The organism is Colwellia sp. MEBiC06753 (assembly GCF_053470325.1).
This window is the reverse complement of the sequence record NZ_JBQMTM010000010.1, coordinates 1-115,343: the sequence shown is the minus strand read 5'-3', so window position 1 is coordinate 115,343 and position 115,343 is coordinate 1. Positions and strand designations below refer to the sequence as shown.

At 40.3% G+C, this 115,343-nt stretch carries 81 protein-coding genes and 1 tRNA gene (1 of these 82 running past the window's edge); 37 read left to right on the top strand and 45 right to left on the bottom strand.

Annotated elements, in window-relative coordinates; translation table 11 throughout:
* Positions 1–360 carry the 5' portion of a WcaF family extracellular polysaccharide biosynthesis acetyltransferase gene (locus ACOB82_RS09705; RefSeq protein WP_448212787.1) on the bottom strand. 186 nt of this gene lie to the left of the window's left edge, so only the first 360 of its 546 coding nucleotides appear in the window; the start codon lies at positions 358–360; its stop codon lies beyond the left edge, outside the window.
* 186 nt (positions 361–546) lie between these two features.
* A complete protein-coding gene (locus tag ACOB82_RS09700) occupies positions 547–1,341 on the bottom strand; it encodes a hypothetical protein (protein ID WP_448212786.1) in 795 nt (264 codons plus the stop codon).
* Between the two features lie 288 nt (positions 1,342–1,629).
* On the opposite strand from ACOB82_RS09700, the gene ACOB82_RS09695 reads away from it, so the two are divergent.
* Positions 1,630–2,691 (top strand): glycosyltransferase family 4 protein, encoded by a 1,062-nt coding sequence (locus ACOB82_RS09695; protein WP_448212785.1) that lies wholly within the window; start codon positions 1,630–1,632, stop codon positions 2,689–2,691.
* On the opposite strand, the gene ACOB82_RS09690 is transcribed toward ACOB82_RS09695, so the two are convergent.
* From ACOB82_RS09690 to ACOB82_RS09670, 5 genes are all read right to left on the bottom strand, one after another.
* Entirely contained in the window at positions 2,688–3,752 is a 1,065-nt protein-coding gene (locus ACOB82_RS09690; RefSeq protein ID WP_448212784.1) for a glycosyltransferase family 4 protein, read from the bottom strand. The two genes, ACOB82_RS09695 and ACOB82_RS09690, sit on opposite strands and share 4 nt — an antisense overlap.
* Positions 3,753–3,755: 3 nt before the next feature.
* Complete coding sequence (locus ACOB82_RS09685; RefSeq protein WP_448212783.1) at positions 3,756–4,700, bottom strand: hypothetical protein; 945 nt, start codon at positions 4,698–4,700, stop codon at positions 3,756–3,758.
* Positions 4,701–4,961: 261 nt separating this feature from the next.
* A complete protein-coding gene (locus tag ACOB82_RS09680) occupies positions 4,962–6,110 on the bottom strand; it encodes a glycosyltransferase family 4 protein (protein WP_448212782.1) in 1,149 nt (382 codons plus the stop codon).
* Entirely contained in the window at positions 6,095–6,880 is a 786-nt protein-coding gene (locus tag ACOB82_RS09675) for a hypothetical protein (RefSeq protein ID WP_448212781.1), read from the bottom strand. Before ACOB82_RS09675 ends, ACOB82_RS09680 begins: the two co-directional genes overlap by 16 nt.
* A complete protein-coding gene (locus ACOB82_RS09670; RefSeq protein WP_448212780.1) occupies positions 6,870–8,183 on the bottom strand; it encodes a hypothetical protein in 1,314 nt (437 codons plus the stop codon). Before ACOB82_RS09670 ends, ACOB82_RS09675 begins: the two co-directional genes overlap by 11 nt.
* Positions 8,184–8,325: 142 nt before the next feature.
* Here ACOB82_RS09670 and ACOB82_RS09665 point away from each other — a divergent pair, with 142 nt between their 5' ends.
* From ACOB82_RS09665 to ACOB82_RS09650, 4 genes are all read left to right on the top strand, one after another.
* Positions 8,326–8,991, top strand: a complete 666-nt coding sequence (locus tag ACOB82_RS09665) for a transglutaminase-like cysteine peptidase (protein ID WP_448212779.1) — start codon at positions 8,326–8,328, stop codon at positions 8,989–8,991.
* A gap of 26 nt (positions 8,992–9,017) precedes the next feature.
* On the top strand, positions 9,018–10,958 hold the full coding sequence (locus ACOB82_RS09660) for a bifunctional diguanylate cyclase/phosphodiesterase (protein WP_448212778.1): 1,941 nt from the start codon (positions 9,018–9,020) through the stop codon (positions 10,956–10,958).
* A 91-nt stretch (positions 10,959–11,049) separates the two neighbouring features.
* Positions 11,050–11,517, top strand: a complete 468-nt coding sequence (locus ACOB82_RS09655) for a hypothetical protein (protein WP_448212777.1) — start codon at positions 11,050–11,052, stop codon at positions 11,515–11,517.
* A 223-nt stretch (positions 11,518–11,740) separates the two neighbouring features.
* Positions 11,741–13,018, top strand: coding sequence for an O-antigen ligase family protein (locus ACOB82_RS09650; RefSeq protein WP_448212776.1), 1,278 nt, complete (start codon positions 11,741–11,743; stop codon positions 13,016–13,018).
* Positions 13,019–13,025: 7 nt separating this feature from the next.
* Here the strand turns inward: ACOB82_RS09650 and ACOB82_RS09645 are convergent, their stop codons facing one another.
* The 3 genes from ACOB82_RS09645 to ACOB82_RS09635 all read right to left on the bottom strand — a co-directional run bounded on the left by ACOB82_RS09645 (position 13,026) and on the right by ACOB82_RS09635 (position 18,566).
* Entirely contained in the window at positions 13,026–13,274 is a 249-nt protein-coding gene (locus tag ACOB82_RS09645) for a VF530 family protein (RefSeq protein WP_448212814.1), read from the bottom strand.
* Between the two features lie 87 nt (positions 13,275–13,361).
* Positions 13,362–15,929 carry a TonB-dependent receptor plug domain-containing protein gene (locus tag ACOB82_RS09640; RefSeq protein ID WP_448212775.1) on the bottom strand — a complete coding sequence of 856 codons (2,568 nt, stop codon included), beginning with the start codon at positions 15,927–15,929 and terminating at the stop codon, positions 13,362–13,364.
* Positions 15,930–16,922: 993 nt separating this feature from the next.
* On the bottom strand, positions 16,923–18,566 hold the full coding sequence (locus tag ACOB82_RS09635; RefSeq protein ID WP_448212774.1) for an alpha-glucosidase family protein: 1,644 nt from the start codon (positions 18,564–18,566) through the stop codon (positions 16,923–16,925).
* Between the two features lie 397 nt (positions 18,567–18,963).
* On the opposite strand from ACOB82_RS09635, the gene ACOB82_RS09630 reads away from it, so the two are divergent.
* The 5 genes from ACOB82_RS09630 to ACOB82_RS09610 all read left to right on the top strand — a co-directional run bounded on the left by ACOB82_RS09630 (position 18,964) and on the right by ACOB82_RS09610 (position 30,010).
* On the top strand, positions 18,964–21,414 hold the full coding sequence (locus ACOB82_RS09630; RefSeq protein WP_448212773.1) for a glycogen/starch/alpha-glucan phosphorylase: 2,451 nt from the start codon (positions 18,964–18,966) through the stop codon (positions 21,412–21,414).
* Positions 21,415–21,520: 106 nt separating this feature from the next.
* Entirely contained in the window at positions 21,521–23,719 is a 2,199-nt protein-coding gene (gene glgB / locus ACOB82_RS09625) for a 1,4-alpha-glucan branching protein GlgB (RefSeq protein WP_448212772.1), read from the top strand.
* A gap of 5 nt (positions 23,720–23,724) precedes the next feature.
* Positions 23,725–25,875 carry a glycogen debranching protein GlgX gene (glgX, locus tag ACOB82_RS09620; RefSeq protein WP_448212771.1) on the top strand — a complete coding sequence of 717 codons (2,151 nt, stop codon included), beginning with the start codon at positions 23,725–23,727 and terminating at the stop codon, positions 25,873–25,875.
* Positions 25,868–28,048: a 4-alpha-glucanotransferase gene (malQ, locus tag ACOB82_RS09615; protein ID WP_448212770.1), complete on the top strand. Its 2,181-nt coding sequence runs from the start codon at positions 25,868–25,870 to the stop codon at positions 28,046–28,048. The genes glgX and malQ overlap by 8 nt, the downstream gene beginning before the upstream one ends.
* Positions 28,049–28,180: 132 nt before the next feature.
* Positions 28,181–30,010 carry an alpha-amylase family glycosyl hydrolase gene (locus ACOB82_RS09610; RefSeq protein WP_448212769.1) on the top strand — a complete coding sequence of 610 codons (1,830 nt, stop codon included), beginning with the start codon at positions 28,181–28,183 and terminating at the stop codon, positions 30,008–30,010.
* A gap of 108 nt (positions 30,011–30,118) precedes the next feature.
* Here the strand turns inward: ACOB82_RS09610 and ACOB82_RS09605 are convergent, their stop codons facing one another.
* A complete protein-coding gene (locus ACOB82_RS09605; RefSeq protein WP_448212768.1) occupies positions 30,119–31,546 on the bottom strand; it encodes an MFS transporter in 1,428 nt (475 codons plus the stop codon).
* 300 nt (positions 31,547–31,846) lie between these two features.
* Between ACOB82_RS09605 and ACOB82_RS09600 the strand changes: the two genes are divergently transcribed.
* Complete coding sequence (locus tag ACOB82_RS09600) at positions 31,847–32,929, top strand: GGDEF domain-containing protein (protein WP_448212767.1); 1,083 nt, start codon at positions 31,847–31,849, stop codon at positions 32,927–32,929.
* Positions 32,930–33,020: 91 nt separating this feature from the next.
* Here ACOB82_RS09600 and ACOB82_RS09595 read toward each other — a convergent pair whose 3' ends face one another.
* The 4 genes from ACOB82_RS09595 to ACOB82_RS09580 form a co-directional block, all read right to left on the bottom strand.
* Positions 33,021–34,496, bottom strand: coding sequence for a tryptophan halogenase family protein (locus ACOB82_RS09595; protein ID WP_448212813.1), 1,476 nt, complete (start codon positions 34,494–34,496; stop codon positions 33,021–33,023).
* 45 nt (positions 34,497–34,541) lie between these two features.
* Positions 34,542–36,029, bottom strand: a complete 1,488-nt coding sequence (locus ACOB82_RS09590) for a tryptophan halogenase family protein (RefSeq protein WP_448212766.1) — start codon at positions 36,027–36,029, stop codon at positions 34,542–34,544.
* 317 nt (positions 36,030–36,346) lie between these two features.
* Positions 36,347–39,124 carry a TonB-dependent receptor gene (locus tag ACOB82_RS09585; RefSeq protein WP_448212765.1) on the bottom strand — a complete coding sequence of 926 codons (2,778 nt, stop codon included), beginning with the start codon at positions 39,122–39,124 and terminating at the stop codon, positions 36,347–36,349.
* 660 nt (positions 39,125–39,784) lie between these two features.
* Positions 39,785–42,268 carry a TIM-barrel domain-containing protein gene (locus tag ACOB82_RS09580; RefSeq protein ID WP_448212764.1) on the bottom strand — a complete coding sequence of 828 codons (2,484 nt, stop codon included), beginning with the start codon at positions 42,266–42,268 and terminating at the stop codon, positions 39,785–39,787.
* Positions 42,269–42,540: 272 nt separating this feature from the next.
* On the opposite strand from ACOB82_RS09580, the gene pulA reads away from it, so the two are divergent.
* On the top strand, positions 42,541–45,405 hold the full coding sequence (gene pulA, locus ACOB82_RS09575; RefSeq protein ID WP_448212763.1) for a pullulanase-type alpha-1,6-glucosidase: 2,865 nt from the start codon (positions 42,541–42,543) through the stop codon (positions 45,403–45,405).
* 159 nt (positions 45,406–45,564) lie between these two features.
* Here the strand turns inward: pulA and ACOB82_RS09570 are convergent, their stop codons facing one another.
* On the bottom strand, positions 45,565–48,129 hold the full coding sequence (locus ACOB82_RS09570) for an EAL domain-containing protein (RefSeq protein WP_448212762.1): 2,565 nt from the start codon (positions 48,127–48,129) through the stop codon (positions 45,565–45,567).
* A 518-nt stretch (positions 48,130–48,647) separates the two neighbouring features.
* Here ACOB82_RS09570 and ACOB82_RS09565 point away from each other — a divergent pair.
* The gene (locus tag ACOB82_RS09565) at positions 48,648–49,670 is read left to right on the top strand and encodes a LacI family DNA-binding transcriptional regulator (RefSeq protein ID WP_448212761.1); all 1,023 of its coding nucleotides are present in this window, start codon (positions 48,648–48,650) and stop codon (positions 49,668–49,670) included.
* Between the two features lie 113 nt (positions 49,671–49,783).
* Here the strand turns inward: ACOB82_RS09565 and ACOB82_RS09560 are convergent, their stop codons facing one another.
* The 6 genes from ACOB82_RS09560 to ACOB82_RS09535 all read right to left on the bottom strand — a co-directional run bounded on the left by ACOB82_RS09560 (position 49,784) and on the right by ACOB82_RS09535 (position 58,504).
* Positions 49,784–51,244: an MFS transporter gene (locus ACOB82_RS09560; RefSeq protein WP_448212760.1), complete on the bottom strand. Its 1,461-nt coding sequence runs from the start codon at positions 51,242–51,244 to the stop codon at positions 49,784–49,786.
* A 326-nt stretch (positions 51,245–51,570) separates the two neighbouring features.
* Positions 51,571–53,919, bottom strand: coding sequence for a DNA topoisomerase IV subunit A (parC, locus tag ACOB82_RS09555; RefSeq protein WP_448212759.1), 2,349 nt, complete (start codon positions 53,917–53,919; stop codon positions 51,571–51,573).
* A gap of 178 nt (positions 53,920–54,097) precedes the next feature.
* Positions 54,098–55,288, bottom strand: a complete 1,191-nt coding sequence (locus ACOB82_RS09550; protein WP_448212758.1) for a GGDEF domain-containing protein — start codon at positions 55,286–55,288, stop codon at positions 54,098–54,100.
* Positions 55,279–57,258, bottom strand: a complete 1,980-nt coding sequence (locus ACOB82_RS09545; protein ID WP_448212757.1) for a diguanylate cyclase — start codon at positions 57,256–57,258, stop codon at positions 55,279–55,281. The genes ACOB82_RS09550 and ACOB82_RS09545 overlap by 10 nt, the downstream gene beginning before the upstream one ends.
* Before the next feature lie 124 nt (positions 57,259–57,382).
* Positions 57,383–57,787 carry a VOC family protein gene (locus ACOB82_RS09540; RefSeq protein ID WP_448212756.1) on the bottom strand — a complete coding sequence of 135 codons (405 nt, stop codon included), beginning with the start codon at positions 57,785–57,787 and terminating at the stop codon, positions 57,383–57,385.
* Positions 57,788–57,907: 120 nt separating this feature from the next.
* Positions 57,908–58,504, bottom strand: a complete 597-nt coding sequence (locus ACOB82_RS09535) for a CPBP family intramembrane glutamic endopeptidase (protein ID WP_448212755.1) — start codon at positions 58,502–58,504, stop codon at positions 57,908–57,910.
* A 130-nt stretch (positions 58,505–58,634) separates the two neighbouring features.
* Here ACOB82_RS09535 and ACOB82_RS09530 point away from each other — a divergent pair, with 130 nt between their 5' ends.
* From ACOB82_RS09530 to ACOB82_RS09515, 4 genes are all read left to right on the top strand, one after another.
* Positions 58,635–59,144, top strand: coding sequence for a PepSY domain-containing protein (locus ACOB82_RS09530; protein ID WP_448212754.1), 510 nt, complete (start codon positions 58,635–58,637; stop codon positions 59,142–59,144).
* A gap of 594 nt (positions 59,145–59,738) precedes the next feature.
* Positions 59,739–60,959 (top strand): PepSY-associated TM helix domain-containing protein, encoded by a 1,221-nt coding sequence (locus tag ACOB82_RS09525; protein ID WP_448212753.1) that lies wholly within the window; start codon positions 59,739–59,741, stop codon positions 60,957–60,959.
* Positions 60,949–61,434 carry a hypothetical protein gene (locus ACOB82_RS09520; protein WP_448212752.1) on the top strand — a complete coding sequence of 162 codons (486 nt, stop codon included), beginning with the start codon at positions 60,949–60,951 and terminating at the stop codon, positions 61,432–61,434. The genes ACOB82_RS09525 and ACOB82_RS09520 overlap by 11 nt, the downstream gene beginning before the upstream one ends.
* A 183-nt stretch (positions 61,435–61,617) precedes the next feature.
* A complete protein-coding gene (locus ACOB82_RS09515; protein ID WP_448212751.1) occupies positions 61,618–62,367 on the top strand; it encodes a hypothetical protein in 750 nt (249 codons plus the stop codon).
* A gap of 81 nt (positions 62,368–62,448) precedes the next feature.
* On the opposite strand, the gene parE is transcribed toward ACOB82_RS09515, so the two are convergent.
* Genes parE through ACOB82_RS09490 form a run of 5 tightly spaced genes read right to left on the bottom strand, consistent with a single transcriptional unit; the run spans position 62,449 to position 66,855 of the window.
* Positions 62,449–64,335 carry a DNA topoisomerase IV subunit B gene (gene parE, locus ACOB82_RS09510; RefSeq protein ID WP_448212750.1) on the bottom strand — a complete coding sequence of 629 codons (1,887 nt, stop codon included), beginning with the start codon at positions 64,333–64,335 and terminating at the stop codon, positions 62,449–62,451.
* A gap of 59 nt (positions 64,336–64,394) precedes the next feature.
* Positions 64,395–64,970, bottom strand: coding sequence for a YqiA/YcfP family alpha/beta fold hydrolase (locus ACOB82_RS09505; protein WP_448212749.1), 576 nt, complete (start codon positions 64,968–64,970; stop codon positions 64,395–64,397).
* Positions 64,971–64,976: 6 nt separating this feature from the next.
* Positions 64,977–65,732, bottom strand: a complete 756-nt coding sequence (locus ACOB82_RS09500) for a metallophosphoesterase (protein WP_448212748.1) — start codon at positions 65,730–65,732, stop codon at positions 64,977–64,979.
* A gap of 27 nt (positions 65,733–65,759) precedes the next feature.
* Positions 65,760–66,221 (bottom strand): DUF1249 domain-containing protein, encoded by a 462-nt coding sequence (locus tag ACOB82_RS09495; RefSeq protein WP_448212747.1) that lies wholly within the window; start codon positions 66,219–66,221, stop codon positions 65,760–65,762.
* Positions 66,208–66,855, bottom strand: coding sequence for an NUDIX domain-containing protein (locus ACOB82_RS09490; protein ID WP_448212746.1), 648 nt, complete (start codon positions 66,853–66,855; stop codon positions 66,208–66,210). The genes ACOB82_RS09495 and ACOB82_RS09490 overlap by 14 nt, the downstream gene beginning before the upstream one ends.
* A 164-nt stretch (positions 66,856–67,019) precedes the next feature.
* On the opposite strand from ACOB82_RS09490, the gene tolC reads away from it, so the two are divergent.
* The 3 genes from tolC to ACOB82_RS09475 all read left to right on the top strand — a co-directional run bounded on the left by tolC (position 67,020) and on the right by ACOB82_RS09475 (position 69,381).
* Positions 67,020–68,390 carry an outer membrane channel protein TolC gene (tolC, locus tag ACOB82_RS09485; protein WP_448212745.1) on the top strand — a complete coding sequence of 457 codons (1,371 nt, stop codon included), beginning with the start codon at positions 67,020–67,022 and terminating at the stop codon, positions 68,388–68,390.
* 184 nt (positions 68,391–68,574) lie between these two features.
* The gene (gene gloA2, locus ACOB82_RS09480; protein ID WP_448212744.1) at positions 68,575–68,967 is read left to right on the top strand and encodes an SMU1112c/YaeR family gloxylase I-like metalloprotein; all 393 of its coding nucleotides are present in this window, start codon (positions 68,575–68,577) and stop codon (positions 68,965–68,967) included.
* Positions 68,968–69,036: 69 nt separating this feature from the next.
* Positions 69,037–69,381, top strand: a complete 345-nt coding sequence (locus ACOB82_RS09475) for a VOC family protein (RefSeq protein ID WP_448212743.1) — start codon at positions 69,037–69,039, stop codon at positions 69,379–69,381.
* Positions 69,382–69,500: 119 nt separating this feature from the next.
* On the opposite strand, the gene secF is transcribed toward ACOB82_RS09475, so the two are convergent.
* The 5 genes from secF to queA all read right to left on the bottom strand — a co-directional run bounded on the left by secF (position 69,501) and on the right by queA (position 74,996).
* Positions 69,501–70,448, bottom strand: coding sequence for a protein translocase subunit SecF (gene secF / locus ACOB82_RS09470; RefSeq protein WP_448212742.1), 948 nt, complete (start codon positions 70,446–70,448; stop codon positions 69,501–69,503).
* A gap of 11 nt (positions 70,449–70,459) precedes the next feature.
* Complete coding sequence (gene secD / locus ACOB82_RS09465; RefSeq protein ID WP_448212741.1) at positions 70,460–72,307, bottom strand: protein translocase subunit SecD; 1,848 nt, start codon at positions 72,305–72,307, stop codon at positions 70,460–70,462.
* A gap of 28 nt (positions 72,308–72,335) precedes the next feature.
* Positions 72,336–72,665, bottom strand: a complete 330-nt coding sequence (yajC, locus tag ACOB82_RS09460) for a preprotein translocase subunit YajC (RefSeq protein WP_448212740.1) — start codon at positions 72,663–72,665, stop codon at positions 72,336–72,338.
* Between the two features lie 43 nt (positions 72,666–72,708).
* Positions 72,709–73,842, bottom strand: coding sequence for a tRNA guanosine(34) transglycosylase Tgt (gene tgt / locus ACOB82_RS09455; RefSeq protein WP_448212739.1), 1,134 nt, complete (start codon positions 73,840–73,842; stop codon positions 72,709–72,711).
* Between the two features lie 95 nt (positions 73,843–73,937).
* Positions 73,938–74,996, bottom strand: coding sequence for a tRNA preQ1(34) S-adenosylmethionine ribosyltransferase-isomerase QueA (gene queA, locus ACOB82_RS09450; RefSeq protein WP_448212738.1), 1,059 nt, complete (start codon positions 74,994–74,996; stop codon positions 73,938–73,940).
* Positions 74,997–75,226: 230 nt separating this feature from the next.
* On the opposite strand from queA, the gene aceK reads away from it, so the two are divergent.
* From aceK to ACOB82_RS09415, 7 genes are all read left to right on the top strand, one after another.
* Positions 75,227–76,969: a bifunctional isocitrate dehydrogenase kinase/phosphatase gene (gene aceK, locus ACOB82_RS09445; protein ID WP_448212737.1), complete on the top strand. Its 1,743-nt coding sequence runs from the start codon at positions 75,227–75,229 to the stop codon at positions 76,967–76,969.
* Between the two features lie 62 nt (positions 76,970–77,031).
* The gene (locus tag ACOB82_RS09440) at positions 77,032–77,865 is read left to right on the top strand and encodes a tetratricopeptide repeat protein (protein WP_448212736.1); all 834 of its coding nucleotides are present in this window, start codon (positions 77,032–77,034) and stop codon (positions 77,863–77,865) included.
* A 389-nt stretch (positions 77,866–78,254) separates the two neighbouring features.
* Complete coding sequence (locus ACOB82_RS09435) at positions 78,255–79,064, top strand: tetratricopeptide repeat protein (protein WP_448212735.1); 810 nt, start codon at positions 78,255–78,257, stop codon at positions 79,062–79,064.
* 266 nt (positions 79,065–79,330) lie between these two features.
* Positions 79,331–79,407: transfer RNA gene (locus ACOB82_RS09430), tRNA-Trp, on the top strand.
* A 123-nt stretch (positions 79,408–79,530) separates the two neighbouring features.
* Positions 79,531–79,872, top strand: a complete 342-nt coding sequence (locus tag ACOB82_RS09425) for a DNA polymerase III subunit psi (RefSeq protein ID WP_448212734.1) — start codon at positions 79,531–79,533, stop codon at positions 79,870–79,872.
* A gap of 20 nt (positions 79,873–79,892) precedes the next feature.
* Positions 79,893–80,357: a ribosomal protein S18-alanine N-acetyltransferase gene (rimI, locus tag ACOB82_RS09420; protein ID WP_448212733.1), complete on the top strand. Its 465-nt coding sequence runs from the start codon at positions 79,893–79,895 to the stop codon at positions 80,355–80,357.
* A 149-nt stretch (positions 80,358–80,506) separates the two neighbouring features.
* Positions 80,507–80,713: a hypothetical protein gene (locus ACOB82_RS09415; RefSeq protein WP_448212732.1), complete on the top strand. Its 207-nt coding sequence runs from the start codon at positions 80,507–80,509 to the stop codon at positions 80,711–80,713.
* Between the two features lie 62 nt (positions 80,714–80,775).
* Here the strand turns inward: ACOB82_RS09415 and ACOB82_RS09410 are convergent, their stop codons facing one another.
* From ACOB82_RS09410 to ACOB82_RS09400, 3 genes are read right to left on the bottom strand one after another with little or no spacing between them, the layout of a single operon-like run.
* On the bottom strand, positions 80,776–82,032 hold the full coding sequence (locus ACOB82_RS09410; protein WP_448212731.1) for a M56 family metallopeptidase: 1,257 nt from the start codon (positions 82,030–82,032) through the stop codon (positions 80,776–80,778).
* Positions 82,025–82,399 (bottom strand): BlaI/MecI/CopY family transcriptional regulator, encoded by a 375-nt coding sequence (locus ACOB82_RS09405; RefSeq protein WP_448212730.1) that lies wholly within the window; start codon positions 82,397–82,399, stop codon positions 82,025–82,027. Before ACOB82_RS09405 ends, ACOB82_RS09410 begins: the two co-directional genes overlap by 8 nt.
* A 28-nt stretch (positions 82,400–82,427) precedes the next feature.
* Positions 82,428–83,207, bottom strand: coding sequence for a hypothetical protein (locus ACOB82_RS09400; RefSeq protein WP_448212729.1), 780 nt, complete (start codon positions 83,205–83,207; stop codon positions 82,428–82,430).
* 267 nt (positions 83,208–83,474) lie between these two features.
* Between ACOB82_RS09400 and prfC the strand changes: the two genes are divergently transcribed.
* The 4 genes from prfC to ACOB82_RS09380 all read left to right on the top strand — a co-directional run bounded on the left by prfC (position 83,475) and on the right by ACOB82_RS09380 (position 89,081).
* A complete protein-coding gene (gene prfC / locus ACOB82_RS09395) occupies positions 83,475–85,055 on the top strand; it encodes a peptide chain release factor 3 (RefSeq protein WP_448212728.1) in 1,581 nt (526 codons plus the stop codon).
* Between the two features lie 236 nt (positions 85,056–85,291).
* Positions 85,292–87,058 carry an arginine--tRNA ligase gene (gene argS, locus ACOB82_RS09390; protein ID WP_448212727.1) on the top strand — a complete coding sequence of 589 codons (1,767 nt, stop codon included), beginning with the start codon at positions 85,292–85,294 and terminating at the stop codon, positions 87,056–87,058.
* Positions 87,059–87,084: 26 nt separating this feature from the next.
* Positions 87,085–88,200 (top strand): HDOD domain-containing protein, encoded by a 1,116-nt coding sequence (locus ACOB82_RS09385; RefSeq protein ID WP_448212726.1) that lies wholly within the window; start codon positions 87,085–87,087, stop codon positions 88,198–88,200.
* 86 nt (positions 88,201–88,286) lie between these two features.
* The gene (locus ACOB82_RS09380) at positions 88,287–89,081 is read left to right on the top strand and encodes a TatD family hydrolase (protein WP_448212725.1); all 795 of its coding nucleotides are present in this window, start codon (positions 88,287–88,289) and stop codon (positions 89,079–89,081) included.
* Here the strand turns inward: ACOB82_RS09380 and ACOB82_RS09375 are convergent.
* Positions 89,057–89,665: an AhpA/YtjB family protein gene (locus ACOB82_RS09375; protein WP_448212724.1), complete on the bottom strand. Its 609-nt coding sequence runs from the start codon at positions 89,663–89,665 to the stop codon at positions 89,057–89,059. The genes ACOB82_RS09380 and ACOB82_RS09375 overlap by 25 nt on opposite strands.
* 138 nt (positions 89,666–89,803) lie before the next feature.
* Here ACOB82_RS09375 and serB point away from each other — a divergent pair, with 138 nt between their 5' ends.
* On the top strand, positions 89,804–90,826 hold the full coding sequence (serB, locus tag ACOB82_RS09370) for a phosphoserine phosphatase SerB (protein WP_448212723.1): 1,023 nt from the start codon (positions 89,804–89,806) through the stop codon (positions 90,824–90,826).
* Between the two features lie 70 nt (positions 90,827–90,896).
* Here the strand turns inward: serB and ACOB82_RS09365 are convergent, their stop codons facing one another.
* A complete protein-coding gene (locus ACOB82_RS09365; RefSeq protein WP_448212722.1) occupies positions 90,897–93,344 on the bottom strand; it encodes a PilZ domain-containing protein in 2,448 nt (815 codons plus the stop codon).
* Between the two features lie 204 nt (positions 93,345–93,548).
* Here ACOB82_RS09365 and radA point away from each other — a divergent pair, with 204 nt between their 5' ends.
* Positions 93,549–94,913: a DNA repair protein RadA gene (radA, locus tag ACOB82_RS09360; protein ID WP_448212721.1), complete on the top strand. Its 1,365-nt coding sequence runs from the start codon at positions 93,549–93,551 to the stop codon at positions 94,911–94,913.
* Between the two features lie 191 nt (positions 94,914–95,104).
* Entirely contained in the window at positions 95,105–97,330 is a 2,226-nt protein-coding gene (locus tag ACOB82_RS09355) for a DPP IV N-terminal domain-containing protein (protein WP_448212720.1), read from the top strand.
* A gap of 416 nt (positions 97,331–97,746) precedes the next feature.
* On the opposite strand, the gene ACOB82_RS09350 is transcribed toward ACOB82_RS09355, so the two are convergent.
* Positions 97,747–98,355, bottom strand: coding sequence for a HutD/Ves family protein (locus ACOB82_RS09350; protein ID WP_448212719.1), 609 nt, complete (start codon positions 98,353–98,355; stop codon positions 97,747–97,749).
* Positions 98,356–98,652: 297 nt separating this feature from the next.
* Here ACOB82_RS09350 and ACOB82_RS09345 point away from each other — a divergent pair, with 297 nt between their 5' ends.
* Both ACOB82_RS09345 and ACOB82_RS09340 read left to right on the top strand, forming a co-directional pair.
* Positions 98,653–100,656: a methyl-accepting chemotaxis protein gene (locus tag ACOB82_RS09345; protein WP_448212718.1), complete on the top strand. Its 2,004-nt coding sequence runs from the start codon at positions 98,653–98,655 to the stop codon at positions 100,654–100,656.
* A gap of 525 nt (positions 100,657–101,181) precedes the next feature.
* Complete coding sequence (locus tag ACOB82_RS09340; protein WP_448212717.1) at positions 101,182–101,877, top strand: PEP-CTERM sorting domain-containing protein; 696 nt, start codon at positions 101,182–101,184, stop codon at positions 101,875–101,877.
* Between the two features lie 318 nt (positions 101,878–102,195).
* Here ACOB82_RS09340 and ACOB82_RS09335 read toward each other — a convergent pair whose 3' ends face one another.
* From ACOB82_RS09335 to ACOB82_RS09305, 7 genes are all read right to left on the bottom strand, one after another.
* Positions 102,196–102,447, bottom strand: a complete 252-nt coding sequence (locus ACOB82_RS09335) for a hypothetical protein (protein WP_448212716.1) — start codon at positions 102,445–102,447, stop codon at positions 102,196–102,198.
* Between the two features lie 626 nt (positions 102,448–103,073).
* Positions 103,074–106,766, bottom strand: a complete 3,693-nt coding sequence (gene metH / locus ACOB82_RS09330; RefSeq protein ID WP_448212715.1) for a methionine synthase — start codon at positions 106,764–106,766, stop codon at positions 103,074–103,076.
* Position 106,767: 1 nt separating this feature from the next.
* On the bottom strand, positions 106,768–107,721 hold the full coding sequence (gene metA / locus ACOB82_RS09325) for a homoserine O-succinyltransferase MetA (RefSeq protein ID WP_448212714.1): 954 nt from the start codon (positions 107,719–107,721) through the stop codon (positions 106,768–106,770).
* Between the two features lie 652 nt (positions 107,722–108,373).
* Complete coding sequence (locus ACOB82_RS09320) at positions 108,374–108,850, bottom strand: transporter substrate-binding domain-containing protein (RefSeq protein ID WP_448212713.1); 477 nt, start codon at positions 108,848–108,850, stop codon at positions 108,374–108,376.
* 203 nt (positions 108,851–109,053) lie between these two features.
* Complete coding sequence (locus tag ACOB82_RS09315) at positions 109,054–110,127, bottom strand: trypsin-like peptidase domain-containing protein (protein ID WP_448212712.1); 1,074 nt, start codon at positions 110,125–110,127, stop codon at positions 109,054–109,056.
* 244 nt (positions 110,128–110,371) lie between these two features.
* Positions 110,372–111,436 (bottom strand): efflux RND transporter periplasmic adaptor subunit, encoded by a 1,065-nt coding sequence (locus ACOB82_RS09310; RefSeq protein ID WP_448212711.1) that lies wholly within the window; start codon positions 111,434–111,436, stop codon positions 110,372–110,374.
* An 11-nt stretch (positions 111,437–111,447) separates the two neighbouring features.
* Entirely contained in the window at positions 111,448–114,576 is a 3,129-nt protein-coding gene (locus ACOB82_RS09305) for an efflux RND transporter permease subunit (RefSeq protein WP_448212710.1), read from the bottom strand.
* A 243-nt stretch (positions 114,577–114,819) separates the two neighbouring features.
* Here ACOB82_RS09305 and ACOB82_RS09300 point away from each other — a divergent pair, with 243 nt between their 5' ends.
* A complete protein-coding gene (locus ACOB82_RS09300) occupies positions 114,820–115,101 on the top strand; it encodes a hypothetical protein (protein WP_448212709.1) in 282 nt (93 codons plus the stop codon).
* Positions 115,102–115,343: the final 242 nt, after the last annotated feature.

Sequence of the window (115,343 nt, the reverse complement as noted above, 5' to 3'; positions counted from 1 at the left end):
GATATCAAACGATGGACTTTGATAATCATGGCTCCCTGTACATAAATAGCTGCGTTGCGAAACAACCGCATTTTTACCAATTGTTATTTCACCCAAGGTATATAAATTGACTTCGTCACCTACCCAGGCATTGTCACCTATGATTAATTTCCATGGGTAAGTCACTTTGACACTAGGTCTTATAATAACGTTTTTACCAATTTGAGCACCAAAAAGACGTAATAAAAAAGCGCGCCACCGATACATAAATTGGGGTGAACCTGCAAATAGTGTTGCTTGTACTAACCACCACAGTTGTACAATAAATACATTCCTACCCCTAAAGTTTTTAGGAACTTTAAATAACTTCAAGTTTTGCATTATGAATATGTCTTGTTTGCTGTGTAGAAAATGTTCACGTTCATACAATGAGCAGGTAAATAATCAAATTAGAATAGCTGATCAAGTAGTAAACCACTTTATAGCGAAAAATCTTTAAATTAAATAGGTTATGCACAAAAAAAGGGTAAGCTATTAGCTTACCCTTTTTCAACTTTAAACTCAGTGCTACCTTCTTTTACGAAGCATCAAAGGAATTAATGTTAGTAGTAAAATCGATGTTGCGGGTACAGGAACAGGAACAGCCGCTTTTGTAACACTTACCGTATCAATAAAGCCGCCACGACCATTTACACCGCCTAGGCCTGTAAAAGCAATTGACATTGTAGCGCTAGTAGCTTCTACTTCTGCAGAAAACCTAGCCCAACCATTATCGTCAAGATCATCACGAGACTTCCATGAATCAGCTTGACCATCTACCGTAAGTACAGTTTCTGTCGGAGGGTAGTTATCTAATCCACCGTCAAACCAGCTCAGCGCAATGCCATTGTCATCTTCCAAAGTTGTGCGAGGCTGATAGTAAAAAACAATTTCATACAATTCACCAACCATCAAATTAAGCAATGTTTGACCAATTGCCGCATTAACCTTACCTGTCTGGTTATTCAATTCTTCATCTAAATCAAGCTCTACAAACAAGCCTTCAGAGTGTGCTTTTACGTCACCAGTGGCTCCTGTAGCGCCTTCTTCAAGGCCGTCGGTATTTGCTCCAGTATGCAATACTTCAATATAGCTACCTTGCACAACCTGCCAGCCAGGAATGCCTGTAAAAATACCCCAATTTTTGGTTTCATCTAGCGTATCTAAATATCGTTCCGTATCTGGACCTAGATTATGAGCGTTTGCAATACTTTTAAACTCTAACGGACTTCCGGTTTCATCAAAGCTACCGTTAACTAACAGGTTCGCACTCGCAATAGGGGCAACCAGAAATAACAACAAACTTCCAATTACAGACTTCAAAACTACTTTCCTTTTAACTACTTACATCTAACACAAACAAGTAAGCAAAAATCATACCGAATACAAAAAGCTTTAAATTACAACAAATTACATAAAAACAGGCAATAAGAGATTATATTCTGTAAATAAAGCTGACAGTTATTCAATCGAAAAAATATTGCTTTTTCATCTAGCAATCGTTACAGCTGAAATTTAAGATAGCGAAGAAAGTACTACTTATTCAACTCGTTATAGCATAGGACGTTAGTTTTGATTTATGTGATGGATCTCCCCAAACCAGTACATGGCATGTCAAATGTAAATTTAGCAGTAAAGAGTCACACTCAAGACTACAATGCAAAGTTCATAACAATTAACTCTGCACCGTCCTATGCAGCAAGATTATTCAATAGCAGCTACCTAAGCAGCCTAATTTGGAGTTTAGTAAAACTTCTGCATACAATTTATTGTTTGATATACCTATTAATTGTCTCATTTACTAATATTTACGGAAGCTTTTATCGGCCAATAAACGGTGGTTTTGGCCTAATTTACGATGTATTTTATCTCCTTGTTGCACGTATATTTCTAAACAAAATATTTATTCACCATCATTCCTTTAATTACCTTAATAAAAAAAGCACACTCTTCTTCTTGGTCAATAAAGTAGCAGGAAAAAGCGCTACACATGTTGTTTTAGGTACCAAAATGAAGCTGTTACTGTCTGAGAGATATGGCATTGATGAAAGCTGTATTATTGAAGTGTCTAACTTGGCACTATTTAAGCCAGTCTCCCTTAAAGCGTTACAAAATTCTGTCATTCAACTTGGCCATTTAGCTAACTTGTGTGAAGCAAAAGGCACTTTTACGTTTATTGAGGTATGCAAAAAATTGAGTATTAGAAATATTGAATTTAAGGCAAAGCTAGCTGGTCCATTTGTTGATGATGAAACGAAAAAATTAGTGGTACACGCCATTAAGGAGATACCTCAGTTAGAATATCTGGGACCACTTTTTAATCAAGATAAAGATGCATTTTATCAAACACTTGACTGTTTTATCTTTCCATCTTCATATCAAAATGAAGCAGAGCCTCTGGTACTTTATGAAGCTGCATCCGCTGGCGCCCTGTTAATTGGTACTGAGCAAGGCTGCATGAAAGCTGTAATTAATAACTTAAATGGTTACTCTTTCAATGGGGAAAATGACATTGCTGAAAATATTGTTAGTTGTTTAATTTCTGCAAAAGTGAGTAGATTATTTACAAACAATGCCAAGCAAGAGCGAATTGAACAATTTAATCAACTACTAGACAAATCTAAAATTCAACTACACTCGCTATTGCGTAAAATGATATCAATTAATCACTAGCTGTTTAAAATAGTTGACAATCGCTGACCTAGAGAGGGGTTAGTTAATTGATGGTAAGAGTCAAACGCTCGCACTTGCATTTTAGCAGCTAGCACTTTGTTATTTAACAGCCAATCAATTGTTTCAACAAGCGATGCTAGGTCATCACGTTTGAACAACATCCCATTATGTTTATGAGTGATATAACTAGGTTCTGGCCCCATATGTTGCGCCATTTTATCGTGAACAATAGGTACTAAAGATAACGACATGTAATGTAAAATACTTAATCCTGCATCTCCCGGGTAACACCCTGCAAAACACTTACTAGCAATGTCTCTTATTAACCCCTGATCATACAACTCACCATAAAACTCTTCATGCTCTGATTGAGCTTTCTGAAAGCTTTCTAGTTCGTTCCCTTCACCAATAACGTGCAATTTAACCTTTAGACTACCTCGTTTGTTTATCTGCTCAACTGCTGATAATAAAAGCTCTAAATTGCATTGCTCCCTTAATCGTCCAATATATAAGATACCTAATTCAAAAGAGTTTCTTGTGCTAATAGGACATTTATTGGTAATGCTATTTTCAGCAACCACAGTCTTTGGATAGATAGCGGTTGCCAGCAATGAGCGCTGACAATACTCTGTATAACAAATATAACGATGACACAGCTTTTCATAAAGCCAATATTGAGTTTTCTGCAACGCTGTTAAATCAGTTTTGTTATACCTTCCTTGCCCATGTAAATAAATCTGCTTGCGCGTTAACTTCGCTAATAAAAGCAAACACCAAGAACTTAAGTATCTAGGATTTGCAGCTACGAATACTTTATTTGGTTTGCGCTTAAAAAGCATGCTCAGCACTTTGCTCTGCCAAAACAGTTTCCCTCCAAAAAAAGATTTGGTTTCGCTAATGCATACATTTAACTCACGCTTCTCTACATCATCAAATTGACCAAATGAGTCAGATTCACTTGCCACCACAGTGAGATCGTAACTTTTCTTGAGAGTAAGAAATACGGGTATGCGATAGCGTGTCAAATAAGGTTGAATGATGAGTAGCTTCTTCTCTTTCATCTGCTACACCTTACGTTTATATCGAGAAAAAAGCATAATCGCTGGAATAACATAAACCATGTGTTGCCAATCATATGGCTGTCCATGCAGAAACAGTCGTGGTGAATTGATGATGTAAATCAGAGCAATTAGCTGCCTTACAGCGCTTGGTTCAGCTTCAATAAATAATGTACGTAATGAATAGAAAAAAGGGTAAACAAAGTACACTAAAAAATAAATGACACCTAAAAACACACCACCGTTTGAGAATGCTTGCAATATAGGAAAGTCTACCCAAAAATTTTTAAAACCCGCTCCAAAGTAAAAGTGATTAAAAAAGTGCTCAAATGCTATTTCCCTTTGATATACACGAGATAAAGCGGCAGCATCAGCATAATATCCACCTCGATTGAATAGTGTTAACAAGCCATTATTTAAAAAATCGATAAATGTAATAAAGCGTATTGCTACGCTATCAAATAGAGAAATGCATACCACAACAGCAACAATACCGAAGAAAATTATATTTAGTTTTCTAGAGATTGCTACTGGATGACGAAATAATCTCCAGTTTATGTACATCAAAGCTGCGGACAGGCCAAACAATGGCGATCTAGTGCCAGAAATAAGTACGATAAAAATAACTAAAAGCTGAAGTGAAAATAACAAAAACAATTTACGGTACGATAGCTTGTTGTTTATTAAAGCAACTGAAAAGCAAAGCGCTGATATTGCCGTATATGAAGCCAAACCAAATGCTTCATTTCCTTCTAATACCGTATACCTGACTAGTGCGTTTACTGTTATTGAAGAATTATTAGAAAGCTGAAAAAAATAAATAAGGCAGCTAAGAAAAGCAAAATAAAATGCATACTTACCAATGTTGATTTTATCGAAATCGAGTAAATAAAAGGCCAAGGCTGAAGCCAAACCAAATATACACCAAATGAGGTTTTTAATATCTCCCACGATTATCGAGCTAACTAGCGCGTATACTAGTAGAAATAGTAAAGAAATTATTAAGAATGAATTCTGTCCATCTTCGTTTCGACGTCGAGCCCTTCCCAAAAAAATCAAACTTACAGATAAAATTAAAATTAGACCAATATCTAAGAATCGTGGTAGAAAACCCAACGCCTGTATTTGCCAAGATATGAATACCCCGCAAAAGTATAGGACGAAGCCAATTTGAGGGCCGTTAATTCGTATAGCGTTCATACAATTTTGATTTTACTCACAGCCTTGAGAAATAAATTTCTGGTAATTCAAAACATTGCTCTGGCTAAATTTATTGAAACTACTTGCATCGATAAAATCTTGCATCCCTTTTTTATTTGAAGTGTCAATATTTGCTAATAGTGACTGCAGTTTGTCCATCTCCCTCCATTGATGGATTTGGCCGAGATTATACTTTCTAATGGACTCTTCCAATACAAGCGAATTAGACGCGATAACTGGCACGCCAACAGCGGCAGCAATTGTTAACGGTCCACTTTGACCAGAAAACGATTCGTCATAGGGTAATAACAAACAATCCGCAGCTGAAAATATTTGATTGACTTTATCATCTTCAACAAATTGTTTTTTTAAAATCACTCGGTGGTTTATACCTAGATTGTCAGCTAATTGAGCTAAATCACTGAAAAGAATATCTTGCTCAGCACCAATAACTAGCAATTTATACTGTTCAGGTAAAAGTACTATCGACTTAAGAGCCTTATCCGCTCCTTTATCCCGTCTTGTGCCACCAAAGCACAGCAATAATTTTTCACCCTGCTCAACTCCAAGTTCTTCTCTATATTGGTTTCGTTCTTGTTCATTAAACTTATAACTACTTTTTATCGGGTAGTTCAATGAAGATACAGCCCCTTCTCGACATGATAATAGCGACGCTACTCTCTCAGAATGAACACAAAGCAGTAATCCTTTATTAGTAAGGTTTTTAAGTAATAAAGAATCAATAAATCCCACCAGTTTTTGACGATAAGTTTGACACACGCTTGAAATCATATAACCCCAATGCAATGTAGCTACCGTTGGTAACTTGCTAATGCATTTTGAGCGATATAGCGCTCGAATATTTCGATCTAAATACAAAAAATGAATGAGCTGACATTTTCTTTGGATAGCTGTTTCATAAACCTGTTTAATAAATTCCACTTTACTAAGTTCTTTAGAGAGAAAACCCGTTTTTTGTTCGATATCTAAAACCGTGTAGCTATTGATATCGCCTTTAATCTCTTGAGCAACGTTAGCAGCGCCAATAAAATGAACTTGAACGCCTAGCTCAGCAAAACGAGTCAAAACAGCTTTTACATACTCACTGTGGTGACCCGAACCTATTGGGTCAACTAAACATACTTTCATCGCTTCCGCCATTGACCAAGTCTTAATAAAAGTGAATAGAAGAAGGCGTACCAACGAGAGTGTTTCGCTCGAAAAAACAACTCCACCATACTGACAGACTTATTAAAAGGGATAACTTCATCATCAGCATTAGGCACTTTTAACTTAGCTTTTAATGCTAGTAATGTTAACAGAGATTGATCGTGTCGATGCTCAATAAATTCCAGATCATTATCTACGCCAGCAATAACATCGTCAGTCACTAAGCTACGGTCAACACATGCCGCTAACCAAGATTCAATAAAATCACGATTTTCAGCTGTATTTTTCCAGATCGAAAAAGTCGCCTGAATTTGAGGTTTATTTTTGAAGTAGCCTTGGTTACAACCTAATTGCTGAAATACTATCTGCTTTGTCCATCGCTTATTAGCACCATGCTCTGGTATAAAGATACCGGGAACCGCGCCAAATTGATCTGCAAATGTAAGCAATAACTTAGGGTAAATAAATTGCTTAAAGCGATAACCAAAACCACAGTCGTGATATATAACAAAATCACCATCAGGAACATGCTTCATGCACTCTAAAATATAAAATGGCTTCCAAGCCCAATAACCCGCTCCTCTCGGTTCGTCAAGCACATCTCGATTATCTCGATAAAATGGCGTCTTGACTAAATCACCTCGACAATAAAAGTTAATAGACTTTGGACGCAAAAATAATTTAGCGAAAAATCGATTAGCAGAAATGTTCTTCTGAAACGCCCCTGCCGCATAACTTACAAAGTGAATATTAGCCACCATTGCTAGTTTCCTTATTACCAGCCAACCATACTTTAGTGACTAACATCGGAGCTGATGTGAGTATTCGTGCGACAATTAAGGACATTAATATACCAGCCAGATGTTGCTCAAAAAGGCCACTAGTAATTAATACCAACAACAAGCCACTTTCAGCTAATAGCGCCTTAGCGATAAAACCGAACTTTCCTTGCCCCATAAGTACAATAATATGAGCTTGGTTAAGTGCTATGGTAATAAAATAATAAGATACTAAGCTCATTTCATGCCCTGAAACAAATAAAGCATTACCGGACCATAACGCTAAAATTTGCGAGCCATATACCGACATAATCATTAATAAAATAAGGCTAATTAATACAAACCCCATCACCAATAATTGCTGACACTTAGCTATCCAACGATAGTCTTTACGTTTTTGCGCAGCAGCTAAAAGAGGCCACAGAGGCATTTGAATAGTGGCAAAAAACGTACCTGCAATAGTGAAATAACGAAACGCCATTTCCAGTTTCGCCATGGCTAACAAACTCTCATCAATTAAGTAAAACGATACAATATTTTTATTTAAAAGCACCGCCAACTGAATCAATATATTTGCCATGCCAATGCCAAATACAGCTAAAAGCAATCGCTTGCTATTTTTATGAGCTTGCTTATTTTTTATTGCTGCTGGTGAGTGTAATTGCTGGCTGACCTGAAAACTATTCAGCAATTTCACTAACAAAATAGGCCCATACATAACAAGTATGACGATGCTAATTCTATTGTGGTTATCAATTGCACTTTGACTAAGAACAAAGATGCCCACGATCGAAAGAGCGCTAGCAATAGCCGCGTAGTAATTGTTGTAATGTTGTTGCCCCATGCCTTGGCGAAAAGAGTCAGCAACCGAAAGGTAAAGAATAGGCAAGGATAGCCCCAACATTAACCATACATCTTGAATAGCAAATTTATATACCTGGCCATTGCCAGCAAAAAATACGACTAAACCAAGACCAATCGTTAAGCTGATTAATGCAATATAAACCGTTGCTCGTTGAGCCAAGCTATAAACTAGCTTGGTCAACTTAGCTATGCCGTTGCGAGCAGCGGTTCTAGTAACTGCAGGCGATATACCACTTGATAACAAAAAAACCCAGCCAACCGCAGTGACCAGTACCGAATAAATGGCAAAATCATCAACCCCAAGAAAAGCAACTAAAAGCGGCAATGAAAATATTTGGAAAGCAAAACTCACTAACTTTGACAGAAAAGAGCTAGAAATCGCTTTTTTTATTATCGTGGCGCGATGAAGATGTTGGCTCAAACTAAATCCATTCTGTTAGTATGTAATTGCATCGCCAATAAATCTTAATAAAAAGATAAAATAAGATTAGGTTAGCAAAATCAATTGATTGTCCTTAATCATAACAATAAGATGCTTTCACAAACAATCATTAGGAGCTAATTTGTTAACGAATAGAGTGGTTAATCGCTATCAATTAACAAGCCTTTCCTTTGGTTTTTTGTTGAGCTGTTTAACCTTTGCCAATTTACCCATTAGTTTATTTCCTGACGGCATCTTTGACTCTGTCGAACAAGAGTACGGTGAAGAGGCAAAATCACGTGTGCAATCTTGGCAATTATTAATTAATGACTACCAAGACACTGACGACAATGAAAAGCTCCAGCAAGTAAATCGTTTTTTTAACGAAGTTAGATTTGTCGACGATATTCGTGTTTGGCAACAAAATGATTACTGGGCGACACCAATTGAATTTTTAGGTAAAAACGCCGGTGATTGTGAAGACTTCACCATAGCAAAATATTTTACCTTAACGGCAATGGGCATAGCGCCAGACAAGTTGCGCTTAATGTATGTGCAAGCATTACGTTTAAAACAAGCGCATATGGTATTGGCCTACTTCGAAACCCCAGAAGCAATGCCGTTAATTTTAGACAATATCAACAAACATATTCTTCCTGCTAATTTACGCCGCGATTTAAAGCCTGTTTATAGCTTTAATGGTGATGGCTTATGGGCTGCAAAAGCTCAAGGCAGAGGAAAAAAATTACGGAATAACAGCCACGGGATGTGGGAAACCATGCTTAACCGCATAAACCAAGGTCAATAACGAATAACCAATAAAAAGAGAACGTTATGAGTTTATCAAAACAGTTATATTTAGGTTTAGTATTAGTGCTAACCATAGTGTTTACCGTAACGCTGTGGATAAATATAACCAATACTAAAAACTTTATTAGTCAGCAATTGTCAGTTCATGCTCAAGATGCTGCGACGTCACTTGGCCACACGATTCAAGCAGACTCAGAAAGTGCCAATGATCCTGAGCTATACCAAGCGATTGCCGAAGTACGAATGAATGTCATCTTTGATAGTGGTTATTATCAAGACATTACCTTAGTTGATCACAACAGTAATGTTATTTATCGACTCACCAATACTAGCCAAAATGATGCAATTCCAACGTGGTTTATCAATTTATTTCCCATTGACGCACCGTCTGGCACCACGGAGTTTTTGATCAACTGGCAACATCCTCGAACGCTATCGCTCACCACACATCCTGGACATGCTTACAAGCAACTATGGCAAAGCAGCAAAGACATTCTATGGATGATTATTGGCCTGTTTATTTTCGCAGGTAGCTTGGTCTTTATTCTACTGAAAGCCATTACTACACCCATTCAGCGCGCTGCCAATCAAGCAGACCAAATTTGTCAGGGTAATTTTGTCTTAGTCGATAAACTGCCAAAACCCAAAGAGCTAAACTTGTTTGTTAATGCGATGAACCGTATGTCATCTACCTTAAAAAACATGTTTCATGAACTTACGCAACAAACAGAAAAGTATCGACAATTTGCCTTTGTCGATGAGTTGACCCAAATTCCCAATCGCCGTGCCTTTAATAACCAGCTAGATTCAGTATTTGCTAGTCAGGAAAAAGCGGTAAGCGGCTTGGTATATATTATCCGATTAACAGGCCTTAATGATGTGAATAAATCGTTAGGCTATAGCGCTGGTGATGAATACGTTTTACAAGCAGCTGAAATTATTTGTCGCCATATATCAACCAATGACAAACTTTATCGTATTGGTGGTGCTGACTTCGCCGTTATTTCAGAAGGACAACCATTGCAAGAAGGTCAGTATGTTATTGAGCAATTAGTCACTGATTTTTCAAAGGCACCAACGCGCAATAATTTATCGCATTTTGCCCATATTGGCGTCACAACTTTAACGCCAAATAAAGATCAACGACAGGTCATGGCTGAAGCAGACGATGCCCTTTCACAAGCTCAGTTATCAAACAAAGCTTGGGCTTTTGCACGTGAAGTTTCTATTCCTCAAGAAACTATGGACTGGAAAGAACACCTTGAAGAGTTGTTAAATAAAGATGCAATCAAGTTAGTCGCTCAACCAATCAAAAATGTCGAGAGTCAAATCCAATATTATGAAATCTTTGCTCGTTTAGATGACGCTGGCAAAGAAGTTTCTATGAGTCAATTAATGTTAGTTGCTGATAAATATGGCTTAACTAGCGTTTTTGACAAACAAGTAGTGGCCAAATGTTTAGATATTTTATCTAGTAACCCGCTTAATATTGCCATTAATGTCAGTAATGCTTCCCTTTGTGATCAAAGCTTTACCAGCTGGCTACTTAATGTGTTAGCTCAAGTAAAACCACTATGTCCTTATATTACCTTTGAGATCAGTGAGCACTGCATTGCTAATCAGGTTGAAGCTACAGTAAGCTTGGTTAACCAACTGAAAAACTTAGGCTGTAAAGTCACCTTAGAGCATTTTGGCTCAACCACTGCCTCGTTTACTCATTTGACTCAATTAAAACCTGACTTTGTTAAAATCGACGGCAGTTATTGCCAACAAATAATTGAATCCAAAGAAAATCAATTATTTATTCAATCACTAGTGAACATAGCCCACAACCTTAATATTCAGGTAATAGCAGAACTGATTGAAGATGCTCAACAACTTGCCGAATTAAGTGCATTATTCGTTGACTATTTCCAAGGCTATTATATTGGAAAGCCCAATAACATTGGGGGAAAAACAAAATAACCCTGTAACAGCTTTGTTGCTTTTTTAGTCGTTCGTTAATAAACTATAACAATAGTTCTGCAAACTGCTGGAACATGATCGGAGATAAACAATGAAAAAAGCAATTTTAGGGATAATGCTGATGCTTAGCGCTACCAGCTTGGTATCGTTTGCACAAGAAAGTGCAGCTGGTTCAGCCAACCAAGTTGTTGATTGCTCGGCTTTTAATACTGAAATTTTAAGGGCAGCTGCCGATGGCAGTGATGTTGCAGCGACGATGACCGATTATTTATTGTCGTGCCCAACCATTGCCGATCAAATTATTGAAGTGGCCATATCTGCAACATTACCAAGCGAACATCAACAGTTAATGCAAATTGCTGCAGATACTAACTTAATATTACCGACAGATATTTTACTAGCAGCTATTGCTGGTGGTGGTGATCCAGCTACACTTTCTGAACCAACCGCTGGCGGTAATTCAGCAATAATTCCTGCATCTGCGGCAACAGTTCCACCAGCGATAGGTGGTCGTAATGGCGGCTCTGGCGAGTCAACAAACGCAGCATCAAATAACTAATACTTGTGCTAGATAATAAAGGCCCATATAGGGCCTTTTTTGATGTCTTATAAAAATAATATTACTCAGCTCAATGTCTAACTCCAATCAGCCTAAATTCAATCAACTATTATTTTCAATATATTTACTGTTAATATTTTGGCTACCTATTCCTCTGGGTTCCAACCGTGTTTGGGCATGGTCATTTAATGAGTTAGTTATTTTTTTATTGCTAGCTACAGTGATGTTCAGCATAGCACTAAGTAGATCACAATCAACCATAAAACACATTCAATATACGCTAGCGCCATACAAGCTATTGCTGGTAATTTTTGCAGCTGTCCAATGCTGGATATTAATTCAATTAGTTCCTTTGCCTCAAACTTGGCTATTCACTATTAGTCCTTCTCATCAAGCACTTGCAACTCAAGTATCTGAGCATGCCGTTAGCCAAATTTCTCTTGATCCCAGTGAAACTTGGGGTAACTTACTTAAAGGACTGTCCTATCTCGCATTAATCGTACTAACACTGTTATTAATCACTACAGAAAAGCGATTGAAGCTATTACTTTTGGTTATGATCAGCTCAGGTTTAGCCCAGGCCACTTATGGTATCGTAGAGGTATATTCAGGCTGGAACACATCATTAATTTTTGAGCGCCACATCAATCATTTTGCTACCGGCAGTTTTATCTATAAAAATCATTTTGCCAACTTTATGCTGCTGACCAGTGCCTTAGCCATTGGCTTATTAATCGCAAGTTTAAGTACTAAAACGAATCACTCTTCAAGCGCTAAGCTTAAACATTTAATTTCAACATTAGTCAACGGTAAAGCGACGGTGCGCGTTGCTCTGGCCATAATCATTATAGGGCTAGTTGCTTCTCGTTCTCGTATGGGCAACGCCGCATTTTTCATCTCATTAACAATAACGGGTATTTATGCCTTAATTTACTTTAAACATCGCTCCAAAGGTTTATCCGTTTTGCTGATAAGTTTATTTGTCATTGATACCTTTATTTTTGGTGCGTGGTTTGGCATTGATAAAGTTAAAGAACATATCGCTAATACTAGCTTATCCCAAGAAACAAGAGATGAAGTGCTGATTGAAGGCCTAGCGCTAATCAAGGACTTTCCGATTACTGGCACAGGCTCAGGTAGTTTTTATACGGTATTTCCTCAAGTACAAGGTGAAGATGTCACTTCATTTTACGACCATGCTCACAATGATTATTTAGAGTTTGCTATTGAATTAGGTTTACCTATTACCCTGATGCTTGGCGCTTTAGTACTGTTGAGTTTATGGCAAAGTGCTTTTGCGATGTACACACGCCATCATTCCTTAATGAAAGGAACGGCTTTTGGCACTATGGTCGCTATTATTGGCATGTTAATTCATATTACCGTTGACTTTAATCTTCAAGCGCCTGCTAATGCTATGTATTTTATTCTGATTCTTACTATGGCTTGGCAAAGTCGCTTTCTTTGTCGCCGAACTTCAAAGGTCATGCACAGTAGCTAACATAACATTATTTATCTTTATTGATTTCTGGCCACTTAAAACCATGAAAAGTATTAATATATAATTCCTCTACTTTTGCTCTGGCCCATGGTGTTTTCCGTAAAAATTTAAGACTCGATTTTATACTCGGATCATGGTTAAAACAGCGTATATCGACACACTGCCCCATCGACTCCCAACCAATCTCGTCCACCAATTGAGTCAATAGTTTTTCAAGCGTAATACCATGCAATGGGTTGTTCTTTTGTTCATTCACCATAAGGCTTCCTATACTTTTATCAGTGCCATAAAAAAGCCCAGCTAAGCTGGGCCTTTAGTTTTAAGCATAGTCTAAATCATTTGATTAGAATGCGTAAGTTGCTTTTACGTAGTAGAAGCCGCCGTTGTAGTCAAACGGACCACTTTCGTAGTACTTACCGCTAACTACGCCGTATGCGCCACCGTTTTTCTGAAGTTTTTGTGCTTCAGTATCAAGGATGTTGTTAGCGCCAGCTGATACTGTCCAGCTATCATTAATGAAGTAACTTACTTCAGCATCTAAAGTAAATGAAGAGTCCGCTGTTTCTGACCAGCCGTAAGAGCTATCTACATCTGGCTCATCGGCGTGTGTTGCAAACCATTCGCCGAAGTAGTTAGCACGGATAAACATGCTTACTTGATCCCAGCTTTGCTTCATGGTTAATGTACCACGATGCTCTGGAATACCTTCTTCTAAACGACGGATTTTAAAGTCACTGGTGAATTGACCAGGATCTTTTACTTCAGTTGAATTGTAGTTATACGCTAAGCTAAATTGCGTATCACCGCCGAATAAGTCCATGCTGTAGTTAGCAACAACATCAACACCTTGAGTAGTAGTATCAAAGTCATTCGCAAAGAAAGTAACTTTACCACCTAACAATAATTCAGGGCTGGGATAAACACCTTGTAAGGCATCAACATCGGCTTGCGTAATATCTTGGCTACTTGTTTGTGCAATGCGATCATCCACATCAATTGAGTAAGCATCAACTGTTAAGAAGAAATCGCCACTTTGGTATACCACACCAACTGCATAACTGGTTGACTCTTCTGGCTCAAGCTCTGTACCACCTTTAACCGCAGATACTGGGTGAGTTGGTGGGTAAGTAGCAGATTGCACTAACTCACCTTCAACTAATGAAGTTTGTGTATTAACTACGTTTGCTTGACCAACTGTCGGTGCACGGAAACCTGTTGAGTGTGAACCACGAATTGAAAGACTATCTGTAATTGCATATTGAGCGGTTAACTTATAGTTAGTGGTATTACCAAATGAAGAGAAATCTTCATAACGTAATGCTGCACCTAATAATAAATCTTCAGTAATTTGTGCTTCAACATCAACATAAGCTGCAATACTTTGACGCTTATTAATACCTTGAGATTCAGGAGAGAAACCAGCAAAACCGTGAGATCCAACAACAAAGCCTTGATGCGCTAATGGACCGGCTTTCCAAGATGCTTCTTCCCCAGAAACAATCTCAAAGCTTTCTTGACGCCATTCAGCACCAGCAGCAACGTTAACTGGCTCGTCTAAGCCCATTTCCACGCCTTTGACGATATCCGCGTTAAACGCTTTTTCCAACTGAATATAGCTACCAGTTTCAAACGCATTATCTAAAGGCTGATTTGCGCCCATTGACGGGTTAACAGTATCAACTAGTGTATAAGTTGACTTATTGCGACCAACCGAACCACTGATATCAAATAGTGCATCATCTAAGAAACCACCTTTAATTTCACCTTTTACCCCAGCAGTAAATGAGGTGTCATTAATTTCACCAGTAAACTGCGGCGTATAACCACCTGGGAATAATTCATTAAATGCCCAACAGTTATCGTTGTTGGCAACATTTGCAATGTAATCTGGCTGTGTCAGGATATTGTCTGAAGTAATTGGGATGTTTGGACATGCCGCTGCATTACCATCCATTGCGCCTACTAATAAATCGCCATTACCGTCAGTAAATACGCCGCCACGATTTTGCGGATTACGATAGTAATAACCACCCGTTGCTGTGCGGTCTGAATAATTACCGAACATATAGAATTCTTTGTCATCACCTAAATCAAGGCCAACATTAGCAAATAAGGTAATGTCATCTTCAATTTCTGGGTTACCCCAAGTCATTGCAGGATCTTTTACTGCAGTGTTACCTGCATCAATTAATGCTTGTGCATCAGGGCGTTGAACGCTGCGACTTGTTGCATCAGCATTTTTATATTGGAAGCTTAAGTTAGCAAAACCGTCAGAGGTGAACGGTAAACCAATATTACCATCAACAACTAACTGATCACCGTCACCTTCGTAATATTCACCAGCGCGTACCGAGATTGAACCACCGTCAGATGCATCTTTTAATACAAAGTTCATTACACCAGCGATAGCATCAGAACCGTATTGTGCTGCTGCGCCATCACGAAGTACTTCAACTTGTTTTAAGGCTACGCTTGGGATAACAGAAATATCTGGACCTTGCGCACCATCGTTTACACCACCACCTTGGAAAGCGATTACTGATGCACGGTGACGACGTTTACCGTTTAATAAGATAAGTGTCGAGTCTGAAGATAAACCACGTAAGTTTACTGGACGAATAAATGATGCAGCATCAGAAATTGGTTGCTGACGAACGTTAAACGACGGCACAGCCGCTTGTAACATATCAAGCATATCAGTCGATGCGTTTTTACCTAACTCATCACCACCAACAATATCAACAGGTACTGCTGAGTCAGCAATTGATCGAGGTGCTGCACGTGAACCAACTACAACAATTTTTTCAACCTGCTCTTCAGCAGAAGCTTCGTCGAATGCGTACGTAGGAGCTGTACCTAGTGCCGCAGCCACTGATATAGCCAGTGCACCAGCACGGAATTTAGTAGACATGTTATTTCCTTCCCAAAGTTTATAATTATCTTTTTATAAATATTATTAATTTTATTACTTAGTTATGCATAAGCTATGCAGATACTGCACATTAAGACTAAGGACAACTAGTTATAAAACAGCTAATATGGCTTTACAAGAGTGTAACAGGTGAAAATTTCACGTTTATCTGACCACTTTTACAGCAATCTTGAATTACTACGAAATAGCGGCAACTTTCAAATTCATTTGTCACCACCGCAAACCCTACAAATTAACTGAGCTAACGTAAAATCAACCTTAAGATTTCATGCGAAAATCTTCGTAATCCACTCAGGACAACTTTTAAACAATTTAGTTTAAAATTAATCAAAATTTTTATTAAAAATTATCATTTTTTTTAATTCCATCGTATTAAATTGACAACTTATCTCATGTTTTTACATAAATTTAACAATGTGAATTTTAAATTACATTTTTTGATGGCGTAGAATTTAACGAACAACACGCCATTAAAGGAGTAATTATTCTAATTATATGAATAACTAGTCACAAATATTGTTTAAAGTTAAAGATTGAAGGTTGAGGGTTGAAGCTCAAAACCCTAAAAAATAGCGATTAAGCTAGCGTGTATTCCTCATAAGATGAGATTAGTGACTATCGCAATTAATTTGCCCTAGCTTTAAATAGGTTAGATAGCCTATAGGTGAGCTAGGGATTAAAGACTTAGCTGATGATATAAAGGAATATGAACTAACAGAGGTTGTCAGTCGAAACAAACTGTTCGGTTAATATAAAGGAATGACCTAGGCAGGCAAATCGCACTTAAGCCTTATTAACCTAACTTTTATGCTGCTTAGGCTTATGCGCCTTTGTTTTATATTGCTTTGTTTTATATTGCTTTAATTTGTGCTATTCAGGTTTCTTAAACAAAAAAGTCGATGTTTACAGCAAGCTATAAACATCGACAAAGGTCAAGGGATGTTAAACAAAAAGTAAAAAATTGCTAAAGAGTTAACCTACTAATTGGCAATCGGTAAATGCCGCACCAAATGGTGCTAACGTAATAGTTGAACCTTCTATTGTCGACTGACTAAAACCATGGCCTTCTAATAGTGCTAACGATAGGTTATCCGAGGCTTTAAATACCTGAACTTCGCTAGAGAAGTTAAATACCGCTAGCGTTGATTGACCATCAAAGGTGCGAACTACCGCCAATACTTGTTCGCCTGCATCTAAAAACTCAATATCGCCATACATTAAAGTCGGCATAGTTTTACGCCATTTCATAAAGCGTCGGTAATGAATAAGTGCAGAAGCTTGATCTGTCTCTTGCACTGCAACTGAATGCGCTTTGTGCGAATCAACAACCGGTAACCAAGTGTCTTCCGACTGTGAAAATCCACCTTGCTCGTCACTATTATTCCAAGCAATAGGTGTACGGCAGCCATCACGACCTTTAAAGTTTGGCCAGAACGTTATGCCATAAGGATCTTGTAACTGCTCAAAGGCAATCTCACCTTCAACCAAACCTAATTCTTCACCTTGGTAGGTACAAATGCTGCCGCGAAGTGACGCTAACATCGCATTGTACATATTAACCTGAGCAACGTTAGCCTCAGCTTTTTCATCTTGGCTCCAACGAGTAGCAACACGTTGCACATCATGATTACCAATTGCCCAACACGGCCAGCCATCAGAAAGATTTGCTTCAAGCTCTTCAATGGTTTGTCGAATATATTTTGGTGAGCAATCTTGAGTTAATAACTCAAAGCTATACGCCATATGTAAACGCTTATCACCTTTTGTGTATTGCGACATAGTTAATAATGAGTCTTCAGACGATATTTCACCTAAAGTCACCGCGCCAGGATATTTATTAATTAGCGCGCGGATGTCCTCCATAAAAGCAACGTTTTCTGGCTGAGTATTATTAAAGTAATGGTATTGGAAGGCATACGGGTTATCTTCACTAAAACCACGGCCTTTACGCTCGCTTGCAGGTTTTGCTGGGTTATCACGTAATTGAGCATCGTGATAGCAGAAATTAATCGCATCAAGTCTAAAACCATCTACGCCTTTTTTCAGCCAATATTCAACATTATCAAGCACATGCTTGCGCACCTGCGGATTATGGAAGTTTAAATCTGGCTGTTCTGTTAAAAAGTTATGTAAATAGTATTGCTGACGACGTGGTTCCCACTGCCAAGCTACACCACCAAAAATAGATAACCAGTTGTTTGGTGGCGTACCATCTTCGTTGGCATCTGCCCAAACATACCAGTCTGCTTTATCGTTATCTCGACTTGTACGGCTTTCGGTAAACCAAGGATGTTGATCAGAAGTATGGCTTAATACTTGATCAATAATCACCTTGATATCCATCGATTTAGCTTTAGCCATTAACTCATCAAAATCAGCCATAGTGCCAAACATAGGGTCTATGTCTCGATAGTCACTGATATCGTAACCAAAATCTTTCATTGGTGATTTAAAGAATGGCGAGATCCAAATGGCATCGACACCTAAACTTTGGATATAAGGTAACTTTTCAATAATGCCTTGTAAGTCACCAATGCCATCGTTATTGGCATCCATAAAACTGCGTGGATAAATTTGATAGATGACGGCACCGCGCCACCAAGGTTGTTGTTGCATGACAATTCCATGTTGCTTACATCAACTAATTTTCAACTAGCTTTATACATGGCTAAAGTTGCCTAAAGCTGCCCAAAGTCCCCCGAGCGCATGAAAAATAGCGGTAAACAATCGTTATTTTCAGATGTCGCCCAGCATAAGATTCCCCCCGTATTTGTGCAACCAGCCTGCATACGTATGCATGGCCAGACAATTGAGATTTATTCATGCATACGTATGTAGTTTGTTGCTCTAGTATATAAGTTACGCATAATCCGATATAAACAATGTTAAAAACGAAAGCAAAGCGTTAAGTCAACACGCTTTTATAACCGCTGCCGTTTCATCAAATGACAACAGTAGTGCGTTACTTTGTCTGGTATCTCAACATTAGGTTGCTAAAAAATAAGAATTCACTATGGCTAAATCAACAATTACGCCAGCTGAGCTGGCCAAGCGAATCGAACACCATTTACAGTACACGCTATTTGAAACCGCAGGTTCTGAAGATAAACAGGCCTACTGGACAGCCACTTGTTTAGCCATTAACGAAACAGTAGTTGCTAAGCTAAACACAACAATTGCCCGCCAGCAGGAAAAAAACAGCAGAAGTATTAATTACTTATCGTTAGAATACTTAATGGGGCGCATGCTATCAAACAACCTGCATAATTTGGGTATTTTTGAGGCAGCCGACCAAGCGCTAAAGTCATTTGATTTAGAATTAGCTGACCTTTGTGAACAAGGTGCCGATCTAGCCTTAGGTAACGGGGGTTTAGGGCGCCTAGCTGCCTGCTTTCTAGACTCATTAGCTACCCTTGATTATCAAGCCACCGGTTATGGCCTGCATTATCAACACGGTCTATTTAAACAAAGTTTTGATCAGGGTCGCCAAGTTGAAGAACCCGATTTATGGCGCGAATTTGGTAGCCCTTGGGAAATTTGTCGTCCCAAAGCCACACAGCTAGTGCCGCTTTACGGCAAAGTTGAACATCAAACTCAAGCCGACGGCAGTGTTAAGTCAATCTGGCACCCTAGTGTTACTTTTAAAGGTGTACCTTGGGATGTCCCTATTGTCGGTTATAACTCTGGTACGGTAAACGTATTACGCCTATGGGAAAGCCGCGCAGACAATGCTTTTAACTGGGATTTATTTAATAACGGCGATTACCTGCACGCGCATCAAGCCAATATTCAAGCAGAAATTGTCTCCAAAGTGCTTTACCCAAATGATGAACACGATGCAGGTAAAGAACTAAGATTTATTCAGCAATATTTCTTCTGTGTATGTTCAATCAAAGATATTATCGCTCGTCATCAGCATTTAAACGGCGTTGATTGGGCAGGCTTTGCTAAAAACACTGCCATTCAATTAAATGACACTCACCCAACCATTGCTATTTTAGAATTACAACGCACATTAATCGATGACTATGCCATGTCATGGAATGACGCATGGAAAATTTGCCGTAAAGTCTTTGCTTACACTAACCACACCTTGCTGCCAGAAGCGTTAGAAAAGTGGCCGGTAAAATTATTTGAACGGGTACTGCCTCGCCATTTAGAAATTCTTTATCACATCAATGAAGAGTTTTTAAATAAAGAAGTGAACGCCAAATGGCCGCACGACTTCCAAATGCGAGCAAAACTTTCCATTATCGAAGAAGGTGCTGAGCGTATGGTACGCATGGCTCACCTTTGTGTAGTTGCAGCACATAAAGTTAACGGCGTTGCCGAAATTCACTCGAAATTAGTCAAGCAGGACTTATTTCCAGAGTTTCACAGCTTATGGCCAGATAAACTCACTAATGTCACCAATGGCATTACTCCGCGTCGCTGGTTGAAAGCATGTAACCCAGAGTTATCAGCACTTATCTCCGAGCATATTAAGCAAGATTGGGCAAAAGAACTAACCAGTTTGCAACGTCTAAGCGACCTTGCTGATGATACTAAGTTTCAGCAACAGTTTATGGCGATTAAGCGCAATAATAAGGTTAAACTTGCAGAAGAAATCAAGCAGCTTACTGGGGTGACGGTAAGTCCAGATGCAATATTCGATGTGCAAATTAAGCGGTTACATGAATATAAGCGTCAGCATCTAAACTTTTTGCATATTTTAGCGCTGTATAGCCGCTTGTTAGACAATCCTGATCTGGAAATGCAACCAAGAGTATTTATCTTCGGTGCCAAAGCCGCACCGGGTTATTACTTAGCCAAAGAAATTATTTATGCGATCAATAAAGTCGCAGAAAAAATCAATAACGACAGCCGAATCAAAGATAAGCTTAAAGTGGTATTTTTACCGAATTACCGTGTCAGCCTGGCTGAAAAAATTATTCCTGCAGCCGATGTTTCTGAGCAAATATCCACTGCAGGTAAAGAAGCATCTGGTACCGGCAATATGAAACTTGCACTTAATGGCGCAGTAACTATTGGCACATTAGATGGCGCAAATATTGAAATTGCCGAAGAAGTAGGTAGCGACAATATTTTTATCTTCGGTAACACCGTTGAGCAAGTTAAAACTATCAAAGCTGGCGGTTATAACCCATACGATTTTTACGAAACCAATAAAGAACTCGGCAAAATTCTCGACTGGCTAGATAGCGACTTTTTCACGCCCGGCCAGCCTTATGAATTATCAGCGATTAAACACAGCTTGCTTGATGGCGGCGACCCATATTTAGTTTTGGCTGATTTCCAGTCATACTCAGATGCACAACAAGCACTTGATGTTGCCTATCGAGACACTAAACGTTGGGCAAAAATGGCGATACTAAATACCGCGTTAATGGGTAAGTTTAATTCGGATCGTTCAATATTAGATTACGTTAATCATATCTGGCATTTGTCGCCTTGTGTTGAATAAAAAGTGCAGAATAAAAGAGTTGAGTAAATCTAAATAAATAGTGATGAACAATAACCAAGCTGCGCCGTAACTCGGCGCATCAGTTTAGCTTTAGAAAGGATGTAAAATGAGTTCAACGGTGTTAAGTAAAGCGACAGTCAATGCAATTATCAATGCAAAAGTAACCCAACCTTATCAAACCTTTGGCTTACAAACCTGTATTGATTCAGGTTACTTAACGATTACAACCTTTGACCCTAATGCCGAAACCATAGAGGTTATTGAACAAAGCTCGGGTAAAAGTGTGGCTAAGCTCGACAAAGTTGACGATGCTGGCGTGTTCTATAAAAAGTTACGCCGCAAAGTGCCTTTTACTTATAAGCTTCGCACCTTAGTTAATGACAAATCACAACTCATTACCGATCCCTATCAGTTTTCACCAAGCTTAGGTGATTTAGATATTCATCTGCTGGCTGAGGGCAATCATTTACACCCCTACCGCGTACTTGGCGCTCACCTGATAAAGCATCATGATATAAAAGGCGTGAGCTTTTCGGTATGGGCGCCCAATGCCAGCGCCGTATCAGTTATCGGTGACTTTAACCAGTGGGATGGCCGCGTTCACCCCATGCAGAACATTCACCACAGCGGTTATTGGAATGTCTTTATTCCGAACATCAAACAAGGTGCGCGGTATAAATTTGAATTAAAAGACAACTACGGTAATGTTTTACCGCTAAAGGCTGATCCTTATGGCGTACAAGCACAATATCGACCCGATACCGCCTCGATTGTAGGTAGCAGTAAAAACTATAAATGGCAGGATAAAAACTGGCTGGACAAACGTGAACAGCGTAATGCCCGTGATGCGGCTATTGCCATTTATGAACTGCACCTTGGCTCTTGGAAACGCGCGGAAAATGGCGACTTCCTTAACTATCGCACCATTGCCGACCAACTTATTCCTTATGTCAAAGAAATGGGCTTTAGCCATGTTCAATTGATGCCGGTTAGTGAATTTCCTTTTGACGGCTCTTGGGGTTATCAACCTGTCGGCTTATTTGCGCCAACGGCCAGATTTGGCGAGCCAGATGATTTTAGATATTTTGTTGACCAATGCCATCAAGCTGATATCGGCGTATTAGTCGATTGGGTACCGGGTCATTTTCCGGTAGACAGCCATGGTTTAAGTCAGTTTGACGGCACACACCTTTACGAACATCAAGATCCTAAACAAGGCTATCACCCTGATTGGAACACGCTGGTTTATAATTATGGCCGCACTGAAGTTGCTAATTTTTTACGCGCCAGCGCCCTACACTGGCTAGATCGTTTTCATGTTGATGGCATTCGCGTAGATGCCGTTGCATCAATGTTGTACTTAGATTACAGCCGCAATTATGGTGAATGGATACCCAATCAGCACGGTGGCCGCGAAAATTTAGAAGCGGTAGCATTTTTACAACGCTTTAATGAAGAGCTTTATCGCGAATACCCCGGCAGTTTTTCGGTTGCCGAAGAGTCAACTTCTTGGCCGGGCGTATCTAAACCAACGTCAATGGGTGGTTTAGGTTTCGGTTACAAGTGGAATATGGGCTGGATGAATGACTCGCTTGAGTACATGAAAAAAGAGCCGATTCACCGCAAATATCACCACAACGAATTAAGCTTCAGCTTAGTTTACGCCTTTAATGAAAACTTTATTTTGCCGCTAAGTCACGATGAAGTAGTGCATGGAAAAGGCTCAATTTTAGCGAGAATGCCCGGCGATACTTGGCAGCAATTTGCCAATTTACGCGCATATTACGGCTTTATGTGGGCACATCCGGGTAAAAAATTATTGTTTATGGGTTGTGAGTTTGCTCAAGGCAAAGAATGGGATCACGACAGCGAACTCGACTGGCAACAAACTGATATTAGCTGGCATGCAGGCGTGCAGCAGTTGGTTAAAGAGTTAAATAAACTATATAAAAATACGCCAGCATTGCATCAACTAGATTGCCAACCACAAGGCTTTCAATGGCTAGATCACGAGAATGCCGAGCAATCAATTTATGCCTTTGTTCGCAAAGCAAGTGATGAACAGCCGCCAGTTATAGTGGTCTGTAATTTTACCCCGCAAGTTCATCATAACTTTTTAGTGGGCGCGCCTATTGCGGGTCATTACCGTGAAGCTTTAAATACTGATGCAGAGCGTTTTGGCGGTTCAAACCAAGGTAACCATGATGGTGTTTCAACTCAAGACACGCCTTGGCAAAATCAACCACATAGTATTGCGATTACCGTGCCACCACTTAGCACGCTAATACTGACACTGGAGCAATAATTCAGATGACTGTCATGCAAACAAACTATCAGATTAAGTCTGGTCGCTCATATCCAATGGGCGCAACGGTAATTAACGGCGGCGTGAATTTTACTTTATTCTCTGCTCATGCCGAAAAAGTTGAGTTATGTTTGTTTGATGCCAGCGGTGAACATGAAATTCAGCGTTTAACTTTGCCTGAATTTACCGATGATGTTTGGCACGGCTTCGTACCTAACTTACCTGCTGGCACACTTTACGGCTATCGAGTTTACGGTCCATTTGATCCGCATAATGGCCACCGATTTAATCCACATAAATTACTGCTCGACCCTTATGCTAAAAAATTGGTGGGAGAATTTATCCACCACGACAGTCATTACAGTTATGACAATGACTCGCTACAGCAAGACTTAACCTTTGATATAACCGACAACGCGGAATATATACCCAAAGCTATGGTCACTAGTGCAATTCATCCGTGTGTCACCCACCCACAAGTAAGGCGACGCAATAGCCTAGTGTATGAAATGCATGTCAAAGGCTTTACCAAGCTTAATCAAGCCATCGACGAAAAAATTCGCGGTACATTTCGAGCACTATCCGATGCCAGTGTTATCAACTATTTAACTGACTTAGGCATAACTTCCATCGAGTTATTGCCAGTGCATTGCTTTATTGATGAACCGTTTGTTGCCAATAAAGGCTTAACTAATTTTTGGGGCTACAACAGCATTAACTTTTTTGTGCCCCAGCAACGCTATTTAGCTTCAACCGATGTCATTGAATTTAGAGATATGGTGGAAACCTTCCACCAAGCTGGCATAGAAGTCATTATAGATGTGGTTTATAACCATACTGCAGAAGGCAATGAGTTAGGGCCAACACTTAGTTATCGCGGCATTGATAATGCCAGCTACTACCGATTACAACCGGAAGATAAACGCTTTTATTTAAACTATTCAGGCTGTGGCAACACGCTAAATATTGACCACCCTAGAGTATTACAACTGGTCACCGACAGCTTAAGATATTGGGTTGAGGCTATGGGGGTTGATGGCTTTCGCTTTGATTTAGCCCCTATTTTAGGCAGAAACACTAGCCACTTTAGTCACACTAATCACTTTTTTACTGCGCTACGCCAAGACCCCGTATTATCGAGAGTTAAATTAATTGCCGAGCCTTGGGATATAGGTCCAGGTGGCTATCAACTGGGACGTTTTCCTAATAACTGGCTGGAATGGAACGACAGATTTAGAGATACAGCTCGGCGTTTTTGGCGGGGTGATGAAGGTATGTCGCCAGAATTCGCTAAGCGCCTGCACGGCTCAGCTGATATTTTTGAAAAGCCCAGTCGCCGACCAAGCTCCAGTGTTAATTTTATTTGCGCTCATGACGGCTTTACCTTGCATGATCTGGTGACCTTTGAACAACGCCATAATCAAGCCAATGGCGAAGAAAATCGCGATGGTCATGGTACAAATTACAGTTGCAACTTTGGTATTGAGGGCGAAACTGACAACGTCAGTGTTAATCAAAAACGTTTACAACAAAAACGTAATTTATTGGCGACGCTGTTTATCTCACAAGGTACGCCAATGTTGTTGGCGGGCGATGAACTAGGCAACAGCCAACGTGGCAACAATAATGCTTATTGCCAAGATAATGAAATTACTTGGCTAGAGTGGCATAAACAAGATAGTGAGCTGCTGGCATTTGTTCAAACCTTATCAAAGCTTCGTAAAGAGCACCCATTACTTAACCGTACTCATTATCAGCACGGATTAACGCAATCGCTAAAAACCGGTTTACCCGATATCTCTTGGCTTAATTGTCATGGCTTAACCATGCAAGAAAGCGACTGGCACAATAAGAATATTAAATGTTTTGCCATGCTACTCGCCGACACCGAACAGGATCGCCCAAGTGAATTACCTCATGAACATGATGACGATGCACTATTAGTGATTTTTAACGCCCATAGCCGCGCAATTAATTATCAACTGCCGGAACTTGATGGTAATTGGGGTGTATTAATTAACACCGCCGACTTTCGCCAAGATAAAGCGATGGTCACGGTCAAACATGCCTCTGTCGAATTATCTGCCCATAGCTTAATGCTACTCAGTTACACCCACACGCCAAGCGTGATTAATAAAGAGAACATAAATGAGTAATCTTATTGAACAACTTGCTGATTTAGTTGGCTTTCATCAAAGTTATACCGATGCTTTTGGTAACCTAGTTCATGCTAATGATGACGCTAGGCGAGCATTATTACAGGCCATGGGCTATAACACTGACGACGAACAGGCATTAGCCAATAGCATTACATCATTACGTGAGCAGTCTTGGCGCAATATGCTGCCACATGTTCATATTGCAAAACTTGAGCAGCCTGTACACCATATAGTGATCAGCATTAAATCGGATATTGCCGATCAATTTAGTTGGCGCATTACGACTGAAGCTGGTGAGGTAATCACCGGTGAACAAGTTATCAACCAGTTATCCCATGTTGAATATGCTAAGTTTGAAGCGCCGAATGGTCCTGAAAAAATAGCGCAATACAATAAGTTCTTATTTGAATTACCTGACCTTGATGAAGGCTATCACCAACTCACCATTAACCATGGCTCAATTGAAGATAGCTGCCCGCTGATTTACGCACCGAAAACTTGTTACAGCCCACAAGAAGCCGCACCATTTAAATTATGGGGCTATGCGGCCCAACTTTATGCACTAACTAGCGAAAAAAACTGGGGGCTAGGCGATTTTAGCGATCTGGCAGAATTAGTAAAAACCTCAGCGGCACAAGGCGCATCCGCAATTGGATTAAATCCATTACATCCGCTGTACCAAAATAATCCTGCGCATATTAGTCCTTATTCACCAACCAGCCGTTGTTTCTTAAATACCATGTATATTGATGTCACGGCGGTTGATAATTTTAACGGCTGCAAATCAGCTCAAGCCATTGTTAACAGCAAAGACTTTCAAGCGACTCTAGCGCACGCTAAGCAAAGTCAACTTATCGATTACGTGGCGGTTGCTCACCTAAAATACCAAGTGTTAGAAGCTCTATATAACGACTTTATTAAACAAGGCAGCACAGACTTTGAGCAATTTAAGCAAAGCAATGGTGAAGCACTTGTGCGCCACACAACTTTTGAAGCGCTTTATGAATATTTTCGCGCCAAAGACAGCAACTGCTATGGTTGGAGCCAATGGCCAGAGGCTTACCAGTCACCAGATTCTGCTGAGGTTAAAGCATTTCAACAAAGTCATGCTGAGCGTATTGATTACTTTGCTTACTTGCAGTGGCTTGCCCATAACCAATTAACTGCGGCTAAACAAACGGCAAAACAGCAAGGTATGCCTGTTGGCTTATATCTTGATTTAGCCGTAGGTTGTGATGGCAGCGGTATTGATGTCTGGTCAGATCAAGCGGTTTATGTCGCTGGCGCCTCAGTTGGCGCACCACCTGATTTACTCAATACCTTAGGCCAAGATTGGGGTTTAACACCGATTAACCCTGTAGCTTTGCAAGAACAAGGTTACCAACCTTTAGTACAAGCGCTTCGCAGTAATATGCAATATGCTGGCGCCTTACGCATTGATCATATTTTAGGCTTAATGCGTCAATACTGGGTAGCACCTGGCATGAAAGCCAATCAAGGGATGTACATTACTTTCCCGCTCGATGATATTTTGCGCATTATTGCCTTGGAATCACGTCGTGCAAAATGTGTGGTAATTGGTGAAGACTTAGGGACAGTCCCAGCAGGCTTTAGTGAAACCATGCAAGCCTCAGGTTTACTGAGCTATAAAGTGCTGTACTTTGAAACATGGGAATCTGGATTATTTATGCGTCCAGAAATGTATCCTGAGCTTTCTATGGTCACCATTTCAACTCATGATTTACCGACGCTTACCGGTTGGTGGACGGGTCGAGATCTAGAGTGGCGCCAGCAACTTAATCTTTATCCAAATGAGGCGATGGGCGTAGCTGATCGCGAAGGTCGAATTAATGATCGCGCTAACTTAATTGCCGCGCTTAATGATATGCAGGTGATTGATATGGATAACGCGCCAAGCCAAGCGCCTGCGACCATGAACCGAGAACTAACGCTAGCTGTTCAGAAATTCTTGGCGCTGGCTCCTAGCCGTATTCAGTTGATCCCAATGGAAGATGCGCTTGAAATTCAAGAGCAAGTTAATATTCCGGGCACGGTTGATGAACACCCGAATTGGCGTCAAAAGCTGCCGGTAACCGTAGATGAGTTCGCTCAGGCAGAGGCTGTAGTGCAACTAGCCGAGGCGATGCGGACTGCTCGTCCTAAGCGCTAACATGCCAGTTTTTAGCGCTCCACTTTTGTGTAACAAATAATGCGCAATCTAATAAATTGCGCGCTTTAGCTTGACGAAAAACAGACTAATCTAACAAAACACTTACTTAACAAGAAAAAACAACTAACTTTTATGATGATCAAACCACCAAAAATGACGTTAGCCATTATTGCTAGCTTACTTACCTTAGGCCTAACGGGCTGCAATGGTGACTCAACCAAGCCTTCCGTTAATACTACACCGTCTGTGGCAACTGAGCTTGAACCCATTACCACACAGCCTATACCTGAGTTAGCAGATCTGCCCCACTATTTAACCAGAGATGTGCGTGATGAAGTGTTTTACTTTGTACTGCCCGATCGTTTTCACAATGGGGATACTAGCAATGATCAAGGTTCAAAAACAATCGCTATTTCACAAGGTGGCTTAGATAAAACCAAGAAAGGTCATTTTCATGGCGGCGATGTTCCGGGGCTAACTGAGAAAATTCCATACCTTAAAAATATGGGTATCACCGCTATTTGGCTAACGCCTATTTTACGTAACCAAGCTGTACAAGGTGACATCACTGGTTATCATGGCTATTGGGTACTAGATTTTACCGAAATTGATCCTCATTTAGGTACCAATGCTGACTTAAAACAATTTATTGATACCGCCCATAGCAATAATATTCGGGTGTTTTTCGACATTATCACCAACCACACCGCGGATGTGATTAAATATCAGGAATGTCATGGCGCAACCGGTGTAATGTGGTCTGATTCCAAGCAGTTGTGCCAATATAAAACACTAGCACAAGTGGCCGCAGGTGACACTTACACGCCTTTTATTCCTAAGGGACAAGAACAACTGAAAAAGCCTTTATGGTTAAACAATCCTAAGTATTACCACAACCAAGGGGATTCAACCTTTGAAGGTGAAAATTCAATTTATGGCGACTTCTTCGGCTTAGATGATACTAATACCGACGATCCTGCCGTAGTTAACGGCATGGTGGATATTTTTAAAAATATTATTGATGAGTTTAAGCCTGATGGTTTTCGCATTGATACGGTTAAACACGTAAATATTGAATTTTGGCAACAATTTACTCCTGCGCTAATGGCGCATGCTCAATCTATTGGTTTGCCAAAATTCTTTATTTTTGGTGAAGTTTATAGCGGCGATCCAAATGTGCTGAGTAACTTTACCACAGTGGGAAAAATCCCCTCAGTGCTGGACTTTGGTTTTCAAGGCGCAGTACGTAATGTCTTAGTAGAGCAGCAAGGCACCAATAAGCTGGTTGAATTGTTTAATCAAGATGATAAATATCAGCAAAATAATTACAACCAGCCATATGACGCCAATTACTTACTTAACTTTATTGGCAACCATGATATGGGACGCTTTGCTTGGATGTTAAAAGCTAGCGTGCATAATTACACCACAGAAGAAAGTCTGGCTCGCGTTAAGCTTGCTCACGCCATGATGTACTTTTTACGTGGTATGCCTGTTGTTTATTACGGTAGCGAACAAGGTTTTGTTGGCGATGGCGGCAACCATGACTCACGCCAAGATATGATGCCTTCCCTTGTTGCCAGTTATAACGATGATGTACTGCTAGGTACGTCTAAAACGACCGCTGATGATAACTTTGATCAAAGTCATCCGCTGTATCAAGCATTCACTGAAATGGCTAAAATTTATCAAGCAAATGACGTACTGAAATACGGTAAACAAACAGTGGTTTACAGCAGCGATAAAGCAGAATTATTTGCCGTTATTCGCGCGCTTGACTCAGGTCAACGTCAATTAGTGTTATTTAATACCGCGAATAAAACGACAACCACCAGCTTTAACTTTGATCACCAAATTAGCCATGGCATTTATGATACGGGCAGCAGTCAATATTCTTTAAACGATGGTCATTTAACTATTGCTATGTCACCACTTAGTGTGACAATTATCGAGCTTAAATAACCTATACTTTAAGAACACACAAAAAAAGGAGCATAACGCTCCTTTTTTATTAGCCTAGCTATAAACCTAATTACCTATATATCTACGCTTTCTCGCAGCTTAATTAGGTCATTTATGCTGAGTTTTTAGCTGATTTTCTTTAACTTGCGTCCAGACCAAGGCTGATATCGCCAGCGACACAGCACTGATTTGAAACACTATGCTCTTATCTTCAACTTTACTGATCACTAAGCCAATGCCTAAACTCACCAATAATTGTGGCAACACAACCGATAAGTTGAACAGCCCCATATAAAGCCCCATACGCGATTGCTGAACTTTTTCCGACATAATAGCAAACGGTAAACTGATAATGGCTGCCCAGCCAATACCTAACAATGCCATTAAACCGTAGAGCATAATAGGATTACTGCCGAGTACTGACACAAGACCATAGGCAACTGCCATAGAGGCTATACACCAAGTATGGGTTTTAACTCGGCCAATTTTTTTCGCCATAGGTTCTAGCACTAGGGCTGGTAATAATGCCGCCACAGCGCTTAATACTAAAAAGCTCATGGCAATTATCCTCCCCAGTTGCTCATCAGTAATACTCGGCATTTTGTCTTGTAAAAACGCGAAAATAAACACAAACATAGTTTGCACTCCCACCCAACTAAATGAATGGGCGGCAAGTACTTTTTTAAAGCCAGCATGGTTAGTGGCCAACTGCTCTTGCTCTTTTGCAGCAACGGTTTGAATAATTAGTGCCAGCGTCATTAGCGCGGCAATAAGCTCAGCCCAGTAGTGTTCGCTCTTGATACCTGATAAATGCAGGACAATTGCGTACAAATCATACGCTAGAAACCCCCATAACGGTTTAATATTTTTGATAACGGTGACTAAACCATAAGACGTTACATCACCAATATTTTCAACAGCTAACTGAGCAGGCTCTTTAACAAAGAATGGCGGAACGATTGATAAAACAAACACCAAAATGGCGCCGAAATAAATTAAGACAAAATTGCCCCAGACAGCACCAATAGCATAGGCTAGCACACCGAACGAACCTGAAACGGTTTGCATCCAAGTATAACCCTTTGTTCGCGCTTCACCTGCGGGAGTGACATCAGCGATAATGGCGCGGGTTGGATTGAAGCTGATGTTTATCGATAAATCTAAAGTCAGCGCCACTGCAATCGCAACGCCCAATAAACCAGAAATACCTAAGCTAGTAGCAACAATATCAATATTAGGCAGAGCCAATAACATTAGCCCTGCTAGCACGCCGCCAATAAGAATAAACGGTCGACGCCGCCCCTGCCAGAACCAGACATTATCACTGATCATACCGACAATCACTTGTCCTAAAATTCCGGCAATTGGACCAGCAGCCCAAACTAACCCCACTTGATGAATATCTAATCCAAACTGTGTGGTAAGTATCCAACTAAGGGCTGATATTTGTACCGACAGCGCGAAGCCCATTGCCGTTGCCGGTAAACTCAGGATCATATAAAAACGCTTAGCCAAGCGCTGCTGTATCGCTAACATATCAACTCACTTACTTTTTTATCATTATATTTTTTATTGCTTTTATAATTGTTATTTAGCTATTTCATATCGAAATACGGCTGATTATTTTTCAACCTTAATATTGACGTTACGTGTATCCCCCAACCAGCTCAACGCCCTGCATACGTATTCAAAAGCCAGGTAACTGTCATTAACACGACAAAAATAACCCATTAAATAACAATAAGTTGGTTAAGTTAAATTAATAACCACTCTTTTACTGTCGATTTTTCAATCAATTAAGGTATGCTTAGGCTAGAAACAAGGTAGTTTATTAGTATGAAAGTTAAGATTCAGTCTTATGCGGAATATGAGCAAAAGTTTAAGCGCGAACTCTATAAGTTAGCGTTTAGCGCCTTTGTGTTATTTTGCAGTTTTTACTTATACGCAAATGTCATGCGTGGTGATTACCTTGACGCTTTATCGAATCTCATCGCTATAGTGCTATCAGTTTTTGGCCTAATTTATATGCACTATTATAAAGATATTGGCCGTATTCATTTTCTACCTGCCATCATCTATCTAAACTTGTTTTTAGGGTCATTTATTGGCTCAGCACAACACACTGATGCCTCCAGCCTACTTTGGTGTAACCTGTTTTTACCTTGCTTGGTATTAACCATAGGTCACCTTAAAGCAATTCCTTATATTGCGCTGGTGCAGGCATTTGTCATTTATGTGTTCTTTATTGACCCCAGTGCCGGCTTACATGGGGAATACACAATAGATGAGAAAAAAACCTATATTATTACCTCAACATTTCTAGTGGCGTTAGCTTGGTATAGCGAGTACATGCGCTTTAAATTATCAAAAGGCTTGTATGTTGAAAATGTTGAAAAAAAGCGTATGCAATATTTATCCAGCCATGATGAGCTTACTGGTTTATATAATCGTCGTGGATTTAATGAACAGGTTAAAGACTTGAAGTTTTTCAGTAAACGACAAGGCGATCAACATGCCATTATCATGCTCGATATTGATGACTTTAAGCAAGTTAACGACATGTACGGTCACGATTTTGGTGATCAGGTATTGACCAATATTGCCCGTTTACAACTGGCAACCGTCAGAAATAGCGACACCGTTGTGCGCTGGGGTGGAGAAGAGTTTTTAATATTACTCACCAATATTGAGGCCGAACAGGTTGGCCGTATTGCTGAAAATATTCGCAAAAATATTGAAAAAACACCGGTAGCAACGCAAGAAGTTACCATCAATATTACGGTAAGTTTAGGTGTCGCTTTTTCTCAAGAAACTAACACCATAGATTCATTAATTAAATTAGCCGACAAACGTCTTTATGATGCAAAGCGCGGCGGAAAGAACCGCATTTACTCCATCGATACAGTATCGCCAGTTTAATGCGAAGGATTCTTAGACATATAAACTTGGCTAATAAACTAACCAGTTAGCTCAGCGCTTAACCATGTTGAGACCTAGAAGCTTTTCAAACTTACATACTAGCTAAGTTACTATTATGACTTGAAAAATTTAAGCTACAGCCTTGCAAGAAAGTTCCGACATTTTGCTCTTGGTAAAGATCGCCTTGATTGGGCTGTTGCCGATGCAATGGCGGAAACGCACCATAGCCCGCTAATAAGCAGTGCCAGGAAACCGTATCAAAATGGCTGCTGATACCTTGTCGCTCTATTTCAGCACTTAAATCGCCTCGGCGAAACCAAACATCTAATAATTGCAGTAACGATTCAGACAACTGCTGATTGTCTCGATTAGCGCGCCAATAATCACTGTCATTTCGTGTATTTAATTTGTAATGAGCAACAATGTAGTCTCTAACTCGGGCAAATCGTTCACTCATAAATTGGTTGTACGTATCTCGGTGTTGTGCGCTAAAATTCCCCGCTTCAAACTGCGAGATAAAATATTCAATACTAATTTGCACCAAATGCAGTGCTGTTGCTTCCAGTGGCTCAATAAAGCCTTGTGAAAGACCTAGAGCTAAGCAGTTATGCGACCAATGCTTGGCTAAACAGCCCACTTTAATGGTGAGATGATTAACCGGCTGCTCATTATCTAGCATACCTAGATGTTGGCGAAACTCTTGTTCTGCCTGATCTTGACTAATAAAATCCGAGCTATAAACATAACCATTACCAAATCGGTTGGTGAGTGGAATTTTCCAACACCAACCAGCACTTAACGCGGTAGATAGCGTTTCAACCGGAATATTGTCACTAATTGGGGTTGGCATCACAACCGCAGCATTATTAAATAAATTTTCTTGGTAAGAGTTAAATTTCACCCCTAAGTGCTGTTGCATTAACACCGAAGAAAAACCCGTACAATCGATAAAGAAATCGCCTGAGATCTGTTGGCCTTGCTCATCAACTAAACTGGCAATATCGCCATTGTCAGCGCGGTTAACTTGCTTGATATGACGCTTAAGATGTTTAACCCCCCGCTGCTGTGCATAGTTTGCTAAAAACTCGCCAAGTAACCCTGAGTCGAAATGATAACCATAGGTTAAATTAAATGGAAAATTCTCCGGCGTTTGCGGCCCTTTACCTTGACTCGCTAATACCCCATTAAGTAAAAAATCACCGGGAGTTGTATGCGTATCAAGCCCCATTCTGCGTGTTTGGCAGTTAACTAAAAATGCACGTTTAGTAAAGGTATCTAACTGAGTAGGAAATGGATGGCTATAACTGGCAACGCCCGATTGTGGCGACCAGCCACTAAAGCGAATATTAAGTTTGTAAGTAGCATTACACGCAGGCATCCATTGACTTTCAGGAATATTAAGCGTTTCAAAAAATCGTTTTAGTGTAGGTGTTGAACCTTCTCCTACACCAATAATACCGACATCAGGCGACTCGACTAAAGTGATACAAACTTGCTGCTTAGCCCAGCGCTGAGCAAATAAATTTGCCGCCATCCAACCTGCGGTGCCGCCACCTAATATAACCATATTTAACGGGTTATTTGTCACGATAACTACCTGTACTTGTCACAATTATAATCGGCACATATTAGCGATAAATTCATCATGGCTAGGCAATTTATCAACAGGCTCTGACTTAATTTGTTTAATTTTTTCAAGTAAGCCATTCACTTTTTCATCACTATAGCTATTAGCTAACGGATGATAATCTTGGGGAATAATGCCTTGCCCTACCATAACTTGCAGCCATGAGTTTTCTAAAAACAGATCATTTTGCTCTCTGAATAAGCGACCATTTTGCTTAAATATCTCAATTTTATGCGCCAAGCTATCAGGAATTTGCATTGCTCGCATATCACGCCAAAACTGACTGTCTGTGCGCTCAGTAACGTGATAATGCAGTATAAGGAAGTCGCGAATTTGCTCAAATTCTACTTTCGACTGTTTATTGTATTCATTAACTAAATCGTCTGTTACGCCCTGATGCGGGAATAAATGTACTAACCTAACCACTGCCGATTGAATAAGGTGAATACTGGTTGATTCTAATGGCTCTAAAAAGCCACTGGATAAGCCTACGGCAATCACATTTTTATGCCACTGCTGATAACGTCTGCCTGTTTGAAAACGGATAACTTTAGGGTCGGCTAGCGGTTTAGTATCTAAATTTGCCATTAACAAATCAGTAGCGGTTTGTTCATCATAATGGGCGCTGGAATAAACCAAGCCATTACCATTACGGTGTTGTAATGGGATACGCCACTGCCAGCCAGCACTGTGGGCAATTGAACGCGTATAGGGTTTTGTTTGCTGATGACACTCAGAAGGCACAGCAATTGCTCGATCACATCGTAGCCAGTGGCTCCAGTCTTCATAACCTGTACGTAAGGTCTCCTGAATAAGTAACCCACGAAACCCTGAACAATCGAGGAATAAGTCGCCTGATACTTGCTGCCCACCTTTTAAATTGAGTGCTTTAATAAAACCTGACTCATGGCATTGCTCTACCGACTCTACCAGCCCTTCGGTTCGGACTACGCCAAGTTTTTCACTGAATTTACGTAAAAATTGAGCGTATAAACCTGCATCAAAGTGATAGGCATAAGGCATTTCAATGATTGGATCTTTGGTATTTATTTTGGCAAATTTACCAGCCTCAGCACACAGATAATTCAGATCGTATTGCCAAAGATTAGACTCATCCTCTAATTGGCCTGCGCGCTTTAGTAAATGGTGAAAGTGACAAAATGCCAAGCCCTGACCGACTGCGCCAAATGAGTGATAATAGTGATGCCCTTGCTGTTTCCAGTTTTCAAACTTAATTGCAAGCTTGATCGTGGCTTTAGTTTCACGCAGAAATTCTGCTTCGTTCACTCCTAAAACACTATTAAGCAATTGAATCGGCGGAATGGTCGCTTCACCAACGCCCACCGTACCAATATCATCAGATTCTACTAATTCAATATCTACTGCACTGCCTAACAGCTTTTTAGTTAATGCTGCTGAAATCCAGCCTGCGGTGCCGCCACCTAAGATCACTACTTTTTTTATATTATTCATTGAACAACACGCTTTTATTATCTTTCTTATATTTCTTTTCGAGGATAAATATTGTTTATTTTAAAATAGCCTACCTGAGTTCAAACTGTTCAGCCACTTTATTCGCCGCTCCTAGTCGTCCGGCTATGCGATTTATGCAGCATACAACCACCAAAGATGGTGGAAATGCTGAAAATGCAGGAGCAATTTTCAGCCATACATCCTGTATATAGCCGCTCCTAGTCGTCCTGACTCCGCGGCATACCATACATCCTGTATATAAAAAAGCCTGCTAAACATCATATTTAGCAGGCTTTTAAATAGACTAAATTAAGTCATTAGAAACGGTAGTTTAAACCTAAGATAAAGTTACGACCAAATGACTGATAACGATTCACTAAACGAGAATCGCTTAAGTCTACTTCAACATCGTCTTCATCCGTTAAGTTTTGACCTTGTAGGGTAATACGTAAGCCTTTTAATGACTCAATACCTGATTCATCAAAATCGTAACCGATTTGAGCATCCCAAAGCTCTTGACCTTGGCGACCAATCTCAGTTAACGCTAAGCTACCACCACGTGTTTCAGTTACAAATGGTGAACGCTTCGTACCTGAGATACGGATTTCCCAGCCACTATTTTCATAGTAAGCGGTTAATGCATATGACTCATCAGAAAGGCCTGGAACATCACCTTCACCAATACCTATTTCTTCATTAGCTTTTAATTTGCCATCTAGGAAAGTGGCACTAGCTACAACACCGAAGCCTTCAAGTACATCGCTAACTAGACGTAATGGTAAACTTGCTTGAAGTTCGTAACCACGTACAAAACCTTTAAAGCCATCAACGTTTGCATCAACAAAACCGTTAAATGTTGCTGGTGCTTGACCTTCTGAACCTTGATGTAATTCAGGAATGTAAACTGGCGTAAAGTCAGTTAATACACGGGTGCTACGGTGCCAGTTAACAAGGTCTTTATAGAAGAAGGTTGCCGCAAAGTAGCCGTCTTCTGCAAAGTAGTTTTCATATGATAAATCGAACTGATTTGCTTCATATGGTTTTAACTCTGGGTTACCTGAGCTACCTGACCAAGGACCATTTTCTGGGTTAGGGTTATTAATTTGGTTATCGTTATAATCAAAAGTCGCACGAGCATTTGGACGCATATCATCCATACGTGGGCGAGAGATTACTTTTGACATAGCGGTACGAACAAACTGGTTTTCCGCCACTTCAAAATTTAAATTAAGTGATGGTAATACATCAGAGTATGATGCGCCGCCTTTAACTGCTGTTGCTTCAACATAACCTTCAGCATTTTCAACAGTTGAGAAACCGGTAGATTTTTGGTCAACATCGACATATTGCAAACCAATGTTACCAGTCATCATTACATCACCAAACTCAGCATCTAAGTCAACTTTAACAAATACTGTTGTTTGTTCTTCTTTAACTTCGTAAGTGTCGCCTAAACGGTCAGTTTGCACTAATGAAGCAGGTGTTGCTTTGTAATAACCACTCTTATAAAGACCGATGCTGTCATACGCTAATACACCATCAATACCTAAGAAACCTAGGTTTGCCACCCCTAATACTTCTGGGATTGGACCATCACCTGGGAAAGTTGGTGCGGTTAGGTAGTCACCTTCATTAATTTTCTGTTTACGACGATCTGAGTAAGCAACGCCAGCTTCTATGCCAGAGATAATGCCGTACTCAACTACACCATCAACTTGGAAACGCGCGGCATCTAACTCTTCTTCAAACTCAGGACGGTTAATAAAACCATCTTGTGCAAATGCGCCAATTACTGGAGCCCCCCAAGCTTGAGGACCCGCTAAACGAATTAAGTCTTCATCAGTGTAATCTGGGCTTGATAAGGTTGGGTGAGCACCGTAAACCACACCTGAAGAAGTCATTTCCCAAGAGCGCGCTGCAGCAGGACGACCATCAACACCAGCACGACCAACACCTGAGTAACTTTCAACATCGATAATGTCTTTGTTCACTTCACCTGTTGATAAATCGGCAGTTAGTGTCCAGTTGTCATTAAGTGCATACTCAACATTCAAACCAAATGTGGTTAAATCCGCATCTTGGCTTAATCCGTCATTACGAATAACTGAGTGGAAACCATCCCAATAACCAGCCGTAACAAAACCATTATCAATACTTGTTGCAGTGTAGTTTGCACCACCCCACTCAGGACCGCCTTCTTCTAAACCGCGTTTTACATCGTTTTCACTGAAATCTATATATAACGCATCAAATTGAATTTTTAAATCGTCTGTCGGTGCATACTCAACAACAGCAGCATACGAGTCACGCTCTAGCATTGCAGAACGAACAAATGAATCGTGACCACCTAAAATTTTGTCACCTTCAGGCGTATCAGCATAACCCCAAGCACGGAATTGGTTTTCCTGACGTGGCGTTTCTTGAGAGGCAATAACTAAAGCAAGGCCTAATGTGTCATCTAAGAATTTATCAACATAGTTAAATGATAAACGGTGACCATTATTGTCGAAATCAGGGTTAGCCGCTTCGTCGCCATTTTCTTCATAACTAGCGTTAAAGGTAATAACACGCTCAGAAATATTTAATGGGCTGGCTGTTTGAAGATCAATTGTACCACCAATACCTTGGCTTAAAAGTCCTGCTTCTGGCGACTTATAAACTACAATATTCGATACAATTTCAGTTGGGTATAAGTCGAACTCAACACCACGGTTGTCACCCATACCTAATAATTCACGGCCATTTAATGAAGTGGCAACGAAGTTTTCGTTAAAACCACGCACTGATAAACCACTAGTACGGCCGTTGCGACGCTCACCAGTAACACCCGGTAAGCGAGCAAGTGACTCAGCAACTGAAGTATCAGGTAATTTACCAATATCTTCTGCTGAAATTACTTCAACGATTGAGTTTTCACTCATTTTAATCGCTTGAGCACGCTGTAAAGCACCGCGAATACCGCGAACTTCAATAATTTCTACTTCTTGCTCGGCTGCGGCTTCATCAGCAGCTTGAGCGACCATAGGTGCACCAACAGCCATAAGGCCGCTAGAAAGCATGGCAAGTGTAACTTTGCTTGGCTTAAATTTTAACATGTAGGTTTCTCCCCCGTTTCATCCTTGTTGATTTTAATTGTATTCAGCATCCAGCTGACGCGATGACTCTTGTTTTTTAAATATTTATAGGTCCACCTAAAAGATGGATAACCTAATATAAGTGGGTCAATTTTCTAAAAACATATTTTGCATACGTATTCATGGAACCATGAAAATTCGAGTAAATAGTCAATAAAAAAACAACCTTGAGATTTAATTGAACAACTTTTCGCTTAATTATGGGCTTAATTATTATTATTTTTGCTAAGCCCACCTACTAGGTATAGCCTAAAACCCTTAATTTACAACAGCTAACCAAGAGTGTAGTGATATTTTTGCTGACAAAGGCTATCACTCACTCATTACGTATTGGATTTAGATAAGTGACCTATTAAATGCGGTTTTGCATAATTTTGAATACGTATGCAAAATCATGGTCGTGTCATACGTTTAAGGCATGTCGTCGCTAAACTTCACATTTTTTTAACTAATCATAGTTAAACTGCTGTCAACTGATACCACGCTGAAGTGAAGCAAAAAGAGAGTAGAGATAAAGAGAAAGCAGAGATAATTAACACAATTCGGTCAATTTGCGCCATCAATTAATGGCGCATTAAAACAGGGCGACAGGCGTTTTAGCTAGCTATTCGATAACGGTTGTTATCGAATAGCTAGTTGTTGGTTCGCAGCGTCCAAGCTCAGTTTAATATGCAACGTTTTATCTTTTGCAGACCAATAACCTCCGGCACTAGCAAGACTAAAGCCTTGTTTGGAATAAACTATCGGTTGCTTTTGTCCATCAATAACAATTGAATTAGGTGCCGTCGACCAATTATGCACAATAAATTCTGTGCTGGTTTCCGATGGCGCTTCCTTATAGCTGTTGCCCGATCGCGTGATATCCACCATCAGCGTTTGTTCTAAAAAGCGTGCATTAAAGTTAAACAATTGAAATGCCTGCTCTGCCAAGCTATTTGGGCTAATGCCATCATCTTCATACAATTGGCCACGACTTGCTTGTACACTTGCGTGATGATAGTAGTGCAATGTCAGCTGTGATTGATCGTGTTGCTTGGTATTAGTCATAGCGGCTGCCATCGGCACAAAGCTCCCCGCTCTGACCATCACTGGAATAGTTGTTAGTTCTGTTGGGTAATCAACAATCGCTTGGCCATTTGCCGCTTGGTTAAGCTCTTGGTCAGTCCAAAAATCAAACCAAATACCTTGTGGCATATGTACTTTTACCGAGTTCACACCAGGATCTGTCACTGGCGTAACTAAAAATGCATCGCCCCAAAGATAGCTATTTTTCTCAGCAACTAACGTTAAATTACTTTCATCTTCGAACATTAGCGGGCGCATTAACGGCATCCCTGACACTGAATTCTCATAAGCTAGCGTGTAGTTATATGGCAACATTTGATAACGCAGCTTGATAAAATCTCGGGCAATTGCCTTAGTTTTTTCATCATGGAATACCGGTTCAGGGGCAATATGCTCTTGTGCATGTGGTCGATAAACCGGCTGAAAGGTGCCATATTGCAACCAACGAGTATACATTTCAGCATCAAACACTTCGCCACCAGCAAAGCCACCTAAATCAGAATGGGTATAAGCAAGCCCCAACAGCCCCATTTGCAATGACAGTTCTACTTGAGGTTTGAGACCGCCCCACTCGCGGCTAACATCACCGGTCCACGGGATCATGCCATAACGCTGACTTCCAACAAACCCTGAACGCATCATCACTAACGGGCGACGATTCGGAGCAAACGCTAAGCTATTGTTATAAACCATTTTCGCCCATTGATGACCATAAACGTTATGTAAAGCATCACCACGTACTAATCGTCCGTCATCTAAACGATGAATAATGTCATCAGGGTGCACCTCTGGCTCACCTAAATCGCCCCACCAACCAGTAACACCTTGCTGATTAAGTTGTTGATATGCTTGATTAAACCAATTACGACCATCACTATTAAACACATCAATTAAGCCGGTATTACCAAAGTAAAAGTCAAAGGTATATGGCTGACCGTCGCTATTAACCGCGATGGCATTACTGTCAATGGCTGACTGCCACTTGTTCGAGCTAGATAAAACAAATGGCTCGGTGATAACAATGGTTTCAACACCATCAGCTTGTAACTGAATGATCATTTGCTCAGGTTCTGGAAAAGCAGTTTTATCCCAATCCAAATTGCCCATATGCCCTTGAATATCTTTACCAAACCAGTACAAATCAAGCACGGTTGCATCTAGCGGAATATCATCTTGAGCAAATTTTTCAGCGGTTGTCAGTACTTCTTGCTGTGTATGATAACCAAAGCGAGAAGCAAAGTTACCTAGCGCCCATTTCGGCGGTAATGGCTGCTTACCGGTTAACTCAACATAGTGATGGATTAACTCAGGATAGCTATTACCGGCAACCACCGCATAACTTGCCCGCCCAGCCACAGCTGAAAACGATAATTGATTTTGTTGTTGGCTATCTAAATCAAGACTGCCTTTAGCTGAGTTATCAAACAACAACACATACTTATTAGTCGACATAATTGCCGGCAAACCATAATACATCTGCGTTGACTCGGTGGTGTAACCGTAATGTGCCTTGTTATACAGTGGCAGTTTATGACCACGACGGTTCATACCAAGCACACGCTCGCCAGTGCCTAGTAATTGTTCTTGTGCTGAAATCGCAAAATCAAAGCCGATACCTTCGGCGCTATCATTAAAGCTACGCTGCGTGGTCAATAACTTATCGTTATGGTAAAAGGCAATTGTCATTGACGCTTTATCAACAATGGCACGTGATTCACCCGCGGTTAATACCAAAGACTCTTCAGATTCTAAAACTTGAAACGCAATTAACTGAGCACTTGGCGCAATAGCAAACGATGGCAGGGTTTCGTGAAACTGGCTGTCATACGTAACCGCAAAGCCAGCATTTTGATAAGCAGCAATCGTTAAGCGAGTCGATACTTGCTGCGCTGAGCTTGCATTAACAATCAGCTGATTATCAATAAGTTGGTGAGATTTGTAGCCCGCCCAAGCGCTTAACGAATAACTAAAAGCACAAATAAACAAGCCACCAACAAATAGCGCTTGTTTAGTCAAAGAAGTGATAACGCGAAACTGCATAGCATTCCAAAATTAAGATAAAACTGCTGCTATTCTAGAAATTAACTACCGCTATTTCGAGCAAAACAGCAAAGCGACATAGGGATATTGATTTGAATACGTATGCAGCTGATGTCATTCATCATCGTAAGTTTTTACCATTTGATCATAGTTAAATAAGAAAAATTCCCGAAATTGTAGCGCTGTTATTACCCTTGGCGTTTGTCTTAGGCGCTCGCTAATGACAATAGCAGCTATGCTCTAACAAACGGGATCATGTTGAGTAACGTCCTATGTATAAATTTACCTTTAACAAGCTTGGTCTAATTGTACCTGTGTTGTGTTTAGCTGCGGCTTGCCAACCAGTAAAACAGCAATCTGCTCAAAGCAATAATACCGAGCCCTCTGAACAATCAGCCAGCCAGCAGCAGCACGCTCACAATCAAGTAATTGATCACAGCGCTCATTGGTTAACTAGCGATATTTTATTACTGGCCAGTTCAGATAAAAGCAATCGCTACCAACTAGCAATCAAGCCGACGAATGACTCAACGACTCCGGATGAATCAGCTCAACTATCACCAATTGCTATGCCTAGCTGGGTGATAAAAAAGCATCCGCACCTTAGCACTTTTCAGGCATTCCAATTGAGCCTAGATCAAGCGAGCATCAAACAGTGGTTAAAGCAGCCGTTGGTGGTATTAAATGGTGAAACCTTAAATAGCAGTAGCCAGATATCTTATGTTCAAACCGGTGAAGTGATTGATGATATTTATACCCGAGGTGACAATGATGCTGATGAAGTAAGTGATTTAGGCGCAACTATTACCGATAACGGTATATCAATTAAGCTTTGGGCACCAACGGCGAACACGGTAAAACTAAAGCTATTTAATCGCGATAAAACGCCAATTTCAACGAGCACAATTTCAACGAGCAAAAGTTCTGATGGTGTTATCGCGTTAAAAGAAGACAGCAACACAGGTGTTTGGTCAACGCTTTTACCGAGCGATTATGCCGGACTATTTTATCAATATGAATTGAATCTTTGGCATCCAGCAACGAATAAAATTGAGACAATAACCACGACAGATCCTTATTCTTTAAGCTTATCAACCAACAGTGTTTATTCTCAAATTGTTGATTTGAATAATGCAGATACCCAACCTAAAAACTGGGAGCAGCAAAATATACCAGCAATTGCTAACCCTGAAGATGCAGTACTTTATGAAGTGCATGTCCGTGATTTTAGCGCCGCTGAATCACAGCTTTCCAATGAAGCCTTTCGCGGTAAATACAAGGCATTTACCGATGAAAAATCAAATGGTGGCAAACACTTAAAAGCGTTAAAACAAGCAGGATTAACCCATATCCATTTATTGCCAGTGTTTGATATTGGCACGGTTAACGAAGCTGAAAATCAAGCGATTGATTTGCAATCAAGCTTAGCGCAAGTCTGCCAAATTGCCCCTAATACCAGTATTTGTGCCAAAGATTTTGACGCGTCAGCAACACTTGGAGAGTTATTAGCAAGCTATGATGTTAGCACCGGGGATGCTCAAGCCTTAGTGACCGAGCTTAAAACAGTTGATAAATATAACTGGGGCTATGATCCTTTCCACTACACAGTACCAGAAGGCAGTTATGCGATAAATCCTGATGGTCAATCTCGCATTATCGAATTTAGAGAAATGGTACAAAGCCTTCACCAACAAGGTTTTCGGGTGATCATGGATGTGGTTTATAACCACACTCATCAGGCAGGATTAGCAACAACTTCTGTGCTTGATAAAATTATCCCTAACTACTATCAACGCTTACACCCAATTACCGGCGAAATAGAGCAGTCGACCTGTTGTGATAACACCGCCACCGAACGAGTGATGATGGAAAAGCTAATGATTGATTCATTAGTGACTTGGGCACGAGATTATAAAATTGACGGCTTCCGTTTTGACTTAATGGGGCATCAACCAAAAGCGGCGATGTTAAAAGCCCGTGCGGCGGTGCGAGCAGTAGATCCTGATACCTATTTTTATGGCGAAGGCTGGAACTTTGGTGAAGTCGCCAATAATCGCCAGTTTGTTCAAGCCAGCCAATTAGAATTAGGCGGTACAGAAATCGGTACCTTTACCGATCGACTGCGCGATGCCGTGCGAGGTCCAGGTATTAGTGTGCAAGGGGATGATATTCGTCGCAATCAAGGTATTGGCAATGGCTTGGCAACAAAACCCAATGAACTAAACCAAGTGGATGCTGCGCAAGCGCCGAATCATTTATTATTACTCGATCAATTGCGTATTGGCTTAGCCGGTAACTTAAAAGACTTCCCTCTTACCGATCGCTTTGGCAATGAGGTTACTGGGCAAGATATTCCTTATGGCGACCAACCAACGGGTTATGCTTTAGATCCTGCCGATACCATTAATTATGTATCAAAGCATGATAATCAAACCTTATGGGATAATAACCAGTACCGTAATGCTACCGACCTGACGACAGAGGAGCGCGTAAGATTACATAATCAAAGCCTATCGTACGCCATGTTAGCGCAAGGCATTCCATTCTTGCATATGGGTAGCGAATTACTGCGTTCAAAATCATACTTAAGAGACAGTTACGATTACAGCGACTGGTTTAATCGCGTCGATTTTAGCAAGCAACAAAACTTTTATAATGTTGGCTTACCGCCAGCAGAAAAAGATCAAGCAAATTGGCCGTTAATTCAACGTTTACTAGCAGAAAACAACGGCAGCGATCAACCAAGTGCAAAGGACATCAACTTTGCGGCAAATGTCTTTCTCGAGTTTATGGCAATTCGCACTAACTCAGCATTATTTAGGCTAACCCGCGGCGAGCAAATTAAGCAGCGGGTATCATTTTTAAATACTGGCAAACAACAAGAGCCGGGGCTGATTGTGATGCACCTTGATGACAGCCTGCAATCAGAAACAGTCGATACAAACTACAGCGAAATATTAGTGCTTTTTAACAGTGCACCACAAACTGCCGACTTCACGGTAAAAGATGCGGCAGGCTTTAGCTTGCATCCAATTCAGGCAAAAGGTCATGACACTATTACCCAGCAAAGCAAAGTATCTAACGGGAAATTTAGCGTTCCTGGCTTTACTACTGCGGTATTTGTTAAACAGCGTTAGCAAAAGCCATAGCGCTAATGCGCCCTTTACCCAACGCCCTCAAGTAAACTCCCTCAAGCAAATAGGCCAGCGAATAGCTGGCCTATTTTTTAACGCTGTCCCGTCCTAAGACCTTCTAACCTATATCAGAACAACACATTGTTTTTTATCCGCTTACTATTACTTTTTTAGCGTTGCAGATTTAGGGATAAAATCTCCTTCCAATGGTGGCGGTGAACGACCATTAATTTCTCCGCCAAGCCACTCCAAGTAATCATCAAACGCCATCGGCTTAGCGTAATAATAACCTTGACCAATATCACAGCCAAATTGCCTTAACGTATCTTCATCTTCTTGGCTATTAATACCTTCAGCTACTACTTCCAAGCCTAACCCCTTGGCCATGGTTACCGTTGCCTCAGCAATAATTTTGCGTTTTTTATCACCACAAACATTTTCGACAAACTGGCGATCAACTTTCAGCTCTTGGAAGGGTAATTTGTCGATATAGGCTAACGATGAGTAGCCAGTACCAAAGTCGTCAATACTAATGGTTATGCCTAAGTCAGTAAGTTGGCTAATCACATTTGCTGCGTAATCATTATCAATAATTGATGCCGACTCTGTTAATTCTAAGACGACTTTATTAGCTAAAAGCTCAGCATTGGCAAGCGATTCCGCAATAAACTCATAAAAGCCTTCTGCGATCAAATCTTTACCACTGATATTAATCGAAACTAAATGGTTTTTATAACCGTGGGCGGCAAGAACGCTTTGCTGAGCAAAGGCTTGAGTAACGACCCACTGAGTCAATCTATTAATTAGCCCCATATCTTCGGCTATGGCGATAAACTCCAACGGTGAAATATTGCCTTCAACTGGGTGTTGCCACCTGATCAAACATTCACTGCCACAGACTCTCATGGTTTTTAAATCAATTTGCGGCTGATGATATAGCTCAAACTGTCCTTGGTTTATTGCCTGATTAATATCTGCCGCCAGTTGCAATCGATAACTGGTTTGCTCACTTTGCTGCAATTCAATATAGGCCCATTTACCTGGGCTAGACTCAGCGATTAGCAGTGCCTGTTGCGCTTTATTTAACAACTCAAATGCAGCGTCACCATGCTCAGGGAAATTAGCAATACCAACCATCGCGCCAAGTGGCAATTGTAGATTATCTACAATATAAGCTTCTTCTATTAAGGTATTAATTGATTGGACTATGGTCGCCATTGGTTGATGATTGTGGCGATGATTAATAATAATACTTAACGCATTACCATTAACTAGCGCTATTTTTTCTCCGCGATCGCCAATTATTTCAACTGCGTCGTTGTAGACAAATAAAGATGAGAGTTTTTTATAAATTCGTTTATAAAGCTCATTTTTCATTTTACTACTAATATAAAGCCCTACACGATCAATATGCTCAGGTTTGATAACCAATACGCTAAATTTAGCTTTCTTTCTTCTTATAAGTTTATCAATATGATTTTCAATAATAATTTTACGTACTATGCCAGTATCTGGATGGTAACTTATTTCTTGAAGCCGAATTTTTTCATGCATACGCATGCGCTCTGCTAGCGCAAATGCCATAAAAACAATTTCAATTGCCACCGCAATTAAAAAAGCATTATGCGTAATAAACGAATACTGGAGATAGTTAAACATTGCCAGAGGTTGAACGGCAGCGCCTAGCAAAAGCGGTATCCAAGAAAGAAAGTAAAATCTTGCCCAGCTTAATTGCTTTCGCATTTTCAGCATCATCAATAACAACGACAAGGCATAATACAGAGGCGGCAAGCTAAAAAATATTTGCGCTTGCAAGGCGTGCGGAACAAAGCGTGTAACAATAGCTAATAACACCAACAGCCCAGCAAAACCAATACTCAATTTATAAGGCCAACGATTGTCCTGCTCATGTTGAAGAAAGTATGTGGTAAATAACAATAAGAATAACAAGAGACTGTAGTGAAATAGCAGCGAATAGTGTTGTAACACCTGCTGTAACTCAGCAGAAAAAATTAGGTAGCCAAAGCCATTTACTGTCGCTAATACTAAAAAGGTCGAAATCAAGTAACCAAGATAAATGGCATAGACTTTATCTTTAATCGCCGCAAAGATGATTAAATTATAAATTGCCATAATCGCAAAAATGCCAATGACCGCACCAAACAATAGCCGCGTCAACGCTTCTCGAGTTTGGAGTTGTTCAGCCTCATACCATTGCAAAGGTATGGTTGGAGGACCACCCGCTTTAAGTTTAAGCAAAAGTTGTTGTTGGCTAAATTGAGGTAATTTAATGGATAAATAAGGAAATGCTGTGTCATGTAAAGATGCTTGGTTAATAGGCATAATGGCTTCATTAGCAACGGCAAACACTTCAAGATCGCTTAACATAGTATTATCAATATGCAGCATTAGCGCAGCATCTAAGTCACTGCTATTGGTTAAGGTAAACAGCAACCAATAACTTTCAGCCCCCAATTTAAATGGAATATCTGACGGTTTTTCCTCAATAAAATTTGGTAACTGCCCAACAACTTGTTCTACTGTTAATAGACTGTTGTTATCAATTAAATAACTACTGTTAAGCGATATCGGCGCTTTATCAAAATCAAAACTTTGCGTATTTTGTGTTGAAAGGTGATTACTGATGTTTGCAGCAACTAAAACAAATAACAGAATAAAACTGCAAATTACCGAATAACGAATAACAGCTGATGATTTAGCAGACAAAGAAGCACCTTCTTAATTAGGCAAACATTTAACTTGATGTGTTTGATTATAAAACAAGTTTTAGAAGTTTATTAGTAAATGACTAATTTCACTAAACTAGAGCGTATCACTCTCTAGCTTCGTTTAATAATATTAAGCTTCATACCAATTAAATTAAATACTTGATCATTCAGCGAGAATTAAACGGCTTATAGGCACAGGTTTTATGCTCCTGCAAAACCTAAGCACCAACATCCATGTAGGCGTGGTTTTGATTGCGGGTAATGGTTATTCGCTTATCAAGATCAATAACGCAGCATATAGGCCGTTTAAACTCGCCCTTCGGGTACTCGTCAGGAAAGTGACAACTTTACAAATTGTCTTGATGGAGAATGCTACACCAGCATCAATTTGCTTTGTTCTAACTTTCCTAACGTAGCTCTGAATAGGTTAAATATTTATTTCTATTGGTATAATATGTACTTAGCATGAAGTTAACGGTAATATTTTGCATATTCGTATTTGTTTGGTTCTAGTTTGTGAAATCAAAGCCCACATCGTTTGATATTGCCTATCGAGCAGGCGTTTCTCAATCAACAGTATCGCGTGCCTTGCGCAATAGTCCGTTGGTAAACGAAGAAACTCGCCTTCGCGTGCAAGCTATCGCGAAAGAGCTAAATTATAAGGTCGATAAGAACGCCAGTAATTTACGCTCTCAGCACAGTAGCACTTTGGCGCTGTTGCTATTTGAAGATCCAACCAATGATGACAGCTTAATTAACCCGTTTTTCCTAACCATGCTTGGCAGCATTACCAAAGCTTGCTCTGACAAAGGTTATGACTTACTGGTTTCGTTTCAGCAAATGAATGATGACTGGCATGCCGAATTTGAAGACAGCAATAAAGCCGATGGCATTATTTTATTAGGCTATGGTGACTTTGTTGATTACGAAGAAAAACTCATCCAACTGATTGAGCAAGACACTCGCTTTGTTCGTTGGGGCGCCGATGTTAAAACCTTACCAATTGTTTCGGTCGGCTGCGATAACTTCCATGGCGGTTATCAGCTCACCGAACATGTTATTCTAAATGGCCGCAAAGATTTTGCCTTTATTGGCGATGCATCTAGCCACGCGCCGGAATTTTTTGATCGTTACTTAGGGCATAGCAAAGCGTTGGCTGATCATCAATTAGTTGCTGATAAATCAAAACAAGTAGACGCTATTTCAACGGAAGAATCAGGCTATATCGCCACCAAAACCTTGCTCGCTTCTGGCGTAACATTTGATGCCTTGTTTGGTGCTAGTGATTTAATTGCAATTGGCGCTATGCGGGCATTACAAGAACATGGCCTTAACGTGCCAGAAGACGTGGCGGTAATTGGCTTTGACGATATCCCAATGGCCAGTTTTACCTTTCCTGCATTAACCACGGCAAAGCAAAATACAAAGCTTGCTGGAGAGCTATTAGTCGACAGCTTAATCAAACTAATTCACGGTGAAGAAGTTAAAACCACTTTAATGCCAACCAGTGTTATAGTGCGAAAATCATGTGGCAGTTAAAACAAGTCAATAAAGCTAGCGTCATGTAACTTGTTCGCTTAATTCGCTAGTAAATTGATATAAAAAAAGGAGCATCAGCTCCTTTTTTTATATTGCTAATTCAACTCTGAGCGCTATTCGCTGTCTGCATTGTCTTTAACAAAAACCACTGACGCTGCCGCTAAAAACATGGCAACACCAGCCAACATAATAATATTAATCGCTTGGTTGCCAAAAACATTACTTAAAATCCAGCCTGATGCAATACCAGAAACAATTTGCGGTGCAGCAATGGTAAAGTTGAAAATCCCCATATAGACCCCGGTTTTATCAGCAGGTAAAGCGCCAGCTAAAATAGCATAAGGTATGGCTAAAATAGCTGCCCAGGCGATACCTACCCCCACCATTGACCACACAAGGCCTAAAGCCCCTTGTGGAATTTCCACTTGCGTGATCAACAAATCAACCTGAGTCAACGTTGGATCTTGAAACAAAGTAAAGCTTAAATAGCCTAAACCGCCGGCCACTAAGCTTAACGAATAGGTTAATTTACGGCCGAAGACATTTGCTAGCTTAGTCAGCACAATAGCAAATAACACGGAAAATAATGCTTGGGCAGCGTATAAAATTCCCACCCAATCGCCTGCCGAGCCTTTAGCTACAGCAATATCTGTTGGTAAACCGCCAGCCGCTTGAATATAAGCTGGATCAAACCATTCAATAGCAACGCCCCAAGTATGTTGAGTAATTGCCGCTGGCGTATAAGTCCACATAATAAATAGGGCAAACCATGAGAAAAATTGCACGATAGCCAATTGTTTCATTATCACGGGCATGTCTTTAAATAAAACCCAGAAGCCAGCTAAGCGCTCACCCAATGATCTAGTGGCTTGCTGCTCTTTAGCAACAGCCTCTGCATCCATGCCTTTAAACGCATAGTATTGCTCCGGTGGGTATTCTTTGGTTCGAAATACCGTCCACAGCACAGAGCCTAATAACACAGTAGCGCCAATATAAAACGACCAAATCACTGATGGCGCGACTTCACCTTGCGAGGATAAATTATCTAAACCAATAACGTTAGTTAGGAAAAATGGCAAAATAGAGCCAACCACTGCGCCAATATTAATCAATAAGGTTTGTACTGAATAACCTAAATTACGTTGTTTATCTGGCACCATATCGGATACCAGTGAGCGGAAAGGTTGGAAGGTTACATTAAATGCGGCATCTTTAATGGCGAAAATAAACAAACCAAAAATCATCGGTGGAATAAAAGCCACCACCATCGAAGCATTAGGTAATAATGCCATTGCCATTGCCGCAACAATTGCCCCACCTAAAATAAACGGTAAACGCCTGCCTAAGCCATTCCAAGTTTTATCGGAAGCGGCTCCAACAATCGGTTGTACAATTAACCCCATGATTGGCGCTGCCAGCCAAAATAGTGAAAGCGAGGATAAGTCAGCACCTAAATCAGATAAAATTCGGCTAACATTACCATTTTGCAGTGCAAAGCCAATTTGCACCCCCAGAAAACCAAAGCTGACATTCCAGATTTGCCAAAAGCTTAAGCTAGGCTTAGTTGAATTCATAAATTTCCCCAACAATTGCGTCCATTGTTTTATTTATTTGTAACGCAGTGATCAACGGTCAAACTTAATGTTTGCGTTAAATCATTAATTCACTTACTTCTATAGCAAACTATGGCGGTAAACTATAGCGCGATTATTTATAAAAAAAGCACACTAGTGATGCTAGTGTGCTTAAAAAACGTGTGAACTTTACAAAAACACTATTAAATATCTAACCAAGGGAAGTTAAATACTCGCTTAACAGCATGTCTATATCATCAGCCTCATACTACAATTCTGAGCAATTTCGATGCAATCAAGTGCATACGTATTCACAGCCATTGTGCTTATGATTCACCTTGGCTATCAACGCTAGTTTCAGAGTTACTACCAGTGCTATTCACCTCATCAACAGCGTCAGCCATTTCAGCGGTTTCCACCACCACTGACTCAACTTCAATGCGATCAACACGTTGTAAACCGCGCGGCAGTTTATTACCACGACGACCACGTTCACCACGATAATGCTCTATGTCATTAGCTTTTAACGTTAATTTACGGCGACCAGCATGCAAGGTAATGGCATCGGTTGGCGAAATCACTTCCAATAAGGTCACATACTCTTCACGGGCTTTAGCTCTGGCCGAAGCAATATTAATAATTTTATTACCTTTACCTTTACTAAGTACTGGTAAGTCTTTAACCGGAAATACTAACATTCGCCCTTCAGTGGTAATGGCTAAACACAGCGCTGCTTCAAAATCATTAATCTTGCGTGGCGACATCACTTTTGCGTTTGCCGGTAAGCTTAATAGTGCTTTACCATTTTTATTACGGCTGATCATATCAGCAAAGCTGCCGACGAAGCCGTATCCAGCATCTGAGCTTAATAAGAATTTTGTTTGATCATCGGCCATTACTACTTTGGTAAATGACGCGCCAGAGCCAAGACTAAAGCGGCCCGTTAGCGGCTCACCTTGGCTACGCGCCGTTGGTAAACTATGAGCATCTGCGGTGTATGCCCGCCCGCTGGAGTCAATAAAGACTACCGGACGGTTACTACGCCCTTTTGCGGCACATAAGAAGGTATCACCGGCTTTGTAACTCATTTGTTCAGGTTCAATATCATGGCCTTTCGCACAACGCGCCCAACCTTTTTCTGATACCACAACCGTGACCGCTTCACTTGGTACAAGATCTTTTTCAGACAGCGCTTTAGCTTCATCGCGCTCAACCAATTTCGAACGACGATCGTCACCATATTGTTCTGCTGCCGCTAAAATTTCTTTTTTAAGTAAGGTATTCATGCGCGCTTTTGAGCCTAAGGTTTTTTCTAGCTGATCACGCTCTTTGTTCAACTCTTCTTGCTCGCCACGAATTTTAATTTCTTCTAATTTTGCTAATTGGCGTAATTTAATTTCTAGAATTGCATTAGCTTGCAAATCAGATAAATTAAAGCGAGATATTAATTCCGCTTTCGGATCATCGAAAGTGCGGATGATCTCAATGACTTCATCAATGTTTAGATAGGCCACCAATAAACCGTCAAGAATATGTAGTCGCGCGAGTACTTTATCTAAACGATATTGCAAACGACGACGGGTGGTTTCACGACGAAATTCCAGCCATTCGGTTAATATTTGCTGTAGATTTTTTACCGCTGGCTTATTGTCTAAGCCAATCATATTGATATTCACGCGGTAATTTTTTTCTAAGTCAGTGGTGGCAAACAAATGTTGCATTAACTGCTCGGTATCCACTCGGTTTGAGCGCGGCACCACCACTAAGCGAATGGGGTTTTCATGATCTGATTCATCGCGTAAATCTACCACCATTGGCAGTTTTTTCGCCTGCATTTGCGCAGCGATTTGCTCTAATACTTTACCACCCGATGCTTGATGAGGTAGTGCGGTAATAACAATTTCACCGTGTTCAACTTCATAAACCGCCCGCATTTTGATGCTGCCACGACCGGTTTGATAGATCTTCTCTATCTCGGATTTCGGGGTGATGATCTCAGCATCAGTTGGGTAATCTGGCCCTTGAACAAATTCTAATAATTCAGGTAATTCAGCTTTTGGTTGTTCAATTAAATGAACACAAGCATTAGCAATTTCGCGAACATTATGCGGCGGAATATCGGTCGCCATACCAACGGCAATACCGGTTATACCGTTTAATAAAATATGCGGTAAACGTGCTGGCAGCGTTTTCGGCTCTTTCATGGTGCCATCAAAGTTTGGCAACCAATCTACCGTACCCTGCCCTAATTCAGCTAATAATACTTCACTAAATTTAGAAAGCCTTGCTTCGGTATAACGCATGGCAGCAAATGATTTAGGATCGTCTGGAGCACCCCAGTTACCTTGACCATCAACTAACGGGTAACGATATGAAAATGGCTGCGCCATCAGCACCATAGCTTCGTAACACGCAGAATCGCCATGAGGGTGAAATTTACCTAAAACGTCACCAACAGTACGTGCTGATTTTTTATATTTCGCTAATGCCGATAAGCCAAGCTCTGACATCGCATAAACAATGCGACGTTGTACTGGTTTTAACCCGTCGCCAATATGCGGTAAGGCACGATCCATGATGACATACATTGAATAGTTCAAGTAGGCATCTTCAGTGAATTTTCTTAGTGGGACTTGTTCAATACCTTCGAGGCTGTATTCGAGCACATCAGACATGAATTATTTTCCTAAAATACGAGGCTTCTGCTTAGTTATTGTTTTTCTCTTGGTCGGTTATGAGATCTAGGATCCCGCACAACGATCATTGCTAGCTTAGCCGATTATCTGATCAGAAAAAACAACTAAGCGTTAGATTTTAATGTCGTTAACACAAATAGTCGTTTTTCTGATCTGATTATGAGTTAAATATACTCACTTGGTTACGACCCGCCTGCTTCGCTTGATACATTGCTATGTCTGCGGCACCAATTAATGAATCTGCAGTTGTTTCATTTTTTTGCAGTTGTGCCACTCCTATACTGACCGTTACATCAATGGTGAATGGCTTTTGCTCCGAAACAAAACTAAACGGGTAATGTTCTATTTTTTCTTTGAACCTAAGTGCAATTGCGTGGGCGATATCGATATCGGCATCAGGTAAAATAGCCACAAACTCTTCACCGCCTAAACGACCGAAAATATCACGAGAGCGCATAACTTCAGCGCCTAATTTAGCGACATTTTTAAGTACTTCATCACCTGCCTGATGACCATATTTATCATTAATTTTTTTAAAATAATCAATATCTATAACCAATACAGATAATGGTTTATTTAGTTCAAGTGCCGTGGCAATTACGCGCTGTGCATTGTGGAATAAATTGGCGCGATTTCTCAGTCCAGTCAACATGTCTGTGTGCGCCATTACTTTTAATTGATATCTAACACGCAACTGCCGAATAATCATTAATAAAAAAACCACGCAAATAAAAATCAATACCAAAACATTGCGCTCTTGCTGCTGCTTCTTCTGTGCTAGTCGACTAATTTCAGCCTGTTTTAACTTATTTTGTTGTTCAAGCAACTGGTTAACTTGTTCTTTTTGTTTTATTTGATATTTATTCTCTAACTCGGTTAGTAACTGTTGCTCTTTAAATTCAAAGGCGTCGCCATATTCAATTAAATAAGTGCGGCGATGATGATAGGCCTGTTGATAGTTTTCTTGCTTAACATAAGCACCTGAAATCACTTGATGAAAGTGAAAGTAAGGCGATGTTATTTGCAACGATTTTGGTAACTTATCATGGTAACTATTCGCCTGCTCTAAAAGCTCAATTGCCTCTTGATAACGCTGGTGCTGAAAGGCAAATAATCCTAACGCATAATTAACCAGTAAACGTTCAGCATCATTTTTAGGTGTTATATTAGCCAATAGTTTCTCAAGCATCTGCTTGTCGATTAGTTGTTGATTTTCAACTTGAGTTACCAAAGTGAGCAAAGACTTACTTACTTCAAAAGATTGTTCAAATTTGCTCTGTGGCGCTTGAGCTAAACTAGTACCGGCGATCAAAAAAGTTAAAAAGAAGCTGAGTATGATCACACGCATACTTGATTTCTCCCTTCTTTTTTCGCTTGGTATAGCAGTTGATCAACTTGTTCGAATAGCTTTTCAAATTGGTAACTTTGAACCTTTTGTGTTGTCGTCACACCGATACTTACACTGAGTTGGTATTTGCGCTCACTATTCCATGGCTGTTTTGCTATAGCACTACGAAAACGCTCAGCAAGTTCTTGAGCTTGCATGACATCACATTGAGGTATTAAGGCAATAAACTCTTCACCGCCAAATCGCGCAAAGACCATTGGCTTGCTAAAAAGTCGCTGTCCTAAGTCACTGATGATTTTAAGCGCGTCATCACCTAAACCATGACCATAATTATCATTAATCGCTTTAAAATGATCACAATCAATCAACAGCAAAGCGACCGATGACTTTTGTCTTTTCGCTTTGGCTAACTCTCGATGAGCAAGCTCTGTAAATCGCCGCCGATTTAACGCGTTAGTTAATGCATCAACACGCGATGCGGTCAGTAATTGCCTTTGGCTCTTAATCAATTGTTGTAATAAAAAACCAAAAATTAACGCGACAACGCCAGCCAGATATATATATCGTTGCTTACTTTCTGCTGACTGCTGGCTTTCAGCTAATTCATTACTTTCGAGTTTATTTTTATTTTCTAATAAATTCCTTTCAATATCAGCTCGACGACTTTCATATTGCAGCCTAAGTTCTGCAACAGCTTCGGTTTTGCTATTTTCCATCGACTCCATATTTAAATCATAAACGCGCTGGTAGGTGTCGTATGCTTTTTTATATTGCCCAGTCAAACGATAGGTTTCTGAGCGTTGCACTAACAAAGCGGCTTCATTTAACGGCTCGGCTTTAATCACTTTACTATGGAATAATGTTAAACCCTCGTCGATTACCTGCAGTGCCTGATCGTAACGCCCCATTTCCTTTAGAATTTGCGCTTTATCTATCAAAAACTCTAAACGTAGCGCATGATGTTCAACCTTTGATAATAACTGTTCAGTTTTCGCTAAATACTCAAAAGCTAAATCATACGACTTCATGGATTCGTGCGCATAAACTCTTGCTAAGCCGATATAGCCACTAAATAACATTTCAACACTATTTAACGGCTCTAATTCTTTAAGTAATCGCTGGTAAGCTTCAATAGCTTGTTCATGTTCACCTTGCCCCCAATAGCCAATAGCAATATTACGTAAATTGTTGACAGCTAATAACGGCTTACCAGCGGCCATATATTGTTGGTAAGATGTTTGATAATACTCGCTGGCTTGTTCTGCTTCACCTAGGTTGCCATACAAAATGCCTAACTCACTATAGACATAACCTTTTAACTCTTGGTCGGTTAGTGTTTCGGCAATAACAGCAGCTTCATTAATGGTGACTATGGCATCTGACAATCTGTTGCTTTGATAATAAATAGCGCCGATATTAATCAAGCCATTGGCCACTTCTTTTTGATCTTCAAGTGATTCAGCTACTTCTAAACCTGAAAAATATTGCTCAAGTGCTTTATTTAAGTTACCTAATGACTCTAAAGCAAAACCTAAATCATAAGATAATTTAGCAATGGTAATACTTGGGGAAATTAAACTAGAGGCTAAAATGAGGGCTTGTTCAGCCGTTGCTTGAGTTAGTCGATACTGGCCAATTAAATTATAGGTTTCTGCTAATAAATGATAATACTCAAGCTGCTCTACCACTGGGTAGTTGATTAAATCAGGCTTAAGTGCATTTAACTGTTTAATCGCCGCTTTTTGATCGCTGTCGGCCAGAACTTTAATAGGGGCTAATTTTTCGATAAGTGATGGCGTAGCAATCGAGGTTTGCCACATTGGTTGTGCTTGTAATTGATGATGACTTGTTGCTAAAAAAATGATGCCCAAAAACAAGGCGAAATTTAACGCCGTTGTTAGCAAGGAAGTGATGGCAACATTGATTTTAATACAAGCGTTATCAAAACTAGGATAGTACTTACTTAGCACCCAATACTACTTCCATCTATTATTATTACATTGCAGTATATCGATTATTAGCACACAAGCAAAGTCAATACACTTATCGTTTATTTAGCGATATTTTCAAATATAAACAAATAATTAGCTTAAATTATTTTTTAAATTCAAAGTCCCAGAAGCTAGCTTCAATTTTATTGCCTTCGGGATCTATAATAAAACAACCATAATATGGCTCGCCATAATCGGGACGTGGCCCTGGCTTTCCATTACAAACACCACCTAATGCTAATGCCGTTTGGTAAAACAGTTCAACTTGGGATTTATTTTTAGCAACAAAACCAAAATGGGTACCATTCCCCACTGACATAGGTTGCTTATCATATGGTATTTGTACCCAAAACTCTGGATAGCCTTTTCCAAACGCCAGTGCGTGAGAATACTCACTGACCAGATCAATGTCTAATACCGCGAATAGCGGTTGATAGAAGGCTTTGGCTGCCGTTAAATCATTAGTGCCAATTGAAGCATGACAAATTGTTCGATTGTGATTGTTCACTGTCACTTCCTTTTTGGTGATTAACGCAAACTTGTTGAGTAACACTTAGCTTATTGTGCGTTATTGTTTTAGATTGTGGGAAATTGTTGTAACTTTTTGTTGTAACTAATTGTCTGGTATTTAATGAGCAATTGCTAGGCGAGATAAATCAAAATATTGTCCTATCCCTAGCGTGAATATCCAGACACCCCAAAGGCTGTGTTCAAATGCAACGAGTAACGTTGAGCGAGAGGCGGCATAGGTCTGACCAAAGCAATAACCTGCAAGCATAGCCAAAATCACCGCAACCCAATTGCCATAAATAATATGGGCAAAACCAAAACTAGTTGCGCTAAGCCAAACTCGATGCTTTTTACGTGGAATTATGCGTTTATAGCGATGAAAAAAGAACGTACGAAAAATTAACTCTTGTGGTATCGCTGAAAACAAAGGGTATAGCACCAGTAACAGCAGCCAAGCTTGCGGCCAATGAACAGGTAAATCAAACATAGCTTCTGGCGCAATTAATACAAAAACTAGGCTTGTAGAGAGCATCACGCCAAAAAACAAAACTAAGGTTTGGGTAATTCGTTTATTAAAACCAAATTTATTGGTAAGTCGAAAGCGTTTAAAACGCTTACCTTTAATTAAGAGCATTAAGCAAATAGCCCCAAATAATAACGCAAGCTCTAGCCACCATTTTAGCGATGAACTACGTGAACTAACAGACAGTTCCACTGGCGACCTCTATCTAAATTTCGTTAGAATAGCATTATATTTAAACTGTAGATCAACAACCTCAAGCTTGCCCATCTAGTTCAAATTAACCAGTGATTAGCAGCCACAGCAAGTTGAAAGAGTTAACCAGATGAAATTTTCCAGCTTTAATCGCACGACCCATAAATGGGGCAGCTTAATTATTGCCTTACCAGTTTTATTAGTGATTATTACGGGCATATTACTGTTGGTACGTAAAGAGTTTGCTGTACTTCAGCCACCTACTCAAAAAGGTATAAATACACTACCAAGCATTAGCTTTGAACAAATTTTAAGCCAAGCAAAAACAGTAGAGCAAGCAAAGGTTAATAGTTGGGATGACATCGACCGACTTGATGTTCGCCCTAGCAAAGGGGTTATAAAAGTACGAACAAATAGTAGCTGGGAGATTCAGCTCGATAGTAGCAATGGCCAAATTTTACAGGTTGCTTATCGCAACTCAGAATTTATTGAAAGCCTACATGACGGCACTTATTTTCAAAAATATGCCAACCTGTGGTTAATGTTACCTGTCGCTATAGTGCTATTTGTTTTATGGTTAACGGGCATGTATTTATTTTTCTTACCCTATTTTAAAAAGTGGCAACGCAACCGCATGTAACAGATTGCCATAAGCGCTAGTTCATTCACATTTGGTAAACTCGACCGCTCTTTGGCTTTAATTTATGCAGCTTATTTATTGCATTTATTTATAACGCTAATAATTAGAGCGGTGAAGCTACTTATTGCACTAAATCTATCTTTTTCGACAAGATCTAGTCTTCCTGTTCGTGTCTAGCGCTCTATGTATCATAGAGACTGTTTTCTAGCACCTGTTTTATAATTACCGTTTTCTAGTAACGGTATGCTAGTGACAGTATGCTAGCTTTAGTCATAAACTCTTTACCTAAAAAGACTTTTAACACTAAGGATTAACAAGCCATACAGCTCTACTTCTAAATCAGCTTCTCACATAACTTCTTACATAACTTCTTACAAAGCGTCTCACTTTGCTTATTAATCAGTTCCTTTCTTAACATCACTATTTCCTAACGAACAAACACTATTGCGAATCATTATCATTTAGAATACCATTGACAAGTTGTAACAATAAAGATAATCTTATAATGGCAGCAAGCCTTTCCTAGCTTGGTTCAGTAATAACTGAATTAAGACATTTAATCCGCTTGCTAGTCTAAAACAAAGAAATGTAAAAATGGCAAAATCAAACTATCGACTATGGTTTAAAATTCATGGCTACTTATCACTACCAATATGGCTACTGTTTTGTTTTATCTGTATCACTGGCACTATTTCAGTGATCAGCCATGAGTTAACGTGGCTAACCAATCCCGCTGCTCGAGCAACCAATCCTGAAAACCTGCCGGCAAAACCAATAGCAGAATTAGTTAAAGAGGTGAAAAATACTTACCCAACCGCCGATGTCAGTGCCGTTGTAGCTTTTGAGCCGTATTTAGTGCATGGGGTAATTTTTACCGACAAAGATCATCCTTATGCCATTGCTTATGTCAATCAATATACGGGTGAAATTCAATCAATTAATCCTGATATGACCTTTATCAATTTTATGCGGTCACTGCATGGTTGGTTATTATTTCCATGGCATGTTAATTACAGCCTTGGTTACTATCTTGTCAGCCTGATGGCTATTGTTATGCTGGGCGCTTTAATCACTGGCATAGTGATCTACAAAAAGTTTTGGCGCTCATTTTTTGCACCAAAAGTTAGAGTAAATCAAGGGAAGAAAACCCTAGTGACCGACCTACACAAACTCTCTGGTGTTTGGTCGATGTGGTTTTTACTATTGATGAGTTTGACTGGGCTTTGGTATTTAGTACAAGCGATTATTTGGCATGCTGATATTGAAATAGAACCAGAAGCGCCAACCGTCACCATGCCGGCTATTATGAGTGAAGGAAAGCCAGCTGCCTTTACCAAAAACCTAAATGACGTCATGGAAGCAGTAAAAGCAATTCAACCAGAATTTACCCCTAGCTATGTAATGTTACCAGAGCACAACCGCGACACTTATAAATTATTCGGCAGTGCTGGCGATGTTTTTTACGACAGCTATTCATACAATTATGCGGTAGATCCATGGACTGGTGCTATTGTTCATCAATATACGCCTAGTCAAATGAATATCACTCAAACCATCGCCCATATTACCGACCCTCTTCACTACGGAAACGTTGGCGGTTTATGGACCAAAGCACTGTGGTTTATTTTTGGCGTGATTATCAGTGGTATGTCAATTACTGGGTTTATGATCTGGGGCAGCCGTAATGCCAAAATTTTACAGCGCCACGCAACCGAGTTACCGGCATCGAAAATTGATCTTGATGAATCAACTATTACTGATCCAGCTATCAACACTTCAAATACCGAAAATAGAGACCTTAATCATGTCAATTAACTTAACTTTTACACCAGTAACGCGCTGGTTAGGTCAGCATAAATTTAGTTTAAGTGGCTTGCTATTAATATTGCCTATCTATTTTCTTTATCACTCTCTTAACCCTGTGTTTCCAGATGTTTGGGAAGCTAAAACCATAGGCGACTTTCAAGTTTCGCCAATGCCTTTTGATTTGAACCCACCTTATTCTCATCACGGTGTTTACGTGAAAGATTTTATGGTGATGTTTAATCAAGGAGACGCCAAAGACCTTAGGCAGGCTTATTTAAACATTGGTGAAAAGCCACTGGCAATAACTAAGTTTCAGCAATTTCATGAAGGAATATTACACGGCAGCCGTCATGGCCAACATGTTCATGCCTTAGCATCGCCTAAAATTTCACAGCAAGATAAAGTGTGGTTAACCATTGAAAATTGGCAAGGTGAAATTTGGCAAACCAGCTGGGAAATTCCAACGGCATTTGTTAGTCAATAATTCCCTCTCGCTTAAAAAAGCGCTCACTAGCTGCTAGCTAATGCTCTTTTATTTAGCTAACACTACCCTATTCAGTTGCCTGCGAATAATTTGCAACATACCCCTTATACCTTTACTATGTTGCCGTGAATACACCTAACCATTATCGGTATTAGGCGCTAATACCTGCAACGGATTTCATCAATGACTCTTTTTGTGAACACGCTTAACAAATCAACTCATAAGTTTTTCATTGCCGTCACTATATTTGCTATCGGCCTCTTTGTTGGTATGGCAACACAAGCAAAAACACAAAAAAACTTAGTATTCAGTAAAATAGGTTTACCGGCGGAAGAGCTGCTTATTCCAATTATTAAGCAGGGATACGCCAATATTGGTTATGATGTTCACTTTGTTGATACCACGGTAGAGCGCCGTATTGACGCAGTTGACGCTGGGGTCATTGATGGTGACTTAATGCGCGTAAGAGATGTTAATTCAAAATTGGCTAACACCTTTAAAGTGAATGTGCCGTTATTAGAAGTAGAATTACTACTAACATGTGCGGCTGAAGTAAACTGTGATGAAAACGCGTTTTTTGATCCTCAAGCTTTTATTGCTATGGACAAAGGCGTGTTGACAATAATCGAAAACCACTTACAACAAAAAATCACCGCCAATATCGCCATTATCAATCATATTGATGCAACATTTGAATTGTTTGAGAAAAAGCGCGTTGACTATGTAATTAATCTTAAATATTTAAACCCAACACTTAATAAAACCATAAGTGTAGCACCGCAAAGGGCACACCAGTCGATTGGCATTACGCCCATGGTTTACTACCATTATTTAAATACTAAGCACTTGCCAATTCAGCAGCAAATAGAAGCATCACTTAACGAGCTTTTACCTCAGCTAAAATCGCTAAAGAAAAAGCCTGATAATCAATAAATTATCAGGCTTTTTAATTCTAGCTAACCTACAGTTTTGAAATTGATATCTAGGCTCTAAACCTTAGCACTGATATTCCTTTTACAACTGAACTCTATCACCGTGCTCTTGTAACCAATCTTTGCGATCACCCGCGCGTTTTTTCGATAGCAGCATGTCCATCATTTCCATGGTTTCATCATGTTCATCCACGGTTAACTGCACTAAGCGACGAGTATTAGGATCCATTGTAGTTTCACGCAATTGCATTGGATTCATTTCACCCAAGCCTTTAAAGCGTTGTACGTTAACTTTGCCTTTTTTCTTTTCCGCTTCAATGCGATCTAATATGCCTTCTTTTTCGTTTTCATCTAGTGCATAAAATACTTCTTTGCCGACATCAATACGGTACAACGGTGGCATCGCTACATAGACATGACCCGCACGTACAAGTGGTAAAAAATGCTGTGTAAACAGCGCACACAATAAGGTGGCAATGTGCAGCCCGTCAGAGTCAGCATCGGCAAGAATACAGATTTTTCCATAACGAAGTGCTGATAAATCTTCACTATCTGGATCAATACCTAAGGCAACAGAAATATCGTGCACTTCTTGTGAAGCGAGAATTTGTCCTGATTCGACTTCCCAAGTATTCAAAATTTTCCCACGCAGTGGCATCACCGCTTGGAACTCGCGATCACGCGCTTGCTTAGCACTACCGCCCGCGGAGTCACCTTCCACTAAAAATAGTTCGGTTTTATCTGGGTCTTGGCTGCCACAATCCGTTAACTTGCCCGGCAATGCCGGCCCTTGTGTAACTTTTTTGCGTACTACCTTTTTCGCGGCTTTTAATCGACGTTGGGCGTTCGAAATACAAAATTCAGCCAAAGCTTCAGCAATTTCAGTATGCTCATTTAGCCATAAACTAAACGCATCTTTTACTACGCCAGTAACAAATGCAGCACATTGACGTGACGATAAGCGCTCTTTAGTTTGACCGGCAAATTGCGGATCTTGCATTTTTACCGACAAGATAAAGCTACATTTATCCCAAATATCATCTGGGGTTAATTTTACCCCACGCGGAATTAAGTTGCGGAACTCACAAAACTCGCGCATTGACTCTAACAAGCCTTGGCGTAAGCCATTAACGTGAGTACCGCCTTGAATGGTTGGAATTAAGTTAACATAACTTTCTGAAATGGTTTCGCCGCCTTCAGGTAACCAAGTGACCGCCCAATCTGCCGCTTCATGTTGCGACGAAAAAGTGCCAATAAATGGCTCTTCCGGCAAACTAACACTGTCACCAACCGCTTCTTTAATGTAGTCACTTAGGCCATCTTCATAACACCATTGCAATTTTTCATTTTCATTTTTGTCATGAAACTTAATGGTTAGCCCTGGGCATAGTACCGCTTTAGCTTTTAAAATACGCTTAAGCTTAGTTACCGAAAATTTAAATGAATCGAAATAGCTTTCATCTGGCCAAAATTTCACGCGAGTACCAGTATTGCGTCGGCCAACGGTACCAGTTTCAGTTAACTCTTGAACTTTTTCACCGTGTTCAAAAGCCATTTCATAAACTTTGCTATCGCGACGAACGGTCACTTCCACGCGCTTGGATAACGCATTGACTACCGAAATACCAACACCATGTAAACCACCAGAGAATTGATAGTTTTTATTAGAAAATTTACCACCGGCATGCAGTTTACAAAAAATAAGTTCAACGCCACTCACGCCTTCTTCCGGGTGAATATCGGTTGGCATGCCGCGACCATCATCAATGACTTCCAATGATTGATCTTTATCCAAAATCACCGTGATATTTTGGGCATAACCAGCTAATGCTTCATCAACTGAGTTATCGATAACTTCTTGACCTAGATGGTTTGGGCGATCGGTATCGGTATACATACCGGGGCGACGACGTACTGGTTCTAGGCCGCTTAATACTTCAATCGATTCGGAATTATATTGTTCACTCATGCGGGTAATCTAATCGTACTTATTATGGTTATAGTTATGGTCGTGGTTTTACTTTTAGCTTATTTCAGTGCCAAAAATTCAGCAATAGCAGGCAACATTTGTTCATAATTAATAAAGCTATGATCGCCGCCTTGTTGAACAGTTAATTGGCTTCCAGCAAACTTTTGTGTTGCTAAACGATAATCTAACACTTCATCAGCCGTTTGTACCATGACTTGATAAAAGTTTTCAGTGATTTTTTGCTGCTCCATCGCTTTTAAATCATCGATAAAACTTGCCTTCACTTCGTAGCGCTCATCGGTGTAAGGATTGGTTTGCCAGCCTAAGAACTCATTTAACAAAATATAAGGTTTGATTGCCGGATTAATTAACACGGCCGGAATTTGATATTTTTCAGCAAAATAAGTAGAGAAATATCCGCCTAATGATGAACCTATCAATCGCCAATTGGCCTCGGGCTTAGACAGTAGAATTTCATCTAGTTGTGCTAGCGCTGCTTGCGGTGATGAAAGCACCTGTGGGCAATAAAATTCAACGGCTGGAAAATGTTGATCTACATATTGTTTGGTAAGCTGAGCTTTCATCGACTTTGATGATGAATTAAAGCCGTGAATATATAAGATTGCGTCTGACATAAAATACTACAACTGAATAATTTGACTGGTAATCTCACCGTCTGGTTGAAATTGAAATAACCGGTAACTAGGCTCGGTAGATTCGGCAATTAACTGCTGTGGGTGCTGAGCAAATTTAATTGAAGTTGCCGGACAACTATACACAGGTAAATTACGCCCAGATAATTTTTTTATCAAGTTTAAGCCGCGATGAATATGACCACAAGCCAAACCTTTTAACGATGACCATTGATTTAACGCCGCCCAAAACTCTTGTTGGTTTATCAGACCATGACGATCGATAAAATAACCAACATCTACTGGGTGATGGTGCATAAAAGCAAAATGAAATTGCTGTGGGTTTTCCTCAGCAATTATTTGATTAATGCCTTCAATATCAGCAATTCCCGCAGGTGTCTCTGACTTAGTGGCGAATAAATGAAAGCACCATGGTCCAATTGCTACACTATTTTTCTGTATAAATGGTGCAACAGATAAATGCTGCCTAAGTAGATTTGGGTCGTCATGGTTACCTGCCAAAAACGCCACTTGAGTATGGCTAAGATGCTTAATAACCACTTCAGCAAACACTTGATAAGAGTCTTCGCTATGATCTTGGGTTAAATCGCCAGTAAATACCGCTAAGTCAATATGTTCTTGCTTAGCAATATCTGCGCAAACTCGTGCTAAATTCTGATAGACATTTGCGCCATGATGCTCAGCATTTTTATCCGCAAACAAATGACAATCGCTAAACTGAACGACATTTATTGGTTTGATCATTTAATTACTCGATTACTGCCAATGCCACTATGGTTGCAGCGTTTCACTACAAAAGCTCGCTTTGCCATGTATTAAGCACACCTGTAGCCACTCTTTTAAAAACGCGTTCACTTGCAGTTTTTCATCAGGTAAATGCATTAATTCATTCGGGTAACGATATTTAGGTTTAATATTACGAATAGCTTGACTACTTACCACTTCTGCCGCTTGCGCATCATGGTATAAACGAATCACCATTTTCGGCGCAATAATATTGGCTAGCTCAGGTAAAGTAATATGCTGCACTTGCTCAATCGTAATTAACGAGGTGTATTTGGTAACTTCATTAACGGTAATTAAATATTGTAAATGTTCGGCGATAGAGAATGATCTAACATCGCCTGCGACTTCACGATTAGCCAATAATTTCAGCGCCAGCATATAATTAATGGCACAAAGCTCCATTAAATCAGGTAAGTGTGGCTTGTAATCGCGTTTAGTTAAGGTCATCTCTCGCCCATTGGCTTTGTAATTGTTGATAATTAAGTGCTAGCCATTGAATACCAATAATGGTCATCGCATTATTAATTGTACCATCGTTTACTAAATCCAAGGCATGATTAAGCGACAATTCATGCACTTTTATATCTTCACCTTCTTCTGGAAGACCAAAAACGCCACCAACATTACTGGCATCAACCGATGCCACATAAAGGTGAATTTGCTCACTTGTCCCACCTGGTGATGATAAGTAACTAGTAATGTGGTGCATTTTATCCGCATCTAACCGTAAATTAGCTTCTTCATAAGCTTCGCGAACGGCAACTTCTATCGGCGATTCATTGGCATCAAACATACCGGCAATAAACTCGAGAAGCCAAGGGTTGGCTTGAGTTCTAAGGGCGCCAGTTCTAAATTGTTCGACAACAACTATTGATTGTCGCTTAAGATCATACGGAATAACGGCAACGGCGTCACCGCGTTCAAAGACTTCGCGAGTTATTACTTTACTGGTGCCGCCATTAAATAATTTATGGGTTAATTGGTACTCGTCTAGTCGAAAAAAGCCTTGAAATTTATTTTGTTGGCTAATCAAGTTCACATCGCTAGCATTTCCTTGATAAAATTGGCTTTTTAATTTCATTAGAAATGTCCTATTATTTATTTCATTAACACTTTGATAATATTTTGTTACATAAGCGTCTCCTTGGTAAACACTTATTTCGTTTAGTTATTTGCCGTAGCCATGTAGCATTAGTCTATCAAAAATAATAAGAGTAAATTGCACACTAAAGGAAACGCTTACTCATGAAGAAAATTTTTAACACCTTGATGATCAGTATGTCGCTCGCAGCTAGTTCATCATCAGCTTTTGCTGACGATTTAATGCAGGTGTACCAACAAGCATTAAGTAACGATCCTGTTTTATTAAAGGCAGCTGCACAATATGAAGCCTCTAAAGAAGGTATTGATCAAGCCAGAGCAGTTTTATTACCTCAAATTAATGCAACCGGCAGTTATACTGACAGTAAATCAGAATCCGTCGCTAGTGCCAATAATAGCTTAGGTTTGCCAGCTGGCGCCGTTTATTCAACTAAAGCGGATAATTTTAGCTATGGTGCAAGTCTTACCATGCAACTTTACCATCATGACTCTTGGCTGCGTTTAAGCAATGCCGAAAAAGCTGCACATCAATCAGACTTAAACTACCAGGTTGCCAAGCAAGACTTAATTATTCGTGTAACCAACGCCTACTTTAACTTGTTAAGCGCTAAAGACGATTTAGAGTTTGCTAACGCGCAAAAAGTGGCGATTGAACGCCAGCTTGAACAAACCAAACAGCGCTTTTCGGTTGGACTAACCGCCATTACCGATGTTCACGAAGCGCAAGCTGAATATGATGACTCTGTTACTCAAGTTATTCGTGCAGAAAATAATATCTTCAATGCCGAAGAAGCCCTGCGTGTTTTAACTAATGTTTACCCAAGTGCGATTAATGTTTTAAATACTGAACGCTTTACAGCGTCTCGCCCTATGCCAGATAGCGCAAACGAATGGCAGCAAACAGCAGAAGCTAAAAGTATCGATTTAATTGCCCGTAAAGTGTCTGTTGATATTGCCAAAGAAAACATTAATATTTCACGTGCTGGCCACTATCCAACACTTGACTTAACTGGTCGTTACACTAACTCTGACGATACTTTTAAAGTAGAAAGTTTTCCTGAAATTGATCAACCGGACTTAGACAGCCACTCAATTGGCATTACCTTAACGGTACCAATCTATTCAGGTGGAGCAACCTCTAGCCGCGTACGTCAAGCGCAGCATAATTATGTTGCCGCAAGCCAAGATTTATCGCTTACTCACCGCAGTGTGGTTCGCGATACACGTAATGCATACAATACGGTGATTGCTGGCGTATCAGCCATTAAAGCTTTAGAGCAAGCGGTATTAAGTGCGGAAAAAGCGTTAGAAGCAACAGAAGCTGGTTTTGAGGTAGGTACTCGTACGATTGTCGATGTCCTTAACAGTACTCGTAACCTATACAATGCTAAGCGTAACTTATCTTCAACACGCTATAGCTATATCAATGCTGTTTTAGCGCTAAAACGTGCTGCTGGTACAATTTCCGAGCAAGATATTGCCGATATTAACCAAGGGTTAATGCCAGCAAGCTAACTCGCTTAAATTAGCTTGATGTGTTGAGTATCTATTGACTTGAGCTTTCTCCTTTTGGTTTGGTCGCTTAAGTTAGCTTGATGTCTTGAGTATCTATTGACTTATAGGCTTAGTAAAAAGGCAGCTAACGCTGCCTTTTTTATTTTTAAATTAGATGGTTACACATTAAACAGACAACATAGCTATGCCTCAATTAATTAGCGGTATTCATCACACAGCCATTATTTGCAGTAATTATTCTCGCTCAAAACATTTTTACAGTGAGGTCTTAGGGCTGCCTATAATTGCCGAAAACTACCGCCAGGAGCGTGAGTCTTATAAATTAGACCTTGCCCTGCCAGATGGTAGCCAAATTGAGCTATTTTCCTTTCCTAATAGACCAGCAAGACCCAGTTACCCTGAAGCTCAAGGACTTAGACATTTAGCGTTTGCCGTGCAAGATCTTGATGCCATAGTTACACATTTAAATCATTATAATATTGACGTTGAAGCCATTCGAGTTGATGAATATACCGGCAAGCGCTATACCTTTTTTCAAGATCCAGATAAATTGCCGTTAGAGCTTTATGAAGTTTAACCAAATAGGAATTGTTACCGACAAGAAACTAGACTAGACAAAGCTTTAAGCCAAAATAAGAGGGAATTCATGGCAAAGATTAATTACTTAGAGTTACCAGCCAATGATTTGGCGAAAATTAAACTGTTTTATCAACAAGTATTTAACTGGCAATTTACCGACTATGGCGAAGAATATACCGCTTTTGCTGGTGATACTGTCGACGGTGGTTTTTATCAAGCTGACTTAGCGTCAAGCACGGATAATGGCAGTGTATTAATCGTATTTTACAGTGATGATTTAGCGGCTATTGAACAGCAAATTATTAGCGCAGGCGGCAACATCATTAAGCCAACCTATGAGTTTCCTGGCGGCAGACGATTTCACTTTTCTGATCCCTGCGGTAATGAATTAGCAGTTTGGTCAGATAAATAATATTAGTTATGAAAAGTTATTAAGCGCGCACTAAACATCTATTAACACCTGCATAAAGTTCCATCAACAAAAAGCCGAAGCAAATGCTTCGGCTTTTTATTGTTCTAAAATACGAATTACTAAGGCATCATTTGCTCTTGCTCAGCACCTTCTTTCTCAACCACTTCTGGAATTAAGTCTTCTTTTGAAACACCTAATGCCAATGCTACCGAACTGGCAACATAAATTGATGAGTAAGTACCTACAAACACACCAAATAATAGCGCAGTTGCAAAGCCGTGAATTAAGGCACCACCTTGATAAAACAAGGCTATCAATACTAATAACGTAGTAATTGAGGTAATAAAGGTACGACTTAAGGTTTGGGTTAAGGAAATATTAATAACTTCTTCTGGGCCTGCGTCGCGAATCTTACGGAAGTTTTCACGAATACGGTCTGACACAACAATAGTATCGTTAAGCGAGTAACCTATTACCGCTAAAATCGCTGCTAAAATGGTTAAATCAAACTCTAAACCAAGTACCGAGAACAAACCTAGCGTCAATAATACATCGTGGAATAATGCGAATACTGAACCTAAAGCAAAACGCCACTCAAAACGAAAAGCGACATAAACTAAGATACAGATCAGTGCCGTTAACATCGCAAGACCACCTTGCTCAGTTAACTCATCGCCAACGCTGGCACCAACGAATTCGATACGGCGCATTTCAACGTCAACACTCATGCCTTCGCGTAAAATTTTAATAATTTCATCGCCTAACATTTCCGCTTTAACGTTTGGACGCTCAGCCATGCGAATTACCACATCACGGCTTGTACCGAATAGTTGTACAATAGCGTCACTGTAGCCGTTAGCATCAAGCACAGCGCGCATTTTGTTTAAGTCAGCAGCTTGCTCAAAGCCAACTTCTACTTTAACACCACCGGTAAAGTCTAAACCGAAGTTAAGCTTATTAGTTGCTAGTGAAACAACCGCAGCCACCATTAATAATATACTGAATACCAAGGCTACCTTACGGTAGCTCATAAAGGCGACAGTTTCGTTTAATTTCAAAATTTGCATGATGCTATCACCTAAATACTTAATTTATTAAGGCGCTTACCGCCCCAAATGCCATTCACTATGGTACGAGTACCGATAATTGCGGTAAACATTGAAGTGATAATACCGATTGATAAAGTTACCGCGAAGCCTTTAATTGGGCCTGTACCGACGGCAAACAAAATAAAGGCAGCAATTAAGGTCGTAATATTGGCATCTAAAATGGTTGAAAATGCTGCATCATAACCTTGATGGATTGACTGCTGCACCGATTTACCACTGCGTAACTCTTCACGAATACGTTCGAAAATCAGAACGTTAGCATCAACCGCCATACCAACGGTTAATACAATACCCGCCATACCAGGAAGGGTTAATGTTGCCCCAGGAATTAATGACATTACACCAACAATTAACACTAAGTTAGCACTTAGCGCGATATTAGCGACAATACCGAATGCGCGGTAATAGATAATCATAAACAAGAAAACAAGGGCAAAACCGCCCATTATTGCTTGGAAACCCAGCTCAATATTTTCTTGACCAAGTGATGGACCAACCGTGCGCTCTTCAACAATTTGAATTGGCGCTATTAACGCACCTGCACGTAATAATAGTGCTAAGTTATGTGCTTCTTGTTGCGAGCCAGCGCCAGTAATACGGAAGCTTTTACCTAAACGCGCTTGAATAGTGGCGACAGAAATAACTTCTTCCACTTTTTCAAAGATCATATTGCCTTCGGCATCTTTTCTATCAGTACCTTTGTACTCAATAAATACCGTTGCCATTGGCTTGCCAATATTATCTTTTGTGGCATTTGAGAACTTGCTACCACCTGGTGAATCTAAGGTGATATTTACTTGCGGACGGCTGTATTCATCGAAGCCTGAGTTAGCATCAACAATATGATCACCCGTTAGCATAATACGCTTTTTAAGTAATACCGGCGTTCCATTGCGCTCATACAACAATTGAGAGCTAGCAGGAACACGGCCATCAATAGCATTAGCAATATCGTTTTCAGTATCAACCATTCTAAATTCAATGGTTGCAGTTGCGTTTAAGATCTCTTTGGCTTTCGCCGTATCTTGCACGCCCGGTAACTCAATAACAATATGCTTTTGACCTTGGCGTTGTACTAATGGCTCAGCAACACCTAACTCGTTAACACGGTTACGAATAATGGTGATGTTTTGCTGAAGCGCATACTCGCGAATTTCTTTTTGCTTTTGCTCGCTCATTGACGCAGTTAAGGTTAATGCGTCTTCGTCCATAGTAAACACTAAATCACGATTTTGCTTACTTAGGAAGCTTTCTCCTTGCTCTAAATCTTCAAGGTTTCTGAAAATAACCTTAATCGCTTCACCTTCCGCTCTTACTGAACGGTAACGAATTTTCTCATTACGTAATTCACTACGAAAATCGCCAACTAAGCCCTCTTGCGCTTTATTAATCGCTTCTTTCATGTTGACTTCCATCAGGAAGCTAACACCGCCACTTAAATCTAAACCTAGTTTCATTGGCGTACCGCCAATGCCTGCTAACCAACTAGGGGTTGCTGGCGTTAAGTTAAGGGCAACGGAATAATCACGGCTATAGATATCATCTAAAATATCACGTGCTTTAAGCTGGCTTTCGGTATCACGAAAACGTACTAATACTTGACCATTTTCAAGCGAAATGCTTGATGGCGTAACATTGTTTTCACTAAGCTGAGCTTTAATTTGATCAAGTGTTGAAGCGTCAACTTCAACTCCTCTCAGTCCAGAAACCTGAACTGCTGGGTCTTCACCGTAAAGGTTCGGTGAAGCATATAACGCACCGATAGCCACAACAAAAATGACTAGCAGTGTTTTCCACAATGGCGTTTTATTTAACACAATGTTTCCTTTACAAAAAAAGCCTCAATTAGAGGCTTTTCATGGTTCCTTTCGGCAGTACTGCGCTAATAGACGCCTTTTGTACTGTCACTTCTGTATTTTCAGCAATGCTTACTACAACAAAGTCTTTTTCATCAGACACTTTAGTGATTTTTCCTACTAAACCACCTTGCGTAAGTACTTCATCACCTTTCGATAAAGCTGACATTAGTGATTTATGCTCTTTTACACGCTTTGCTTGTGGGCGGTAAATCATGAAGTAAAAAACTAAACCAAACACGGCAAGCATAATTAACATTTCCATGCCGCCACCTTGTGGCTGTGCTTGAGCAAAAACAGTACCTAAAGATAAACTCATAATTTCCTCTATTTTTAATCGTTATAAATTTAAAAGCTAAACATTAAACCTGCGCGCTACCTTCGGCCAATGGTGGCACAGGTAAGCCGCGGCGGGCATAAAAATCTTCTACAAATTCGTCCAATGTACCTGCCTCAATTGCATCACGCAATCCTTTCATCACACGTTGATAAAAGCGCAGGTTATGGATGGTATTTAGTTGCGACCCTAGTATTTCATTACACTTATCTAAATGATGCAAATACGCTTTAGAATAGTTTTTACAAGTGTAGCAATCACACTCTGCATCCAATGGTCCGGTATCTGTTTTATTCTTGGCATTGCGAATTTTCACCACACCATTAGTCACAAATAAATGGCCATTACGGGCATTACGCGTTGGCATTACGCAGTCAAACATATCAATGCCGCGACGCACGCCTTCAACTAAGTCTTCCGGTTTCCCTACTCCCATCAGATATCGGGGCTTATTTTCCGGGATCAAGGGGGTAGTGTGATCTAAAATGCGTACCATATCTTCTTTTGGCTCACCAACAGATAAACCACCAATGGCATAACCATCAAAATCAATCGCTTTTAGGCCTTCAACTGACACTTCACGTAAATCTTCATACATGCCACCTTGCACTATACCAAATAATGCATTTTTATTGCCTTGGTGAGCATCTTTACTACGTTGTGCCCAGCGTAGCGACAACTCCATTGAGTCTTTCGCTTCTTGGTGAGTTGCTGGATACGGCGTACATTCATCGAATATCATCACGATATCTGAACCAAGTTTGCGCTGTACTTCCATTGAGCGTTCAGGGGTTAACATGATTTTTTCACCATTCACAGGTGAGCTAAATTTCACCCCTTCTTCGGTGATTTTGCGCATAGCGCCTAAGCTAAAAACTTGGAAACCACCAGAGTCAGTTAAAATTGGCTTATCCCAGTTGATAAAATCATGTAAATCACCGTGCTGTTCGATGATGTCGGTACCAGGACGCAACATTAAATGAAAGGTGTTACCTAGAATAATTTCAGCACCAATTTCTTTAATTTCTTCGGTTTTCATGCCTTTAACTGTACCGTAAGTACCCACTGGCATAAATGCTGGTGTTTCAACGGTACCACGGTCGAAGGTTAAACGACCGCGACGGGCTTTGCCGTCTTTTTTGATTAATTCATATTTCATTGTGTTCTCCGCCCACTAGTAAAACAGACCAGCGGCTTAAAGGTTATGTTCAATCAACAATTTAACTGATTAAACTAAAATCTATTTGGTAAAAATTAAACCGTTCTTTTGGTTAAGAACATCGCATCGCCATAGGAGAAAAAGCGATATTTCTCTGTCACTGCGTGTTGATAGGCGTTCATAATATTGTCGTAACCGGCAAACGCGCTAACCAACATTAATAGCGTTGATTCTGACAAGTGGAAATTAGTGATCAACGCATCGACCACTTTAAAATTAAAACCTGGGGTAATAAAAATATCAGTATCATCGTAAAAAGGAGCGATTAATTTATCTTGTTCATCCGCCGCTTTTGCTGCACTTTCAAGTGAACGCATTGATGTTGTACCAACAGCAATCACACGGCCACCAGCGGCTTTAGTTTGCTCGATTTGCGCTACCACTTCTTCAGACACTTCTACATATTCAGCGTGCATAATATGATCAGCAATTTCGTCAACTTTCACTGGCTGAAAAGTACCGGCGCCAACATGCAAGGTAACAAACGCCAACGACACGCCTTTGGCTTTAATTTGTTCAAGTAACGCATCATCAAAATGTAAACCTGCTGTAGGCGCAGCAACAGCGCCCGGTTTTTCATTATAAACGGTTTGATATCGCTCGCGATCTGAGTCTTCATCAGGGCGGTCAATATAAGGCGGTAATGGCATATGGCCAATACGCTCTAAAATAGACAATACCGGCTCATCACCATTTTCTGGGTGTGAAAAATCAAGTTCAAACAATGCGCCATGACGCGCCACCATAGTGACTTTTACGGTATTTTCTAAAATAATTTCACTGCCAGGTTTTGGCGACTTACTGCAGCGAACATGCGCTAAAACGCGGCGTTCATCAAGCAAACGTTCAACAAGTACTTCTAACTTTCCACCCGATGCTTTTTGACCAAACATCCGAGCTGGGATCACGCGAGTATTATTAAAGATAAGCAAATCACCGGCGTTTAATTTTGCCAAAACATCAGTAAATGTGCCGTCTTCAATTACACCATCATTACCATTAACTGACATTAACCGACTGGCAGTTCGGTCAGTTTTCGGGTAACGAGCAATTAACTCTTCTGGTAATTCAAAGGCAAAATCAGATACACGCATAATAAAAGATTGGACTCGCTCGGTTGGACGCTAGACGCAAATAAAAACGCGTAATTCTAGTGCTGTAACGCCCAAAATTCAAGCGATGATCTTCAGCAATATTGACCAAGTTAATAGTCGCCATTCAATAAAATAGGCAAGCACATTTTAGCCGCTTGCGTTATGCTCAAAATAATCATCAAATCTGACAAGCTTTTTGTCATCTAGCTAAACGGAAATTGGTCAATAATATGAATAATTTAGCGATCGCCATTGCCAAAACAATTATCAACGGCTTTGAACGTCACCTTCATCTATTTAATGAAATTACTCACTCGGCTAAAATTATTTTTGAACAAGCGAAATGGCAGGAAGGCCAAGAAGCGTCAAAATTACGCACAGATTTTTACGACTTACGGATCAAAGAAACCCTCACCACCATCAAACAAGATTTCCAAATTGGTGAGTTAGATGAAGCATTATGGCAACAAATAAAACAAGAATACATTAGCCTTTTAATTAACCATAGCAAAGCGGATCTAGCCGAAAGTTTTTATAATTCAATATTTTGTCACTTATTTGAACGTAAGTACTATTACAATGCTTTTATCTTTGTCGAGTCATCAAAAGAGTGTTTGCAAAACCTTAAACACCAACAGATTTATACCCGTTATCAGCCAGATGAACAGGGACTATCTGATACCATAGCCACGATTTTAACTAAGCCAAATTTTAAATTGCCCTATCGCGATCTTGACCGAGACATTCAATTAATTATTCAGCGTTTTTATCACGACGCAGATAAAACCCGCTATCCGGTCAGCCAAATGAAGTTTGATATGCTAGATACTGTGTTTTATCGCAACAAAGGTGCCTATTTAATTGGACGAGTTGTGTCACCGGGTGGAGATACTCCGTTTATTGTCGCCATTCTTAATGATGAGCAAGGGCATATTTATATCGATACCCTATTAACCAATAAAGAACATATGGCAGTAGTTTTTGGTTTTGCCCGAGCCTATTTCTTTGTCGACTGCCCATATTTGCTGCCAGTGGTTAACTTTTTACAGGAATTAATGCCAAGTAAAACTAAAGCTGAACTTTACGCCGCGCTTGGCTATCACAAACAAGGAAAAACTCAGTTTTATCGCGACTTTTTACACCATTTAGAGCGCAGTGATGACAAACTTGAATTAGCACCTGGTATCAAAGGCATGGTGATGTCGGTATTTACACTACCGTCTTATCCTTATGTGTTTAAGATCATTAAGGATAAGTTCGCTCCCAGTAAAAAAATGACCAAAAAAGACGTTAAAGCAAAGTATCGTCTGGTTAAACTTCACGATCGCGTTGGTCGTATGGCCGATACCATGGAGTATTCTGAGGTTGCCTTTCCTAAAGATAGATTTTCCGAAAGCTTATTAGCTGAACTAGAGCAAGTAGCGCCATCAATTATTCGCTACGAAGATAATTTAGTGGTTATTGAACACATGTATATTGAACGTCGCATGACGCCGCTGAACTTATATTTAGCTGATGCTGATGATGCACAAATTGATGAAGCAATGATGGGCTATGGCGCAGCGATTAAACAGCTGATAGCCGCTGATATTTTCCCCGGTGACATGCTGTTAAAAAACTTTGGGGTTACCCGTCATGGTCGAGTCATTTTCTATGATTACGATGAAATTACTTACATGGATGAAGTGAACTTTAGAGTAAAACCTGAGCCAGTAACCGAAGAGCAAATTTATGCGGCAGAGCCATGGTATACCGTGGAGCCCGGCGATATGTTTCCAGAAGAGCTAGCTACCTTTGCTTTAGCTAATCCTAAATATCGAAATGCATTTTTAAAACATCATGCCGAGTTATTAGAAGCGAGCTATTGGCAACAAGCACAGCAAAATGTCGCCAAAGGCATTATTGAAGACGTATTTCCTTATCCGGATGACATCCGTTTTTATCACACCAATCCAGCCACTAATCACAATTAGCTGTAAATGCAGGTTAATTAATCATATTTTGTTGCACGATGTCGTTAAAGTGGTAACCCTATATGAAAATTGCAATAACATTCGGTGCAGTATTTACCCTGTGCTTATTGCTGTCGCCTTTGAGCGCTAATGCTAAACAAATTAAGGTAGAGCCGTGCCAAACACAGCGCTGTATTGATTATTTCTTATCTTTCAAAAAGGCCGCCAAACGCGGGCATGCTGAATCAATGGCGACGCTTGCCGAATTTTATTATCACGGTTTTGGTACCAATAAACATCTGGGGCTAGCAAAAAGGTATTATGAAAAAGCGGCGAAACTTGGTGTCGTTCGCGCTCAATACAAATTAGCTTTGCTTTACCTAAATAATGATGAATTTCAAGATCTTGAACAAGGCATAAAATACTTAAAGCGAGCCGCATACAATAATCACCCGAATGCCCCTTATCTTTTAGGGGCAATTTATTACAGTGACCAATTTGGCGATCATGACAAATTAGAGGCGGATAAGTGGCTAGCCAAAGCTTACAAAGAACAGCATCCAGATATCCCAGAATTTATTAGTCATATTTTAAGTTTTGAGCCTTTGACCAAAACTCAATTTCCACATTTATATTCTGCATTTAGCAAAAGACCATTAATCACAACCGCTAATAACAAACTAGCTTGGCGATTAAATGATGGTACAGAAGTAATTACTGTCCGCGCGCTAGATATCGACGAACTCCTTAAACAACAAATGGCAGCTTCGCGACGACAAGATCGTCATTTAGGCAGCAGAATGCCAGGTATTGATTGCCAAACAGCCACAGCATGTAAAGCACTGACTGTACAGGAAATGCAAGATCATATGGACCTTATTAGCAGCGGTTCTCAAAACGCTACGAGCAACAACTAGTTCCCTTAAGTAATGGTGCGCGAATGGCGGTTTTAAACGCGCACCTTTTTTACTTTAAAAAACAAATAAAGCCTTTAGGGCGTGTTGTTCTTTTAAGTTTGTTTTTGCAGCAGTTTGTTGGAAGTTTATACACGGCAGCACTTTTGATGTGTGGTTACTCCCCATGATAAAGTGCTAACACAGTAGAAATGACAACAAACGCTGCCTGAAAGGTTCGGCTAAAAGCGTTTTACTCTTTTGTTAAAAGAAAAGGTTGTGAGGAAGTTTGCTTAGATGACTAGGCGTCACACCTCACGCCGCGATTAAAACGCATTTATCTCGAACGAAAATTAAACAGCAAAGATCAACACGCCCTAATATTTAATGAAAAGCGAAAAAAGGACGTAACAATGAAATTAAAATCATTTATTTTTGTCATCGCAGCACTGACTTTTAGTCTCTCAAGTCAAGCGATCACTATAGAACCATGTGATGCTGACGAATGTCGAGAGTACTTTAAGCATTTTAAACTCAATGCCAAACGTGGTCAGGCTGATGCTATCGCCACCCTTGCTGAATTTTATTACCACGGTTATGGCACACCGCAAAACATAGTGCGTGCCATGGAAAACTACCGCCGAGCCGCACGATTAGGCGTACCAACAGCACAATATAAAGCGGGCTTAGTTTACCTGATTAATGAACGCTTTTTCGATTACGACAAAGGCATATCCTACTTAGAAAAAGCGGCTTATAACCAACATATGAATGCCATGTATTTACTGGGTATAATTCACTACAGTGATCAATTTGGTGTACAAGACAAAGCTGAAGCTGATAAATGGCTAGCAAGAGCGTTTAAGTATCGCCACAATGATATGCCAGAATTTGTTCAGCATATTTATAGTTATGAAGATATCACCGAAGAAAGTTTTCCTAAACTGTACAGCGCTTTAGAGAAAAAACCTTTAGTGCAAAATGCTGATAACATGTTGATGTGGCCAGAAGATGACGGCACCGAAGTCATTACCGTGAACGCGCCCAATATTACTGAAATACTTGACGATCAACTAAATGAATTTAGAAAACGCATTAAGCGTACAGGTACCAGATTACCAGGCATTAATTGCTCAACAGCTGTTGCTTGTAGAAGCTTATCGGTTGATGAAATGAAAGATAGTTATTGGATAACTTCAGGAGCAATTCCTAATAACCAATAATAGAACGTAGGATCGAATGCACTTACCAAAGCCGTAACAGGTTAATGCTGTTGCGGCTTAACGTCGCGGCTTAACGTCGCGGTTTGGTTAAACACAAATAGCTAAGCACAAATAGTTAAGCACTAATAGCTATGACCTACAGCCATTACTTTTGGCACTTTTATCGTTCAAACACTAACGTTGCTGAAATATTAATCGAACAGTACAATATTTTTTGCAAAGTACTTTACCTTTAGTTTTGCTTGGGTATAATTCACCACCTCTGCAGGGGTATAGTTCCAATTGGTAGAACAGCGGTCTCCAAAACCGACGGTTGGGAGTTCGAATCTCTCTACCCCTGCCACTTTTTTCCTTCTTTTGTTTATCTTTAATTTCCTCAATCAATTACGATAATTTTCGAAGTTTAGCTTTCTATATTTCGTTGATTTTGACATGATAACTACAAAATTATTAACAACTACACCTGATGATTTCGGCACAAGCATTCGATAAACTAAGCGCAATGGGCATACCTTTGTATCAACAACGAAGCAAAGAAGCTTCGCCTGTCGAGAGCTTTTTGCCAGTGGTTCCGGCTGAAGTTGCCAACTCCACATTATTTAATGATTTATTGCTGGCGATAAACGTTACGCCAAGTGAAGTTACCTTTACTGACAACACCATAGACCTTGGGCTAATTAATTGGCGTTTTGTTGAGACAGACACGGTAAGCCTAAATAAAAACCAATTATTAAGCCCGAGCATTGAACGAATTAGTCAATCTGTGACGCTAAAAAAGCAGCTGTGGCACTTAATCGGCAACGCATAAGTTGTTAAAAGAGTAATAGAATGAAAACCTCTCTGTTATATTCAACAATTGAACAACACCATGTTGATATGCTGATGCCAATTGAACAAGCTTGTCACAGTCATCCTTGGTCAGAAAAAACCTTACGCTCTTGTATTGGTGGTCGTTATTTCGGCAGCTATGCTGAAATAACAAGCGCAGAAGCAGAAAATGACACTATTGGCTTCTACATTGGCGAATACATTCTTGGCGAAGCTACGTTGATGGATATTTGTGTTGCCCCCAGCCAACAAGGCCAAGGTTTTGGCAAAGCACTAATTTCTCATTTTATCGAGCAAGCCGTTGCACTTGGCGCAGAAAAAATTTGGTTAGAGGTAAGAGCCAGCAATACAGCAGCTATCATGTTATATATCAATCAAAGCTTTATTGAAACTGGACGTCGTACTGGCTATTACCCGAAAGAAGTTGGCTATGAAGATGCCATTGTCATGTGCAAATATTGTTAAGATAAACAACGGCAATCATACCTCTACCAGCTAATTGCTCGCTCAGTTACAACTTGCAACAGTTAGTCACCCAAAAACGCTAATTATTCAATTCGACATCCACTAAAATTAGCCTGTTTATTGTTAAGTGGGGTGACAGGTGATCTGTTATGCGTAATCAATCTCAGCTATCTAATCAAAATCGTCAACTGGCTCATATGCTAGTGACCAATGCCATTGATCAATTACAACGCTTAACTGACTTATCTGCATCTCAATGTGAACAACTTATTCGACAACAATTCAGTAAGAAAGCATCGCCAAGCAAGGTGGTGAATCACCAGGAAATCGATTTTATCTCCAGCTTGTTTGCTTAGCACCAGCTCACTTAAAAGTATGGCATCTAATTAGATGCCACTGTGTATTTAGCTACAATCAATTAACCGCTTACTTGTATTTGTTCCACCTGTTTAAATTTAGTGGCTGAATCTTTCGATAAAACGAAATCTAATTGTACCAAGGCATTTTTCATCCCCGCAGCAGATTGTTGGTACTTCCATTGACGTAACGCGATTTTAGCACTTTTATCAAAGTACTTTTCTGGCGTTGCACTAACTACGATCACATTAGTGACATCACCATTAGGCGTGATATCAAATTTAAGTACTACCGAACCTTCGACTTTATCAGCCGCCGCTTGGCTCGGATAAACCGGCTCCACGCGTGAAATCGCTTGAATTTCTTGGCCTTTTGTATTTGCTCCAATGACGGAATTTCCTGCATAGCTCATTGCCGACAGTAACGACAACGCACCAACAAACATCGCAGTTGTCACAACTTTAGATGACTTTGGCTTGTGTTTTATTAACTTAATACGCTCAAACATCACGTTTTTATCTCCATATTCTTTAAAGGATAATTGAGCAAAGCCAAGTGGTGGTGCATTCTCTGCTGCCACCAGCAAGGCTTTGCTGTAGTTAATCCTGTAAGAGATGTGTTTGCGCGCCAACACAGCCTGATCACAGGAAAGCTCTTGGTCACGACGATAGCGCGAAAACGCCAGCCATGCCAAGGGGTGAAACCAAAATAACGCTAAAATTAGCAGCGCTAAACAGTTCCATACCATGTCACCACGTTGGTAATGACAAAGTTCATGTTCGAGGATCATCTCTTGTTGTTCCTCAGTAAATAGTTGCTCAAAATTGTCGGGTAACATCAACTTGGGCTTAATCACCCCGACTAACATCGGGCTAAATACTTCGCTGCTGATATAAATTGGTAAAAACTTGTTAATGACTTGCGCTTTGTGCGGAAGTTTTTGGTTTGTGGATAACTGACAATATTGTTCAGATTTCATGATTGTAAAATGTTGAAAAGTAAAGTACTGAAAGCACCAATAACTAAACAAGACAACACCACCTACAGCCCATGCATATTCAATAATTGGCAAATACCAATGTGTCAACGCCACAGTATCAGCAAAAACAAAATATTGTTGAATAGATTGCCCATGGTTTATCGCAGCAAACCAATTAGGTAATTCGATGGATGGTACAATTAAGCTAGCAGGAATTATCAACCATGCTAAATAGCTAACATTTGCCCCCAACTGGTTTAACACAGAAGATCGCAAGATCAATAACAACGAGCACGATAAGGTAAATGGCACAATAACACTGGTAAGCCAATCAATCATTGTCTTGCTCCCATTGTTCAATTAATTGTTTTAATGACTCAATATCGTCTTTTTTTAGCTGATTATGTTTGGCAAATCCGGCAACTAACGGTGAGATTCGGCCGCTAAACAAGCGCTGAATAAGCGATTGACTGGCTTGTTCTTGATAACTTTCTTGAGCAATTAATGGGAAGTAAAGATACTTTCGTTGCTGCTTTTCAAAGCCAATTGCTTGTTTTTTCACTAAACGATTGAGCAAGGTTTTTACCGTTTTTTCATGCCATTCACGCTCTTGATTCAACTGCTCAATAATATCTTGTGCTGACATCGGACTTTGCTGCCAAAGTACCGCTAACACTTCTAATTCTGCATTGCTGACATCCGCCATTTTTACCTACTCATTGTTTTATATTTAGTTATTTGCGCTCGCCAAAAATAAATTGGCAGTTACCTAATCCAGGGTAACTTTCCATCGGCACTAGTTTAACTAGTTTCACTTCGCCAAGCTGGTCGGTTTCGGTTAATTGTTCAACTTCAAAATATAACCACCGACCATTATTTTTAGGCTTTAATTCGATATAGGGATAAGCCCGTATTCGCCAGTAGCCTAATCTGCCAAAACTGTAACTTTGATCTTTAATTTCGTCACTAAATTGATAACGACCATCACGCTGCAAATCCAAAGATAATTGAGATTGGCAATGTTCATCTGGGTTATCATTAGCTAGATTATTCTCACTATAACCACTCTCACTTAGGCCATTTTTACTTAAGCTATTCTCGCTAAAACTTTTTTTACTCAAGTAACGCAACGACAAATCTGCCAAATTTTGCCCTGAGTGCGGATTCACTCCCTCTGGCACTAAAAATAAACCAAGCGTGTCTTGCTGAAACCAATGGTGCCCTTCTTTTAACGCGCTGATATAGTTAATGGGCCAGTTTGGCTCCAGTGCAGTTTTTACGTTACTCACTACATTAGGGTTAGCCACAAAAGGCGAATATATAATCGCTGAAGAATGAATTAACTCCGGAAAATCCAAGTGATTTACCTCAACGACAACATCTTCATTCGCTAATAGCGTTATTACTTGTTGCTGCTGTTCATTAGTTAAATATTTGCCATAAAGGTGCACGGTTGTTGTGCTACAACCATTAAGTAAAAACATTAATAAAAGCAAAACACCGTAATTTTTCATGTTATTCCAATTAATATCTATCTAATGTTTAATTAGTGATTACAAATGTAATTCAATTAAAGATTACATACGTAATCGAAATGCACAAGTAAAATTTTATCGCTTCGGTACCTAAAGTGATGATAAAGCGATGGCATATGGCTTATGACAGTAGAAAAACTCGGCAATTTATTTACAAAGCTACTGCTTTTAACGCAATTTTTCCGCTATAATATCGCGCTTTAATTTTCGTCCATTTCCACTTTCATACGTTAAAAGGTAGCTTGTATGTCAATGCAACAGCAGGAAGTCGCTAAACGCCGCACGTTTGCGATTATTTCTCACCCGGATGCTGGTAAAACCACCATCACCGAAAAAGTACTGTTATTCGGTCAAGCCTTACAAACCGCAGGTACGGTGAAAGGTAAAAAATCAGGGCAACACGCCAAATCTGACTGGATGGAAATGGAAAAAGATCGTGGTATTTCAATTACGACCTCGGTAATGCAATTCCCATATGCTGACTGCTTAGTAAACTTACTCGATACCCCAGGCCATGAAGACTTCTCTGAAGATACTTACCGCACATTAACAGCGGTAGATTCGTGTTTAATGGTTATCGACACGGCAAAAGGTGTAGAAGACAGAACCATTAAATTAATGGAAGTTACTCGTCTGCGCGATACACCAATCATTACGTTTATGAACAAAATGGACCGTGATGTGCGCGATCCAATGGAAGTAATGGATGAAGTGGAAGACGTTTTAAAAATTAAATGTGCGCCAATTACTTGGCCGATCGGCATGGGTAAAGAATTTAAAGGTGTTTATAACATCTTAACCGACGAAACTATTTTATACGCCACCGGCCAAGGCCACACCATTCAAGAAAAACGCGTAATTAAAGGGCTTGATAATCCAGATCTTGACCAGGCTATTGGCAACTATGCCGAAGATTTACGTGAAGAATTAGAATTAGTGGTAGGCGCATCACACGAATTTAATTTAGATGAATTTTTAGCGGGTGAATTAACGCCGGTATTTTTTGGTACCGCTTTAGGTAACTTTGGCGTTGACCATATGCTTGATGGTTTAACTAAATGGGCACCAGCGCCTCAACCACGTCAAACCGATACCCGTGATGTTGCAGCCACTGAAGATAAGTTCTCAGGGTTTGTCTTTAAAATTCAAGCGAATATGGATCCAAAACACCGTGACCGTATCGCTTTTATGCGTATTGTTTCGGGCAAATACACAAAAGGCATGAAAATGCGCCAAGTACGTATTGGTAAAGACGTCAAAATAGCCGATGCCGTTACTTTTATGGCAGGGGATCGCTCAAACGTAGAAGAAGCATTTGCTGGTGACATTATTGGCCTTCATAACCACGGCAGCATCCAAATTGGTGATACCTTTACTAGTGGCGAAGACATGAAATTTGCCGGTATTCCTAACTTTGCGCCAGAAATGTTCCGTCGTATCCGCTTGCGCGATCCACTAAAAGCGAAGCAATTACAAAAGGGTCTGATTCAATTATCTGAAGAAGGTGCGGTGCAAGTATTTAGACCGCTAGATAACAACGACATGATTGTTGGCGCGGTAGGTGTACTGCAGTTTGAAGTGGTGGTTCAACGCCTTAAAACTGAATATAACGTTGATGCGATTTACGAACCGATTAGCGTAGCAACAGCGCGCTGGTGTACTTGTGATAATGAGCGCACGTTAGATCAATTCCGCAAGAAATCGTCAGATAACTTAGCATTAGACGGTGGTGATAACTTAACCTATATTGCGCCGACAATGGTGAATTTAAATCTAGCGCAAGAGCGAAATCCGGATATAACTTTCCACAAAACACGTGAACACTAAAATTTCTGCTGCCTAGATAAAATTTAGACGGCATTGCTTTCACAATTTTTATTAGTCACATAGTTTACTATGCTCCTAACAAAAATTGTTCAGCGGCTTTGCCTAAATCCTATCTAGATTGCAGAACTGTAATTAAACGTCATATAGTACTTTGATTACGGTATTTAAAAAAACGAATAACGTCATTCCGGCGCAAGCCGGAATCTCATGCAATAAAGCAAAGAGAAAGCGAAAACATGAATATTAAACAACTACTTAGTGACTTAGTTTCTAAAGCCATGGTGGCAGCCGGTTTACCAGCGGATACTAACCCTGCGGTAAGCCAATCAACTAAACCACAATTTGGCGATTACCAAGCCAATGGCGTCATGAGCGCAGCGAAAAAGTTAAAAACTAACCCGCGCGAATTGGCTACTAAGGTAGTTGATGAATTAACACCTTTATTGGTTGAAGCTGGTATTGCTGAAAACATTGAATTAGCTGGCCCTGGTTTTATTAATATTCATTTAAGTAATGCTTGGTTAGCAACGCAACTTGCCAGTGCTGCCAACGATGACCACCTTGGCGTTACTCAGCGCGGCTCATCTGCTGATGATAAACAGCAAACCGTAGTTGTTGATTATTCCGCGCCAAACTTAGCCAAAGAAATGCACGTTGGTCATCTACGTTCAACCATTATCGGTGATGCCGTAGTACGCGCACTTGAGTTTCGCGGTGACAAAGTGATTCGCCAAAACCATATGGGCGACTGGGGCACACAATTTGGTATGTTACTCGCGCATTTAAGCGATAAATTAGCCGCCAATGAAGTGGCTGAAACGGCACTAGCTGATTTAGAAAATTTTTACCGTGAAGCGAAAGTGCGTTTTGATGATGAAGATGGCTTTGCCGATCGCGCTCGCGAATACGTGGTAAAACTGCAAAGTGGTGATGCAGAATGCGACAAGCTTTGGCAGCAATTTATCGATATTTCCATTGCCCACAGTGAAGAAATTTATCACAAGCTCAATGTTACCCTAACGCGTAATGACATTATGGGTGAAAGTGCCTATAACGATGATTTACCTGCGGTTATTGATGAATTGATGGCACAACAAATTGCCGTAGAAGACCAAGGCGCGAAAGTGGTATTTATTGATGAAATGGCCAATAAAGATGGCGAGCCTTCAGTATTTATCGTACAAAAATCAGGTGGTGGTTACCTTTATGCAACAACCGATTTATCAGCTTGTCGTTACAGAAGCGGTAAGTTAGCTGCAGATCGCATCGTAATCTTTACTGATGCCCGCCAATCGCTGCATTTTAAACAAGTGGAAATTGTTGCCCGTAAGGCAGGGTTCTTACCTGAAAACGTCGCTTATGATCACTGCCCGTTTGGCATGATGATGGGTGATGATGGCAAGCCCTTTAAAACCCGTACCGGCGGCACTATCAAGCTTGCTGAATTATTAGATGAAGCTGTTGTTCGTGCAACCGAAGTGATTAAAGAGAAAAATCCAGGTATCAGCGACGAGCAACTTGCTGAAGTTTCGCGTAAAGTTGGTATTGGCGCAGTAAAATTTGCTGACCTCTCAAAAAACCGTACTAGCGATTATATTTTCAACTGGAAAACCATGTTGAGCTTTGAAGGAGCTACCGCGCCTTACTTGCAATACGCGTATTCACGTATTCAAAGTATCTTCAACAAAGCGGGTATTGCTGCTGACAGTGTCAATGGACAAGTGAGTATTGAAGCGCCGCAAGAAAAAGCATTAGCTTTGAAAATTTTACAACTGGAAGAAGTATTAGATTCAGTGATCGCTGAATGTACACCTAACCTGCTATGTAATTATTTATATGAATTAGCTAGCTTATTTATGAGTTTCTACGAAGCTTGCCCAATCTTAAAAGACGGTATTAGCGAAGAGGTTAAACTATCACGCTTAGCATTAAGCGCGGTTGTTGCGAACACCTTAGCACAAGGCTTAAATCTATTAGGCATTGAAGTAATGGAACGCATGTAAACCCATGTGAATCAAGGAATTGTTGCATGAAGTTGTTACTTGTCGGCGCATCAGAAGCTGACCAAGCTATTGTTAAACAAGTATTTAGCCGTGGCAATCATCTACTTAGCATAGTTGAGAGCTCGGAACTAACCTTAGAATTATTGCAAAGTGAACGCTATGATGTGTTAGTGGCTGATAATCAACTGGCTGATATTAGCGAGCTACTAAGCCAGTTCGAAGCTTATGCTCCGCTGGCAGTGCGTATCGTACTTTGTGCTAAACGCAATAATCTAGGCCATGACAATTCGCACTTCCAATTAAATAAGCCGCTAAAAGCGGCTCATTTAGTCAAAGTGTTAGAGAGTGCAATTCCTTACAACAAGGCGATCACTAAACAAGTGATCGTCAAAGCGGTCAACAATGTCACTAGTTTACCTAGCCCGCCTAAAGTCTATATGCAGCTAAATGAGTTGCTAAAAGACGACACTACAGATTCCGGTAAAATTGCCGAGATTATCGGCCGAGATCCCTCGTTAGTTGCTAAAGTCATGCAATTTGTTAACAGCTCGGCAATGTCAAAAGGCAAAAAAATCAACAACATTAGTGACGCCATTACCAAAATGGGCGTAGATACTTTATGTTGCATTGTGATGACTGCAGAAATGTTTTCGTATCAGCTTAACATTCCTGACTTTTCAATTGAAAAGGAGCAATTACATAGTCTATCAACCGCTAAACTAGCGGCATCGCTTGTTAAGCCAGAGCTTAAAGCCAACGCCTTACTTGCAGGGCTCTTACATGATATTGGTAAACTTGTATTATTTGATATCGACTCGGTGCAAACGAAAAAATTCTTTAAAAACCGCTTTAATAGCTCAGACAATATTTTATTAGAGCGTAAGATATTTGCCACAGATCACGCCAATATCGGTGGTTATTTGCTGCATTTATGGGGCTTTGACTACAGCGTCATTGAATCAATCGTATTGCATCATCAGCCCAAAAAATTACTGGCGATGCCGTTTGGGGTTGCTCATGCCATTTATATTGCTGATACTTTGCTAAGAGAACGAGAACTTGCAGACGAGTTTATTGCTAAATTTAATTTAACCCCGGTGTTAGATAAAATCGTTGATCGCGCGAACCGCTTTAGGCTCTAGTTTTTAGCGGGCAAAAGCGGCGTTAACGATCTAGCGCCGAACTACACTTAAATAAACTTAGCCAGTCAATATTACAGGAGCTCATAGTGGTAGCCTTCACTGATAGCCATTGTCACTTAGACTTCGATGCTTTATCCAGTAAGTTGCCTGCCCTGCTCACCGAATGTAACACCCTAAATATTAAGCGTATTATCATTCCTAGTATTGGCCCTGAAAACTGGCATCAGGTATTAAAGCTTGCCAACCAGCCACGTGCTAATTGCCAACTACTGCCATGCCTAGGTATTCACCCATGGTTTTTAGCACAAACCAATGAACATTCGATTACCGAGCTTGATACTTTACTAAGCCAACATGCCGAAACTATTATTGCATTAGGTGAAGCGGGTGTTGATGGCACAATTGCTCTACAGCAAGACAATTTAGCGCAGCAAATTAGCATCTTTGAACAACAACTTCAGTTAGCCAATAAGCACCAATTGCCAATTATTGTTCATCACCGGCGATCTCACCCAGAAGTTTATCAATGTTTAAAACAGGCAAAGCTTGAACAGGCAGGTATTATTCATGCTTTTTCTGGCAGTTATCAACAAGCAAAACTATATATCGACTTGGGCTTTAAGCTGGGTATTGGCGGCACCATTACTTATGAACGAGCAAAAAAAACCATCAATGCAATAAAAAGGCTGCCGCTATCAAGCTTAGTACTGGAAACCGATGCGCCTGCCATGCCGCTTAATGGTTTTCAAGGACAAGACAATTCGCCGCTGCAGTTAATTAAAGTCTTTGAAACTTTGGTTGAATTAAGGGAAGAACCTGCTGAACAAATTGCCGAACAAATTGAGCTCAATATTGATCAGCTTTTTGCTTTAAAGCGATAACCCTGACGGCTAAATCGACTTAAGCCACGTGTTAATAAAAAGCCAGCTGCGCCCGCCATTAATAGCATAATGCGCATCATTTCCTGATTATCGTCATTGGCTTTAATTAGCCCTTGCTGCCATATTCCTTCGACAATAGTTAATCGCAAATACCCCTGTAGTCGCTCATCACGCAGTTCAATAACAAAGGGCTTTAAACTTGGCGTACTTTCGGTGACTAGTTGCCCTGATGGGTACAATTCACTAACCGGCTTTACTTGACCCGATTGAGCAATAATTTGCCCAGTTTCGTCATACAACACAGCGCTATCGACAAATGCTGGTTGCGATAGTGAATCAATATATGCTGTTAATGCCGATTTTTTATTGTGTTGAAGCAGCACTAAAGTCGCTTGCGCCGCTTGCTCAATATAGTTATCACCGTAAACTTGCTGTTGTTCAGTAATAAGTGACGCCTGACGACTGTAGATTGCCAAAATAAAATTCAACAACACCACAATCAGCACAATTGCGATCGCTAATTGCAGAATTTTATTATAAATCGATGATATTTTAGGGTATAAAGGCAAGTCTGTTTGCGTCATTTCAATCCTTCGCCAGTAGCCTGTCTATAGTGAAACTATAGTGGCTGAGTGTTGTTTTGAAAATATTAACTGATAATTTACATCGTCGTCGATACTATCTTTAAAAATAGATCGTAAAAAATAGGAGATTTTATTCACATGAGTAGCGAAGCACGTTTAATCGCCCTGTCTAATCAACAAACTTGGGCTGAAATTAATAACGCCTCTCCCCTTTCGCTACCGGCAGCTATTAGTATTTCACCAGAGACATTAACAGTTTCCCCCATTGAAACATCACCAGTAACAACGGAAAAACCAAGTTTACTAGAGTTGGTAGTTTTTAGCTCGATAACCACAGCACAGTTTGCTGAGTTAGTAACACGCTGCAAAATTAATTTACAAAGCATAAACTCGATTGTTGATCGTAACCAATTGCAAAGTATCCGTTTCGACGTAAGCTGTGATGATCTTACTTTTTCACGCGAACAATTAGTCAGCTTCAGCTTAGAGCACAGCATTGAAGCTGCATTACTTAAACAAGCACCACAGCTAAACCAGCCAGGGTTATTGGTGATGGATATGGACTCCACCACCATTGAAATTGAATGTATTGACGAAATTGCCGCGTTAGCCGGCGTTGGTGAGCAAGTAGCAGAAGTTACTGAGCTGGCGATGCAAGGCAAACTCGATTTTACCCAAAGTCTACACCAGCGAGTAGCAAAACTTGCCTACGCTCCAGAATCAATATTAGCCACTATTGCTAGCGATATTCCGTTAATGCCTGGCTTAATCAACTTAGTAAAAACCTTACACCAGCACCAATGGAAAGTCGCTATTGCTTCAGGTGGTTTTACTTATTTTGCTGATCATTTAAAAGAATTGCTGTCACTCGATGCCGCATTTGCCAACGAGCTAGAAATTATCGATGGCCAATTAACAGGAAAAGTGTTGGGGAAAGTAGTCGATGCAACAGTCAAAGCTGAGGTGCTAACGCAACTCAAGCATCAATATGTCATCAATGACACGCAGACAGTGGCGATGGGTGATGGCGCCAACGATCTCGTAATGATGGCAGCAGCGCATTTAGGGGTAGCCTATAAAGCTAAGCCATTAGTACTGGCAAAAGCAGACAGCAGTATTAGCCATTCAGGCCTAGATTGCCTGTTACACTGGCTAAAATAATCGTAAGATTTTTCGTCGACCTATCTATAAAAGCTATAACGGTTATTTCCGCTTTTGATTGAAATAGCCGTTATGACAATAACTGGTGACGTAATATTGCTTCTTGCGTGATATCAAGACACTGAATAACACCAGCAACACTCCAGATATCTTGTTCTATTTGCTTACCACGGTGAATAACATACGAACTGATATAGCTTAACTCTGGATTTAAATGCACCATATCTGGCTCATCTGTACGAGAGACTTTGACAGAAAAACAGTAAAAGCTGCCATTCTTCAGTGCATTATTAATAAACATTTTTCGCAATTTAAGCGAACCTAATTCACTGGCTAGTTTGGTAGTAACTGCCTGATCAATCAAAGCTGATCCCTGTTTAATTGAAATGAATAATGTGTCAGTTATTGGTGTCTGATCAGCCTTTAATTTTTTTAGCGTACTACTCATCAAGCTTGTTGCTTGCTGATTATGTAACAGTGGATATAAATTCAAGTGATTTGGCCTATCACTTAACGCCTGCATTTGGCTTAATATCGGAAGTTCTTTTGAGCCACTGCCAACCTCTTCAATTTTATAGCGACTGCCACTGGCTTGAACAAATAACGCCAGCGTTCGCATTGCACTGGTATAAATAGAGCGCAAAGCTTTTGATAAGCCTGGGTTCATATCGGCATATTCATCTTTGGTAAGCTTTTCTTTATTCTTTTCAATCAATACCTTAAAAAATGCCCGACCAATATGTTGGTGCTTTTCAACGTGAACCCGTAAATTTAACGTTTTTTTGCTTTTATTAATCCTCATGACTTCATACGGCAATGAAGCCAACTTAAAGCTAGAGGTAATTTTTTGCAGATTAGGGAAGGTGATATTGATGATCTCACCTTTGCTTAATACTGCCGGTTTATCCAAATTAATTTTCAGACCAGAAATAGAAAAGTCTAAAGAGTGACCTGTCCATTTAACCCCTTCCGCCTCAACTTCAACAGGCGTTTTATAAACAAACCTTGGCTCAGTGCGTTGGTTTCGATAATTAATGCCTATCTCGTCGACAATGTTAGGTGTAGTTAATCGTTTATGGCCGAACGATTTAACCTTGGTCATATCAATATTATCAAATGTTAATTGGCCATAGTCCTCAACAACTGCTTTGTTAGTGATATTCGTTGCGACAACAATAAACGGTAAACCGGCAACACTCGCAACCACTTCTGGCGGCGGCGGTATATTTAGGTATTCATCTTTTTTCGGCAATGAGTTTGCCACGGTTAAAGGTGAATAAGCCTTGCTTTGATCGACATGCAGCAATGAAAGTTGTGTCACCATAAATGATGACTTAGCTGCAGCAAAGCCAATAAATTGTTTCATAAACGACCGATCTTGTTCTAGCTGCTTTTCATCGGCAGTATAGAAATATGACTTACCTTGGCTTTGATGAACAAAGCTATATACAGTCAATGAACGCCCGAGTTTACTTGCTCTTAACAAGCGCTCAACGCGCGCATGACTGACTAAACAATGCAAAGTACTTTGCTTGCTTTCATCTTGCCAATAATGGCAAAACGCCTGATTATTATTTTCGGTAAGCGCAAAGCGCGGCCAATATTCACCATTTCTTGCTTCAATAAAAATAGGCAGTTCTGACGATTTAGGTAGGACAAATTGCTCTAAACTTCGTGCTTGTATCGCCGCAATAGTATTATCTAGATTAATTTTATAACGTCGTTTATTGCCCTGAATAAAGCCGACAAGGAATTGCTTAAAGCCATCTTGAGGTTTGTCATAAATACGGCTAATACCAACGAACTGAGTATTGCCTTCAGTAGCAAGGTTACAAACGGTATATTCAAAGCGTGTTTGATGGCCAAAATGAAACTCTTGTGTCAGGCCAGTAAACTCGATTTCAATCACATCACCAACAGCAATATTTTGTGGTTCAGCAAAGCGAAATTTACAGCCAGACACACTAATATCAGAACTAGTGGCCTCAATAGCAATGCCATTACTTAACGTAATATGAACTGGAATTGCAAAATTCATTCGCTCTTCAGCGCGATTAAAGTAACAGCCAAATTGATAAAACTTTGCTGGATATTGTAATTTTTCCAACACTTTAGGCTTATTTTTTGCTTCGATCTTTGGTGCTATTTCGCCCGCTTTTTCTCGCTGATAAATGACCCTAAAGTTATTTTCAGTATTGTTAACTGCTTCATAAACGCCAAAGGTGTAACCGCCATAAGCGGCTGTTTGATCTTGATATACTTTAATTGCGACGTCATCAAGATAATGAGTTCGCTCATCTGCTTCAAACGCACGGCACTCACCATCAACTAGACCACGCAAATCAATTAAGCGCGTACACGGTGTTGATAGTCGCTTGAGCTCCATTTTCAATAAAAAGCGATCTGTTTTCGCTAAATGTTGAGTGGCATGCAAAAAGTTAGCTTCAAATTCTTTTTGATGCACTTGCCCTTTAAAGCGCTCAATGATGTCAGTATATTGAGAAAAATCTTTGGTCATTTATGCTCTATTTTTATTACAATGGCAAAGAGAAAAACTAATGGTTGACCATATCTTACGCTGGATAAAATCACCATATTTAGTTTCAAAAATTTATATATAAATGGTTAACTTGCGTCAATTTTTTAACACAAAATCAACACTATCATATTGTTTAGTAACTCGTTGCAACGCAAGCAATATTTATGCCCTAGAAGGAAAGTCATGGCTAAAAGCAAAACTTCTTATGTTTGTACCGAGTGTGGTGCTGACTTCACTCGCTGGCTAGGCCAATGCACAGAATGTAAAGCATGGAACACAATATCAGAATTTCGCCAAGCTAAACCTCAGGCTGGACGTGGCGGCAATTTCAGCGGCTTTGCTGGCAGTATTAGCGCCCAAGTTCAAACCTTAGAAAGTATTGATTTAACTGATCTTCCCCGTTTTACTTCTGGCTTTACTGAGTTTGACCGAGTATTAGGTGGCGGCATTGTGCCCGGTAGTGCCATTTTAATTGGTGGTGAACCAGGCGCAGGCAAAAGTACGCTATTACTGCAAACCATGTGTCAACTCGCCAAGGATATGCCCGCACTTTATATCACGGGTGAAGAGTCGCTACAGCAAGTGGCAATGCGCGCCAAACGCTTAAATCAGCCCACAGACAAGTTAAAACTATTATCTGAAACCAGTGTTGAAACTATTTGCCATATTGCTGAGCAGGAAAAACCCAAAATTATGGTAGTTGACTCGATTCAGGTTATGCACATGAGTGATATTCAATCGGCACCAGGTAGTGTCTCGCAGGTACGAGAAAGTGCCGCCTACCTAACCCGATTTGCCAAACAGCACCATATCGCCATGATTCTCGTGGGTCATGTTACCAAAGATGGCAGCTTAGCTGGCCCGAAAGTATTAGAGCACTGTATTGACTGTTCCATTATGCTCGAAGGTTCAACCGATTCACGCTATCGCACGCTGCGCGGTAATAAAAACCGTTTTGGTGCGGTGAATGAATTGGGCGTATTTGGCATGACAGGTACTGGATTAAAAGAAGTGAAAAACCCGTCGGCAATTTTTCTAAGCCGTGGTGAAGAACAAACGCCTGGCAGCATTGTCATGGTACTTTGGGAAGGTACTCGGCCACTACTCGTTGAAATACAAGCCTTGGTTGATCATTCAGCGCTTGGTAATCCGCGCCGTGTTGCTGTTGGTGCCGAGCAAAACCGCTTAGCAATGTTATTGGCAATTTTACACCGTCACGGCGGGTTACAAATGAGTGACCAAGATGTATTTGTTAACGTAGTTGGTGGGGTAAAAGTTGCCGAAACCAGTATTGACTTAGCCCTATTGTTAGCGCTGGTATCGAGTTTTCGAGATCGAGCACTACCACAAGATTTAGTGGTGTTTGGCGAAGTAGGATTATCTGGCGAAATACGGCCAGTACCCAGTGGCCAAGAGCGAATTAATGAAGCGGCAAAACATGGCTTTAAACGCGCGATTGTGCCCTACAACAATGTCCCCAAAACGCCGATTGCGGGCATGGAAGTTATCGGGGTGAAAAAACTTAGTCAGGCACTCGATGCAATCTAAGTAAATATAACCACTTAGTTTTTCCTTTCTGAAAAGCCTGTTTACTATTTAGCACTAACCTTGCTGGGTTATTTTTGTTAAGATGCCCAGCAATTTATTTGAGCCAAACCACAGTGTTATTCGCTTGTCTAACGGGCAAACAATCGAATAATGCACTCAAATCTAGCTAATATGTTGTAAACAGGTATTTTATGAAGTCGATTTTATTTAGCGCAGCTATAGTGTTAACTGGCGTGCTGGCATCAACTAGCAACTCTGCCGAAACATTAACTATTGATCGAATCAACAGTGCGCCATCATTAAGTGGTCAAACACCCAAATCTTTAACCTTTTCCCCTGACGGCCAGCGAATTACTTACCTGCAAGGTAAAACTGATGATTTAAATCGCTATGATGTATGGGAATATAATCTGGCAAGCAAAGAAAACCGTTTGTTAGTTGATGCTGATAGCATTTTTTCTGGCACAGAAAACTTATCGGATGAAGAAAAAGCCCGTCGAGAACGCCAACGTGTATATGGCTCGGGTATTATGGAGTACACGTTTTCTGATGACGGCAAAGCATTATTATTTCCGGTAAATGGTGATATCTATTACTACCACCTAGAAAAAAAACAAGCGAAGCGTTTAACCAACACCCCAGCGTTTGAAACCGATGTAAAATTTTCACCCAAAGGAAATTTTGTTTCATTTATCCGCAACCAAAATCTATACATGATTGCGATTGAGTCTAGCGAAGAAACCCAATTAACCACTGACGGTGGCGGTGTCATCAAAAATGGTATGTCTGAATTTGTCGCCCAAGAAGAAATGGATCGCATGACCGGTTATTGGTGGTCTCCAAATGAAAAGCGCATCGCGTTTTTACGTGTTGACGAATCGCCAGTACAAGTTGCCATCCGCAATGAAATTTACGCGGAAGAAATAAAGCTAATTGAACAACGTTATCCCGCCACTGGCACCAACAATGTATTAATTCAACTGGCTACTGTTGATATTAAATCCAAGCGTATTCGTTTTGTTGATACCGGTGATGAACAAGACATTTACCTACCGCGCGTGCAATGGATGCCAGACAGCGAACAGCTAACCTATCAATGGCAAAGCCGTGATCAACAAACGCTAAAACTCAATAGTTACAATGTTAAGTCACGTCGCGAAAAAACCTTACTAACCGAAACGTCAGATCACTGGGTAAACCTGCATCACGATCTTAAATTCTTAAATGATGGTACATTTATTTGGGCATCTGAGCGCGATGGCTTTAAACATTTATATCATTATAAAAATAATGGTGAACTAATCAGCCAATTAACCAAAGGCCAATGGGTTGTTGATAGCTTAAAAAGCGTTGATGAAACCAATGGCTGGGTATATTTTACTGGCCGAGCCGATACGCCATTAGAGCGCCACTTATACAAGGTGCCGTTGACGGGTAAATCACCAGAGCACGTGGTTCGCGTAACCAAACGTAGCGGTTATCACGATGTTGTTATTGCCAGTGACGGTCAAACCTATATTGATGATTATTCAAGTATTAGCCAACCTAAACAAGTAAGCCTACATACTATTAACGGCGAGCATGTAACTTGGCTTTCAGAAAACAAGTTAGATGAAAATCACCCGTTAACGCCATATCTAACTGACTGGGTAACGCCTGAATTTGGATCGTTCCGCTCGGATGATGAGCAAGCAACGCTATATTACAAGTTATATAAGCCGCAAAATATGGCGCCAAGTAAACAATATCCCGTCATTGTTCGAGTTTATGGCGGCCCTCATGCCCAGCGCGTGACTAATCAGTGGAATTCGAAAGAGTATTTAACTCAATATTTAGTACAACAAGGCTATATTGTTTTCCAATTAGACAACCGTGGTTCTAACTATCGCGGTACGGGTTTTGAGTTCCCTATTTATCAAGAACTTGGCAATGTTGAAATTGCTGATCAGATATCAGGGGTTAAATATTTACGTACGCTACCGTATGTTGATCCAGAACGCATTGGTATTTATGGCCACTCTTACGGCGGCTATATGGCATTAATGGCAATGTTTAAAGCAGGTGATTACTTTAAAGCAGGGGTTTCAGGCGCTCCGGTAACTGACTGGATGTTATATGATACTCATTACACTGAGCGTTATTTAAATCATCCCAAAGCAAATGCCGACGGCTATGAAAAAAGTAGTGTTTTCCCGTACATAGAAGGTTTATCAGGATCCTTGATGGTCTATCACGGAATGGCTGATGACAATGTACTATTCACCAACACCACCAAGCTAATTAAAGCCATGCAAGATCAAAATAAGCAATTTGAGCTAATGACCTACCCTGGCAGCAAGCACAGTATGCGTGGCAAGAAAGTGCAAGTACATTTAAATACTGCGATTACCGAGTTCTTTAATCGTCACTTTAAATAATGCTAACTAACGTTGAATAGCGCTATTCAACGAATAAAAAAGCCCAGCTGATATCGGCTGGGCTTTTTTATTTCGACTTGACCTGTCCTAAATAAGGTTGCCTCTTTTAACGCTAACTAAAACTTCAACTTTACTATTAGGGCGTGTTGATCTTTCAAGTTTGTTTTTGCAGCAGTTTGTTGGAAGTTTATACACGGCAGCACTTTTGAAGTGTGGTTATTCCCCATGATAAAGTGCTAACACAGTAGAAATGACAACAAACGCTGCCTGAAAGGTTCGGCTAAAAGCGTTTTACTCTTTTTATTAAAGGGAAAGGTTGTGAGGTGGTTTGCTTAGATGACTAGGCGTCACACCTGACGCCGCGATTAAAACGCTTTTATCTCGAACAAAAATTAAACAGCAAAGAGCAACACGCCCTAATCTTTTGTGGCAATTAGCTGAATCACTATCGCGTTATCAGCATTTAGCTGCCAACCAGCAAGGCCATGCTCAGCAATCAATAAATATCCCGCCTTTAATTCAGTAACATCATCTGCATTATCGATAGCAACTAAAGAAGCATCAGCTGTTGTTGGATAAATAAAACACAAACCTGATTCTGGTAACACCACAGTTTGCTTAGCAGTAATACTGGTGGTAATTACCACGAAGCTACCTTGACGCGTCATTAAATTAAAATCAGTAATAGTGCCGCCGATAAGTTGACCATAAGTGGTACTAGCACCATCAAAAGTTGCCACATCTAAGGCATTGTCCAGTTTTTGTGAAAACTCATGATTATCAGCGGTTTTATGATTTAAAACGATGCCATCACCACTTAATAAAAATAAGTCACGACGCAGCCCAGAAAAGTCTGAGAACACACCATCTTCTGAAACAGTAGCAATACTTAAACGCCAATCAAAATTTTCAAGGCTACCACCTTGACTGATTGCCAGCTCAATGGTTTCACCTTTACCGTTTTTCCATGGCGTGCGTGTATATTGCTTTGGTGATTTAATGGTAAACGATTTTATAGTAAACATAGTGCTGTCACTTTGCTAAAAACGCGATCATACGAGTTAACCAAGAAAAGCTCAATCTCGGCTAATAGATAAATCTTTTTCACTTATAGCGTTTTTCTAGTGACAATGCTTTGGGATTTCGATAGCTTATTGTTCGCGACCAATCGCCGACATTCTTGTTATTTTTTTGAATGATGCTGCTTTTTATCGACATTTGTTCGAAAATTCATTCATTACTAACCTGAGCTGTTTGACGATAACTAATGGGAGCTTGATAGAAAACAAATAACAAAAAAGTCGTTATCAATTAGGTGCCATATGACAAACCACCCCTCTGTAATTCGAAAGGTACTGCTAGCTGTTGCTGGCATTATTTCACTAATAGCAATACTTGTAGCTGGTTACATTACCCATGAACGCGCCAGCCAAATGGAACAGTCTGTAATTCAAGAAATTAGAATTTCGACACAAACCGCAGGCAACGGAATTCATGAATTTTTCCGCGAACGCTCACGAGTTGTAACTTCGTTGCGTGGCAACCCATTTATCAACGGCTGGTTTTCACAATATACTGAGCGAGGTTCAGCTATAGATCACGATGCCGACTACCAAAAATTAGTGCAACATTTTAAGCATGAGTCGGCCAATGACCCCATGATCAAATCGGTATTTTATGCCCCTGCCGCCACGCATGAATACTTCGATATTAATGGTCGTTACAATGATGATAACTACTACACCAGCAAACGCCCATGGTGGGGCGAGGCATTAAAAAAAGATCGGTTGTTTATTACTAAGCCAGAAATTGATGCTAATGATAAGTCGATTGTGACCTCTATTAAATCAACAGTTTATGACAACAAGCAACTGCTTGGTGTATTAGGTATCGACATTCTCGCCTCAGAAATACGTAGTCGACTAATTGATACCATGAAATTTCAAGGGTTAGGTTTTGGCTTTTTGTACACTAGCGATGGCCAAATTATTTCATTCCCTGATCAGCAAGGCAAAATTGATATGAGCCAGTTGCCTAAGCTCAATGAGGTTGACCGTCAGTATCAGGATGCTGCAGGTTTTAACCAATTAATGAATGCAACTACTGGCCTGCAAGAAATCATTACCCATGTTACTTGGCAAGGGCAAGATTATTTAGCACTAGTTAGTCCAATTGAAGATGAAACCATGGCATTGGATTGGCGCATTGGTTTTATGGTGCCGCAACATGTCATTGATGATCCGGTAAATAACACCATCATTTCTTCAATCTTCTTGGTTATATTCATTGTGTTATTAACCTCAGGCGTTACGGTTTATGCCATCAAAAAGCTACTGACTAATCCTCTTAAGAAAATAGTCAAGGCAATGGACGACATTGCAACTGGCGAAGGTGACTTAACGCAACGTATTCATTTAGATCGTGACGATGAACTCGGACAACTAAGTAACTCATTCAACCAATTTGTCACCAATATTCAAACCATGATCACGCAATGCAATACCACAACTAATCAAGTATTGACCGGTGCTAATAGCGTAAATAACCTGATCAGCTCATTTACTGGCAATGTTGATCAACAAAAAGGCTATATCGAACAAATTGCGACTACTGCCAATGAAATGACTCAAACCATTCATGGCATATCAGACAACGCCCAAACCGCCTTAGATTATGCAAAGCAAGCGAGCAATGAATCTGCCGAAGGCCAAGAGTTAGTCAATCACGCTACCGACATAATGACTGAGTTGTCTGAAGAGGTTGCCAATGCAGCGACTGTCGTTGAAGATTTACACACAAACTCTCAATCAATTACTTCGGTACTTGAGGTGATTAAAAACATTGCAGAACAAACTAATTTGCTAGCGTTAAATGCTGCTATTGAAGCTGCTCGCGCCGGCGAGCAAGGTCGTGGTTTTGCTGTAGTAGCAGATGAGGTCAGATCATTAGCAAGCCGCACGCAGGAATCGACCGGTGATATCGAAAATATCATTGCTCAGCTTCATGCTTCAGCCACTGATGCAGTAAAAGCTATGCATGTTGGTAAAGGAAAAACAGATGAAGGTGTCAGCTTGATCCATCAAGTCAATGATAAGCTTATTCACATCAATCAAGCTATTTCATTAATTACTGAGCAATCAAACGAAACTGCTTCAACTACCCGAGAGCAAGCATCAGCGTCTGACGAAATAACACAGCAAACCATTGCCGTTAATGAGTTAGCTAACACCACTGTTGCGCAAACCCATGAAATGGCAACACTCAGTAACAATCAGCGGACTATTACCCAAGAGTTAGACCGAACTATTGCCCAATTCAAAGTATAATTGACCACCTGATACTAAATAAAAAAGGAGCCATTAAGCCGGGCTATTGAGTCAACTTGGAGCTACTATTTTTATACAGCAGCTCTTTTTTATTTTATGCAGTTGAAAAATAATGAATAAATTTTCAGTGCAAGTTAGAGCTTACCGCTTAATGAACTGAAATAATGTACGATTAGTGTGTTTTTTCAATGAGTTATTTAAAACTCGCCAAAATCTCCTATAATATTGGCTATAGGAGTGGTAATTATGACGAAATATGTCTTCTTAGATACGGAAACAACTGGTTTAGAACCCCATAAAGGTATCCATTGAATCATCGACCTAGCCTGCATTGAGTAACCGATTTTAGTGTCAGGTTATTTTGCAATTGTGCAAAACTTAAATCACCGCCACTCACTAACTTACTGTTTTTTTTGCAGCTTACCTAACTGGCATAGTGCTTGCGTAATAGCTAATTAGTATTTATTTTTAGCTTTATTAAATACCTTCCAACCTCGATGGAAAGGGATTAAAAGGAAAACTCAAATGAAAAATAAATTTTTAAAAGGCTTAGTGGCAAGCTTTGCTTTGGCTGTCAGTGGTTTTGCTAATGCCGATTTGATTTTTTCAGAGGAAGATTTGTTGTCAAGTGGTGATGGGCTGTTGATACATGATCATGTGAATAATATGCAGTGGGGCGATTGGTCTTACACAAAAGGTTACTCTGTAGATAACTTCTTTCAAAATAGTGTGTTTGCAGGACAAGGATTTAGATTAGCGACACAAAGTGACTTAGAACTACTATTCTCTACTGCTGGTGCTGATAACATTACTTATAATGCAAATGGCTTTTCAAATAATTTTGGTGCCTCTAATGCTAATGTGGCTGCTATAAATTTACTGAATTCATACACTGAACACACTATCTCGGATAATTGGAGCGATACTAGTGGTAATCCTTGGATTCACTCGTTTTTCGATAATGGTGGGTCACAAAATGATACAGGCTATATTAGGTTTAACAGTCAGCCTTGGTCGGGACCTGAGGGTGGTATAATTGATATTTATTCAATCGGTAGTTATTCTACTAGTACTGCATACTCAAGTTCTCTAACTAGTCCTTGGTCAATAATGATTGTTAGAGATGTCGATCCTCAAGATGTTCCTGAACCATCTACAATTGCTCTTTTTGCTTTGAGTTTAATGGGATTAGCTTCTCGTAAATATAAAAAGCAATCGTAATTTACAGAACAGGATTATTAAAACACTGATTAGGATGATCAGTGTTTTTTCGTTTTTGGAAGTATAAAAGCAAGAAAATCAAAGTAAAAGATTCCCACACTATTTAAAACACCTCAGTAACCAACTGAAATATTTAACTAATCGTACACTTTTGAGTTGTTCGAACACTTTCTTGAGGCTCACTTATCACTGAAAAATAAAGAAAATTCGTACTGAAAACAAAAATCCGCTTTGTTATTTCAACAAAACGGCTCCAAGTTCACTCAATAGCCCGCCATTAAGCTCCTTTTTTATTTGATTTAATGACTTAGTGACAAACTATTTAAACCATACTTTGCCGCCAATTATTTTGTAGGCTGGTGCGCCGCGAATTAACGTTTCGCGAGCAAATTCCTGTTGACAATTTGGGCAGATACAATCGCTTTCAGTAAAGTCTTTAGTGATGCGTTCTTTAAAGCACTTTACCAATGCCCCTTTCCCACCTTTGCGGTATTGGAATAGCTGCTGATTGCACTTAGCACAAAAGATATCAACGGATTTATCAGGAAGTTTTTTACGAGGTTTAGCCATAGCGCGTAGAGTAGCAAGAAATGCATGGTTATCGAAGCAAATTTCAGTATCACAACAGATCGATATATTTATCAACGTCATTTCGGCGCAAGCCGAAATCGCCATGAATAAATCAAGCGGATATTAAGTATAAAAGAAGACGCGAAAAGATCCCGTTGTTCAACGGGATGACGCGCTTGGGAGCGTAGGTCTAATCTTGAAAAAGCGCATCGTTTAACTATTAATGCTTTTAGTTCAGCTAATCGAAATATTTATCAACATTATTTCGGCACAAGCATGCATCACATAACGATTGATGCTTTTTATCTCAGTAGATCGATATATTTACCAACGTCATTCCGGCACAAGCCGGAATCTCGATGAATAAATCGAACGAATATTAAGTATAAAATCATAAAAGATGATGTGTAGAGATCCCGTTATTCAACGGGATGACGGGGCAGCGGTGATTAAAGATACTGTGAGAATGCACACAAATTACAATTATTTGCCCCGCTCGTGATCTAATATTAATCGAGATTTTTCGCAGTTATTTGGTGAAAGCTCAAGGCAGAAATTCGCAGCATAGTAACCTATGTGAGAATTTCTAACGCCGAGAATTCATCAAATAACAAAGGAAAAACCGATTAATCAGGTTCGTAGTCTAAGTTAGCAGCCAACCAACGCTCGGCTTGTTCTATAGTCATGCCTTTACGCGCCGCATAATCCAGCACCTGATCTTTTTTCAGTTTCGCTACCGCAAAATACTTACTATCAGGGTGAGCGAAATACCAACCGCTAACCGCAGCGCCCGGCCACATCGCATAACTGGACGTAAGCTCCATACCAATGTTGTTTTCAACATCGAGTAGCTCCCAAAGTAAGCCTTTTTCAGTATGTTCAGGACAAGCCGGATAACCCGGTGCCGGACGAATACCTTGATAGCTTTCGCGAATCAGCGCCTCATTATCAAACGCTTCATCCGGTGCATAACCCCAATATTCTTTACGCACTTGTTCATGTAAATATTCGGCGCTGGCTTCAGCTAGGCGATCGGCCACGGCTTTTAACAAAATACTGTTGTAGGTATCGTGCTCGGCGTCATAGGCTTTAACTAGTTCATCGGCGCCAAACCCTGCCGATACCGCAAAGGCACCCACATAATCATTAACGCCTGCATCTTTAGTCGCCACATAATCCGCTAAACAGCGGTTATATTGGCCTTCTGGCTTTTTAGTTTGCTGGCGTAATTGGTGAATACGCATTAAATGCTGTGATTTATCATCATCGGCAAATAGTTGAATATCATCATTTTCGCGATACGCTGGGAATAAACCGATGACCGCACTGGCACTAAGTTTTTTATTATTAATAACGTCATCTAGCATGGCATTAGCATCGTTAAACAACTTAGTGGCTTCTTCGCCGATTAACTCATGATCTAAAATTTTCGGATACTTACCTGATAACTGCCAAGTCATGAAAAATGGCGTCCAATCGATATAATTTCGCACCACATTTAGATCTAAGTCTTTTAACACTGTTACGCCTAATTTCTTCGGTTTAACCGGTGAGTAATGTTCAAAACTTAACGGCGTTGCATTTGCACGAGCATCTTCAATTGACACTAAACTTGAACGTGGGCCTTTTTTATAATGGCGCTCACGCACTTTTTCATATTCAGCATTTTGTCGCGTAATAAAATCAGGACGTTGCTCGTCAGATAACAAGGCGCTTACTACCGACACCGAGCGCGAAGCATTCGGTACATAAACCACAGGATGATCATATTGCGGCTCTATTTTTACAGCCGTATGGGCTTTTGACGTAGTTGCCCCGCCAATTAATAACGGCAAATTAAAGTCTAAACGCTTCATTTCTTTGGCAACATGTACCATCTCATCAAGCGATGGTGTGATAAGACCTGAAAGCCCGATAATGTCGCAATTTTGCTCTTTGGCAACCCGTAAAATTTCTTCACATGGCACCATTACGCCTAGGTCGATAATCTCGTAGTTATTACATTGCAGCACCACACCGACAATGTTTTTACCTATATCGTGAACATCGCCTTTCACGGTTGCTAACAGCACTTTACCATTAGTGCGCGCTTCAGTTTTTTCGGCTTCAATGTAAGGTTGTAAGTAAGCCACCGCTTGCTTCATTACCCGCGCAGATTTTACTACTTGCGGTAAGAACATTTCGCCAGCACCGAATAAATCGCCGACCACGTTCATGCCGTCCATTAGCGGTCCTTCGATAACATCAAGCGGACGCGTCGCGTTTTGGCGAGCCTCTTCAGTATCTTCAACAATAAATTCATTAATACCTTTGACCAGCGAATGTGCTAGGCGCTTATTCACCGGCCATTCACGCCAAGCTAAATCGGCTTTTGATTGCCCGCCACCGGCTTGACCACGATATTCCTCGGCAACTTCTAATAAACGCTCAGTAGCACCGTCATCAGAGTTTTGAATAACATCTTCCACCGCTAGGCGCAGTTTTTCTGGAATATCAGAATAAATCGCCAACTGACCAGCATTAACTATACCCATATCCATGCCATTTTTAATGGCATGATATAAAAACACCGCATGGATCGCTTCACGCACTGGATTATTACCACGGAACGAAAACGACACATTCGATACACCGCCAGAAATCATGGCATAAGGTAAGTTATCTTTAATGTCTTTTACCGCATCAATAAAATCGACCGCGTAGTTATTGTGCTCATCAATACCGGTAGCGACGGCGAAAATATTCGGGTCAAAAATAATATCTTCCGGTGGAAAACCAACTTCATCAACAAGAATGCGATAGGCACGCTGACAAATTTCAAATTTACGAGTGCGAGTATCGGCTTGCCCTACTTCATCAAACGCCATGACAATCACAGCCGCGCCATAGCGTTTCAGTAGTTGCGCTTGATGGCGGAAAATCTCTTCGCCTTCTTTTAAGCTTATCGAGTTAACAACGCCTTTACCTTGAATGCACTTTAAGCCAGCTTCTAAAATATCCCACTTGGATGAGTCGAGCATAATTGGCACTTTGGCGATATCAGGCTCGCCAGCAATTAGGTTCAAAAAGCGGATCATCGCCGCTTTTGAGTCCAACATGCCTTCATCCATGTTGATATCAATAATTTGCGCGCCGTTTTCTACTTGCTGCAATGCAACAGCGATTGCTTGGTCGTAGTTTTCTTCGGTAATTAGGCGTTTAAAAATCGCCGAACCTGTGACATTAGTACGCTCACCGACGTTAACAAACAGCGTTTCTTTGTTAATGGTTAATGGCTCTAAACCCGATAATCGACAAGCGATATCACGCTTAACTATTTCACGCGGCTTAATATTGGCGACTGTGTCCGCCATACCTTTAATATGTTCAGGTGTCGTACCACAACAGCCGCCAATAATATTTAAAAAGCCCGACTGTGCCCACTCTTTAACATGGTCGTTCATGTCATCAACGGTAAAGTCATATTCACCAAAGGCGTTAGGTAGACCGGCATTAGGGTGTGCTGAAACCGCAACGTCAGAAATGCGACTTAACTCTTCAACATATTGGCGAAGTTCAACTGGTCCTAACGCACAGTTAAGACCAAAAGAAATCGGTTTTGCGTGGCGCAAAGAGTTATAAAACGCTTCAGTTGTTTGACCTGATAATGTTCGCCCAGAAGCATCAGTGATGGTGCCAGAAATCATTACCGGCAAGCGCAGTTGCAGCTCATCAAACACTGTTTCTACCGCAAAAATGGCCGCTTTAGCATTTAGCGTATCGAAAATGGTTTCAATTAAGATGATATCAGCGCCACCTTCAATTAACGCTTTGGTTGACTCAATATAGGCATCTTTTAATTCATCAAAAGTGACATTACGAAATGCAGGATCGTTAACATCAGGAGAAATCGAACATGTGCGGTTTGTTGGTCCAAGCACACCAGCAACAAAGCGTGGCTTATCGGGGTTTTGTGCAGTAAATTCATCCGCTACTTCACGGGCTAATTGCCCAGCAACTTTGTTAATTTCAGCGCTTTGCGCTTGCATATCATAGTCAGCCATCGCGATAGTAGTGGCGTTAAAGGTGTTGGTTTCTAAAATGTCCGCGCCCGCTGCCAAATATTGGCGATGAATCGTTTTAATGACCTCAGGTTGAGTAAGTACTAATAAATCATTATTGCCCTTTACATCACAGTGCCAATCGGCAAAGCGCTCGCCGCGATAATCCTGCTCTTCAAATTTATACGCTTGGATCATAGTGCCCATGGCGCCATCTAAAATTAAGATGCGCTCGTTAAGGGCTTGGGTAATTAAATTAAACGATGCTGACTGCTGCACGTTAGTCTCCTGTGATAGATGTCTTGATATGCTCAGCATCTAGTTTGTACGGGGTAATTTGGTAAACATAATAGTTGATCCAGTTGTTAAACAACAAGCTACCATGACTGCGCCATTTACTAATTGGCGGATTTTCTGGGTTATTATCGCGATAATAATTCACTGGAATCTCTGGCGCTAACTCTGAAGACAAGTCAGCCGCTAAATCGCGTTGATATTCTTCATCTAAGGTTTGCGGATCATACTCTGGGTGACCCGTGACATAGACCTGACGTTTATCGGCACTTGCCACTAAATACACACCCGCCTCATCTGATTGCGCTAGCACATTTAAACCTGGTACTGATTGATAATCTTCAACGGTAACTTCACCGTAGCGCGAATGTGGTACCCAAAATTCATCATCAAAGCCACGAGTCAATTTTTCATGTTCCAACGTTAAATGATGCAAATAGACCCCTGAAAGCTTTTTCTTACGTAGTTGCTTGTCAATGCCGTAATGATGATACAGTGCAGCATGTGCCGCCCAACATAAATACATGGTAGATACGACATTTTGCTGAGCCCAATCAAATACTTGCTGAATTTTATCCCAGTATATGACATCTTCATATTCCATCAGGCCAAGCGGCGCACCAGTAATTATTAAGCCATCGTATTGCTTATGTTTAATATCATCGAACAGGCGATAAAACGACTCTAAATGGGAGGTTGGCGTATTTTTCGAAGGGTTGGCGTTAATGCGCACCAAATCAATATTAATTTGCAGTGGCGTATTCGACAGCATCCGCAGAATTTGTACTTCAGTTTCAATTTTATTCGGCATTAAATTAAGGATAGCCATTTCCATTGGACGAATATCTTGATTGGCCGCGCGATGTTCTGACATCACGAAGATATTCTCATTACCTAAAATTGATAACGCGGGTAATTGGTCGGGAATTTTAATTGGCATAGCAAATCCTAGTATTCACTTCGAATAACAGAGCAGACAACTGTGCCTTGAAAGTTTGGCTATGTCAACATCTAAACGTTTAGACGTCTAAAATTTCAGATGGTTTAATTTTATTATTTTGTTTGGCGCTTTTTAAAGTTAAATATTTTTTAGTTGCTGATTTTTTCATGTCATTCCGCAGTTGATGCGGAATCTACTTGCTTTGAATTAACGGTAATATGAACGGAGATTCCTGCTTTCGCAGGAATGACGATAACAAACAATAACACCAATACAACGCGCTTCATCACTAAATGCTAACGAATCATAAACGCTGTTTAGCTTACTTATCAGCCAAGAAATCTAAGCTAAGGTACTGTGTTTGCAGCACTTTAAAGTCATCTGTTTTTTTAAATTCGATCATAGCTTGATCAAATTCATTACTTTTATCAGCTAAACGCCCTTTTTTCGGGAAGGTTATATAAGCAGGAGTAACATTTTATGGCGAAGATAAAATTTTAACTTTGCCGGCAGCCTTTAACTTTTTTATTTCCATGATAGTGGTGAGATCATTTTCAAACACTGCGTCTACTCGACTTCTAAGCAACATTTGAAGTGCATTTTCAGTTTTATTAGTCAGCTGTATTTTTGACTGCTTGGCATTACGAATTTTCTAAAAATTATCATCAATCGCTTTGTCTCGATACATAGCAATAGGATGCAATTTTACGAAGTCGACAATATTACCGTCAAAGGTGATATCACTATCAGAGCGAACGACTACAACATTTTTTTGCAGCAAAATTGGCTCTTGAGGAAACACCATATAGCTAGCATAATCTGAACGCATTAACACAGTGAGCACTATGTCACATTCTCCAAGTTTTGATTTATGAACGACTCTAGACCATGGAAAATAAGTAACATTCAACCGCCAGCCTAGTGTTGGTGCAATAGCTTGCAATATTTTCACTGCAAAACCATCGGGCTTACCATGTTCATTAAGCATAGTTTGTGGCGCTAAAGTAAGGCTACAAACTTCAAGTTTAGTGGAGTTACTATGGAGGGGACTATTGACTACCTTTGCTAAGCAAAACGCTTGAAAAAAGATAAGGCTAATTATAAATAACTTCAAACCAACAATTTTCATTATTTTCTACAAGTAAGAAATTTAACTCTTTTAATTAAAAATAATAATACAAGCAATGACCTTTTTATCATATTTAAATGTATGTGGTTTGAAGAGTTTGTTTACTTAAAAACGCTGGTTCTATCGAAACCATCTAGATAATTTACCTTCAATACAAGCTCCAAAATCACTTATCTCTGGCTATCAATTGTCTCTGGCTATAGTTACCCAACAGTCCTTGCTTGATTATGCTCAACAATCACTACAGGCAATATCATTGCTTTCTTGTTCCGATAAAAACTCACTTTTATCGTTGACCCCGGCAAGGTCTCAGCAACAATATCCAATGCCTGCTCAATGCTGGTAATTGGAATATCATTAATTTGATAAACCACATCACCCGCTTGCAAACCCGCCACATGGGCAGGGCCACCGGTTGCGACACTACTGATAACAAAACCTTTAGTATTGGGGGTAATTTGCGGCGCAGTAATTCCTAACCAACCACGCACTACACGGCCATGTTCAATAATTTTGCGCATAATTTTATTGGCTAGCTTAAATGGCACCGCAAAGAAAATACCTTGAACATTAAGCTGAGGATTACGCTGAGTGAACTTACGTGAGTTAATACCAACTAACTCGCCATTGGTATTAATTAATGCACCGCCCGAGTTACCTTCATTAATTGCTGCATCCATTTGTAAGAACTGTAAGTAGTTGGTGCTGCTAAGGCCATTGCGACCGGTCGCGCTAACAATACCTTGGGTAACGGTTTGACCTAAATTAAGTGGGTTACCAATGGCTAGTACTACATCGCCTGAAAATGATTCTAAATCTTCGCGCTGTGGGATCACTGGTAAGTTTGTGGCATCAACTTTTAACACCGCCAAGTCAGTATATACGTCAAAACCAATAAGTACGGCGTCATAACGCTGGCCATTTTGTAGCCATACCGATACTAAATCAGCATTTTCCACCACATGATAGTTAGTCAGAATATAACCATCTGCATCCATAATCACGCCCGAGCCTAACCGAGTATTATTTCTAGCAGTACGGGCATAGCCGGCAGCCGTGTTGATATCGGTAGAGTAAATATTAACAACAGCAGGCCCGGCCCGACTGACCGCTTTGGCATATGATAGTGGCTTTTGCTCTTCTTCTTGCCCCTGAATAAAGCTTGATGAGGCTAACTGAGTGCGAAGCTCTGGCACTAATAAAATAAGAATAACGGCGGCAAGCACGCCATAACTGGCGGACTGAATAAAATATTTAATAAAGGCGAGCAATTTCAAAAGACGTTTCTAACTGTTGTTATTATTTATTAATGGTATTGCTTAAATGTAACACAATAATTTTATGCTGTTGATCATAAGCTTAAACCTAAGCTAAATTTATCCATAAGCTTAGTAAAAATATGAGTAAACAAAGCAACAATTGCAATAGCGAACCATTAAAAGCATGGCACAGTAGGCACTTACTTTTGAAGTGCCAGATATTGTGAGCATAATGATATTATGCGCTTAAAAAGACTTTTAGCTAATTAACAATTACTTGCTGACCATCGCGTAAACGTTCAGCACCACGAATTGCCACTAAATCACCATCATGCAAGTCACCAACTATTGATACCCGCTCAATTGTTCCTTTACCGACAGTCACAGCAAAGCGCTTCACCGTATTATCATTTTCCACTTTCACCACATAAGTGCCATCTTTACGCAAAATTAGCGCATCTCGATGGACAGTTAACGTTGCTTTCGATTGTTGTACTGGTACCGTTACTTTTACCAACTGACCAGCAGCCCATTGTTGATTTAAATGAGTAGGTAAATCAATTCGCACCTCAAAGGTTTGCGAACGTGGATCGGCACTAGGAATAACCGCAGTAATTTTCGCAATCATTTGCTGCTGCTCATTGGCTAAGGTTAATTCATTACCCAATCGTAAAAAGCCTAAATATTTAATCGGTACAAATACTCTTGCTTCTAAATGTTCAGTGTCTAAGAACTTACTGAGCACATCACTGCGATTGACCTCGGTGCCTGCTAGCACTAAACGCTCTGTAACCACGCCTTCATAAGGTGCTAACACTGTCGCGCGGCTAATTTGCTGCTGTATTTGCTTAAGTTTTAACTCGGCAATTTCAAGATCAGCTTGAGCCAATTCAAACTGCGACTTAGTTTGGTCAAGCTGAAACTGTGACGCGGCATTAGTTTTACGCAGTTTTTCAATGCGCGTGACCTCATTTGCCAGATAATTCATATTAATCGTCGCGCGTTTGATTTGAGCGCGTTGTTCCGCTTGTTGCAGTTCAAGTGGCAACATATCCATTTTTACCAGTGGCTGACCCACTGGCACAAAGCTACCGGGTTCAGCGACCCATTTCACCTGTCCACTAATGCCAGCGGTAACTGGCACGTGCATTTTTGAATGAATCGTGCCCATTAAATCAGCAGTAGCCAGCAGCACCATAGATGTGACTTTATCAACCTGAACTGAACTTGCAGGTGGCGTTGCCGCGTGTAATGACCATGACATTAACAAGTTGCTAAGAATAAAAGCTAAGCCAAGCGTTTTGTGTTTATTGCGTAAAATTTTCATGTCATTGATTCCTAGCTATTGCTTACTTTTAATCTAGATTGTGGATTTAACTGTTTAACATTGTCGCTACTTGCATCGCCACTTATCACTGAACTTGCCTGCTCATTAAGTCGTAATAATGCAGGAAATAATACTAAGGTAAACAATGCACTAACCGTCATACCACCCACAATCACCGTGGCAAGGCCGCGGTAAATTTCACTACCAACCCCTGGCATTAACATCAGTGGCAACATACCAAATAAGCTGGTGAGCGTACTCATATACACAGGGCGTGCTCTTACTCTAATTGATTGCGCGACTGCGCGATTAATATCTAAACCTTCCGCTTGCGCCTGACGAGTTTGATCAACGAGTAAAATCGCGTTATTAACCACTAGCCCGAGTAAAATAATAAAGCCAATCATGGTTAACAAATCTAAAGACTGGAAGGTAAACAGATTTAAAATATTTAATGCGATTACGCCACCGGCAACCGCTAGAGGCATAACCAACAGCACAATAAAACTATCTTTGGCTGACTTAAATAATGCTGTCATCAGTAGAAATAAAATCAGTAACGCTAGAACAAAGTTTTGCACCATATCACTAATCGCCGCCTCCATTTTATTAGCATTACCGCTTAACAATATTGATGAGTCCCCCGGCAAGGCTTTGGTCATTTCCGGCACGACTTTTTCGTTTAAAATAGCTAATGCTTCTTCCAACGACATATCCGCTGGTGGCGATACTTGAATACTGATCGTACGTTTACCATCAACACGTCGTAATTGAGTTGGCCCTGCGGTACGGTGAATTTCGGTTAGTTCGCCTATGGTTTGAATACCTGCAAACGGCGAGTAAATCGGCAGCGCAGCTAACTCATCTGGCGTTTGCCATTTATTGCCGCGCAATATCACATTGACTCTGTCGTTACCGTCAAAGTATTCATTAATAAATAAGCCACTGGTAAATGCACGAACAGCGTTGGCTACCTCATGACGTGTTAAACCCGCCTGTGTAATACGCTGATCTTTCGGGGTTAGTTTAAGCTCTGGCTCAGACAGGCTTAAACTCGGAATAGGAAATGCCGTAGTATTTGCCATTGTCGAATTAATCGCGCCAATACCGACTTGCGCAACTTCCATCAACACTTCAATATCAGAACCATTAATATCAATATCAATAGTTCGGCCATTACCACCGCCGGAAACATTGATCATCGAGCCTCTAAATAAAAATGCTTGGGTATCAGGTAGGCCACTAAAAATTTCGTTGCGAACGATATTCATTAATTCTTCAACCCGCGTTGGATCATCAGCATAAATAAAACCGCCGGTATTAGCCGAGCCATTCGAATAGAAGTTATAGCTTTTGATTTTCGGCTGCTTTTCGCCGGATAAATACGGCGCTAATCGCTTTTTAACCAAATTTGCCATTTCATTTTCAACAAAATCTACATTACCGCCTGGCGGCATATTTAAGCCATAGAAGAAGCCATCAATTGGCGCGCGCGGCATAAAATCGGTTTTTGGTAATAAGGTTACCGTTGCCACTAATGAGCCACCAATCAACACGCTGATCCATGCGTAACGCTTAGTTTTGGTATTAGTTAAACGCATCACTAAATTGGTTAGGTTTTGCCAATATTGATCAAATGGATCATGCTCTTTAGCATCTTTTAGCCAATATTTACTAGCAATTGGCAGCACAGTAATGGCTGAGATTAATGAGGCGACAACCGCAATTGATAGCGTTAGTGCTAAATCAGAAAATAACTGACCTTCAATACCCTTCATAAATAATATCGGCAGAAAAATCGCAACCGAAGTCGCGGTTGACGCGAATAAAGCGCCGGTAACTTGCACCGCACCGCGCATCACCGCTTTAGCATTGTCTAAGCCCATTGACCTCATTCGAACAATGTTTTCCTGCACAATAATTGCAGCATCGAGTACTAGCCCCACTGAAAACGCTAAGCCCGCTAACGAGATAACATTTAAACTGCGATCAAATACGCTTAGCGCCACAAACGACACCATCAGGGAAATAGGAATTGTTGTGGCAATAATCAGGGTATTTTTTATTCCGCGTAAAAATAACCACAAGATAATCAGCGCCAACAGCACACCTAAGCCCAAATTACTTTTAACCAGCTTTAAGGCATTGCGAATGTGCACTGATGAATCAAAACTTAAATCAATAGTCAGGCCAGCATCTTTCATCGCACCAGCATTAAGCTCTTTAATTGCGACATTTATCTCGTCCATCAGCGCAACGGTATTCGCATCATTTTGTCTGGTTAAGGTGAAATAATAAGCAGGCTGACCGCTTCTTAAACTAAAGCCAAAACGATCGACTAAGGTATTTTCGACGGTAGCTATATCTTTTAAATAAATCGGGCGGTTACCGCTGTAACCGACAATCATTTCGGTAAGGTTATCGACACTGTATTTTCCAGCAAAGCGCACTGTATATTGGCGACGGCCAACATCAGCAACACCGCCAGAAACATCGCTAGCGCGAGAAACCGTCGAGGTGATATCGCCAATACTCAAACCAAGGGATGCAGCACGTAATGGATCAAAGGTGATGCGTAATTCGCGTGGACGATGGCTGGCTAAATTAACTTGTGCTAGCCCAGGAATACGAGCAAAACGTGGACGTACGACATCTTCAATTAACTTTTGATATTGGCCTAAATCTTTGTTCGGGTTACTGGGTAAAGTTTTGATCATTAATGAGGCGGTTTGCGGGCCGCCTTGGCCGCCACCAGCAGAAACCACGGGCTCGATTGCATCTAATGGCAAGGGTGGCGCTTGGTTTAAATTATTAATAACATCTAACATCGCCCGCTGCATATCGGCGCCAACATCAAAAGTTAAAGTAATGCCACCGAAACCACGCTGAATATTGGTGGTAACTTTAGTTACACCTTGGGTATTTTTCACCGCATTTTCCAGCGGCTCTATAATCACTGACTCCATTTCTTCCGGCGCGGCACTACGCCAACCGGTAAAAATTGAAATTTGCGGTTGCTCAATATCTGGCGTTAGCTGGATCGGCAGCTTAAAAACGCTTAGTACACCAAATACCATCACCAATGCCACGATCACAATTATCGCGGCTGGATTCTTTAATGCGGTACGGGTTAAGTTCATCAAACAGGCCTTACTATCCTTATAATGGCGCAAGCCTAATAGATACAGCGCAATTATGGCAGTCAGATCCGGCTAATATGCGATTATTTGCGGTAAAACTACAATTGTTAACAAAAAGTTACATCTTGGGATAATTTGACATAATGGGCAAAGCCACGTTGAATGAAGTTAAATGCTAACGGATAGCAAACTAACACATTAACAATTTAAGTAAGCAAATGAAGTTCAAGGCAAGGAAGGTTTATGAAGAAAATAATCGCTGTTATATGCTTAGCACTATTTACAACAAGCTGTGTGGTTATTCCTATCGATGATCATGCTCACTCACACCAATGTCTACTTTCTTCAGATAGAAAGGTACTGAAAGTCATTGATGTCGCTAAAGAGTCGAACTCTTATTATTCAATTAGCGGCATTATTTTAAGCCCGATTTTAATTCCGACTTCAGCCATTATTTCTGGCACTTATGTGTTAGTTAATAATAGCTACCATCTGGGTGAAGAAACCATCAAATGCGAAAGTTAACGCTCGATTGCAAAAAAGCTTAAATGACATAGCTTGAATGGTTTAGCTTGAAGGGTTTAGCTTGCTGAAAAGCTTAACGGAAAGTTATCGAACCAACATTAAAATGCCGCATTAAGTGCTAATACCGATCAGTTAGGCATTTATTTACAGATCAATTGAACGATCTTCTGAGTATGTAAAAATCCGATAAACATTGTTTATCGGATTTTTTATGCTCGTTTCTCAAGCCCTAGATGTCATTA

Bases quoted from the DNA above. Each gene is read 5' to 3' on its own strand.
- ACOB82_RS09695 (WP_448212785.1), top strand. From the start codon at position 1,630: ATGTCAAATGTAAATTTAGCAGTAAAGAGTCACACTCAAGACTACAAT.
- ACOB82_RS09690 (WP_448212784.1), bottom strand. From the start codon at position 3,752: ATGAAAGAGAAGAAGCTACTCATCATTCAACCTTATTTGACACGCTAT.
- ACOB82_RS09680 (WP_448212782.1), bottom strand. From the start codon at position 6,110: ATGGCGGAAGCGATGAAAGTATGTTTAGTTGACCCAATAGGTTCGGGT.
- ACOB82_RS09675 (WP_448212781.1), bottom strand. From the start codon at position 6,880: ATGGTGGCTAATATTCACTTTGTAAGTTATGCGGCAGGGGCGTTTCAG.
- ACOB82_RS09660 (WP_448212778.1), top strand. From the start codon at position 9,018: ATGAGTTTATCAAAACAGTTATATTTAGGTTTAGTATTAGTGCTAACC.
- ACOB82_RS09655 (WP_448212777.1), top strand. From the start codon at position 11,050: ATGAAAAAAGCAATTTTAGGGATAATGCTGATGCTTAGCGCTACCAGC.
- ACOB82_RS09650 (WP_448212776.1), top strand. From the start codon at position 11,741: ATGTTCAGCATAGCACTAAGTAGATCACAATCAACCATAAAACACATT.
- ACOB82_RS09640 (WP_448212775.1), bottom strand. From the start codon at position 15,929: ATGTCTACTAAATTCCGTGCTGGTGCACTGGCTATATCAGTGGCTGCG.
- ACOB82_RS09635 (WP_448212774.1), bottom strand. From the start codon at position 18,566: ATGCAACAACAACCTTGGTGGCGCGGTGCCGTCATCTATCAAATTTAT.
- ACOB82_RS09630 (WP_448212773.1), top strand. From the start codon at position 18,964: ATGGCTAAATCAACAATTACGCCAGCTGAGCTGGCCAAGCGAATCGAA.
- glgB (WP_448212772.1), top strand. From the start codon at position 21,521: ATGAGTTCAACGGTGTTAAGTAAAGCGACAGTCAATGCAATTATCAAT.
- glgX (WP_448212771.1), top strand. From the start codon at position 23,725: ATGACTGTCATGCAAACAAACTATCAGATTAAGTCTGGTCGCTCATAT.
- malQ (WP_448212770.1), top strand. From the start codon at position 25,868: ATGAGTAATCTTATTGAACAACTTGCTGATTTAGTTGGCTTTCATCAA.
- ACOB82_RS09610 (WP_448212769.1), top strand. From the start codon at position 28,181: ATGATGATCAAACCACCAAAAATGACGTTAGCCATTATTGCTAGCTTA.
- ACOB82_RS09605 (WP_448212768.1), bottom strand. From the start codon at position 31,546: ATGTTAGCGATACAGCAGCGCTTGGCTAAGCGTTTTTATATGATCCTG.
- ACOB82_RS09600 (WP_448212767.1), top strand. From the start codon at position 31,847: ATGAAAGTTAAGATTCAGTCTTATGCGGAATATGAGCAAAAGTTTAAG.
- ACOB82_RS09595 (WP_448212813.1), bottom strand. From the start codon at position 34,496: ATGGTTATATTAGGTGGCGGCACCGCAGGTTGGATGGCGGCAAATTTA.
- ACOB82_RS09590 (WP_448212766.1), bottom strand. From the start codon at position 36,029: ATGAATAATATAAAAAAAGTAGTGATCTTAGGTGGCGGCACCGCAGGC.
- ACOB82_RS09585 (WP_448212765.1), bottom strand. From the start codon at position 39,124: ATGTTAAAATTTAAGCCAAGCAAAGTTACACTTGCCATGCTTTCTAGC.
- ACOB82_RS09580 (WP_448212764.1), bottom strand. From the start codon at position 42,268: ATGCAGTTTCGCGTTATCACTTCTTTGACTAAACAAGCGCTATTTGTT.
- pulA (WP_448212763.1), top strand. From the start codon at position 42,541: ATGTATAAATTTACCTTTAACAAGCTTGGTCTAATTGTACCTGTGTTG.
- ACOB82_RS09560 (WP_448212760.1), bottom strand. From the start codon at position 51,244: ATGAATTCAACTAAGCCTAGCTTAAGCTTTTGGCAAATCTGGAATGTC.
- parC (WP_448212759.1), bottom strand. From the start codon at position 53,919: ATGTCTGATGTGCTCGAATACAGCCTCGAAGGTATTGAACAAGTCCCA.
- ACOB82_RS09550 (WP_448212758.1), bottom strand. From the start codon at position 55,288: ATGCGTGTGATCATACTCAGCTTCTTTTTAACTTTTTTGATCGCCGGT.
- ACOB82_RS09530 (WP_448212754.1), top strand. From the start codon at position 58,635: ATGAAATTTTCCAGCTTTAATCGCACGACCCATAAATGGGGCAGCTTA.
- ACOB82_RS09525 (WP_448212753.1), top strand. From the start codon at position 59,739: ATGGCAAAATCAAACTATCGACTATGGTTTAAAATTCATGGCTACTTA.
- ACOB82_RS09520 (WP_448212752.1), top strand. From the start codon at position 60,949: ATGTCAATTAACTTAACTTTTACACCAGTAACGCGCTGGTTAGGTCAG.
- ACOB82_RS09515 (WP_448212751.1), top strand. From the start codon at position 61,618: ATGACTCTTTTTGTGAACACGCTTAACAAATCAACTCATAAGTTTTTC.
- parE (WP_448212750.1), bottom strand. From the start codon at position 64,335: ATGAGTGAACAATATAATTCCGAATCGATTGAAGTATTAAGCGGCCTA.
- ACOB82_RS09505 (WP_448212749.1), bottom strand. From the start codon at position 64,970: ATGTCAGACGCAATCTTATATATTCACGGCTTTAATTCATCATCAAAG.
- ACOB82_RS09500 (WP_448212748.1), bottom strand. From the start codon at position 65,732: ATGATCAAACCAATAAATGTCGTTCAGTTTAGCGATTGTCATTTGTTT.
- ACOB82_RS09495 (WP_448212747.1), bottom strand. From the start codon at position 66,221: ATGACCTTAACTAAACGCGATTACAAGCCACACTTACCTGATTTAATG.
- ACOB82_RS09490 (WP_448212746.1), bottom strand. From the start codon at position 66,855: ATGAAATTAAAAAGCCAATTTTATCAAGGAAATGCTAGCGATGTGAAC.
- tolC (WP_448212745.1), top strand. From the start codon at position 67,020: ATGAAGAAAATTTTTAACACCTTGATGATCAGTATGTCGCTCGCAGCT.
- gloA2 (WP_448212744.1), top strand. From the start codon at position 68,575: ATGCCTCAATTAATTAGCGGTATTCATCACACAGCCATTATTTGCAGT.
- ACOB82_RS09475 (WP_448212743.1), top strand. From the start codon at position 69,037: ATGGCAAAGATTAATTACTTAGAGTTACCAGCCAATGATTTGGCGAAA.
- secF (WP_448212742.1), bottom strand. From the start codon at position 70,448: ATGCAAATTTTGAAATTAAACGAAACTGTCGCCTTTATGAGCTACCGT.
- yajC (WP_448212740.1), bottom strand. From the start codon at position 72,665: ATGAGTTTATCTTTAGGTACTGTTTTTGCTCAAGCACAGCCACAAGGT.
- tgt (WP_448212739.1), bottom strand. From the start codon at position 73,842: ATGAAATATGAATTAATCAAAAAAGACGGCAAAGCCCGTCGCGGTCGT.
- queA (WP_448212738.1), bottom strand. From the start codon at position 74,996: ATGCGTGTATCTGATTTTGCCTTTGAATTACCAGAAGAGTTAATTGCT.
- aceK (WP_448212737.1), top strand. From the start codon at position 75,227: ATGAATAATTTAGCGATCGCCATTGCCAAAACAATTATCAACGGCTTT.
- ACOB82_RS09440 (WP_448212736.1), top strand. From the start codon at position 77,032: ATGAAAATTGCAATAACATTCGGTGCAGTATTTACCCTGTGCTTATTG.
- ACOB82_RS09435 (WP_448212735.1), top strand. From the start codon at position 78,255: ATGAAATTAAAATCATTTATTTTTGTCATCGCAGCACTGACTTTTAGT.
- ACOB82_RS09425 (WP_448212734.1), top strand. From the start codon at position 79,531: ATGATTTCGGCACAAGCATTCGATAAACTAAGCGCAATGGGCATACCT.
- rimI (WP_448212733.1), top strand. From the start codon at position 79,893: ATGAAAACCTCTCTGTTATATTCAACAATTGAACAACACCATGTTGAT.
- ACOB82_RS09415 (WP_448212732.1), top strand. From the start codon at position 80,507: ATGCGTAATCAATCTCAGCTATCTAATCAAAATCGTCAACTGGCTCAT.
- ACOB82_RS09410 (WP_448212731.1), bottom strand. From the start codon at position 82,032: ATGATTGATTGGCTTACCAGTGTTATTGTGCCATTTACCTTATCGTGC.
- ACOB82_RS09405 (WP_448212730.1), bottom strand. From the start codon at position 82,399: ATGGCGGATGTCAGCAATGCAGAATTAGAAGTGTTAGCGGTACTTTGG.
- ACOB82_RS09400 (WP_448212729.1), bottom strand. From the start codon at position 83,207: ATGAAAAATTACGGTGTTTTGCTTTTATTAATGTTTTTACTTAATGGT.
- prfC (WP_448212728.1), top strand. From the start codon at position 83,475: ATGTCAATGCAACAGCAGGAAGTCGCTAAACGCCGCACGTTTGCGATT.
- argS (WP_448212727.1), top strand. From the start codon at position 85,292: ATGAATATTAAACAACTACTTAGTGACTTAGTTTCTAAAGCCATGGTG.
- ACOB82_RS09385 (WP_448212726.1), top strand. From the start codon at position 87,085: ATGAAGTTGTTACTTGTCGGCGCATCAGAAGCTGACCAAGCTATTGTT.
- ACOB82_RS09375 (WP_448212724.1), bottom strand. From the start codon at position 89,665: ATGACGCAAACAGACTTGCCTTTATACCCTAAAATATCATCGATTTAT.
- serB (WP_448212723.1), top strand. From the start codon at position 89,804: ATGAGTAGCGAAGCACGTTTAATCGCCCTGTCTAATCAACAAACTTGG.
- ACOB82_RS09365 (WP_448212722.1), bottom strand. From the start codon at position 93,344: ATGACCAAAGATTTTTCTCAATATACTGACATCATTGAGCGCTTTAAA.
- radA (WP_448212721.1), top strand. From the start codon at position 93,549: ATGGCTAAAAGCAAAACTTCTTATGTTTGTACCGAGTGTGGTGCTGAC.
- ACOB82_RS09355 (WP_448212720.1), top strand. From the start codon at position 95,105: ATGAAGTCGATTTTATTTAGCGCAGCTATAGTGTTAACTGGCGTGCTG.
- ACOB82_RS09350 (WP_448212719.1), bottom strand. From the start codon at position 98,355: ATGTTTACTATAAAATCGTTTACCATTAAATCACCAAAGCAATATACA.
- ACOB82_RS09345 (WP_448212718.1), top strand. From the start codon at position 98,653: ATGACAAACCACCCCTCTGTAATTCGAAAGGTACTGCTAGCTGTTGCT.
- ACOB82_RS09340 (WP_448212717.1), top strand. From the start codon at position 101,182: ATGAAAAATAAATTTTTAAAAGGCTTAGTGGCAAGCTTTGCTTTGGCT.
- ACOB82_RS09335 (WP_448212716.1), bottom strand. From the start codon at position 102,447: ATGGCTAAACCTCGTAAAAAACTTCCTGATAAATCCGTTGATATCTTT.
- metA (WP_448212714.1), bottom strand. From the start codon at position 107,721: ATGCCAATTAAAATTCCCGACCAATTACCCGCGTTATCAATTTTAGGT.
- ACOB82_RS09320 (WP_448212713.1), bottom strand. From the start codon at position 108,850: ATGAAAATTGTTGGTTTGAAGTTATTTATAATTAGCCTTATCTTTTTT.
- ACOB82_RS09310 (WP_448212711.1), bottom strand. From the start codon at position 111,436: ATGAAAATTTTACGCAATAAACACAAAACGCTTGGCTTAGCTTTTATT.
- ACOB82_RS09305 (WP_448212710.1), bottom strand. From the start codon at position 114,576: ATGAACTTAACCCGTACCGCATTAAAGAATCCAGCCGCGATAATTGTG.
- ACOB82_RS09300 (WP_448212709.1), top strand. From the start codon at position 114,820: ATGAAGAAAATAATCGCTGTTATATGCTTAGCACTATTTACAACAAGC.